We start from the raw sequence: 115343 nt of genomic DNA, 5'->3' as shown, positions 1-115343 counted from the left end.
CCACTGGTAAGGCCTGACTTTAAGACGCGCTTCAATATAATCCACCATTTCACGGCGCAAATCCTGTTCTGCAGCATGTTGTGGCATGGGTGAAAACTCAACGATATATTTATTCTCCTGTAAGCAAAACTCGCAGGCTACAAAACTTACCTTTAACGATAACTTTCTGATGATTTGGAGAATACCTGTGGTCATAAACCCCTTTTTATTTGCAAAATTCACCGCTTCAACGCCGCCATTATAAATACCAGCAGCGTGGCAATAGAGATCGTAAAAAATCGCCACCACACAATCAGGCGCTTTAAGATAACGGGTGAGTCTCAGCAGCGTACCTGGCTCATGAATATTAACGAAAATAAGGTTAACTCCCTTTATCTCTATTTTTTTGTAAAGTGCCTTATTCTTTTCCTCAATTTTCTCATAGATGGGAACAATAAAATTACAGCCTTTACCCTCATACTGCATCGCAGCAGTGAGGATAGCGACCCAGTAATCACCGGTGTGCGTGACCAGCAGCATATTTGAGTTATCAATTGCTTTTGAAGCAGTGCTGAGGCGGCTGTTACTCTGCAGAAAGCATGCGACTTCTGGCCAAAGTGAGCGTTCGAGGTAAGTACGAACAAAAAGGCTCGTTAATTTATTTTGCAAATAGAATTTTACGAAATCTTTTTGTCTGACATCCAAAACCTTGTTTGTCAAAAACTCAGCAGCGTCTGCATAATAACTTTCCCTTAAATGTGATCGAAAAACAAATGAAATAAGTTTCAAAAACTTGATTGCACAAGGTAAATTTGGGCACCCCCCGAAAGCCTGACCTGGATAATTATCAGCGATGAAATAATCTGATCAATGAAATTATTTAGCCTGACTTTTAACAAGGTTCGAAGTTTCATCCTATTTAACTCCCCCACTCATCTGAATTTCATTGCCTATTGCTTTAATCAGATGTTCGTCATGACTGACAATGATGCAGGAAACAGGGAGCTGCGCCACCAACTCCATAATGGCTTCCCGTGACAGCTTATCGAGGTGAGATGTAGGTTCATCCATCAAAATCAGGGTTGGCCTGCGATACAGTGCCCTGGCCAGCATCAGTCTTTGCTGCTGACCTGAGGAGAGCCTTGCACCATTAATGCCTAGTCGCGTATTTAAACCTGCAGACAAACTGCGGATGACATCGGCGAGATTGGCTTGTTCAATACACTGCCCGAGCAGAAGCATATCGTAAGAATCGGATTCATAGACGATGTTCTCAATGACGCTTCCATTAATGATTTTGTCATCAGGAGAGACAATGGAAATTTGCGACTGATACTGACGTAACCCGAATCGGTTCAGGGAGATGTCATTGATAATGATCTCACCTTCTGTTGGGCTCAGTAATCCTGACAGCAAATTCAGAATGGTGGTTTTACCGCAGCCTGATGGGCCAGTTATCACCAACTTATCGCCCTCATTCAGGGTGAAGTTGATATTTTTTATAAAAGATTCTTCTAAGTTCGAATAGCTGAAGGCCAGATTCTTTACGGATAGCGTTTTTATTTGTTCTTTTGTGGTGACCGCAGAGGAACTGAACTGGCTGACTTCCGTCACATTCGCCGGTGAGATATCCAGCAGTCTGCGAACCTCAACCGAGCAAAGCTTTAAATTGACATGATTTTCAACCAGCGTCTGAACATTACCCATCAAACAGTTTTTGTAAAAGATAAAGGAGATGAGCTGACCGGCGGTGCTTTCCCCTTTCAGTACGGCATAGGCACCCATTCCCATAATAATCAGCGTCTGAAGATGTGAAATCGTGGTCACTGAAAGCGAAATCATGGCGTTGATTTTTTCAATGGAAGAACGATTATCTTCAAGTTCAGCATGACTGTAAAACCAGTCGCTTATCTTGCGTGGCTCCGCATGGTTGATCTTTATCATCGTGATATTATCAATCGACTGAAGCAGGCTGTTATCACGCTTTACTTCAGCATCAATAGCAGAGTATTGACGGGACATCAGGGTTGAAAGCAACAACACACGCGTCAGAACCATCAGTCCGGTGACCGTGACCGTCATTAAGGCCAGTTCAAAACTGATCATAAAGAGCAACACAATAAAGATGACGGCAAAAAACCCATCAATGACGATATCCAGCCAGCCATGCGTAAAAATGACATGGAATACATCAACGGATTTCACTTTTCTCAACAGGTCAGAGGGCATTCTTTTGTTGAAAAATTTCAGGTCCATCTGGAACAGCTTGCGGACCGTTTTGACACCTTCAAACTGCGAAATAACTCGCCTTAAGCGTTGTGAAAGCAAAATTTTCAGATAGCTGCCTACCGCCTGAACCAGATAGACAAACCCAAATATGTAAAGCAATAGAAACAGAAAGTCCTCATCGTTTTTTGGCAAAACTTCGTCAAACACCAATGACATAAACTTCGGTATGGCAATGTTGGTTACCTGAATAACGATGCCCATTATTGCCAGAGGTAACATGTAGCCTTTATATTTCAGAACACCGTTTTTAAATGACCTGAGGCTGAAGAAACTTTTGTCCTCTTTAGATTCATCGCCCCAGATCTGATGAGGTCTGACCGTGAACTCATCACCAGGCTCAATCTCCAGAGCCATGCCGGAGAAAAATCGCAACACTTCCAGATGGGTAAATTTTCGACTACCTACGGCAGGATCCATTACCTCAATGCCTTTCCTGCTTACCTTCTTTAGAACAACAAAATGGCAGTTATTCCAGAGCAGGATAGCTGGCGTTTTAATTTCGGAAAGTGAATCAGCAGCAACCTGAACACCCGTTGCAACAAGTTGATACTCCGCAGAGATATTCATCAGGTTGTAAAAGGAGAGGCCATCCAGAGTGACATCAAACTGTCTGCGCAGCGTTGACAAAGCGACCTTTTTTCCTAGAGTTCCGCAAATATAGCTGATACAAGCCAGGCCACATTCAGAGACTTCATCCTGAATAACGTCTTTTGTTTTATATTTCTTCATTGAATGAAATCCGGATTACGTTTAAACGCTTTTTTCACAGGTAAGAACAGCCATTCCATCAGAGTTTGTTCAGGCTGACGCAAAGAGGTGGTCACGGACATCCCGTCATTGAGCCTGTCCAGCGGGATCTTGCTCAATGCATCATGCTCATCCAGCTGGAGCTTGACCCTGAACCAGGAATCCTTGTCATCCAGACTGACTTTGGTGGGCGTTTTGGAGACATTCACAACGTGGGCCGTCAACATGCCGTAACTCTCATAGGGAAAGGTGTCGACCCGCAGGAAAATTTTTTCATGACGATCGAGCAAGCCGATCTGACTGCTGGTCAGATGCAGGATGGCAAGAGGCTGAGCCTGAGTATCTGTTTTGACAATCATAGAAGGAGATTTGCCATCGACAAAATCGCCTTTAAGGATCCCGACATCATGGATAATGCCATCAACGGGAGAGGTCACGATATATTCCTGTTGCATCTCTATTTTATTCAGGTCGTTAATCAGCTCACGCTTTCTTCTTTCAACGTCATCTCTTATTTGCAGCAGTTCGCGTTCAGTTCTGGCATAGGAGATCTGCTTCTCTGCTTTGTTCTGCAGCAAATTTTGCTTTTCCATCACCGTCCTGGTTAAAGCAACATTGTTATCCAGGGAATACTGCCGCACATTTTCCACATCTGTTTTATTTATCGATTTTGAAAGCAGCAGTTTTTCATAATCCTTAAGCTGAGTAGCCAGGATTTTTTTCTTAAGCAGATAATCTTTTTCGATGCCATCTATTTTACTGATATTTTGATCGATGCTACTGAAGAAAGCGGTTTTTTGTTTGATTAAATCAGCCAGTTCTTTTTCGAGCGAGAGACCTTCACGCTGTAATTCAGACTGGGTTTGCCTGAGCCTTGAAATGGACTCTTTTGTCATACTGGTGCCGTTATGTTGATCCGTGGCATCCTGCCAGGGAAGCGCTATGCGGAAAAGAGGCGCTCCCTTTTTAACGGCCTGCCCCTCTTCAGCGTATATATCCAGCACGTTCCCCATTCTGTCAGCAGCAACCCGGAAAAATGATTCATTTCGGATAAGACCTTTAACCATCTCCTGCTTGCCGTATCTTCCCTGGGTAAGTATGAGGATAAAAATCACAGTAAAAAAAAGTAATACTGAGGCATAAACCTGCATACCCAGGGGGGATTTTATCAGGCATTTATTGAATTCTTTGCTCATAATATTTCACATTACATAGTGGAGTTGAGGCTGGCCTCAACTCCACTAAAGGGTTATTTCATATATATCAGGTAATGAAAACCCCATCCAATCTGGAAACAGTCAGAGCATACTATCAATAGTAATTAATACCCTTTTCTGTAGTCCTTATCAGAAAGAGTTATTATGAGGCTCCATTGCCTTTACCTGCACCTACACTGGCGCCTACTCCGGCACCCACAGCGCCACCTGCCATCGCCCCTGCAATGCAGCCCACGCCGGGGATCAGAGCACCAATAATGCCGCCAGCAACAGCGCCACCCGCTGCGCCCCAGGCGGTATCGCTCACGCCACCGCGAACTTCTTTACACTGCTCCAGAGTCATTACCGTTAAGTTAGTCATTTTATTACTCCATTAATAAATTTAAGACATTATCATTACATTAATAGCAACATTTGGCTTAATACTGAAATTAATGAATTCATTACTGAATCCTATAATTCAGTTGCAATGTCGGTGAGAAATTTAACCGCCATCAGGTAATATGACAAGTTAAATTATCTGCATCCTGGATTAGGAAAAGTTCTAATATATTTTCTGATTAATGACTGGAATTTAGGAGTAAAAGAAGGGGTTTTGCGATGCGAAAAGGGATTAAGTAAAATTAGGGTCAGAATATTCTGACCCTGAAAACATTACATTGCGTAAGAAAGCATAATAGTTGTTTTAGTATCAGTTTTATCTGGCGCAGATTCTGGCGGATTCTGGTTCCAGGTCACGTTATAGGCCAGCTTCAGAGAGAAGTGATCGTTAATGGCGACCTGTAAACCGGTTTCGGAGTTCACTGTCGTATCATCGCTACCCAGAACGGATACACCCTGTATGAATTTGGTGGTATCGGTCAGCTGCCACTGATAGCTCAGCGCGCCATAGGCCAGCGCAGTGGTATCATGGCCACCGTCGTGATAATCGTCATAACGCACACCAGGACCGGCTTCCACACGCAGTGAATGCACCGGACCGTTCAGCAGCTGACGACCATAACCTGCGGCCAGGAAGGAACGACCGTCATAACCGTTGAAACGGTCACTCAACCAGCTCGCCTGTCCAAACAGGTAATCAAAGTTGGTGAGGTTGTAACGCGTACGGCCACCGACCTGATAGGTTTCTGATGAGCGTTCGTCATTAGAAGAGGTGTTGCTGGCGTTGCCCCACAGGCTGTAGGCCGTTTTAGGCTGATACCAGGTCATGTTGGTATTAGCTGTCAGTGAGGAGCTGGTGGTGTTACCGGTCTGAGCCAGGTAACCCGCGGCGGCATTCCCTTCAAAATCTTTCTTCGCTGTGGAAGGGTCATCCATGACCGTAAAGACGTTGTTATCAGCCAGAGCTTGCTGACACAGCGCGCCACCGGAAAGCAAAAGAACTACAGAGAGCTTGTTAAGCACTTTCATTAAGTGTGACCCATACGACAGTTTAAAAAGGGTGAGTCTGAAGGGTTTTACCGGGCAATCAATGCCTATTAGGGTAAGAATCGTAACATTTTATGAAATTACCCCTTTTAGGCAAAATGCCCGCCAGGCCAGACCCCGAATGAGAGCATTCTCATTAACGTCGCGTATCATAAGGGTTATCTGAAGAGATTGCAGTAGAGTGTAAATAAGAATGTTCTCTGAAACAGGCCATAAACATTTCAGTTTATGTCTATAAACGTCCTGATGTTACCCCGCCTGTAGGCGTGTTTTTCATCCAGAGATAACTCAACAAAAAAAAGGTGACCCTGAAGGTCACCCTGATTTATAGCGGACTGCACCCGACCAGCAGAAAAATTTATTTCGCCGGAGCCTGAGCACCCAACACCCCTTCTCCCATAGGTACTTTGGTAAAACGAGTGACAATTTCTTTCCAGGTGTTCGCCGGGTCAAGTTCAGTAAACTGTTGTGGATAGATAAACTTCGCCAGATATTCCAGCCCGACAATGTTGTAAGGGTGGTTATAGAAGTTATGGTACAGACCATAGAAGCGATTGTTGCTGATGGCCGAAACCTGCGCAAAGCCGGGTCGCTGCTTCATTTTGTTGAAGGCCTGATCCACCTGGTTCTGGGTCACGTTGTAGCCAAAAGGCACGGCAGCATTGTTTTTGCTCGCCCACTGCGAGCCGGAGACGATATAGACATCAGGCTTCATGGCGATAACTTTTTCCAGCGAGATATCGCCGGTAGCACCGGGTAACAGGCCAGACCCAATGTTTCTGGCGCCCACTGCTTCAACCATAGCCCCCCAGCCAACATGCGCATGAGTAAAGCAGCAGGATTCAAGACCGCCCAGCCCGGCTTTGGCCTCGATAAATACCTGAGGCTGCGGTTTCACAGCGCGCGTTTTTTCCAGTATTGCCTGATAATGCTGCTGATAAAAGTCGGTATAGTCTTTGGCTTCTGCTTCGCGGTTAAGCGCCACGCCCAGTGACGTGATGCTTTTGGGGGTATCTTCGACCGGCTTTTCAAAAGTATCGATAAAGAGCACCGGGATCCCCAGCTGCTTCATTTTATCCAGCACCCCGCCCTGAGCAAGAGAGGGTTTTGAGCGCAACTGAGCGATCATCAAATCGGGATGCTCGGCCACCACACTCTCAAGGTTCACTTCACCTTTATCGCTGAAGCCCATATCAATGATTTTTTTAGCCTCAGGCCATTTATTGGCCATCAGTTCCCAGGTAGGCGCATCGCTTTTTTTCAGCAGGTTGTTCCAGGCCACCAGACGGTGGAAAGGATCGTCACGATCCAGCAACGCCAGCGTCAGAATATCGCGGCCATCCTGTAAAACAACCCGTTGAGGTTCCTGTTTAAGCGTCACTTGCTTGCCATCACTGTCGGTCAGCGTCACAGGATAAGTGGTGGCAAAAGCCGGGTAAGAAAGCGCCATTAAGGTGGCAAGGGCGGCAAGTTTAGGGATAAAAGGCACGTCATACTCCGGCAGGCTGTGATAAAAAGAGCATTGATAGTAATGATAATTAATTGCATTTGCAATAATGCATCCTGCCCATTGCCTCTCCCTTTTCCCCCTGTGAACTATGCTGTTAAGTCACTGTATAATCATGAGGTGAAAAATGAGTACTTCTGATATTACCCAATATGTTGTGACCTTCCGTTTTCAGGAGGAAGGGTTAACAGATATTCTGGAACTAAACAGTGCGCTGACCAATGGCGGTTTCAGCACCTCTCTTACCGATAAAGAGGGTCATCCCCACGAACTGGGCACTAACAGTTTTGGGATTACCAGCGCACTGGATAAAGAGAAAATCCGCGAACAGGCCCAGGGTCTGGGCGAGATGGCGCTGGGAGACAAGCCAGAGGTTGAGGTGCAGAGCTGGGAAGAGTTCCTTAACGACAGCAAAAGCTAATTTGGTGAAAAAAAGTGCGCCATGCCATGCGGAGGTGCTGGCATTGATTATTCTTTAAGCGTTATCATCAGTTTGTCCTGCAAGACACAGCGAAAAGAGGAAACCGCTATGTGGTCAGCCATTAGTCGTCTGTTGAGTGAGCAGTTAGGTGATGCTGAGATCGGCCAGCGTACCGAATTACCGGGTGGCGATGTGCACCCGGCATGGCATATCCGCTATGGTAAGCACGAGGTGTTCGTAAAATGTAACAGCCGCGACATGCTGAATCTTTTTGCCTGGGAGGCCGATCAGCTTCAGTTACTTGAACGCACAAAAACGATTCGCGTCCCCACTGTTTACGGCGTGGGAAGCGATCGGGAAGTCAGTTTCCTGTTACTTGAATATATCCCCCCACAACCGCTCGATCAGCAAAGCGCACGGCAGCTTGGTCAGCAGCTCGCCCATTTGCATCAGTGGAGCGAACAGGCGCAGTTTGGCCTCGATTACGATAATAATCTGACAACCTCTCCCCAGCCGAACAGCTGGCTTAAACGCTGGTCGATCTTTTTTGCTGAGCAGCGTATTGGCTGGCAACTGCAGCTGGCTGCTGAAAAAGGCATTCAGTACGGCGACATCGAATTAATTATTCATTGTGCTCAGACTGCGCTTGCAAGCCATCATCCTCAACCTTCCCTGCTGCATGGCGATCTCTGGCCCGCAAACTGTAGTGGCAGCAGTACCGGACCCTGGGTTTTCGATCCTGCCTGCTATTGGGGAGACCGGGAGTGCGATCTGGCCATGCTCTCCTGGTATGCGGATTTACCTGAGCAGATATTCGAAGGCTATGAGTCGGTCTGGCCGCTTCCGCAGGATTATCAACAGCGTCAGCCGGTATATCAGCTCTATTATTTGCTTAACCGGGCAAACGTGTTTGGTGGGCACTGGTTTGGCGAGGCCCAGCAGGCTGTGGGTGCGCTGCTGGATGCGGATGAACTGGGTAAAAAGCATGCCCGACCGGCCTGATGCGTTCACCAGGCCGGCCCGTCAAATGATAAAGCCGAGCAGTTTCAGAACAAAATAGCCCGCTACCGCAATGACAACCGGCAGGATATACAGCGGGAAAAATTGCAGAAAAATAGTGTGTCTCGGCACCACTATTTTCTCTTCGAGTTGCTGACGGGAGCGTCCTTCCGGGCCTTTGGCGTTCTCCAGGATCATCTGGTCCTCAATTCCCTCGCGCAGATGGCACGACTGTCGCCACATTCTCGCCCCGGAGGCCTGCAAGGCCAGCCCAACAAAAATCAGGAAATAGACGATCCAGAAAGTGATGTTACTTCCCTGGTTAAAGTCCGGCTGGGGGGAGTTATTCCAGAAGGCATTCAAAAAACCCGTATTGAAGCGGATCATGTCGATCATCACATGGGAGAAATCCTGCATCACTGCATTGATACCCTCACGTTTCTCACGGCTCTTCTCAAGAAAAGTCATCAATGAAATCAGCGTTGAAATCAGCGCCGGAATGAAAATAATCCAGCCGGCGACTCGCTTAAGGACAGCGACCCGGCCAGCTTGTTGATAAGTCATGCTTTCTCCTGACTAAGGTTTGAGGTGATAAGTTTACCTGCAGGTAACGAAAAGTGCCTGAAAAAAGTCATCCTGTCGCGCTTTAAGAGATGTTAAGCGCTCTGCCCGGCGGATGTTGTGGTGCAAAACTTCATGTTATGGTGTCTGAAATCGTTAAAATGGAGCCGTAATATGTCTTATTCCCGCCCAGTTCTTGCCGCTATTTTTGATATGGATGGTCTGCTGATCGACTCTGAACCTTTGTGGGATCAGGCAGAGATGGACGTGTTTTCCACGCTGAATACAGACCTGACAAGACGCAACGAATTACCGGATACCCTGGGTCTGCGCATCGATCAGGTGGTTCGTATGTGGCACGAGACGCTGCCCTGGAGCGGCCCTTCTCAGGAGGAGGTGACTCAACGCATCATCACCAGGGCATTAACGCTGGTGGAAGAGACGCGTCCACTGCTCCCGGGCGTTGAACAGGCATTAAAGCTCTGTAAGGCAGAGGGATTGAAAATTGGTCTGGCCTCGGCTTCACCGTTACATATGCTTGAACGCGTGCTGGCGCTGTTTAACCTGCGTGACTACTTCGACGTGCTCGCTTCTGCAGAATCACTGCCTTACAGCAAGCCCCATCCGCAGGTTTATCTTGATGCGGCAGCCAGGCTGGGCGTTGACCCGCTGAATTGCGTCACGCTGGAAGATTCTGTCAATGGGATGGTGGCCACCAAAGCCGCCCGTATGCGCTCAATCGTCATCCCGGCAAAAGAATATGCTGAAGATGCCCGCTGGTCTCTGGCCAATGTAAAACTCACTTCTCTTGTTGAGTTAACATCAGCTGATTTACACGGTAACTGACTTCAGGCTGAACCGATTTACACCTTCCCTGCCTGCACGCAACAAATCCAAATGAGAGACGGCGTGTGCAGGCAGGTCCAGGGATAATCAGTCTCCGTCATCTGACTGAAATATTCCCGAAAACTATTCATCTTTCGTTACAGCGTCACATATTTATTCTACTGTATATATCACCTATACTGGATGCATCGACAGTTCTGCAGCCAGGTGTTCCCATGACGGCCGAAGGCCATCTCATTTTTGCTATAGCCAGTGCCATATTTGCCAAACGGGCTGAACTGACGCCAGAACTGGCAAACGGCGACTGGTGGCATATTGTCCCCGCCACGCTGCTGACCTGTCTGTTGCCGGATATCGATCACCCCAAATCTACCCTTGGGCAGCGCTTCCGCTGGCTTTCTCAACCGATAGCCCGGATATTTGGCCATCGCGGATTTACCCACAGCCTGCTTGCCGTGATTGGCGGCGTGGCGTTGTTTCATCTTAAATTGCCCAAAGAGTGGGTAATCCCGGCAGATGTTTTTCAGGGTCTGGTGCTGGGTTATCTCAGTCATATCGCTGCCGACATGCTTACCCCAGCGGGCGTTCCGCTGCTCTGGCCCTGCCGCTGGCGCTTTCGCCTGCCCTTGATCAGAAGTCAGAAAGGCAATCAGCTGGAACGCGCTTTATGTCTTGCCCTGGTCGGATTTTCAATGTGGTTTCCGCCCGGCATGCCCCCCTTTGGTGCGACCGGATGGCCTGCCCAGATGGTCAGTTCGGTACAAAACAGCCTGGTCCGCTTTATTAATACGCAAACCGCGCAATAAAAAAGCAAAAACAACCAAAAAGTTATAACCCATGCCTTTTGGATATATGGATGCCCCACGATCAACTGTTACCATTCGCGCACTGGGCGCACTTACTGCGCAATAAAAAATATCTGTTGCTAATTGACGCAGGAATGACGTCGAATTGACTGGAGAACTGGGGATGAACCTTCCATTAATAGCTAACCTTGCGGCCTTTGTTGCCCTGTTAGCGATTCTGAGTAAAAGCGGCGCGGCCAACTGGAGCCTGTCGAAAAAAGTCCTGCTGGGGCTGGTCATCGGCGTGTTGTTTGGCCTGGCGCTACACACTATATATGGTGCTGACAGTCCGGTACTGAAAGAGTCCATCAGCTGGATTAACATTGTGGGCAACGGTTATGTGCAACTGCTGCAGATGATTGTGATGCCGCTGGTCTTCGCATCGATCCTCAGTGCCGTGGCACGCCTGCATAATGCCTCTTCTCTGGGCAAAATCAGCGTGCTGACTATTGGCGTCCTGCTGTTTACCACCGCTATCTCCGCGCTGGTAGGTATCTTCGTGACCTGGCTGTTCGACCTGAATGCCACAGGGCTGGTTCAGGGTGTCCAGGAGACAGCACGTCTGGCTGCGCTGCAAAATAACTATGCCGGCAAAGTGGCGGATCTTTCCACCCCTCAGCTGCTGCTCTCTTTTGTGCCCAAAAATCCGTTTGCCGACCTGACCGGTGCCAACCCAACCTCAATTATCAGCGTTGTTATCTTTGCTGCTTTCCTGGGTGTGGCTGCCCTTCATCTGCTGCGTGATGACAAGCCAAAAGGCGAGCGCGTGCTGGCAGCGATTGATGTATTGCAGGCGTGGGTGATGAAGCTGGTTCGCCTGATCATGAAGCTGACCCCTTATGGCGTCCTGGCCCTGATGACCAAGGTTGTTGCCGGCTCCAACGTTAATGACATTATCAAGCTGGGCAGTTTCGTTGTGGCCTCTTACCTCGGGCTGGCCATTATGTTTGCTGTTCACGCCCTGCTGCTCTCAGTGAATGGCGTTAACCCGAAACGCTTCTTCCGCAAAGTCTGGCCGGTGATCACCTTTGCCTTTACCAGCCGCTCCAGCGCCGCCACCATTCCGTTAAGCGTGGAAGCACAAACCCGTCGTCTGGGTGTGCCGGAGTCGATTGCCAGCTTCTCAGCTTCATTTGGTGCCACTATCGGCCAGAACGGTTGTGCCGGACTCTATCCAACCATGCTGGCAGTGATGGTTGCGCCAACGGTGGGTATCAATCCTTTTGACCCTATGTGGATAGCCACTCTGGTCGGTATCGTCACCCTCAGCTCTGCTGGCGTGGCTGGCGTAGGTGGCGGTGCAACTTTCGCTGCGCTGATTGTCCTGCCTACTATGGGCCTGCCGGTCACGCTGGTGGCGCTGCTGATCTCGATCGAACCGCTGATCGATATGGGTCGCACGGCGCTGAACGTTAACGGCTCAATGACGGCCGGCACCCTGACCAGCCAGTGGCTGAAGCAGACCGATAAGTCGTTGCTGAATTCAGATGCCGATAACGACGCCGAGCTGGCTCACCGTTAAATCTGATGGGGCTGGCAACTTTGCCAGCCCCTCTTTCTCTTCCCTTCCCGCCCTAATTTCCTTCAGGTCACCGTTCGCTCACTTTCCCCGCGATTATCCCCTTAGTTTCCAGGCGTACCCGCTTCACTGTTCTATAGTTACTGGAGTCTTAAAGATAACAACAGGAGCAAGTTAGCATGTCGAAAGAAACCGATAACAAGGACCTGAGCCACAGTGCCCCAACAACCGGCCCCGAATCAGCCAAACCAGGGCTGGATTCGCTGGCCCCGGAAGATGGCTCGCATAAACCTTCAGCGGAACCGACCCCACCAGGTAAACAGCCCACCGCACCAGGCAGCCTGAAAGCGCCCGACACGCATAACGCCAAACTTGATGCACTGGAACCCTACCGCAAAGGCGGGGAAAATTACCCTCTTACCACCAATCAGGGTACCCGCATTGCCGATGACCAGAACTCGTTGCGTGCTGGTACCCGCGGCCCTACGCTGCTTGAAGACTTTATCCTGCGGGAAAAAATCACCCACTTTGACCACGAGCGCATCCCGGAACGTATCGTTCATGCCCGTGGCTCAGCCGCTCATGGCTATTTCCAGGCTTATCGCGATATGAGTGACGTGACCAAAGCTGACTTCCTGCGGGATCCTGTCCAGCAGACGCCGGTTTTTGTTCGCTTCTCTACCGTTCAGGGTGGTGCCGGATCGGCAGACACCGTGCGCGACATACGCGGCTGGGCTACCAAGTTTTACACCGAGGAGGGGGTATTTGACCTGGTAGGCAACAACACCCCGGTATTCTTTATTCAGGATGCGCATAAATTCCCGGACTTTGTCCATGCCGTAAAACCTGAGCCCCATAATGAGATCCCTCAGGGCCAGAGCGCACACGACACCTTCTGGGACTATGTTTCGCTACAGCCAGAAACGCTGCATAACGTCATCTGGGCGATGTCGGATCGCGGCATTCCCCGCAGCTACCGCACGATGGAAGGCTTCGGCATCCATACCTTCCGGTTTATCAATGCCGCAGGCAAATCGACTTTCGTCCGCTTCCACTGGAAGCCGGTAGCTGGCAAAGCTTCACTGCTGTGGGATGAGTCGCAGAAACTCACCGGACGCGATCCGGACTTCCACCGTCGCGATCTGTGGGAAGCCATTGAAGCTGGCGACTATCCTGAATACGAGTTAGGTGTGCAGCTCATCCCGGAAGAAGATGAATTCAAATTTGACTTCGATATCCTGGATGCCACCAAGCTGATCCCGGAAGAACTGGTGCCGGTTGAGCTGATCGGGAAAATGGTGCTGAACCGCAACCCGGACAATTTCTTTGCTGAGACTGAACAGGTCGCCTTCCACCCGGGCCATATTGTTCCCGGAATGGATTTCTCCAACGACCCGCTGCTTCAGGGGCGTCTCTTCTCCTATACAGATACGCAAATCAGTCGTCTTGGCGGCCCTAACTTCCATGAGATCCCGATCAACCGCCCGGTTTGCCCGTACCATAATTTCCAGCGTCAGGGTATGCACCGCACGGAGATTGATACCAATCCGGCGAATTATGAGCCGAACTCCATCAATGACAACTGGCCGCGTGAAACCCCACCTTCCCCACACCGTGGCGGTTTTGAGAGCCATCAGGAACGCATTGAGGGCCACAAAGTTCGCGAGCGCAGCCCGTCATTCGGCGAATACTATTCGCAGCCGCGTCTGTTCTGGAACAGCCAGACGCCGGTGGAACAGCAGCACATTATTGATGCCTTCTCGTTTGAGCTGAGCAAAGTAGCGCGTGAATATATCCGTGAGCGCGTAGTGGATCATCTGGTTCATATTGATGTTTCACTGGCTCATGGCGTGGCAACCAACCTGGGGATCGGCCTTTCGGATGAGAAAATGCATACTGCCCCACCGAAAGATGTCAACGGCCTGAAAAAGGATGCCAGTCTGAGCCTGTATGCCGTGCCGAGTGGATCCATTAAAGGCCGTCAGGTTGCGTTACTGACCAGCGATGGGGTGAATGCGGCCGATACCCTGGCCATTCTTCAGGCGCTGAAAGCCCAAGGGGTTCATGCCAAACTGCTGGCACCGCACATGGGCCAGATCCGCGCTGATGATGGTTCTGACCTGCCGGTTGACGCCACCTTCAGCGGTCTGCCTTCACTGACCTTTGATGCCGTTATCGTGCCGGATGGCAATATCGACGCCCTGCTGCTGAGCGGCGATGCGCGTTACTTCCTGCTGGAAGCCTACAAGCATCTTAAAGTCATTGGACTCAGTGGCGATGCCCGTCGCTTTAAATCTCAGTTCGGTCTGGGCGACAGTGAGCAGGAAGAGGGTCTGATCGAAGACAACAAGGCAGAAGGCGTGTTTATGAGTGAGTTCCTCTCGGCTATGGCCGCGCACCGTATCTGGTCACGCAGTCAGAAAGCGCTGAGCGTTCCTGCTTAACCTGCCCCGTCAGGTGGCAGTTAAGAGGTTCTGAACGTTCCATCAGGGTGCAGCAGGCTGAACAGGGCCTGCTCCCCTTATTACCTACCCGCAGAAATCCCCCCGCCCTGAAGGTTTGCCCCCTCTGGTTAACACTGTGGCATTAATGTTGCTTTACATTCCTTACACTTGCAGTAAGGAACCAGAATATGAAAGTTGATGCCAGACACAATTACCGCTACCGCATTTTTGGCATGCTGTTTTTTATTGCCCTGATTAATTACATCGACCGTGGCGCGCTCTCTTTTGCTGCCAACGCTATCTCGGATGAGTTTCACTTCAGTAAAATTCAGCTGGGCGCAGTACTGAGCTACTTTGGGATTGGTTATCTGTTTGGCTCGCTGTGCGGTGGCTTCCTGGCTGACCGTCTGGGTACCAAAAAAGTCTGGCTGATGGCAGGGATCCTCTGGTCGCTGCTGGAATTTGCCACCGCCTGGGCCGGAGAAGTGGGCATGGCGCTGTTCAGCGGCTCGGCCATTATGGGTTTTGCCGTGATGCGGGTGCTGTTTGGTTTTGCCGAAGGCCCGGCCTACGCCCTGATGAACAAAGCTATTGCCAACTGGGCACCGGATAAGGAGCGCGGGATTGCTCTGGGCATTGGCCTGCTGAGCACGCAGGTAGGCGCGCTGCTTACCGCTCCCGTGGCTGTCGGGCTGCTGCTGCTGACCAATGACTGGCGGGTGATGTTCATTCTGCTGGGGATTTTTTCTCTGGTTGCCATGCTGCTGTTCGCCCGGGTGTTTGCCGATACCCCAGAGCAACAGCCCCGGGTCAGCGATATCGAGCGCGCCCTGATCGCTGAAGGTCAGTCGGAGAGTGCATCAGGGCCCCGGCTTCCCTGGTGGCGCTTCTTTACCAACCGCACGCTGGTCTGTAATGCACTGGGCTACTTCTCGTTTCTTTACATCACCTTTACCCTGGTGACCTGGGGGCCTAAATATTTGCAGGACAGCTTCCATTACGATCTGCACTCACTGTGGTATGTGGCGATGATCCCGTGGAGTGGAGCCTGTATTACGGTGCTGCTGGGAGGCAAAATCGCCGACACGCTGTTAAAGCGTTTTAATAATCTGCGCCTCGCGCGCAACGTTTTTGCTTCAGTCACGCTGTTGCTGACTGCGGCCTGCTTTATGGCCATTCCCTGGATGCCTTCTGCCGCCGGGATCATCCTGATGATGACGCTGGGCAATGCGCTGAACGCGCTGGTGAATAATGTTTACTGGTCGGTGGTGATTGACGTTACGCCGAAATCCACCGTGGGAACCTACAGCGGGATCACTCTGGCTGTCGCTAACCTGGCATCCATCATCTCCCCGATACTCAGCGGCTGGCTGGCACAGCACTACGGCTATAATGCGATGTTCAGCGCCACGGCGGCGATTGCACTCTGTAGCATGCTGGCGATGACGCTGCTTCAGCCTGAAAAGCGTCTTAAGTCTGAACCTGTAAGCCTGGCGACCGGACAAAAAGGGCTGATTTGAGAGGCTTTAAGGCGGTACTTATGTTGTTGTGCAACCGCCGGTGGAGCATATAAGCGACGATATGCGTGCGCTGGGTTTCGACGGTGAACGTTTCTACGTGAAGGATGGCCACGCTTATCGCCGTGATATTGATGGCCGCTAGCCTGAAGTCCCCCGTCCGCCAGGCTTTGAACACCCCATAAAAAAACGGCCACAAAAGTGGCCGTTTTTCTCAATCAGGCAGCGCGATTACTGTGCAGCTTGCGGATCGGTATCATACTCTTTGCAGCTCTGGAAACCGTAGTTCATTACACGGCCAGTGTCGTTATAGCTGACGAAATAAGTCTGTGGTTTACCATCGCGTTCACCCAGCACATAGCTCTGGCAGGTGCCACGAGCGTGAACCATGGTGATTTCAGTAGAAGGTGGGCCAGCAATGTCACGTACCTGCTGACGGGTCATCCCTTTCTTAACGTCCTGAACAACCGGTTTGGTGACGTAGCTTTCTGCACGGTCATAGGCAGTACAGCCCGATAAAACAGCCAGAGCCACTGCAGCACCAATAAATCCTGTTAACTTCTTCATGTTTTTATTCCTCATTTATTTTCCATGGACGCTTAAGCCTGGAACATAAACGCATATTTATCAACTTTATGGCTACGAAATTCATAAAACGCATAGGCTATAAGTGATCAAAGGCCTATAATGTCGGGCCTGAGAATGAACGTTCACTCTCAAAAAACGCTCTCTCTTCTCTTTGAGTCCGCTTTTATATACACCCTCCGGATGCCCGAGGTAACGATGAGTACACCCAATGAAGCCCGCGATGCCCGCCATCGCCAACGTCAGGATGAGATCGTCGCTGCCGGTCGCCGCTGTTTCCGCCAGTCCGGTTTTCATGGTGCCAGCATGGCGCAACTGGCAACGGAAGCCCGTCTCAGCGTCGGGCAGATTTATCGTTACTTCACCAGCAAAGACGCCATTATCGAAGAGATTGTTAAGCGGATCATCGACGCCCGCCTGATCCATATTGAAGAGACGGCCACCGCCATCAATCTGCCAAAACTGCTGGCCTGGCGTTATGCTCTTGATGAGGATGACGAAGCGCTGATGATGGAAGTGGCCGCAGAAGCCACGCGCAATCCAGTGGTGGCGCGCATGATGGTGGAGGCCGATGACCGCATGTTCGCCCACGCCTGTAGCAACGTGAAAAAAGACCATCCCCACTTCAGCGATGAACATATCCGCGCCTGTGTGGAGGTGTTTGCCGTGCTGGTGGAAGGGACCTCCTATCGCCGACTGACGCCACAGAAAGCGTCGGCAGAAAAGCTCTATACCATCTATCAACAATTCACCGATCACCTTTTTAAGACAGAGGAAAAATGACACCTGCACATCCCAACCGTCTTGGCTATGCCATCACGCTCGGTCTCCTGGCGGCATTAGGCCCGCTTTGTATCGATCTCTATTTACCGGCTTTGCCTTCGCTGGCAAGCGACCTACAGACACCTACCGCTACCGCGCAGCTCAGCCTGACAGCGGGTCTGTTGGGATTAGGCCTGGGGCAGTTAATCTTTGGCCCGATGAGCGATAAATATGGCCGTATTCGCCCTCTGCTAATCTCGCTGGTGCTGCTGCTGATCGCTTCGGTGGGCTGCGCGCTGGCGCAGAACATCAATCAACTGTTGCTGGCTCGTCTGTGTGAAGGGCTGTTCGGTGCCGGGGGGCGGTTCTTTCCCGTGCTATCGCCCGCGACATGTACAGCGGCCACGAACTGACCCGCTTCTTTGCCCTGCTGATGCTGGTGAATGGTCTGGCCCCTATAGCCGCACCGGTAATGGGCGGCGCGTTGATGGCGATCCTTGACTGGCGTGGGCTGTTTATGGTGATTGCCCTGATCGCTTTGCTGCTGTTTGTGCTGGCTAAAGTAAAATTGCAGGAGACCCTGATCCCGGAGCGTCGCAGCCAGGGCAGCATTTTTTCCGCCTGGGCCGCGCTTGGTCAGGTCATCACATACCGGCCCTTTATGGGCTTTTGCCTGACCCAGGGCTTTATGATGTCGGGCATGTTTGCCTATATCGGCGCCTCACCCTTTGTTCTGCAGCAAATCTATGGTCTGTCACCGCAGGCGTTCAGTTTTTGCTTTGCCGCCAACGGCGTGGGCCTGATCCTTGCGTCGCAGATCAGTGCCCGCCTCAGCCCATTATGGGGCGAGTATCGGGTGGTGAAAGGGGCATTGACTCTGGCCTTCGTCTCCTCCGGCAGCCTGCTGATCGCCGGATTAAGCGGCGCGCCTTTGCCAGTGGTCCTGGTGGCCCTGTTCTTCAGCGTGGCCAGTAATGGTGCTGTGGGCGTGGCAGCGGCCTCGCTGGCGATGCAAAGTCAGGGGCATCGCGCGGGCAGCGCTTCCGCCGTCATGGGGGTCACAATGTTTACTCTTGGGGGGATCGCGGTGCCGGTCACCGGTATCGGCGGAACCTCAGTGCTGACCATGACCGCCACCATCTTTGGCTGTTACATGCTGGCCATCACTATGTTTGTTTTGCTGGCGCAAAAACCCGGTAAAGCGTGATGACTAAGCATAAGCTATGGAAACAACAGCATTGATTCTTGTTGTTTTCCGCTGGCCGCGCTAGTTTTATCCCAGACATATTAGCAACTGCCCCGTAATGACGGGGCTGAATCTGAGGAGAGGTGAATGGCTCTGCAACAGGAAATTATCGAAGCGCTGGGTGTCAAGCCCACCATTGATGTTAAGCAGGAAATCCGTACCAGCGTCGATTTTCTTAAGTCGTACCTGAAAACCTACCCGTTTATCAAATCCCTGGTACTGGGTATCAGCGGCGGCCAGGACTCCACGCTGGCGGGTAAACTCAGTCAGATGGCTATAACTGAACTGCGTGAAGAGACGGGCGACAGCGCTTATCAGTTTATTGCCGTTCGCCTGCCGCATGGCGTTCAGGCTGATGAGCAGGATTGTCAGGACGCTGTTGAATTTATCAATGCCGACAAAGTGTTGACGGTAAACATTCGCGAAGCGGTGCAGGCCAGTGAAAAAGCGCTGCGTGACGCCGGTATCGCCCTGTCCGATTTTATTCGCGGCAACGAAAAAGCCCGCGAGCGAATGAAAGCCCAGTACAGTATTGCCGGCATGACCTCGGGTCTGGTGGTCGGCACGGACCATGCTGCAGAAGCCGTGACCGGGTTCTTTACCAAATACGGTGACGGCGGCACAGATATCAATCCGATTTTCCGTCTGAATAAAGGCCAGGGGAAAAAGCTGCTGAAAGAGTTGGGCTGTCCTGAGCATCTCTATCTCAAACACCCCACGGCGGATCTGGAAGACGATCGTCCTGGCCTGCAGGATGAAGTGGCGCTGGGCGTAACCTACGAGATTATTGACCAGTATCTTGAAGGGAAAACGGTTGACGAGTCTGCCGCCAAAATTATCGAAGGCTGGTATCTGAAAACTGAACACAAACGTCGTCCACCGGTTACCGTGTTCGATGACTTCTGGAAGAAGTAATTTTTAAACAGACTTTCCGGGCGGTTCCAGCCGCCCTTTTTTGATCTCAACGGAACCTCATGGCACTGACCCCGCAACGCGCAACGCTGACAGGCCTCTGCGCTATCGTTTTATGGAGCACCACCGTCGGGCTAATCCGCAGCATATCAGAATCGCTGGGCGCTACCGGAGGCGCCGCATTGATCTACAGTGCCAGCGCGCTGTTTCTCTGTCTGGCGCGGGGTTTTCCGGGCTGGCGTCATCTGCCCCAAAGGTATTTATGGCTGGGTGGCGCACTGTTCGTCAGCTATGAAATCTGCCTGGCTGTCTCGATAGGCCTTGCCCATAACCGTCCCCAAGCCCTGGAACTGGGGATGATCAACTATCTCTGGCCCAGCCTGACCCTGGTGTTTGCTATCCCCTTTAATCAGCAACGTTTCCGCTGGTGGCTCTGGCCCGGCCTTGCGCTGGCTGTCGGCGGCATTGTCTGGGTGCTCAAGGGCGACAGCGCCTGGACGCCTCTGCTGCTCTGGCACAACGTTATGGATAACCCTGTGGCTTATGGCCTGGCATTTTTTGCGGCTGTGGCCTGGGCGCTGTATAACAACGTCACCCGTCGTTATGCACGCGGCCAGAGTGGCGTTACGCTGTTCTTTCTGGTCACGGCCCTGGCGCTCTGGCTGAAGTTCTTTATTACCGGCCAGCCTCAGCCGATGCAGTTCAGCCCCACGGTGGTGATGGAAGTGCTGTTTATGGCGGCCTCTACCGCCCTGGCGTATTCAGCGTGGAACACAGGAATTCAGCACGGCAATATGACGCTGCTGGCTACTGCGTCCTATTTCACGCCGGTCTTTTCAGCCCTGCTGGCATCCGTCTGGTTGCAGCTTACCCCCTCTTTCAGTTTCTGGCAGGGGGTGATCATGGTAACGCTCGGCTCATTAGTGTGCTGGCGGGCCACCCGCTAACTGCCGCTTTTTTATCCGTCCGCAGCCTGCTACACTGTACAAGTAACCAGTAACTGGAGTGCAGTGTGGCAAGACGTTTATCAAGTCATCGCCTGGAGTTCGAACCCGCGGCGATTTATCAGTATCCCGACCATCTCCGTCCTTTTCTTGAAGGGCTGCCTTCTGTGCCAGGCGTCTATATTTTCCATGGCGACAGCGAGACGATGCCGCTCTACATCGGTAAAAGCATCAATATCCGCAGCCGGGTCATGTCGCATTTCCGCACTGCGGACGAAGCCAAAATGCTGCGACAGACCCGGGAAGTCACTTTTATTCCCACGGCGGGAGAATTGGGGGCTTTGCTGCTGGAAGCGCAGATGATCAAAATTCAGCAGCCGCTGTTTAACAAAAGGCTACGCAAAAATCGTCAGCTTTGTTCGCTGCATATAGCAGAGGGTAAGCCCAGCGTGGTCTACGCCAAAGAGCTGGATTTTTCCCATACCCCCAACCTTTTCGGTCTCTATTCCAGCCGTCACTCGGCGCTGGAAACCCTGCAAAAAATTGCCGATGAGCACAAACTCTGTCTGGGATTACTGGGGCTGGAGAAAGTAAGTAAAAACCGCGCCTGTTTCCGTGCGAGCCTGGGCCGGTGTGCCGGAGCCTGCTGCGGTAAAGAGCCGGTTGAAGCGCATAATCAGCGACTGATGGCTGCGCTGGAGCGGGTCCGCGTGCAGTGCTGGCCGTGGGATGGAGCAGTGGGGGTTGTTGAGCAGGGTGTCAGCAACCTGCAAATTCATGTCATCAACAACTGGTTCTATCTGGGTTCGGTCGGAGATATCGCGCTGGCGCATGAGTTGACCAAAACGCCACACGGTTTTGACAGCGACGGGTACAAGATCCTTTGCAAGCCAATGATCAGCGGCAAATACCCGATCGTCCCCCTTCCCTGACCGGCAGCAACGAAAACGCCGGCGCTGTCCACGGCCCTTAAGCCCGTGTGAACAACGTCGGCGTTCTCAAATTACTGAGAGAGATTAACGCTCATTACTGAGAGATTAATCCTCTGCTGGAGCCATCTTACCTTCATGGTGCGGTTTTTCAGTCAGACGTTTCTCAAAGTTCTGATTGAACTGTTTCTTCTGCTCCGGCGTCAGAATGTTATACAGCTTGTTCTGCGTTTCCATCATCTTCAGCGCGCGTTCTTTGCCATCTGCAGACATTTTAGTTGCCTGAGCATCCGCTTTGGACTGGTCGAAACTGTCAGAGGCAATAATGCTGTGCATGTTGCGGCGCTCTTCCAGAGAAGGACGTTTCATCTCTTTATGGGCATCTTTCATGATGGTACGCATTTGCTGTTTCTGCGCATCGGTCAGGTTCAGGCCTTTAAACATTTCATGTGGGCCGCCATGACGGGGTGGCTTATGCATCATGGTTTTATCTGCGCCGGCTGGAGGAGGCGTCATATTATCAGCCGCAGCGTGGACGATATTCGCAGCACCCAGGGCCAGGGTCATAGCAACAACTACAGAAGTTAATTTACGCATCGTTTATTCCTTACTTATCAGTTCTGAAGCGACGCTTTGTCGCGATGTCGGAACCCAGTTTATTGCGCTGAACGTCAAGTACTCAGAGCGTGGGTAAAGCCCTGAAAGCATAAAAGACAAAAAGGCTTCAATCATGGAGAGAATGCGAAGATTATCGTGAGGAATTGCTAACAGATATGAATTTATAACGATTAAAGCAGGAATTATGGAGAAGTGTAATATGGCTGGCAGGATCGGGAAAGGGAAAAGTAAGCATCAGATTAACAGGCTGCCGGAATAAGAAGCGCCTCACGGGCCGGGGTAATAGTAAAAGAATCAGGCTAAGGTAAAATATTGGGCGATCCTTCTGAGAATCGCCCTGTTTATTCCGTCTTTTAATGAAGCTGAATTACTGTCCGGAACTTAAAGCCTCATTATGGGCATTATCTTCCACCAGCATCAGCCCCGCTCGCTGACCAGGTGCAACGTTGGGATTAGGGAACATCACATATTCTCTGGCCTGCTGAACGTAAAACCGCTGTTCGCCATCTTCAGCCAGCAGGGTCCCCTGGGGGAAGGCAGTAAAATTCAGCGTTTCTCCGCTCATATGCAGCCTGAATGCTTCAGTGTGGCGGGTAATCTGTTGGGAGACCCGATACCGCCGTGGCATTTCCGTCACCTCTGGCAATGCTTCACCAGAGAGAACCGCGGCCAGTGCCGCGTGCGTCGCACTGAACTGCGTGAGATCGTTGCTGCCAAACGGCAGGGCTTTACCCAGTTCAAGCGTGCAGCTCGCCGCGTTAAAATGCTGGCAGCTGTAATGGGTGAAAGTCCCGCCCGCTGAGCGATGAAACACCAGGGCTTCCAGACCTGCGGCGGCAAGCCAGTGAAGGAAATCTTCCGGCCACGGCGTTTCGCGGCGGGGCATCACACCAAACCGCGTATGGTAGGACCCGCGTATTGCCGTATGCATATCCAGGTGCCAGCGGATCTCTTCACTGCTGCCAGCCTGCCAGAAGGTTTCCATCGCCTGCTCCAGCCGCCAGGCGCGCCGCGCTTCCGGGCAGTCTTCATACTGTTGCCAGCGGCCGCCGAACATCCGGTTGATGTCACAGCGCAGGTAACGTTTGTCGGCACGTAATGCGGCCGGGTTGCCGTAAATGACCAGCAGACGGGGCAACAGCGCGCGCTCTCCCGCCAGCAGCTGGCTGACCAGGCTGTTCAGTATCTCAACCGGCGCCGTTTCATTGCCGTGTATACCGGCTGAAATCACCAGGGCCTGCGAAGAGGCGTTGACTGGCGTCATTTCCAGGATCCCCTCATCAAGCCATTGCCAGCTTAGCTGGTCATTAAGGCCTGAGAGCTGTTCAGGTGGCTCTGCACTGAGGGTCTGGGTCAGGAAATCCTGCATGAGTTCTCCTTGTTATGGGTTTCTGCTCCTTCATTAGGGCGGGGCGCGATGTTGTGCGCCCCGCTTCATCCGTGATCACTGCTGAAAGCTATAGACATTCCCTAAGTTTAGCAGCTTCGTCAGTTCGTCCAGTGCTTCACGCCCTTCAATAATTAATTGTGGATCGGCCAGGTCATATTGCGACAATCTGTCGCGGTAGTGTCGATCGACCCAGTCATTCAGCGTTACGAAAAGCCTGTCGTTCATCATTACCGAAGGATTAACCGCAGCCAGCTGGCGCTCTTCCAGCACGACCCGCAGCCGCAGACAGGCCGGCCCCCCGCCGTTATTCATACTTTCACGCAGATCGAAAATCTTCAGTTCATCGATCGCGCCGCCGCTTTCCACCAGCTCACAGAGATAGCGCCAGACGCCGGGATGTTGACGGGCCTCTTCCGGCAATACCAGCAGCATTTTACCCCCGGGTTTGCTCAATAACTGGCTGTTAAACAGGTAGGTAGCTACTGCATCCGTTACGCTTACCCGGTTATCCGGCACAACGACAGGCGTGAATCCGGGCATTTTTTCTGCGAGCGAGGCCAGCAGTTGCGGCTGATGCAAAAAAGCCAGCTCATGGCAGAACAGCACCTGCTGATTGCTGACGGCGATCACATCGTTATGAAAAACACCCTGGTCGATCACCGCTGGATTCTGCTGAGCAAATACCGTGCGCCGGGCATCAAGCTGATGCAAACGCGCCACCGCCTCGCTGGCTTCACGGGTCTGACGGGCAGGATAGCGAGCAGGAACCAGTCCGCCCTGTGTTTCTTCCCGCCCGTAGACAAACATCTCTACGCCCGGCTCACCATAAGCCAGTGAGAAGCGGTTATGATTTGCGGCCCCTTCATCACCAAACATCCCGACCTGAGGCAGCGCATCATGCACGCTGAAGTGTCGGGGATCGCAGAAAATCGCCCTCAACAGCGCGCCTGTGCCAGGAGCCTCCATTGCCCGATGGAATTTATTGTTGAGGTTGGCGACAGTCAGATGCACCCGGCCATCGGCACAGTCCGCAGAAGGTGAAACGGTAGCCGCATTGGCTACCCACATTGCGGATGCCGAGCTGGCGGCAGACAGCAGTTGGGGAGCCTGCTTCGCCGCTTTCGCCACCACCTCAGCATCCGTACCGGTGAAGCCAATCTGCCGCAGCGCCGCGACGTTTGGACGTTCATGCGGCGGGATCACCCCCTGAATAAAGCCCATGTCCGCCAGCGCTTTCATCTTGAGCAGCCCCTGTTTCGCCGCAAGCTTGGGATTAGATCCCCGATGCTGGTGACGGGTGGAAGCTTCATTACCGAATGAGAGCCCGGCATAATGGTGAGTCAGCCCCGGCAGGCCATCAAAGTTAGCTTCACGGGCGCTCATCGGTCACCTCCGCCCTGGCTGAAATCGAGTCCCGGAGAGAGGGTGGCGGGCAGAACCACATCGGCGGATTCCAGCGAAGCCATTGGCCATGCGCAGTAGTCTGCAGCATAAAACGCGCTGGCACGGTGGTTGCCAGAGGCGCCAATTCCGCCAAAGGGTGCGCTACTCGCCGCACCGGTCAGGGGTTTATTCCAGTTAACGATACCGGCACGGCACTCAATTAACAGGCGATCAAACAGCCTGCGGTCCGGTGAAATCAAGCCACATGAGAGGCCATAACGGGTGTTATTCGCCAGGCTGACAGCCTGATCAAAATCCTCATAGCGGATCACGGCCAGCAAAGGTCCAAACACCTCTTCATCCGGCACATTTTCCAGCGAGGTGATATCAATGATGCCCGGCGTCAGGATGGCGCTCTCCCGTGAAGGCCATGTCATCGGCACTAACACCTTGCCACCGGCATTCACGCGGGCCTGCCACTCACTGTAGATCTGTTCCGCAGCCTGAAGCGAAATCACGCTCCCCATAAAAGGTTGAGGCTGGTCGTCCCAGCCACCCGGTTTGATTCTGGCGACCACCTCGCTGAGACGGGCAAGGAAAGCATCGCCTGCAGCCCCTCGCTTAACCAGCATCCGGCGGGCACAGGTACAGCGCTGACCGGCAGTGATAAAGGCTGACTGGATGGCCAGATTCACTGCCGCATCAATATCATCCGGATCCTCAACAATCAGCGCATTATTTCCGCCCATCTCCAGCGCCAGCATCTTGTCGGGACGCCCGGCAAACTGGCGGTGCAACTGATAGCCCGTAGCCGCGCTGCCGGTAAACAGCAGGCCATCGATATGCGGTTCCTGCGACAAAGCCTGACCGGTTTCCCGCCCGCCCTGTACCATATTCAGCACGCCTTCAGGCAGGCCGGCACTGAGCCAGAGTTTCACCGTTTTTTCGGCTATCACCGGCGTCAGTTCGCTGGGTTTGAACACCAGGGTATTACCAGCCAGTAAGGCGGGAACGATGTGTCCATTGGGAAGATGGCCAGGGAAGTTGTAGGGGCCAAAGACGGCCATCACCCCATGAGGCCGGTGGCGCAGGGAGCTTTCAGCCTCAAGCGTCACCCCGGTGCGGGCGTGATAAGCCTTCACGGAAATAGCGACTTTGTTGATCATTGCCTGAATTTCTGTCGCCGCTTCCCAACGCGGTTTGCCGGTCTCTCTGGCGATAGTGACCGTCAGGTCATCTTTGTTCGCTTCCAGCAATAAGGCGAATTTTTCGGCAATCGCCTGGCGCTCAGCGAAGGGACGCCACGCCCAGTCTGCAAAAGCCTGGCGGGCAGCATCCACAGCAGCAGACACCTGACCGGCGCTGGCCGCATTCCCCTGCCATAACAGCTCACCGCTGACCGGATCCAGCTTGCTGAAACCCTCACCTTCGCCGGTCAGCCATTGTCCCTTAATACAGTGCGTCATGCTTTTTTCTCCGGACTCTGTAATGTCACCACGCGCAGGGAGTCACCCGGCCCACAGCGTAAAATTTCTGCCTGTTTCGCACTGATGCTGATGCTCTCCCCCTCGGGATCAACATTGAGCAACACCGACCGGAAATCTTCATAATGGTCATTGGCCACCAGGCATAATGGGGATGATTCGTCCGCTGGCTCACCGATACGGACCACAAGCAGACGACTTTTGCGGATCGCCCTTACACGATCGATATCGCACTCAAGCGTGGGGCCACCGTCAAAAATATCGACATAGTTCTGATACTGGAATCCCTCTGCCTCCAGTACCGCACGTGCCGGAGCAGTTTGCGGATGCGTCTGACCTATCACCGCTTTTGCCTCTTCGGTAAGGTAATCGATGTAGAGCGGATGCTTGGGCATCAGTTCAGCAATAAAGGCTTTTTGCCCGGTGCCGCACAGGTAATCCGCCTCGCTGAAGGACATGGAGAAGAAGCGACTGCCCACGCTCTCCCAGAAAGGAGAATGACCAGCTTCATCGATGACCCCACGCATCTCCGCCACCACTTTCTGCATAAAGCGATCGCGGAAAGCGGCCATAAACAGAAAGCGCGATTTTGACAGCAGGTAACCGTTTTTCCCGTTGCGGTAGTCCGGATCCAGGAACAGGGTGCAAAGCTCGCTGCTGCCGGTGTGGTCGTTACTCAGCGTCAGAGTGGGCAGCATGTTGTAAACGTTGAGTTCCCGGGATGCGTGAACTTGTGTTCCCACGCGGAAGTTATACCAGGGATCCTGCAGGCCAACGGCCACTTCAATCGCGCAGATACCCACGGCTTTGCCGGTTTCACTCTCTTCAAGAACGAATACATAACCCTGCTCCGCACGCGGCAGCGCGTTTTGCCAGGTCAGAATGGAACGATCGATACGGGCTGACAGCGTGTTGCTGTCAGCAGGCAGCGAAGTCAACCCGCCACCGGTTTTACTGGCAAGCCCCATCAGCTGTGCGAGGTCATCGCGTTCAACCGGACGGATGACCATCATAATCTGGCCCCTTCCGTCACGGCGCGACAGGCCGTTTCGAACCGCGCCAGTCCCTCTTTCACTTCCTGCTCAGAAATAATCAGCGAAGGGGCAAAACGGATCACGCTGGCGCCCGCTATCAGCACCATTAAGCCTTCCTTAGCTGCAGCCTGGTTAAACAGTTTTGCCTGGCCGTTGTAATCCTGATTCAGCACACAGCCGATCAGCAGGCCAAGACCGCGAATTTCACTGAACAGATGCAGACGTGAATTGATGTCGTTCAGGCCATCAACGAACCACTGATGACGTTCAGCCACCCCCTCCAGAACTTCAGGGCGATTAATGAGCTCCATGACCTTGCCACCTACGGCTCCTGCCAGCGGGTTTCCGCCATAGGTGGTGCCGTGGGTGCCCACCCCCATCACCGCCGACAGCTTTTCCGTGGTCAGCATTGCGCCCATCGGGAAGCCGCCGCCCAGCGCCTTGGCGGTGGTCAGCACATCCGGCGTTACGCCGTAATGCATATAGGCATAGAGCGAACCAGTACGGCCCACCCCGCTCTGAACTTCGTCAAAAATCAGCAGTGCCTGGTGTTTGTCGCAAAGTTCGCGCAGGCCACGAAGGAAAGCTGGTTCAGCAGGAACCACTCCGCCCTCGCCCTGAATAGGTTCGACAATAACCGCACAGGTCTGGTCGTTGATGAGTTCGGCAGCGGATGCCAGATCGTTATAGACAGCATGTTGAATGCCAGCCGGCAGTGGTGCGAAATCTTTCGAATAGGCTGGTTGTCCCCCCGCTGAGACGGTAAACAGCGTGCGACCGTGGAAAGCATTTTTAAAGGCGACGATGCCGCTTTTGTTCTCTCCAGCCCCATCGTGTGCCGCTTTACGAGCCAGCTTAAGGGCAGCTTCGTTGGCTTCAGCCCCCGAGTTACAGAAGAAAACCCGATCGGCAAAGGTGGCGTCGATCAGCTGTTTTGCCAGGCGTAAAATCGGTTCGTTAGTGTAACCGTTGCCGGTATGCCACAGCAGAGCGGCCTGTTGCTGCAATGCCAGTTGTAAATCGGGATGAGCATGGCCCAGTGCATTCACCGCAATCCCACCTGCAAAATCGATATACGATTTTCCCTGCTGATCCCACAACGTTGACCCTTCTGCCCGAACCGGTACAAAGTTCGCAGGCGCGTAAGTTGGGACAATCCACTGATCGAAATTTTCGCGAGATACTGACGGTTTCATAACGGCCTCTGTTTTCTGCTCACGGGCAGGTAACTTAAAAGTTTGAATAATGTTAATGAAATGATTCATTGCAGCTGTACTGTAATTTGCATGCTTCGTGCCAGCCAGCGATAAAAGTGCATAAATCAAACGTGACCACCTGATATCAATAACTTACGCCCTGACGCTATGCACAAAATATGCATATAAAGTGAATAAGTTCGCGACAGGCAGAGGTTTGCCGAATAAAAAAGAGAGGAATTATGCAAAGGGAAAATAAAATATCGCTTTTGTGATCAATGCCGGAATTAGGTTTTAAAAAGAGGCATTTAGCGCACCCTTTTTGCGCATTGCGCACCAGAACAGGGCGTTATCTGAGGTGAATGTCAGGGATGAAAGGACTGACTTGAGCAGCAATGAGGGTGTTCGTTTCGGCTTACAGGTTTTACTAAAAGGTTATCTGACTGACGCAAAGAAAACTCCGGCTCAAGTTTTTTCATCCAGCCCTCCTCTTTTCCTGACCCTGGCATTTAAAAATTAACTGCGGCGAGAATTTCACCTGAAAATAATAATATCCAGAAAAATAATAACACCCTAAATCAGTTACATTATTTTAATGCTCACTTAATAAGCAGAAATATTCAGATACAACCAATAAATGAAAAATGGCAATAATTTATTCATCATGTCGATATTCATTTTTTGTTATTGAACAAAAAACTCCCTTCACCCGCGCATCGCTCCTGAGATCGTTAAATCCTCAAGATGTATACAAAACGCTGATATGGAATAAAAAACAGTAAAATCAATAAATTATGATTTTAATTGTCATTAATACCCGCAATTATAAAAATAAGAAAAATGCATAGGTAAGTTAAACAAATACTAAACATCATCGAAAATGATGATAGAAGAGTATATTTTACAAAATGTTACATATATTTAGTTTTTATGACATATTGAGTTGTGTCATTTTCTTATCCGGCGCATTTCGACGCCTTTAACTATAAATTTTTTACAGGGACATTTGATGATGAAGCGTAATTTTCTGGTATGGGCTATTCCTGCCCTCCTCGGGATTAGCAGCGTTAACGCCGCTGAGATTTATAACAAAGAGTCTAATAAACTGGATCTCACCGGTAAGGTTAACGCCGGTCACTTTTTCTCCTCAGATGACGCTAATAATGGCGACGTCAGCTATGCCCGTCTGGGCTTTAAAGGCCAGACACAAATTACCGACAGGTTGACTGGCTATGGCCGCTGGGAATATCAATTCCAGTTGAATAATTCCGAAGGCGATGATGCTCAGACCGGCAATAAAACCCGTCTGGGCTATGCAGGCCTGAAGTTTGGTGATGTGGGTTCATTTGACTATGGCCGTAACTATGGCCTGATTTACGATGCGCTGGCCTACACCGATATGCTGCCGAAATTTGGTGGCGACTCTGCTTATACAGATGCTTTCCTGGCGGGTCGCTCGACCGGCGTGGCGACCTGGCGTAACAGTAATTTCTTCGGTCTGGTTGATGGGCTGAGCGTGGCGGCCCAGTATCAGGGCAAGAATGAGCGTAGCGGGACCAATACCGTGCGCCGTGCAAATGGAGATGGTTATGCCACCTCTTTAGCTTATGATTTTGATTTCGGTCTGAGTCTGACGGGCGCATATGCCAACATTGATCGCACGACGGCCCAGAATCAGGCAGCGCGTGGAGAAGGCGATCGTGCGGAATTATGGGCCACGGCGATTAAGTATGATGCTAACCAGATTTATCTGGCGGCAATATATGGCCAGACGCATAATGCGACCCCAATCAGTGGGGGTTTTGCCAATAAAGCGCAGAATTTTGAAGTCGTGGCGCAGTATCAGTTTATTAACGGTTTCCGCCCTTCTCTGGCCTATGTTTCTTCCAGGGCTAAGGATATTGAAGATATTGGCAGTGCGGACATTTACAAGTATGTCAGCGTGGGTGCCAACTATTACTTCAACAAGAACATGGTGTTCTATACCGAATACCGCATCAATCTGCTGGACAGCGATAACGCGCTGGGTCTGGCGGATGATGACATCACTGCAGTGGGTCTGACTTACCAGTTCTGATCGGAGAGTGAACCCCTCAGCCTCTTCTGCCTGTGTCGATGGAAGGGGATTATCCAAAGGGCCCAGCCGGGCCCTTTTCCGATCCTGCGGGCGGGTCTTCTGAAGGTTAAGGTGGCAGGGTTGGGGAGAGTGTTTGGCTGGTAGCTCTAAAGCTGGTTGCCTGTTTGTTCAGGTGGCAGGGTTGGGGAGAGTGGTTGGCTGGTAGCTCTCAAGCTGGTTGCCTGTTTGTTCAGGTGGCAAGGTCGGGGAGAGTGTTTGGCTGGTAGCTCTAAGGCTGGTTGCCTGTTTGTTCAGGTGGCAAGGTCGGGGAGAGTGGTTGGCTGGTAGCTCTAAAGCTGGTTGCCTGTTTGTTCAGGTGGCAAGGTCGGGGAGAGTGGGCTGAACACAAAGACGCAAAAAGCGTCATCCATGACAGCTCGGCCCGGCACGTCCATGTGCCGGGACGCTTTGCTTATCAGCCCACTCTCCCCACCCCTAAGCTTCTGTTTTGTCTGGTGGAGACGGGGCATTTCAAAACCAACCGGCTTTCACCTGTGCGACCACTAGATTAACCAACAACACTGAAGATGAGGGGTGGCGCCAGGGGGCCTGTTAGCCGGGTCTCAGCCACATGGACGTGGCTGCGAAGTCTCCAGGGACGGATTCACGACGTCCCGGATAACAGGCCCCCTGGTGACGCCTTAGCACCGGGCTAGCTTTTGACCTTAAACCCTGGTGACGCCTTAGCACCGGGACAGCTTTTGACCTTAAACCTGGGCAACAGTCTCAGATGACGCCATACCACCGCGCCCAGCTTTGACCTTAAGTCAGCCTGTAATGCCTGTCCGGCACCGGGGTCTCTGGCAGCTCGCGCTGATTGTTCATCTCCAGCAAATTGATCTCGATATTTGCGCACATCGCATCCATAGGCAGATGATTATTGGCGAAGCCAAACGGCATCTCCAGCTCCTCTGCCAGCTCATCCAGCGACAAAAATGTGTAGGAAATAAACACAGAAACCAGCGGCGTCATGTAATGCAAGTCCGGCACCAGCGCAAAAGGCAAAAGAGAACAGAAAAGATAAACAGTGCGGTGTAGCAACAAACCATAAGCAAAAGGCAACGGCATACTTGCCAGCCGCTCGCAGCCGCCAAGAACATGCGACAACTGATTAATACTGTTATCCAGCTGGGTATACACGATATCTGAAACAGCTCCGCTGCGGCGCTGATCCCCCAGCCACTGGGAAATCTTCATCTCAATCACATTCGTTGGCGCACGGCGCCTGAGCACATCCTCAGTTTCATCACCGAGATAACGTTGCAGATCCTCACGCGGATCCGTACGCCGCAACTGATGCTTCAGGCTGTAACAGAAGGCCATTAACAGCGCGCTTATTCGCGGTGCATCGGCGGGGGAAATAGCCTGCACCTGACGCATAATGGTCCGGCAGGCGATCAGCAATCCTCCCCATAACAGCCTGGCTTCGGTAAACCGCGCATAACAGACGCTGTTACGAAACCCAAGGAAGACGGCAATAGAGACACCAAGCAGGCTGAATGGCGCCAGCGTCAGCTTCACCCCCAACGTTTCATACCAGTCGAGGCAGAAAATCGCCACAATCGATATCATCAAATTCAGGCCGAGGCGAAACAGAATGCCGGGCAGCACGGAACCGTGCCAGGCGAACAAACGAACAAACCAGTGGCGATGCGGACGGATTATCATGATGGCAGATGAGAAGGATTTTTCCGAATTCTGGCAAATTCCAGCAGCGCTGCCCAGCTATTTTTTGTGAGTAAAGTCACATTTATTTGTGGGTGCCTTATTGACTCTTTGCGCCAATAAGGCATTCGTCCTAGCCGCCAGATAAAGGAGCCATTAAATCAAATTGATTTACCGCTGCGCTTTGTAAAGTCACTGGCGGCACCAGCTTCAGCGTAATCCAGTTTGAAGTCACTCGCTGCTGCTTACTGTCCTCCAGGGTGACGGAAAGCCGGTACTCATTGCTTGCCCCTTCGGTACTGTCCCAGGCGGGGACAATCACGCTCCAGCCCTGCGTATCTGTATTGCTCGCCGGTGGCGTCAGGCTCATCGCCTGAGTATCACCCTGCCAGCTTATTGCCTTGATCGTATTGGCATTGCGGATCTGCAATTTCAGCGGCAGTGTCTCACCAGGCTGGACCTGCCACGGCGGCGTGGCAAGGAACACCGACAACGTTTTACGCTGGCGGAACTCCATCACCGGGGAATTATTCCGGTTCACCGCATCGTAACGGCTGCCGCTGAGCGAACGAGCCGCCGCCACGTTATCCGCAGAGAGCTGCTTGCTGAGCGCCACACCAATCTGATAGTTCATCTTCAGGCCAAACTGATCCTGAGTCTCACCGGTATCGGCTGTTTTGTGCGAAGCGGTGACGGTAAACAGCGGTACAGGCGTATAACTGACGCCAAGTTCAATCGCAGCAGGATTGGTGCCCAGCGTCCCGCTGTTAAACAGATCGACATTGTCGCCCAGATATTGCTCATAACTCAGCGACACGCCCAACTGACGATAAAATGGCAGGTAGCCCTGAGTCGTAATGTCATAGCCGCGCGCCATGCGCATATCATTCTGGTGAGTCTGCATCCGCCAGCCCGAAAGCGGCTGGTAATAGTTGGCGGAAAAACGCAGATAGTCGCTCCAGGCTTCGGCCCCCAGCGAGCCCCGCTGCTGGTTAGACTCAAAAAGCTGATCGATAAACGCGTTATAGCCCAACCGCCACTTTCCGGCGACCCAGCGCTGTCCCAGACCGGCATTGCCCACCAGCCCGTAATCCGTTTGCTGAACGCCCAACTGGCTAAAGGTGAGGTACTGATAGTTATCGGCCCAGGGCGTAATAAGCTCGGCGGAAGTGCCGTCGAAGCTGCCTTTCATATCCACCATCAACGACAGGTTAGCCTTGCCGTAGGGTGATAACAGATCCTGCCCTTCAGTTTCGGCTCGTCTGACCGCTTCATCACGAAAATGGTTAAATGCCCACTGCCCGGCTTCGTTGCCCAGTGACTGATCGTCGTCACTGCTCATACTGGCTTCACCAATGGTTTTCATCGCCTGAGCCACACGCTTAGCCAGCGCAGAGTCATCGTTACTCTGGCTGCCTAAATCCGGAAGTGACTGGCTGAAACGGGCAGGATCGTCAAAGGGCGCATCGGCGACACGGGTATCCATTGTCAACGCCTGCGCGACAGGGAGTTCAGCACCACCGGCCAGAAACAGCACCAGCGCACCGCTGTAGGAGCGAATTGGGAAAAATTTTTTCATAACCTCATTTATTGCCGTCTGGCAACACTGATTTATAAGCAAAAACGTATTACAGCTCACAAAATTAGTGAAAGGTTAGCTTAGCACAGGTTTGCCCCCTGACGGCACCATCAGCGGGGGGTAATTAACACAAAAGTAACGGTAAGGCACTGGCAGATCGGGCATTTATCCACCAGGATTCAGACATATTCTTAAAAAGGAGCTGCCTGATGAAAAAAACGTTGTTCTGCATCTCTCTGCTGGCCTGTTCTGTGGCTGCCAGTGCCGCGCCAGTTTTTACCCTGAATTCTCCGGACTTTAATGATAACGATCTGATGGCAAAAACCTTTGCAGGTAACGCCAAAGGCAACGCCAGCTGCACCGGCGAAGGCATCTCCCCCGCTTTAAGCTGGAATAACCCGCCTGAAGGCACCAAAAGTTTTGCCCTGACGATAGTGGATCCCGTTGGCGCAAAGGGGCTGGGGGTAAATCATATGGTGGCTTATAACATCCCTTTCCAGCGTACCAGCTTTGCCCGGGGTGAACTCAGCGACGGCAAAGGCTATACCGGTGGCAAAAACACGCCGGGAACGATCCGCTATTATGGCCCCTGCCCGCCGGCAGGAAGCGGTCAGCACCATTATAACTTCACGCTGATTGCCACAGATTTACCGGCCAACGGCCTGGGGCAGGGATTGACCCGGGAGGAACTGCTGAGCAAGCTGAAGGGCCACACGCTGGGTGCGGCCGGTTTGATTGGGCGGTTCGGCAACGAATAACGACCCCTGGGAAGCGACAAATTGCCGGACGGGACCAGATTACCTGGACGCTCCGGCAACAAATAACGTCCCCAGGAAAGCGACAAATTGCCGGACGGGACCAGATTGCCTGGACGCTCCGGCAACCCGTCACAACCTCACGACATAATCAGCCCGCCGTCGACGTTGATGGTTTGTCCTGTGATATACCGCGCATCATCGGAGGCTAAAAAGGCCACCAGCCCGGCGACATCCTGCGGCTGTCCGGCGCGCTTCAGCGGGATATTCTGCACCCATTCGGCCATCAGCTCGCCCTTGCCGTATTGCTTCTCTTCCGTGCTGAGGATCTCGCCCCAGACCCGGTCGTTGTAATCCCACATTTCACTTTCAATGATGCCGGGGCAAAAGGCGTTCACGGTGATGTTCCACGGCGCCAGCTCCTGTGAAAGGCTCTGAGTAATGCCGATCACGCCCATTTTACTGGCAGCATAGTGCGGAGTGTAGATAAAGCCCTGACGGCCCTGGCCGGAAGAGGTGTTGATCAGGCTGCCTGACTGCTGCTTTACCATATATTTAGCCGCTTCCCGGCAGCACAGCCAGACGCCGGTGGTGTTCACTGCCAGAATTTTTTCGAAGTCCGACTTCGGCATTTTGTCGAAGTAATCAATGGTGATCACCCCGGCATTCTGGATGGACACATCAATGGTGCCAAAGCGTGCTGCAGCTTCCTGATAAAGATGCTGCACCTGGGCTTCGTCGGTAACATCAACCTGTAGCGCGAGGATCTCACTGCCGTAAGCGGCCTTGAGTTTTTCTGCCGTTTCATACACCCGCTCCGCATTGGAAACCATCACCAGATTCGCCCCGTCCTGAGCAAAGCGCTCGGCGATACCGGCCCCAATTCCGCGGCAGGCTCCGGTAATTACTACCGTTTTACCCTGAAAATTACGTTTCATTCTCTTCTCCTTAATGAGTCTGGGCAGCAGGCTGCCAGAGGGTGCGCTGCACCGCTTCGCGCCAGCCTTGCCAGCTCTGCAACAATTGTTGGTGACGGGCTTCATCAGGCAGCCAGCGATCGTGTTCCGGCAGCAAAGCGGTGAGCTGGCTGTCACTGAGCTGTTCAAACGCCCGGCGAGCCAGCAGCCCTGCCCCCAGTGCAGAAAGCTCCGGAGTGACGCTCCGGGCTACCGGACAGCCGAGTAAATCCGCCTGAAACTGCATCAGCCACGGGTTCTGCGTGGGTCCACCGTCCACCATCAGCGTTTCCAGATGGAAATCGGGGTGCTGTCGCATCGCGGTAATCACATCAGCAATCTGGTAGGCGATAGCTTCCAGCGAGGCGCGGATCAGATGAGCAGGCGTAACGCCCCGGCTGAGGCCGCAAATGACGCCACGGGCCTGATCGTCCCACCAGGGCGCACCGGTTCCGGTCAGCGCTGGCACAAAATAGACGCCCAGCGTGGAGTCGATACTCGCAGGTAGCTCGTGCAGGGCCCGGCTCAGCACCTGGCCCTTGCCGTCTGTCAGGCCGGTAGCCTGCGCCATCCACGCCACGCCATCGCCGGTGTGAGGGATGTTGCCCTCCAGCCCGTAAACCAGGCGTTCGCCATCATGCCAGGCGACGGTGGTTGCCAGCTGGACAATGCTGGTATCCGGCATCAGTAATGGCGCCATCACCGAGGAACCAGTGCCATAAGTCGCTTTTACGCCACCCAACTTACCCAGCCCGTGGCCGTAAAGCGCGGCGTGGGAATCGCCGACCATTGCCATAACAGGCAGCCCGTCAGGAATGCCGGAAAGCCCGCTGGTGGTGCCGAACAGGCCGCTGGAGGCGCAGATTTCCGGCAGCGCTACCCGCGGCAGACCAAACAGCGCCAGCATACTTTCGTCCCACTCGCCGGTTTGCAGATTCAGTAACTGCGTGCGTGCCGCATTCGAGGTATCGCAGCGGAACTGCCTGCCGCCGGTAAAATGCCACAGTAGCCAGGCATCGATGGTCCCCAGGCAAATCTCGCCGTTGCGGGCCCGCGCCATGCCGTCAGCACTGTTATCCAGTAGCCAGCGCATTTTGGAGGCGGAAAACAGCGGCGCAACGGGCAATCCGGTCACCGAGCGAATCAGCTCTTCCTGCTGATCCCGCCTCAGTTGTTCACAGAAGGCGGAGGAACGGGAACACTGCCAGGTAATGGCCGGCGCAAGGGGCCTGCCACTTGCTCTCTCCCAGCCGATGGCCGTTTCGCGCTGATTGCTGATGGCCAGAGCAGCCACACGATCCTCACCCACCGACTGGATCACCTCCCTCAGCACGGTCAGCGAGGCGTTCAGCAGCATCATGCCATCCTGCTCCACCCAGCCAGAGTGAGGTGTTTCTATGGTCAGTGGCCGGGAAGCTTTGGTCACCACGTCTCCGCGAGCATCAATTGCTACCGCTTTCACATTGCTGGTGCCTTCATCCAGCGCAATTATCAACTCTCTAGCCATGGGTCACCTCAGAGAGCGGCGCGGCCACCTGCTTTTTTTCATGACGACGCATCAGCACGACTTTGCTCTGCAGGCGTTGCTGGAACTGGTCAATCACCACGGCGGTGACGATCACCAAACCTTTGATCACCATCTGCCAGAAATCGCTGACGCCCATCATCACCATGCCGTCCGCGAGGAAGACGATAACAAAAGCGCCGATAATCGACCCTGAAACCCGCCCGCGCCCGCCCGCCAGCGCAGTACCGCCCAGCACCGTGGCGCCGATGGCATCCATCTCAAACATGTTGCCGGTCATCGGGTGCGCCGTCTGCAACTGGGAAGCCACAATCAGCCCCACCAGCGCGGCACACAGGCCAGAAAACGCATAGACAAACACTTTCACTTTAATGATGGGCACCCCGGCCAGGCGCGCCGCCGATTCGTTGCCGCCGCTGGCGTAGATATAGCGGCCAAGCGGCGTTTTACGGGTGATATAGAGCCCCAACAGCAGGAAGCCCACCATCAGCCAGATCGGGATATAGACGCCCAGCAGGGTGCCAGAGCCGAGGATGGCAAACCCCGTGTTACCCAGCGGCGGCATGCCGACCAGGTTGGCATAGGTGCTGCCGTCGTTCCACAGCAGCGCCGCACCGCGTGCCACATACATCATGCCCAGCGTACAGATAAAGGGGGCCACGCCAAGACGGGTGATAACCGTTCCGTTGATCAGACCCACAATGACCCCAAACACCGCCACCACCAGGATCACTTCCGGCACGTTAAGGAACAGCACGTTGCCGCCCCAGAGTGGGATACCGTTGGTCAACAATGCCCCGGCAACCATGCCGCAAATCCCGGCCACGGCGCCCACCGAAAGGTCAATGCCGCCGGTGAGGATCACCAGCGTCATGCCGATGGCCAGCAGGCCGGTGATCGCCACGTGCTGAGTCATGATCAGCAGGTTGGAAGGGGTTAAAAAGTTCGGCACCATCACGCTGAAAAAGCCAATGACGATCAGCAGCGCGATAAACGTACGGGCCTTCAGCAGATACATATAAAGCAGGTATTTCTGATTCATGGTGTTGTCCTCAACGCCCGGAACACAGGCTAATCATGTGGAGTCGAAGCCGTGATAAGCCGCTCGCGGGTGGCTTCAGCCCGTGAGAGATCGGCGGTAATTTTTCCATCCGCCATCACCAGGATGCGGTCGGCCAGCGCCATCACCTCATCCAGTTCCGAGGAAGAAAACATCACGGCCAGCCCCTGTCGGGCCATGGATCCAATCAGGTGGTAGACGTCGGTTTTGGCGCCCACGTCAATGCCGCGCGTGGGCTCATCCAGCAGCACCACTTCGGGACGGGTCATTAGCGCCTTGCCCAGCACCACTTTTTGTTGATTGCCGCCGCTCAGCGAAGTAATCGGCAGTTCGGCATCGCTGACTTTGATCGCCAGGCGCTCAATCATCTCGTTGACGCGAACCGCCTCTTTTTGCGGATTAAGCAGGTTCAGCGCTTTGCGGAATCCGCGCAGGCTGAGGTCGCTCAGGGTCATATTGGTTTTGATCGACATCAGCTCGATCACCCCTTCGCCTTTGCGATCTTCCGGCACCAGCGCGATGCCTTTTTTCAGCCGGTACTGGAAATTGCGTTTATCCAGACATTCACCGTTCAGCGTGACGCTGCCGCTCTGACAGGACATCAGCCCGATCAGCCCCTTAAACAGCTCGGTTCTGCCCGCGCCCAGCAAGCCATAAATGCCCACCACTTCACCTTTGCGCAACGAGAAGCTGACATCGTTAAGCTTGTAGCCACCGTTTTGCGCCAGCGCCGTCAGGCCACTGACGTTCAGCACGGCATCGCCCTGCTCTGCAGCCTGATAATCAAAATGCTTTTTCTTGTCGCCGACCATCTGTTCAATAATCCACGGCACGCTGGCATCACGCACTTCCCGTTCGGAGATAAAGCGCCCGTCGCGGAAAATGGTGATGTGATCGCCAATCTCCATCAGCTCTTCCAGCCGGTGGGAGATGTAGATAATGGTCACACCACGGCGCTTAAGCGCGGCAATGACGTTGAAGAGCACCCGGACTTCTGACTGGCTCAGCGCTGAGGTCGGTTCATCCATGATCAGCACTTTGGTGTCTTTGGAGAGCGCCCTGGCGATCTCCACCAGCTGCTGATGGCCGATGCCCAGCTCACCCAGTTGTGACCAGGGATCCACATCCAGCTCCAGCCGCTCCAGCAGCGCTTTCGCCAGCTGGTACTGGTATTTTTCGTTGATCACGCCGCGCTGGAAAAACTCGTTGCCAATAAAAATGTTGTCCATCACGTTCATGTTCGGGAACAGGTTCAGCTCCTGGAAGATGATGCTGATCCCGTGTTTCTCTGCCTGCTGCGTGGAGTGCAGCGCAACCGGCTCGCCTTCCAGCAGGATCTGACCGGACGACGGCACTTCCACCCCCGCCAGCATTTTCATCATGGTAGATTTACCGGCCCCGTTTTCCCCGATCAGCACGTTGACCTTGTTGCGGTATACGCGATAGTCCACCTGATCCAGCGCGGTGACGCCGGGATAGAGGCGGGAAACGTTGCGGGTTTCGATAATCACTTCTGACTGTGCGCTAGCCGGGGTCAGGAGATCCGCTTCACTGTGCGCCATAATCTACTCCTGTTGCCGGACAACGCGGGCCGGGGTGATATCCGGAGGGGTCTGGGGCAGGTCCCAACTGCTGAACACGCCATCCACTTCCACGCGATCGCCCACTTTCGGCTGCAGTTTTTTCACCTCTGCTGAAGCCAGGGTATTGATCGCCTTGCCGTAATCACCAAACATCACCTGGTCGTTGAAGTCCTGATAGCTTGCGCCCTTATAGACATCCCGCAGGGCAGTGCCACGAATGATTGGGCCGATCTGCACCACAACTTGCTGGCCGCCGACATCTTTCACCGTCATTTTCCCGCTGCGGGAGGTGGTATTCACCGCGGAGATGCTGCCGCTGACTTTCACCGTAAAAATACAGGGATTCTCTTCCTGACTGCGGTAACCAAACTGCTTACAGGCACTGTCGATATCCTTAGCGGCAGCCAGATCCTTCATCACCTCTCCCAGGGGTCTGGCATCCTTCACCACCTGCGGCACGATCTGCTGCTGATAAGTGCTGGTGATGTTTGCCATTTTTGGGTTGGGGGGATTTTTCAGGTCGGCTAATTCCTGTTGTGACACGATGCGACAGCCGCCAAGCACCAACGCGGCCATTGCCAGCCAGACTCGCCTGGACATAGGGATTCTCCTTCGCGCCCCCGCAGGGGCGCAGCAGTCTCACGCTTTAGGATTTGAAGTTAAAGTCCTGCACTTTGGCGGCGTTTTCCGGGGTGATCAGAATGCCGCGGAACATCACGCGCTGCTTCTCAGGTTTGGTGCCCTTCTGAATAAAGTTGTCCAGATCGGTCACGCCCTGAGCGGCAATGGCCTGAGCCTGGAGCATCACGGTGGCTTTCAGCGTGCCGGCCTTCACCGCCTCACGTTCATCGTTGCTGCCATCAATGCCAACCACAATCACATCGTTGCGGCCTGCCGCTTTCAGCGCCGCAATCGCGCCCAGCGCCACCGGGCCATTACCGCAGATCACGCCCTTCACATCCGGATGCGCCTGCAGAATACTGTCCATAATGCGTTTGCCGTCGATCAGCGTGCCTTTGGCATCCTGACGCGCCACGCTTTTCATATCGGGGTACTGGTCAAGCACCTGGTGGAAGGATTTGGAACGGGTGACGCAGTTATTATCCGCCAGGTTACAGGTCAGTTCGGCATAGCTGCCCTTCTCGCCCATCTGTTCAACAAAGACGTTAGCCACGTCAGATCCGGCCTGGAAGTTGTTGTGGGTGATCTGCTCCAGCGCGACGTTATCAACCGGGATTTCACGGTTGATCAGCACCACCGGGATCCCGGCATCTTTGGCTTTCTGAATGGCGGCGACGCTGGCCGTGGAATCGGCGTTGTCCAGAATAATTCCCTGCACTTTTTTCCCGATCGCGGCATCAATCAGTTCGCTCTGTTTTTTGACATCTTCGCCGTGTGACAGCACGGAAGTTTTGTAGCCTAACTCCTGCGCTTTGGTATTGGCCCCTTTCGCTTCTGAGGCGTAATAGGGGTTATCCAGCGAGTTCACCATTATCATGATGGTGCCTTTATCGGCCGCCAGCGCCGCGTGCGAAAAAGTACAGGCTGTGGCAACGGCTAATACGGTTAAACGCATGTTCATAGGATGTTCTCTCATTATTGTAGGTACAGCGCGTAGGGTATTGCGTCAGGGTCAGCGAAGCCTTACCAGATGGTAAATCCGCCATCGATCATCAGATCGGCCCCGGTGATCATGTCGCTGCCGTTGCTGGCAAAGAACAGCACGGCGGCGGCAATTTCATCGGTATAAGCAAAGCGTCCCATCGGGATCAGCTGCTTCATCGCTTCCCCTTTTTCTCCCCGCCAGGCTTTTTCGCCCATCGGTGTCAGCACCACGGTCGGTGAAAGCGTATTAACGTTAATTTTGTGTGGCGCAAACTCTTTCGCCATCACCTTTGTCATGCCCAGCAGCCCGGCTTTGGCCGAGGTGTAAGCGACATGATTATCGATGGCGATGGAAGCAGCCTGTGAGGCGATATTGATGATTTTCCCGCCCTTACCGGCTTTTACCATCCGTTTAGCCACCGCCTGCGAGCAGAGGAAAGGCCCGGTGAGGTTCACGGCAACCTGCTTCTGCCACTCCGCAAAGTCGGTTTCCAGCACCGGCTGCAACATCACATACCCGGCGCAGTTAACCAGAATATCGATATGGCCATAATGCGCCTCGACCTGGCTGATGGCCTGTTCTACCGAGGCGGGATCGGTGACGTCGCACTCCACAAACTGCACGCGTTCGGCACTGAACTGCCCGGCCACATCGCTGACTTTAGCCTGCTCAAAAGCCGGATAGAGCAGCGCCAGGCAGGCGCCCTTTTCCAGCAGCATCCTGTTGCTGGCCATTGCAATGCCACCCAGCCCCCCGGTGACTACCGCTACTTTGCCACTCAGATCCATGCTGGTGTCCACGCCGTAGCGCAGATTGACATCGTATTCATTGCTCATCAGCGGCTCTCCTCAGGCGGCGGCGACGATATGTTGCAGGGTGGTGCGCAATCCTTCCGCATCAATACGGAACTGGCTGCGCAGCGCAGCACGGCTGCTGCTGTGGGTGAATTCATGCGCCGGAATGCCCAGCGGCGTGAAGCGCTGACGCAGGCCGTGCTTATGCAGGATTTCGCCAATTATGCTGCTCAGACCGCCGCTCAGTGAGTGCTCCTCCATGGTGATCACCAGCTGATGTGCGCCGATCAGTTTCACCACGGCGGCCTCATCAAGTGGCCAGAGAGAAGGCAGGGAAACAATGGTGATGCTGTCGTTTTTAGCGGCCAGCGCTTCATGAGCCAGCGTGCCCAGACAAAACACAATGGTCTCCTTGCCCTGTTGCAGCACTTCAGGTTTACCCGGTACAAACTGATACTCTTCCCCATGCAACACCGGCACTTTGTCACTGTCCATGCGGATGTAGACCGGCCCGTTATGTTGAATGGCGTAACGGGCGACGGCGCTGGCCTGCACCGCATCTGCAGGGGCGAAAATTTGCAGGTTGCCAAAGGTGCGGGCGATGGCAATGTCATTGGTGCAGTGGTGAGTAGCGCCCAGCGGCCCGTAGGCAAAGCCAGCGTTCAGCCCCAGCATTTTTACGTTGGTTTCGGTATAGCAGATGTCGTTTTTCACCTGCTCGTTAGAGCGGGCAAACAGGAAAGGTGCCGCATTAGCGGTAAACACGGTGCGGCCACTGAGTGCCATACCCGCAGCCATCCCGATCATATTCTGTTCGGCAATGCCGACGTTGATTACCCGGTCCGGAAAGGCTTTTTCAAACGGGGCAATTTTGGATGTGGAGGTGGAATCAGCGACCATCACGCTGAGGTTTGCCCCCCTGGTCTGCTCTTCCACCAGCGTGGCGATTACGGCGTCGCGTAAGTCTTGCATTATTTTTCCTCCAGCTCAGCCAGCCCAAGGGCCAGTTGCTCATCATTGGGAACGGAATGGTGCCAGGCCGGAACATTCGCCATAAAGGAGATGCCGTGGCCTTTTTCGGTGGTGGCAAGGATCACCCTGGGTTTACCGGTTGAAGGCTGGTTGACCGCCTCAGCGATAGCCTGCGGATCGTGCCCGTCGCACTCCAGCACTTCAAAACCAAACGCCAGCCATTTGTCGGCGAGCGGTTCCAGCGGCATGATGTCTTCGGTTTTGCCCGCCAGTTGCAGGCGATTGCGATCGACGATGGCAATCAGGTTATCGAGCTTGTATTTGCTGGCCGACATTGCGGCTTCCCAGTTCGAGCCCTCTGCCAGTTCGCCATCGCCCAGCAGCACAAAGGCACGACGATGCCCCAGCCCGGAAAGTTTGTTGCCCAGCGCCAGACCCACGCCAATCGGCAGGCCATGTCCGAGGCCTCCGGAGTTGATCTCCACCAGATCCGGCAGCTTCTGCCTTACCGGATGCCCGGCCAGCAGGGTGTCATCGCCCATAAACTGATCAAGCACCGCCGGATCAAGCAGCCCCATTGCCGCTGCGCTACAGTAAAGTCCCCCTGCCCCGTGGCCTTTTGAGAGAATAAAGCGATCCTGATCCGGACGTTCAGCACCGCGATCCATCACCCCCATAAACAGCGTACAGATGATGTCCACTTCCGAGAGGTCAGCACCGGTGTGCCCCTTCCCCGCCCGATGATTCATTTGCAGGACATAGCGCCGGGCCTGACGCGCAGTCTGTTTGATTGCCTGAAAGTCCATCATTACCTCCGTCTTTAATGCCGGGGACCGGATTAGCCGATCAGTTCTGCGGCCCATTCGTTTTCGAATAAAAATATACGCTATCGTTTTAAGCCATATTGTGGGGTGGATCAAACTTCGAACAAAAGCCATGCGAAAGTGTAACCCGTTGATTTATCAGCAGCAGACGCCTGAATGACGGGGCCGACAGGGACGAAAATGCTGAAAACCTGTGTAAAATCAACGGCGTCAACCCGAATACACTTTCATTCGAAAACGAAAGGGTCGCCAGGCGGACTCGCATTCAGGCGATAGCGGGGTTAGTATTTGGCATCGGGCCTGGCGCGGGTTCCAGTCAGCTCAGCACGGGAAGGGAGATTTTCGGTTGAAAAGCAAAAGTGAACAATTAGCGGATATGCAGCAGCGGCGGGAAAAAATCCTGGAGATGATCCGCGAGGATGGCACCGTGACTGTGAAAATGCTGACAGAAGTGTTTGATCTTACAGAGGCCACCATCCGTACCGATCTTCGGGTATTGCAGAAAGAGGGTTATGTTCAGCGTTATCATGGCGGTGCCACGTTGATGACCGGCAAACAGAATACCGGTGCCCTGATGCTGGAACGGCAGACTCACCTGGATGAAAAGGACGCCATTGGCCGGCTGGCCGCCCAGCATATTGAAAATGGTGATACGGTGATTTTCGATTCCGGCACCACCACCACCTCTATTGCCCAGTACCTTGGCCACATTAACAGACTCTCCGTGGTCACCACCGCCGTGAACATCGCGCTGATGCTCGGGGGGAGCCTGGGGTCAACATCCTGCTGACCGGCGGGACCTTTAAATTCCCGACCCTTTCCACTTCCGGTGAGAAAGCGGCGAGCTTCTTTGAAAACGTGCTGGCCGAAAAACTGTTTCTCGCCACCGCCTGTATCTCGCCAAAACTGGGCTTAAGTTTTCCCAGCGAAACCGATATCAAGGTTAAAAGCGCGATGATCAACTCGGCCAGCACCGTCTATGTGGTGGCTGACTCCAGCAAAATTGACAAGGTGTCGATGTTTGCTCTGCCCTGCGACTGGAGCAATATTCAGTATCTGATCACCGACAGCGGAATTTCAGCCGACTCGGTCAGGGCGTTTGAAGCGCTGGGGGTCAAAGTGCTGGTGGCCGCCGTCACTGAACGAAACGATAGCCAACGCCATTTTCGGTGATGAAGTGTCGGGGCCGGGCCGTTGACTCCTCCAGCTTCTGACGCAGATGCCCCATATAGATACGTAAATACTGGCTGTTGCTGGCGGAAGGTCCCCACACCTGTTTTAGGATCTGGGATTGTGTCAGTACCTTTCCCGGATTGCCGATCAGCAGCGCCAGAAGCCGGAATTCCGTTCGCGTCAGATGAATATGTTCGCCCTTGCGCAGCACGGTGCGGGCGTTAAGATTGACAATAATGTCTGAAAAAGCGACTACCTGCTCTTTATCGATCTCCGTCCGGCGCAACGCGACACGAACCCGCGCCTGAAGCTCGCCGATACCGAAAGGCTTACAGAGAAAATCATCGGCACCGGCATCCAGGGCTTCAATTTTATCTTCTTCCCCCGAACGGGCGGACAAAACAATGATAGGTTTATTACTCCACTGGCGGAATTCACGGATAAAATCCACCCCATCCCCATCCGGCAAACCCAAATCCAGGATCACCAGATCGGGCTGCCGTGACGCGGCGGTACTCAGCCCGCGCGCCAGGTTTTCGGCTTCATAAACTTTGAATTCATCACGCTCCAGCGACGTCGTTAACAGCCGACAGATCTGCTTTTCATCATCAATAACCAGAATACTTTTCACGGCGTCTCTTCCAGTATGGCCTCAGGAGCAGGCCCGGGTGGTAAGGGCAAAACAAAAGTAAAGCAGGCTCCCCCTTCCGGGCGATTACAGGCCTGGATTGTGCCCTGATGCATCTCAACAATTGTCCGGCAAATTGCCAGCCCCATGCCGACACCGGGAATGGCGGACTCACTCTCTCCGCGGGTAAATTTTTCAAAGAGGGTCTTCTCTTTTCCCGCGGGTAAACCCGGACCACTATCCCAGATCCCGATCTCTATTTCTCCGCAAAGCTCACGGGCGCGGATGCCAATAATGTCATTTTCAGCGCTGGCATATTTAATGGCATTTTCCATCAGGTTGACAAAAACCCGCTCCAGTAACGGGCCATCCGCCTGTAAAAGGATCATTTTATCGGGGAGATCCAGCCTGATTTTTTCAGCAGGCAGCAACATCTCCAGGGATTTTATCGCGCTGCCGACAACCTCTTCCAGCGAGATCCAGTCAGTGCGCAGGCGAAAGCCCGCATCTTCAATACGCGCCATATCCAGCATATTATTCACCAGCCGGATGGTGCTCAGCGTCTGCATGCGGATATCACCAGCCTGCCGGGCGTATGCAGAGCCGCTGGCGGAGAGATCCAGCGCCAGGATCTCAGCCTGGCCGGACAGCACGGTGAGCGGCGTGCGCAAATCATGCGACAGGGCCGCCAGCAGGGAGTTTCTTAATTCCTCACGCTCTGCTGCCAGCCGTGAAACCTGCTCTTTTCGCGTCAGTTCCAGCCGTTCAAGGGCACCGGAAATCAGCATACAGAAAGTATCAAGCAACCTTTGCTGCTCCGGGATGATCAGATTGCGGGCATTTTTCGGTTCGATAATCAGTAAACCCAGATTTCCGGATGAGCGCAATGGCAGGATTTTATAGGGCACGCCAGGCAGGGTATCCGTTCCGGCACCGGCAGCCTGCCCTTTATCAAAACTCCATTTAATAATTGCGCTGTCGGGCACCACATCAAGCATCGGCTCTGCCGGCGGGACAAGCTCCCCCCGGTGATCCGGCAGCCACACTTCACAGCGGGCATACAGCGCCGCGCTCACCACCCGCTGGCATATACGGGTCAGCTCGCCCGGATCCCGCGCCTGATTTAACCCCCCGGCAAGCTCATACAGGTAGCGCGCCCTCTGTTCACGATGCCTTGCCACACGAGCCTGGTAACGCACCCCGGCGGTTAAATTACCGGTGATAACGCCCACGGCCAGCATCACCGCAAAAGTCACCAGATACTGGGCGTCCGACACGGCAAACTGCCATTCAGGCGCCACAAAGAAGAGATCGAAGGCGACAATATTCAGCAGCGAGGCAAAAACTGAAGGAAGTCGCCCAAAGCCGATAGCGATCAGCACCACGCCCAGCAGGTAGATCATGACCTGGTTGGTCGGCGAGAAATCGGGCAGCAGCCATTTAGTGAAAAAGGTTATGCCGGCACACAACATCGCCGCCGCCAGACAGCCCCTGATTTTTTGCCGCCATTTACCGGAAGTCCCACGTACCTCTGGTGATTTTGCCACTGCCGGGTCAGGGTGATCGTCCAGAGCGACCACGATCAGATCCAGATCGGGGCCAAGGTGACTGAGACGGCTGGCAAAGCGACTGGCCAGAAAGCCGGGAAATCGCCACTGGCGATGGGGGCGGCCCACCACAATTTTCCCCAGATTATGTTCACGCGCGTAGCGAAGTGTCGCTTTTGCTTCATCGGGATCGGAAAGCGTTGCCGTGACTGCCCCCATATTCTGGGCAAGTTGTAAGGTGCGCAAAATAGCACGACGGCGCGCCTCCCCCTGACGATAAAGCGTGGGGGTTTCCACGGTAATGGCGTGCCATTCGCAATCTAATTTTGCCGCCAGCCGGGCGGCAACGCGGACCAGTTTTTCGTTACCTGCACCCGCCCCTATGCAGAGTAAAATGGCATCGCGCGTGTGCCAGACTTTCTCTTCATGCCCACGGGTATCCCGCCAGATTTTAATCTGGTCATCCACGCGGTCGGCTGTGCGACGCAGGGCCAGTTCGCGCAATGCATAGAGATTCCCCTTACGGAAAAAATTTTCGATCGCCCGTTCCGCGCCCTCACCTACATAGACTTTCCCCTCTTTCAGCCGCTGGCGAAGATCGTCCGCAGGCAAATCAACCAGCACCACCTCTGAGGCAGCATCAAAAAAAGGATCGGGGACGGTTTCGCGCACCCGGATGCCGGTTATTCCGCTGACCACATCATTCAGGCTTTCCAGATGCTGCACGTTAACGGTGGTCAGTACATCAATACCGGCATCCAGCAGTTCGTCGATATCCTGCCAGCGCTTGGGATGACGTGAACCGCGGATGTTCGAATGCGCCAGTTCATCCATCAGGATCACCGCCGGGCGACGCGCCAGCGCCGCATCAATATCGAACTCCTGATGGTGATGATGTTTACCCGTTCGCCTGGGGAGAACAGCCAGCCCTTCCAGCAAAGCCGCAGTTTCCTGGCGTCCATGCGTCTCCACCACGCCGATCAGGACATCCAGCCCCTGCGCCCGCAATCTGCGCGCCTCCTGCAGCATCGCCCAGGTTTTTCCCACCCCCGCACAGGCACCGAAGTAAATCTTCAGTTTTCCCCGCTCCTCGTGGCCGGTTTGCGCCAGCAGGGCATCAGGATTGGGACGCAAAGGTTCTTCTGTCATATCGCTTCCTGTCAGTTCTGTAACTCGTCCAGCGCAATATTGAGCTGCAGGACATTCACCACAGGCTCACCGATAAACCCGAGCTTCGGCTGGCTGGTATTCACTGCTATCAATCGCTGAACTTCGCTTACAGGCAGATTACGGGCTTTCGCCACGCGTGGCATCTGCCATTGTGCGGCAGCCGGAGAAATATGGGGATCGAGTCCGCTTGCTGAAGCGGTAACCAAATCAACCGGCACGGTTTTACTTGCATCAGGATTAGCCTGACGCAAACCGGCGATACGCTGTTTAACCGCATCATCCAGCGCCGGGTTACTTCCCGCCAGATTGCTGCCTGAAGACGCCAGCGCGTTATAGGGCATTTCCGCCGTGGCCGAAGGTCTGCTGTGGAAATAGTCCGGACGGGTGAAGTTCTGGCCAATCAAAGCGGAACCCCGCACCTGTCCGTGGTATTCAATCAGCGAGCCTTTAGCAGCCTGCGGAAACAGCAGTTGCGCAAGCCCGGTAGTCAACAGGGGATAACCTGCCCCGACAACCAGCGTTAACAGAATAAACAGGGAAAATGCCGGACGTAACAGATTCATCTCTTCTCTCCTTAACCCAGACCCAGCAGGGTCAGAATGATGTCGATCAGCTTGATGCCGATAAACGGCACCACTAAACCACCGGCACCATAAACCAGCAGATTACGACGCAGTAATGCGGTGGCGGGCATCGGGCGATAGCTGATGCCTTTAAGCGCCAGGGGGATCAGCAACACAATTATCAGCGCGTTGAAGATGACGGCGGATAAAATGGCCGATGCCGGAGAGTGCAGCCCCATCACGTTCAGCGTATTCAGTTGGGGATACGTTACCGCAAAGGCCGCCGGGATAATGGTGAAATATTTCGCGACGTCATTGGCAATGCTGAAGGTGGTCAGCGATCCCCGCGTCATCAGCATCTGCTTACCGATATGCACCACTTCCAGCAGCTTGGTGGGGTTAGAATCGAGATCCACCATGTTTCCCGCTTCTTTTGCCGCCTGAGTTCCGGAGTTCATGGCAACCGCAACGTCAGCCTGCGCCAGCGCCGGGGCATCGTTGGTGCCATCGCCGGTCATCGCCACCATTCGCCCTTCGGCCTGATACTGGCGGATCAGCGCCAGTTTGGCTTCCGGCGTCGCCTCGGAGAGGAAATCATCCACACCGGCTTCGGCGGCGATAGCCGCTGCGGTAAGCGGATTATCCCCGGTGACCATCACCGTTTTGATCCCCATTTTGCGCAGCTCGGCAAAACGCTCTTTGATGCCGCCTTTCACAATATCCTTCAGCGCCACCACGCCCATCACCCTACTGCCTTCGGCGACCACTAACGGCGTTCCCCCTCTCTTCGCCACCGAGGCGACCAGCTCTTCAACCTCCGCCGGGAAATGGCCGCCATTGCTTTCAACATGACGACGGATTGCGTCGGCAGCCCCTTTACGCAGCATTTTCTGACCGATATTGACCCCGCTCATTCGGGTCTGTGCAGAAAACGGAATAAAGGTCGCTTCAAGGCTTTGCAGATCCCGTTCCCGCAGGTTGAATTTCTGCTTGGCAAGCACCACGATGCTGCGGCCCTCCGGGGTTTCATCCGCCAGTGAGGCAAGTTGCGCAGCACTGGCTAACGCCTCCTCCCCGACAGCGTGCGCCGGTAAAAACTGCGTGGCCTGGCGGTTCCCCAGAGTGATGGTGCCGGTTTTATCCAACAGCAGAACGTCAACGTCTCCCGCCGCTTCTACAGCGCGTCCGCTGGTGGCAATAACGTTGGCTTCCAGCATACGGCTCATTCCGGCAATCCCGATGGCTGACAGCAAGGCTCCGATGGTGGTCGGGATCAGGCAGACCAGCAACGCCACCAGCACCGTGACGCTGACGGGCGTACCTGCCCAGGCGGAGAACGGCCAGAGTGTGGCGGTCGCCAGCACGAAAACGATCGTTAACGAAATAAGCAGGATCGTCAGCGCAATTTCATTCGGCGTTTTGCGCCGCTTCGCTCCTTCGACCATCGCGATCATCCGGTCAATAAACGTCTCGCCAGGATTGAGGCTGCACTGGATGACCAGCCAGTCAGAGAGAATGCGCGTCCCACCGGTGACGGAAGCAAAATCGCCTCCGGCCTCGCGGATAACCGGCGCAGATTCGCCGGTGATTGCGCTCTCATCCACGGAAGCGCCCCCCTCCAGCACTTCACCATCGCAGGGGATAATATCGCCCGCCACAACCAGCACGATATCGCCCTTGCGCAGGGAGTCGGCAGGCACTTTCTGCTGCGGCGCCTCTTTAGAGGTGCCCGACAGTTTTCTTGCCCAGCTGGTGCGTTGAATGCCTTTCAGGCTCGCGGCCTGCGCTTTACTGCGCCCTTCGGCAAGCGCTTCGGCAAAGTTCGCAAACAGAACGGTAAACCATAGCCACAGGCTGATTATCGTCGTAAAACCCGAATCCTCCTGTGATGCAATCACACCCGTGGCAATCAGCGTGGTCAGGATGCTGCCCAGCCAGACAACGAACATCACAGGGTTGCGAAACTGCACCCTGGGGTCCAACTTTTTAACGGATTCAAGCAGCGCATTAAGCATCACCGTCGTGCGCTGCTGAGAGGGAAGTTTATGTGCCATACAAAATTTCTCCGGCTAATTAATGCCCAAACATCTGTAAATGTTCAATAACAGGCCCCAGCGCCAGTGCCGGAATGAACGTCAGGGCACCCACCAGCAGCACCACACCGATAATCAGCGAAACAAACAGTGGGCCGTGAGCAGGAAGCGTTCCCGGCGTTGCAGGCTGTGTTTTTCTTGAGGCAAGCGATCCCGCCATCATCATCAAGGGAAGGAAGGGTAAAAAGCGCCCTAAAAGCATGGCTGCGCCCAGTAGCAGATTCCAGAAAGGCGTGTTTGCAGAGAGACCTCCGAAGGCGCTGCCGTTGTTATTGGCAGCCGATGAGAGGGCATACAGTGCTTCACTGAACCCATGCGGTCCGGGGTTGAAGATTCCCGCTCGTCCGGCCTCCGTCATCAAAGCGAGTGCCGTCCCGATCAGAACCAGCGAAGGCGTGATAAGGATGTAAAGGGCGGCCATTTTCATCTCCCGCACCCCAATTTTTTTACCGAGGTATTCCGGTGTCCGTCCAATCATCAACCCGGCAATGAATACGGCCAGCAACACATTCATCAGCATGCCATAAAGGCCAGCGCCGACGCCGCCAAAGACCACCTCACCCAGTTGCATCAGCCACAGGGGGATCATGCCGCCCAGCGCGGTAAAGGAGTCGTGCATGGCATTCACTGCGCCGCAGGAAGCCGCGGTGGTGATAACCGCAAAAAGGCTGGAATTGAGGATGCCGAAACGGCTCTCTTTGCCTTCCATATTGATCGCGGAGTCCGCGCCCAGCAGCGTGAAATGCGGATTCCCCTTGAGTTCAGCCCACATCACAATAGCGGCCGCCAGCAGAAACATCATGGACATTGCCCACAGCAGGGTATGGCCCTGCCGCCTGTCCCGCACCACGTTGCCGAAGGTAAAGCACAGTGCGGCCGGAATAAGGAAAATGGCGAGCATCTGAATAAAGTTGGTCCAGGCCGTGGGGTTTTCGAACGGATGCGCAGAGTTGGCATTAAACAGGCCGCCGCCGTTGGTCCCCAGCATTTTTATCGCTTCCTGCGAGGCCACTGGCCCCATCGGTAACGTCTGCTGCACGCCTTCAAGCGTGGTCAGGGTGACATAAGGGCTGAAGTTTTGAATAACGCCCTGGCTGACCAGGTAAACGGCCATGATCAACGACAGCGGCAACAGAACAAACAAGGTGATCCGTAGCAGGTCGCGCCAGGCATTCCCCAGTTTGTCAGTGGTATGACGCGAGAAGCCGCGGATCAGAGCGAAGAGAATTGCCATCCCGCTGGCTGCGGACAGGAAGTTCTGTACGGCCAGACCGAGGGTTTCACTGAAATAGCTGATGGTGGTTTCACCGGCATAGGACTGCCAGTTGGTATTGGCGACAAAACTGATCGCCGTGTTAAGCGCCAGATGCCAGGAAAGCCCCGGTAACCCCTGCGGATTAAGCGGCAGTAAATCCTGGAAACGGAGTATCAGGAACAGGAAGATCAGGCCGGTGCCGTTGAAGCTGAGAATAGCGAAAAGATAGTGCCGCCAGTTCATCTCTTCAGCGGAGACTCCGCAAAGGCGGCCCAGGATTTTCTCAATGCCTCTTGTCCCCGGCAGAGCCTGGTCAAGCACCATCCCGGTCATGTAGTTGCCCAGAGGTTTTGCCAGTGCCAGCAAAACAATCATAAAGCAGGCCAACAGTAAAAACGCTTCAGCCGCCATCAGAATGCCTCCGCCCGCAACAGGGCATAAAACAGATACCCCAGAAGCAAAAATACCAGCCCGGTGCCGGTAATAATTTCTGTGCTCACGGTCGCTCTCCCGTTATTTATGTGTGCAACTTAGTCTAAAAAAAGGCCCATATAAAAACTGTCAATGTTGCGGAGAGCGATATAAAAAAAGTATATAAATCCGTGGGAATAGAAGGTTTTTTGTACCTTTGAGGAAGCGGGGATAAGGGTTACGAAAAACTGTAAGACGGCAGATGGGGCTGTACCAGAAAGAAGGGAATGTCTTCGTGTGAATACGAGAAACCCCGGCAAGATGCCGGGGTCCAGTTTAAAAGTGACAATGATTCCACAGAGGGGGAACGGTCGTTTACACCTTCATATCGCTTTAAGCGAGCAAACTTAATGGTGCAGCATCTCCTCTACGACCTGCTCATTGTTCATCTGCCACGGATAATAAGTCGGCCAGTTATCCATCTCTTTGAACAGCGCCTCTTGTGAGGTGTTGCCCATGAAAATATGGAAGTGGGCAGATTGACGTGGGCCAATGGTGTGATCGCTGAACTGCACGAATTTTGGCGCTTTGCTGCTGGCGTCCTTACATTCGAACAGATAACGCACCCCTTTTTTCCCCGAGGCGTAAGTGAAAATTTTATAGCCCGCATAATCATACTTACAGGCATTCACCTGCTCGCCTGTATGAAATTCCATGCTGCCGTTTTCAATGCCAATTTCCGTGACGTCAGTGGCATAGCCTTTACGGTAGTACTCTTTGATCTGCTCAAAGGATTTCCCCTGCTCCTTTTCAGCTTTTTTCCTGAACACAGGGTCCATCTCCCCTTTCAGCATGATCGGATAGACGGACTGCCAGGTTCCTTCCCAGTCTGTGAGGCTGCGATCCTTAACATCCGTGTCGTTGAATACGCCCACGGCGGCTTTTTGTTCCACCTCCGTCAGCGGTTTTCCATGCGAATGTCCGTGGGCAAAAACCTGCCCGCTAACCAGAAGTGTGCCCAGAGAAAGGAGTAATTTTAAATGACCAGCCAAAATTCAGACCTCATGTGCCTTATAAGTTTGATGTTATAACATAACATTTTTATCCATCATGACAATCCTTACCGCTGATTTTTTTGTCTGAGGGTCCGCTGGGATTCAAAGCAGTGACAGCTTCGTTCACCGTCCGGCAGAACAGTTTATACAGTCTGTAGCCTGAGACTCGCGCACTCAGTTAATTCCTTCTTCCGGTATAACCGCACCACCTCGCCCACGATCAATAAAGCGGGCGACTGCGGTTTCTCACGCAATACCGTTTCAGCCAGCTGGTGCAAAGTGGTGAGGGTGACACGCTGATCGGCCCGGGTGCCACGCTCCACAATGGCTACCGGCGTTTCGGCATCGCGGCCGAAGGCGATCAGCTGTTCGCTCAGCGCTCCGCACCAGGTCAGGCCCATATAAAACACCAGCGTCTGCCGCGCATCTTTCAGGCTTTCCCAGTCCAGCTGCGGTTTGCCGTCTTTGCCATGTCCGGTAATAAAGCGTACCGACTGAGCCAGATCCCGGTGCGTCAGGGGGATCCCCGTTGCCGCTGCGCAGCCGGTGGCGGCGGTGATGCCGGGCACGATGTGGCAGACCAGCCCCGCTTCCTGTACCGCCGTCATCTCTTCGCCACCGCGCCCAAAGATAAAGGGATCGCCGCCTTTCAGACGGATCACCTGCTGCCCTGCGGCGGCCAGCTCCACCAGCAGCTGGTTGATTTGTGACTGCTTCATACCGTGAAAACCGGGCGTTTTACCCACGTCGATGCTCAGCGCCGAAGCGGGGATCAGGGCCAGAATTTCCGGGCTGACCAGGCGGTCATACACCACCACTTCTGCCTGTTCAATCAGCCGCAGCGCCTTGACCGTCAGCAGATCCACATCGCCCGGCCCGGCCCCCACCAGCCAGACCGCACCGGCCTGTTTTCCGTGACCGTTACTGGCTAACAATTTTTCCAGCCCTGCATGTAATGTTGTCATGGTGTACCTCATTCAGGCGGCTGACTGCGCGCGGGCAATCAGCTGTTTCAGTTCGGGAAGACAGGAGCCGCAGTTGGTGCCGCATTTCAGGCTGGCACCCAGCGCTTCAGTGCTGCAACAGCCTGCGGCAATCGCTGCGTTAATGGTGTTTTCGCCCACGCCAAAGCAGCTACATACCGTTCTGCCCCGGCTGATGCCGCTGGTGGCGCGGCCAGCCAGCAGCGCAAATCGTCCTGCGGCATCGCCAGGCGGTTGAGCAAAGGCAGAAACCACCGCCTCATTATTAATGTCAACCGGCCCACGCCCGCTGTAGAAAGCCAGGGCCAGCTCGCCCTTTCTCCAGCCCAGCAGATGGAAATATTCCCCCTCTGCTTCTGCGGTCTGGAGATCTAAACCGGTCAGCACGCCCTGCTCTGTCAGCCAGCGCTGTGCGTTACCCGGTCCCGCAAGCTGGTAGCGGGTGGCACCCTGCTCAGGCACTTTTGCCCACCACAGTTCCTCCCCCAGCGGGGCTGCTTCACGCAGGTATAAAGCCCCCTGCCAGTCACTTTTCCAGCGACGCAACCGCACCGCCGTCTGTTTACTTTCCGGCTGCCCGGACGCCGGGCAGACTTCGGGAGCGACCAGCGCATCCACGCTGCCCTGATGGCAAAACTGGCGGTTCCAGTGCATCGGCAGGAAGACGTTGCCAGGCAACTGACCTTCACTGATTTTTGCCCGGCAGATCATCCAGCCGCTGGCGGACTGTACGCGAACCAGGTCAGCTTCACGCAGGCGATATTGCAGGGCATCCTGCGGATGGATTTCGCAGAAGGGTTCGCTGTAATGCTGCATCAGCCGCGGCACGCTGCCGGTACGCGTCATGGTGTGCCACTGGTCGCGGATGCGTCCGGTATTGGCTATCAGCGGATAGGCCGCGTCTGCCTGCGCCACCGGCAGACGCGGCACAATCGGTATCAGCCGGGCTTTGCCATCGGGATGAAAGAAATGACGATCGCCAAACAACCTTGCACAGCCAGCGGGATGCTGCTGATTCACCGGCCACTGAACCGGGGCCAGCCGATCCCACTGATGATTGTCAATCTCCGCCAGCGCGCTGATATCAAAAGCCCGCTGACCGTGATTTTCGAAGCCCGACAGCGCGGCATGCTCACGGAAAATCTCCGCCGGATGCTGCCAGCTAAAGGCGTCAGCGAAGCCAAGCCGTTGAGCCACCTGGCTGAGGATCCACCAGTCCGGCTTCGCTTCACCCGCTGGTTTAACAAAACTGCGCTGACGGGAGAGTCGGCGTTCAGAGTTGGTCACGGTGCCGTTTTTCTCCCCCCAGCCCTGTGCAGGCAGCAGGATATCAGCCAGTGCGGTGGTATCCGTCTGCGCGCAGACGTCGGAGACAATCACCAGCGGACAATGCTGTAGCGCGGCCCTGACCGCACTGCCATCCGGCAGGGAAACAGCCGGGTTGGTGCCCATAATCCACAGCGCTTTGATCTCTCCACGTCCCGCCGCCTGGAACATCTCCACCGCCTTGAGGCCTGGCCGGTCAGCTACGCCAGGGCTTTGCCAGAAACGCTGCACCAGATCGACCTCCTGAGCTGAAAAGCCCATGTGCGCAGCCAGCTGGTTCGCCAGGCCGCCCACTTCACGGCCTCCCATCGCATTTGGCTGTCCGGTCAGCGAAAACGGACCGCTGCCCGGCAGGCCGATTTTGCCGCAGGCGAGATGGGCATTGATAATGGCATTACACTTGTCGCTACCGCTGGTGGACTGATTGATGCCCATGCAGTAAAGCGTCAGCACGGCTGGCGAAGTGAGAAACAGACGGTAAAACGCCACCACATCGGTTTCAGCCAGTTCACAAAAATCGGCCACGGCGGCTATGCCCCAATTGCTGGCGGCGTCCAGCGTTTCCGGCAGGCCGCTCAGCCAGGAGGCGGCATCAGCCCCCAGCCCCTGGTGCCGCTCCAGCCAGTGCAGCAGCCCGTTAAACAGCGCGGCATCACTGCCCGGCTTCAGTGCCAGGTGCAGATCGGCCTGCTCGCAGGTTGCCGTTCTGCGGGGATCGATCACCACGATCTTCATCCCCGGACGATCTTTTTTCGCCTGTACCAGCCGTTGCCAGGCGACCGGATGCGCCCAGGCCGTGTTGGAGCCGGTCACCACCACCAGATCGGCCAGCGCCAGATCCTCATAACAGCAGGGAACCGCATCCGCGCCAAAAGCTCTTTTGTAGCCCACTACCGCAGACGCCATACAGAGCCGGGAGTTGGTATCAATATTTGCTACGCCCAGAAAGCCTTTCATCAGCTTGTTAGCGACGTAATAGTCTTCGGTCAGCAGCTGGCCAGAGGCATAAAAAGCCACCGCCTGCGGGCCATATTGATCGATGACCTGCCGCAACCGGCTGGCCACTTCATCCAGCGCATGAGGCCACCCGGTGCGCACGCCATCCACCTGCGGATGTAACAACCGCCCTTCACTGCCCAGCGTCTCGCCCAGGGCTGCTCCTTTCACACACAACCGCCCTGAGTTGGCCGGGTGATCTTTGTCGCCCCGGACCTGACAGCTGCCCGGCTGCTGAGAGACAATCTCCACCCCACAGCCGACCCCGCAGTAAGGACAGGTGGTTTTCATGACGCCACCGCCTGCGGCACCACCATTTCCGGGCTGGCAACCCAGACGCGCCCGTCCTGAATCTTCACCGGCCAGCTCCGCACGCCCTGCTGGCTGTTATCCAGCGCCTGGCCGTCACGCAGGCGGAAGCGCTGTTTGTAGATCGGAGAAATCACCACAGGCTCGCCTGCGCTGTCACCGAGGATCCCGCGTGACAGGACGCTGGCCTGGGTGCCAGGTTCGTTATCATCCAGCGCGAACACGTCATCATCCAGACGGAAAAGCGCGATGCGCTGGCTGCCAAAACGGGCACCGATTCCGGCCTGGGCGGGGATCGCTTCCAGCTCGCACACTTCGGTCCAGGGTAACAGCTCCGGCATCTCTTTGCGTTGCAGGGGTTCAGTGGAGGGACGGATCTGGCCGCGCTCCAGCGACCAGCGCACGGTTTCATCCGGCAACGGGCTGTTGACCGTGGTCTGGAACAGCGCCCGACGGTCGGGGCTTTCCAGCGTGGTCTGCCATTCGCACTGGTAAGTTTCAACAACCCGTGCCATCTCCTGCTCCAGCTCGGCCGCAATACCCAGTGAATCTTCTATCACCACCTTGCGAAGATACGCCAGGCCCCCCTCAAGATTGTCCATCCAGACGCTGGTACGTTGCAGACGTTCACCGGTACGGATATAGAACATCAGCAGGCGGTCGACATAGCGAAGCAGCGTGGCGTCGTCCAGGTCGCTGGCAAAGAGATCGGCGTGACGGGGCTTCATGCCGCCGTTGCCGCAGACATAGAGGTTCCAGCCTTTGTCAGTGGCAATCACCCCGATATCCTTGCTTTGCGCTTCGGCACACTCACGCGTACAGCCCGACACGGCCATTTTGATTTTGTGCGGCGCACGCAGACCCTTGTAGCGATTTTCCAGCGCGATGGCGAAGCCGGTGGAATCCTGCACGCCATAGCGACACCAGGTTGATCCCACGCAGGATTTTACCGTGCGCAGCGATTTGCCATAGGCGTGGCCGGTTTCAAAGCCTGCCGCCAGCAGCTCTTCCCAGATGGCCGGAAGCTGATCCAGCCGGGCACCAAACAGATCGATACGCTGACCGCCGGTGATTTTGCTGTAGAGGTTGTAGCGTTCGGCCACCTGACCAATGGCGATCAGCCCTTTCGGGGTGATCTCTCCAGCCGGGATCCTCGGCACCACCGAATAGGTGCCGTCCTTCTGGATATTGGCAAAATAGCGATCGTTGGTGTCCTGCAACGGCAGATGCTGCGGTTTCAGCAGGTATTCGTTCCAGGTGGAGGCGAGCAACGATCCCACCAGCGGTTTGCAGATCTCGCAGCCCAGCCCGTGACCATGTTTCTCCAGCAGCGCATCAAAGGTTTTGATTTCGCCGACGCGGATCAGGTGATGAAGCTCCTGACGGGAGTGAGCGAAATGCTCGCAGATATCTTTTTTAACTTCGACGCCCAAGCTGGCTAACTGAAATTCCATTACCTGCTTCACCAGCGCGGAACAGCCGCCGCAGCCGGTGGCCGCTTTGGTGCAGCTTTTCAGCGAAGCCATATCGCCACAGCCTGCCGACACGGCTGAACAGACATCGCCTTTGGAGACGTTGTGACAGGAACAAATTTGCGCGCTGTCCGGCAAGGCCGCCACGCCTAGCGCCCTGACCGGTGCGCCTTCGCTCTGCGGCAGGATCAGCATTTCCGGCTGGGCTGGCAGCGCCATGCTGTTGAGCATCATCTGCAACAGCGTGCTGTAATCGCTGCTGTCGCCAACCAGCACGCCGCCCAAAAGTGTTTTGCCATCTGCAGAAATCACAATTTTTTTGTAGATCTCCTGTGGCTCGTTGCTCCAGCTGTAACTCTTGCTCAGCGGCGTGCGCCCGTGGGCATCGCCAAAGGAGGCCACTTCCACGCCCAGCAGTTTCAGTTTGGTGCTCATATCCGCGCCGCTGAACTGCGCCGTTTCTCCGGCCAGTGAGGCTGCCGCAACTCTTGCCATCTGATAGCCGGGTGCCACCAGGCCGAAGATCTGCCCGCTCCACAATGCGCACTCGCCGATGGCGTAAATATCAGGATCGGAGGTGGTGCAGGCATCATCCACCGTGATGCCGCCACGAGCGCCCAGGGTTAATCCCGCTTCTGCCGCCAGTTGATCGCGCGGGCGGATACCGGCGGAGAACAGCACCAGATCGCTCTCCAGCACGCTGCCATCAGCAAAGTTCAGACGCATTTGCCCATCGGGCAGCGATTCAATCGACTGCGTGGCTTTGCTGGTGTGAACCTGCACGCCCAGCGCGGCAATCTTGCGGCGCAACATGCCGGCGCCACCCTCATCCAGCTGTACCGCCATCAGCCGTGGCGCAAACTCCACCACCTCGGTTTCCAGACCCAGTTGTTTCAGCGCGTTGGCCGCTTCCAGCCCCAGCAGCCCGCCGCCAATCACCACGCCACGGCGCGAATGCTGCGCTCTGGCCGCGATAGCATCCAGATCGTCCAGGGTGCGATAGACAAAACAGCCGGGGCTGTCGTTGCCCGGAATCGGCGGGACAAAGGCATAAGATCCGGTAGCCAGCACCAGTTTATCCCAGCTCATCTCATGGCCGCTGGCTTCACGGACGCAGCGCCGCTGGCGGTCGACAGCCACCACCGGGCAGTGGGTACGCAGTTCAATATGGTGTTCAGTGAAGAAGTTGTCGGCCACCAGCGATAACTCCGCATGGCCTTTGCCGGCAAAATATTCCGAAAGATGGACGCGGTCATAGGCGACGTGGCGCTCTTCGCCATAGACCACGATGTGATACTCAAGGTGCAGCTGTTTTGCCACCAGCTGTTCGAGAAAATGGTGGCCAACCATGCCGTGGCCAATAACAACTAAAGTAGGTTTGCTCATCGGGAGAGTTCCTGCAGCTTCAGGCTGCGCTGAGTGAGTCGGGTTAATCAGGACGCGGGCATCGCAGGGCGTACCCAGCCGCGTTAATAACGTGACAGCGTCACTTGTATCGCCATACAGCAGGATGCCGGTCAGCCGGCCATCGCGGAAAAAGAGCCGTCGATAGTGGTGGGTCAGAGGATCAAAAGAGCAGGCACTGGCTGTGCCAGCGGGTTGAGAGAGATTGCCGGCACTGAATACTTCAATACCGGTCACCTTCAGTCGGGTGCCGTTGTCTTCGCTGTAAAAATCCGCCGCAGGTAAGCCTGCCAGCCGGTGAGCCAGCACGTCAGCCTGCGCCAGACAGGGTGCTACCAGCCCGAAGGTTTCCCCCTCAATCTCACAGCATTCGCCCACAGCACTGACTGAGGGGGCAGAAGTGCGGAGCTGCCGGTCAACCTGCACGCCACGCTGGCAGGCGATACCTGCCTGACGGGCCAGTTGACTGGTGGGCGTAACGCCAGCCGCCACCACCACCCTGGTCGCTGGCAGTTGGGTGCCCTCCGGCAATGTGACACTGTCACTGTTTATCCGGGTGATACCGCTGTTTATCCGGCAGGTTATGCCCCGCTCAGCTAACGTGCCCATCAGCAGGTCAGCGGCTCTGGCATCAAGCTGGCGATCCATCAGCCAGCCATTGCGGTGCAGCAGCGTGACGTCCCGGCCCCTGAGCCGCAGTGCCGCTGCGGCTTCAATGCCCAGCAGGCCGCCTCCCAGCACCACCACCGGTCCGTTGTCCGTCAGCATCTGCCCGACGTCTGCCAGCCGGCGAAAGCCACTGACATGCGGCAGCTCAATGCCGGGGATCGGCGGCATCATCGGGTCAGAGCCGGTTGCCAGCACCAGTTGATCCCAGTGCAGCGTGCGGCGGTCGGTGATGGCCGTTTTGCGGGCGGGATCCAGTGACTGAACTTCCTCGCCCATCAGCAGGGTAATACCGCGCTGCTGATACCACTCCGGTGAATGCAGGACGGTATCAGCAAAGGGTTTCTCGCCGCCAAGCACTGGCGAAAGCATGATGCGGTTGTAATTACCCTGAGGTTCACGGCCAATCACCGTAATGCGGTAACGTTCCGGCGCAAGCTGCAACAGCTTTTCCACCATGCGCATTGCCGCCATCCCATTGCCGATCACCACCAGATGCTCCGCCATCATTCGCTCCTTACGCTGCCTGTTTTTCGTAGAGGAAATGCAGCACCTGCTGGCGCAGATGGTGATAATGCGGGTCATCGGCCAGCGCCACTCTTGAACGGGGACGCGGCAGATCGACCGTCATGATTTCACCTACGGTAGCTGCTGGCCCGTTGGTCATCATCATCACCCGATCCGACAGCAGCACGGCCTCATCCACATCGTGGGTGATCAGCACTATGGTGGTGTTGAGTTTCTGCTGGATCTCCATCACTGCATCCTGCAATCTGGCCCGCGTCAGGGCATCCAGCGCGCCAAATGGCTCATCCATCAGCAGCACTTTGGGCTTCATCGCCAGCGCACGGGCGATCCCCACGCGCTGCTTCATGCCGCCAGAAAGCTCGCCCGGCCTTTTATTCAGTGCATGGCTCATCTGCACCAGCTCCAGATTGTGAACAATCCAGTCGTGTTTCTCGGCCTTGCTTTTCTCTTTGAATACCTGATTAACGGCCAGCGCAACGTTGTCGTAAGTGGTCAGCCAGGGCAGCAACGAGTGGTTCTGGAACACCACCGCGCGTTCCGGACCTGGCCCGGCGATTTCGCGGTTGTCACAAAGCAGGACGCCTTCACTCGGCTGGGTCAGCCCGGCGATCAGATTAAGTAAGGTGGATTTTCCGCAGCCGGAATGCCCAATCAGACTCAGGGTTTCCCCTGGCTGGATATCGAAGCTGACGTTGTCCAGCGCGAGGAACTCCCCTTTCGAGGTGGTAAAGCGCTGGCTGACCTGCTGAACCTGAATAATGGGTTGCATCACTGACCTCCTTCCTGCCATGAGAAACGACGGGCGAGCAGCATTAAGCCCTGCTCCAACAGCAGCCCGACCACACCAATAATTCCTATCGCCACCAGAATGTTTTGCACATTGAGGTTGTTCCATTCGTTCCATATCCAGAAGCCGATCCCCAGGCCACCGGTCAGCATCTCTGCGGCGACGATCACCAGCCAGGCAATGCCGATAGAGAGCCGCACGCCGGTCAGCACGGAAGGCAGCACGGCGGGAAAGAGGATTTTGCGCATGATGGTGAATTCAGAGAGCTGCAACACGCGGGCCACGTTGAGGTAGTCCTGCGGGATGCGCTTCACGCCCTCGGCGGTGTTGATGATCATCGGCCAGATAGAACAGATAAAAATGGTCCAGCTTGAGGCCGGTTCCGCACGCTGGAACAGCAGCAGGCCGATGGGCAACCAGGCCAGCGGGCTGACCGGACGCAGCAGCGAGATGACCGGACTGAACATCCGGCCCAGGAAGGTGAAGCGCCCCAGCAGGAACCCGCCAGGAATGCCCACCAGGGCGGCCAGGCCGAAACCGATCGCCACGCGCTCCAGCGAGGCCAGCACGTTCCAGCCGACGCCCTGATCGTTTGGCCCGGCGTTATAGAAAGGATCGGCAAACAGCGTCACTGCGGCCTGCCAGGTGCTGAGCGGATCCGGGAAGCCCTTGCTGTAGATTGCCGCAATCTGCCAGACCGCCAGCAGCAGCAACATGCCGCACACGCCTGGCAGCACTCGCTGGATCGCGGGGCGGATCAGTTTGCGTCTTACCGCTGGCGCGGCTTCTGCCGGGCTTTTCAGCGGGATAACATCGGCTTTTACCGGTGCGGCTTCCGCCAGCAGCGGCACTACGCGAGCCTGGTTTTTCATTTCTGACCTCCGGAGTGAATGGCAAAGCTGGCGGCATACTGAGCCGGATTGCTGCCGTCCCAGACTTTGCCGTCAATAAGCGTGCTGCTGCGCATGTCGCTGGCAGGCAGCGAGATGTTGCCGACGGCAGTGGCCGCCTCTTTGTAGATGTCGATACGGTTGACCTGCTTCGCCACCGCCAGGTAGTCAGGTTCCTCTTTCAGCAGACCCCAGCGTTTTTGCTGGGTGAGGAACCACATGCCGTCGGAGAGCCACGGGAAGCTGACCGCCCCCTCGTTAAAGAAACGCATGGCATGGTCGTCGTGCCAGGTTTTGCCCAGGCCGTTTTCATACTTGCCGAGCATCCGGCCTTCAATGGTTTCGGGTTTGGTATTGATGTATGCACGGGCGGCGATCGTCTTTGCCGTCTCAAGGCGGTTGGCGTCTGAAGCGTCTATCCAGCGTGAGGCTTCCAGCACTGCCGCTGTCAGGGCGCGTGCGGTATTGGGGTTCTCTTTTACCCACGCCGCACGGGTGCCGAGGATTTTCTCAGGATGGTCAGGCCAGATATTCTGTGAGGTTTCAGCGGTAAAGCCGATATTTTCGCTGATGGCACGCTGGTTCCACGGCTCGCCAACGCAGTAGCCGCTCATGTTGCCGATCTTCATGTTCATCACCATCTGCGGCGGCGGAACCACCAGGGTGCGGACATCTTTGAACGGGTCAATGCCGCCGTTCGCCAGCCAGTAGTAAAGCCACATGGCGTGGGTGCTGGTCGGGAAGGTATGCGCAAAGGAGTAGGTCCCTGCCGGTTTGCCGTCGATCGCTTTTTTCAGTGCGGCAATGTCAGTCACCCCCGCCTCTTTCAACTGCGTTGACAGGGTAATCGCCTGGCCGTTCTGGTTCAGGGTCATCAGGTTGGCCATATCATGCTGCGGACCGGCCACCCCCAGTTGCAGACCGTAGATCATGCCGTAAAGCACATGCGCCGCATCCAGCTCGCCTGACGTCAGCTTATCCCGCACCGCCGCCCAGCTCGCCTCTTTGCTCGGGGTGATAGTGATGCCATATTTTTTATCGAACCCTTTCACCGACGCCATCACCACCGGGGCACAGTCGGTTAATGGGATAAAGCCAACGCGGATGGTGGTTTTCTCCGGCGCGTCAGATCCGGCCGCCCAGACGCTGTTCATCAGGCCCGGAACAAGGTAGCTGCCGCCTAACAGGGCGCTACCGGCAAGGAATCGACGTCTGGACAGCGGAAAACTCGGTTTGCTCATCTTTGGCTTCCTGAAAAAAAATCATAAAAAAAGGCGTCCGACCGGCGTGCTGAAAGCACGCGGTTGGACGCCTTTATCCAAAGCACTCGTTCCACCGCCATTGGCGGAACAAATGCAAGACTGTATGCAGGGGTGTTGCAAGGGCTATGCCAGAATCATTAATCCGGCGCAATGCCTGATGACGCTGCCTTTCTCAGCCTGAATCTCTCACCCTGAGCCCGGAATTTGCCCCAGCATGAAGCACAATTCGCACACCCTTTGTGCAACTACTCATTTAGGAGTAGAGGGAAAAACTGCGGCTACAGAGAGCAAAGCGCTGGCGATATCGACCATCCGCCGGTTTTGATCCATCGCCATTTTTCGCAGCGTCTGCCAGGCCTGTTCCTCGCTGAAATTGTGGTGGCGGATCAGCAATGCTTTGGCCTGATCGATCTGCCTGCGTTCATCCAGGCTGGCTCGCATTGCCGCCAGTTCATCGTCCTGCGCTTGCAAACGTTGCGACTGTTCCTGTACCAGCCCAAGCACGGAGCGGCTGAGGTCAGGCATCAGGCCGCCGGTATCCAGCGATTCGGCCTCTTCCCTGAGCCAGTCCTGTCCGGCCACATAGAGGCTGTAAGTCGGTTCGTTGTCCCACTGCGCCATCGCCTGCTGAATATCCAGTTCTCCGGCCTCTGTTGATGCCAGCCGCAGGCTCTCACGGCAGCGCTGCATCAGATGTTGCGCCAGGCTGTCCTCAATGGTTTTCAGCCCGTCGATGCGCCGGGTCATCAGTTGAAACCAGCGCAGCGCCATTTCAGTGCCCTGCGACTCGGGTTTACTGCGGGTACAGGCGATGCGCCTCAGTCGCTCCACCTCATTTTCACGGGTGCAGAGGGTGCGCCATTTCTGCAGACTGCGGGCATCGGCAAACCGGGCGAAATTGCTGAAGCAGCGCTCCTGTGCGTCGATCAGCATTACCATACGTTCCGCCTGCTCCACGCTGAACTGCCCGGCGGCATAGCCTGCTGAGCCGGTCGCTCTTTCCTGTCCCGCCAGCTCCTTGCCCTGCATAAAACTGAACATGGCGATCAAAGCGCGTGAAACCTGTGGGTCGGGAGCCGTGTCGATCATTTCGAACACCAGGCTCATTAGCTGGCGGATGATGTGATTGAAGTGAGCCATAGCCTCCGCATGGCTGAGCTGAAAGCCCCGGACGTTTTCGCGCAGGGCAGGCAGGTCGCCAAGCGCGTGAAGCGCCGCCGCGATCCGGCCGAAGAGGCGCCGGTTTCCGGCAAAGGTATGACCGGCAGCAGGCAGCGGCGGTAAATGCGCCAGCACGCTTTTCAGGGCCTGGCTGACCTGTCGTTCTCTGGCCGGTAATTCGTCGCCAAATAACTGGCCTTGCGAGCAGATCCAGATGTTGCTTGCCCCGCGTTCCCGCTGGAGTTGGTGAATCAACTGGCCGATCTCTTCAGTCAGCTGACCGGTTTGCAGTAAATTCTGTAACCCGGCCCGCTCACACTGGTGCGATGCCAGTAGCCAGGACAGGGCTGCAGGAATGGTTTCACTCATCATTCCGTCTCCATAAATCAGGGGCTGTACCCCCGATCAAGCAATTCTTATGCCGTTCGTAAGGAAGGGGCGGTTTTAACTGAAAAAAACCGGCCCTGGTTAAAATATTTCTCCCCCGTAATTTATTAATGGCTCTTATAGGTTGCCATGCGCGCAGATTTCCAGTTATTGTCAGTCAGCCCTCCCTCTCCTCCAGGAGCCTCAGGACTGATTATTGATATTAATCAAATTGACTCAGCGTCACCTTTCACGTAAAGATTGTCGCCTCTCTGGCGGCACTATCATGTAAAGTGGCTCGCTGCAATGGTTCCCATTCCCAAAAGCGTCAGGTAAACTGGCGGTGAATTTATCTTTCTGTAAACCTGAGTGATTTTTCTGCCTTTCGGCGTTTTTTTAAGCGGAAAGTGACCAGGCTCTCTCGGGTATCGCCTGTGGACTATTAGACTCACTGATGAAATTCATGAGGACCAAAGTGAAAATAAGCATCGCGTTTACTCTTTTGGCAGTGCTGTCTCTGTCAGGATGCAAGGCTCCTCCTCCTCCCGTGACGGATGACACCCTGGTGACCAGTGAAGTGAATGGTGTGGCGTTGACTCATCGCCATGTGGTGCAGGCTCCCCACTCTTTTACACCCGTTAATGAAACGTATCGGGCGCTCTACGGTGCCTCCGTTATGACCAGCCCCGACTTCAGCGGCAAAATTGTCCGCTACCTCGACAATGGCAAAGACTTTATCGTCCTTGGTGAGGTCGAGAATCACTGGCTGGCGATTGCCGATGCTGATGCCGATGGCGACCAGCAACAGTTGGTGGGTTATGTGCCGTTCAAGGCTGGGGTTAAAACCGGCTTGTACGATGCCACAGTGAAAAGCGATCGTCCCCGTCCGCGCAAAAATGCCAAAAAGGTCTGTGTGGATGTGGGCGGACAGAGTAAAGCCTGCCGTAATAACAACACGGCGACCTGGATTCTTGAGTAGCAAGTTTGCCCTCTGCCAGGAAGGCAATGCCCGATCACACGAATAAAAGCGCCTGCAATCAGGCGCCCTATAACCGAGACAGTAATAGCCTGATGAGCCCGGATACCCCCGCTGACACAGTTTCTTCCGTCAGCAAGGACAACCCGTTACTGACCGCCGCGGCGCCGTTGTTGAATGCAATTGTGCAAATCCGCCTGGCAGTAACGCATGACGATCCCGCCGGCCTGCGTCAGCAACTGGTCGATGAGATCCGCCTGTTTGAAACCCGCAGCAAGCAGGCTGGCCTGCCCTTTGATATGATCATTGGTGCCCGTTACTGCCTCTGTAGCGTGCTGGATGAAGCCGCGGCACAAACGCCCTGGGGCACGCGGGGTGTCTGGTCGGGCAATGGCCTGCTGGTCACCTTTCATAATGAGAGCTGGGGCGGAGAGAAAGTTTTCCAACTTCTTTCCCGCGTGTCACAAAATCCGGCGCAGCATCTGCCTCTGCTTGAAGTGATCCACTACTGCCTGCTGCTGGGCTACGAAGGTCGCTACCGGGGCATTGAACAGGGACGGATCCAGCGTGATGCACTCCGCACGCGCCTGGCGCAGTTGATTAACGATACCCGCACCCTGACACCCCGGCCTGCCGGGCCTGTGCCGCTGGCTCCGGTGACTCAGAACGCCCTCTGGCGTCCCCCGATCCCCCTGTGGGTCTGTTTTACCGTCACCGCTTTTATTGCCTGTGTGATCTATTCCAGCCTGAACTGGCGGCTCAGTAACACCGCCGAACCTTTGCTGCGCGCTATCTGGCAGATCCCCCTGCCTAAAACTGAGCCCATCCGGCGCACGACAGCCACCCAGGCCATGCTGGATTTGCACAAGCGACTGGAAGATTTAATCGCCGCCAGAACCCTGGATGTCGCGGACAGCCAGGGCGGCAGCAAAGTGATCATTGCCGCAGACAAGTTATTTAACCGGGGCAGCAGTGATGTGACGCCGGAAGGCCGCGCCATCCTGACGCGGGTTGCAGCAGCAATCGATACCCTGAAAGGGACGATTCAGGTCACCGTCTTTACCGATAATCAGCCGGTGCGTTCATCCCGCTTCCCTACCAATTACGAATATTCGCTGGCGCAGGCGCACAGCCTGACGTTATTACTGCAACAGTGGTTGATCCAGCCCGGTCATCTGATCAGGGCAGAAGGCCGTGGTGACAGTAATCCCCTGCTGCCCAATGACAGCAAAGAGAACCGGGCGCAAAACCGCCGGGTTGAAATTTTGCTGTTCCCGGCGCCGGAAGTGAAAGCCAGCACCAAACCAGTAAGGGCTCCCTGATGCCATCTCGCCTGTTCAGCGTTGTCTTTAACCGCCTGCTATGGGGTTTTCTGGGGATCAGCGCCCTTTCCGCCTTAATCTGGATGCTCGGCCCGCGGCTGACGCTTAACGGTATCCACCTGCTGGAGCCTGACCTGAATCGTCAGGTGGCGATTGGCCTCTGCTTTTTCCTGTGGATTGTTTTCCAGCTTATTCCTCAGCTTTATCGCGCATGGTTCAATACCCGGCTGCTCACCAATCTGCAAACCGCCAGTGTCGACCATGCTGACCAGGCGATGACCGGAGAGCTGCTCGATAATCGCTTCAGCGAGGCGGCGATGATGCTGAAAAAAATCCAGTTTACCGGGCGGGAGCAGAAAAAGAGGCGGGCCAAAAGCTGGCTGCAGCGGTTTAACTCGCACTATCTCTACCAGCTGCCGTGGTACATGATTGTTGGCGCGCCGGGGGCCGGTAAAACCACCGCCCTGGTGAATTCCGGTCTTGAGTTTCCGCTTGGCGACAGCCACGGTAAAACCGCGCTGCGTGGCGTGGGTGGCACCCGTCACTGTGACTGGTGGTTTACCAATGAAGCGGTGCTGCTGGATACGGCAGGCCGCTACAGCCTGCAGGAAAGCCAGCGCGCACGCGATGCCAGCGAATGGCAGACGTTTATCACCCTGCTAAAACGTTACCGCACCCGTCAGCCGATCAACGGGGTGATCATGACCATCAGCGTAGCCGATCTGCTGAGTGACTCTGCCGAAGCCCGTATCAGGCAGGCCACCTCGCTGCGCCAGCGTATGGCTGAACTGCATCAGCAGACGGGCATCCACTTCCCGGTGTACGTGATGGTGACCAAAACCGATCTGCTGAAAGGGTTTATGAGTTATTTCGGCGCGCTGGATAAAAGTCAGCGTGACCGGATGTGGGGATTCAGCTTCCCCTGGGAAAACCACCGGCACAGTGAACTGACGGTGAATGCCCTGTTTGAACGCCAGTTCCACGAGCTGAGCCAGCGTTTGCAGGAAGATCTGGCCGGGAATATGGCCAAAGAGAACGATTTGACCCGCCGGGCCGACTGCTTCCTGTTCCCTCAGGAATTTGCCTCACTGCGTCCGCTGCTGGCGGAGTATCTGGAGATTGTCTTCTCGCCGGAAAAGGGCGAAATGCCGTGGCCAGTGCGGGGCCTGTTCTTCACCAGCGGTGCGCAGGAAGGGCTGCCGTTTGACCGCATCATGGGAGAACTGACGCGCAAGCTTCAGCTCCCTCAGGTTTCAGGCCACTCGATAGCCAGCTGGGACTCGGTCAACCGTCAGGCGCCGATCCCGGCCAATAAAGGCCAGAGCTATTTTATCCGCTCGCTGATGAGTGAGATGATTTTTGCCGAAAGCGGGCTGGCGGGCAGCGACCGCTCCTGGGAGCACCGCAACCGGCTGCTGCACTGGGCTGGCTATGCGTCTCTGGGGCTGGCCCTGCTGATCGCCACCCTGCTCTGGACCACCAGCTATTATAAAAATCAGCACTATCTGCAGCAGGTAGAGAGCCGGATGGAGGGCGTCAACCAGCAGGCCAGCCTTCTGGCCCGGAGTCCCTCCACTGATATTCTGGATCTGCTACCCTTCTTAAACAGCCTGGTGGCCTTGCCGCAGAGCGATAAGTTCTCTCTGGATGCGCCGCCACTGAGTATGCGGGGCGGATTATACCGGGGCGGTCAGGTCAGTGATGCCGCCTGGGGCTTCTATCAGAATGCGCTTAAATCCCTGCTGCTGCCGCGCGTGGCGCAAAACATTACCCTGATCCTGCGCGAGGATAAAGGGGAAGACAGCGAGTTCAGCCGTAATGCCCTGCGCGCCTATCAGATGCTTTATCAGCCGCGCAGTTATGACGGTGAGTTTTTGCGGGGATGGATAATGCAGAATCTGCAACGCACCCTGCCTGCCAACGTGACCACCCGCCAGCTTCAGCAGCTTGACTGGCACCTCAGTCAGTTGCTGGACCGGCAGATCCAGAGCTCGCCTTTTGTCCGGGACAATGCGCTGATGATGCGCAAGCTGGCATCACACCTGGAGAAAGCCGGGCAGGACTCTGAGAACAGCGCGGTGATTATTCCTGCTCCGCTCCGTGTTGCAGCTAACGTTCACTGACCAGAAGGTATCACAATGCCAGAAAACAGTGCGCTGGGGTGGTATGGCAAGCTGCCAACTACCGGTGATTTTCTTCAACGCCGTCTGCCAGAGGCGATTGTCAGCAGCTGGTCTAACTGGTTTCAGCTGGGGCTGACGCACTGGCATCACCACCGGACGGAAAACAGAGAGCTGTTCAGCCGCGCACCGGTGTGGAATTTTGCCTTGCCTGCCACACTGGGCGTGCAGCGGGTGCAGATTGGTTGCCTGGTGCCGTCACGGGATCGGGTGGGCAGAGCTTTTCCACTGATGGCGCTGCAGAGCGTGACGGTCAGCCACTGGCACCCGGCTCAGCTTGCCGTTTCCGGTGACTGGTTTGCCTCACTGGGCAATGCGCTGCACCAGGCCGTCAGCGGAAACTTCAGCCCCGATGAACTGGCCAGCACGCTTCAGTCGCTGCCGCCCTTGTCCCTTCCGGATACCGGCAGATCGGACATTATGGATGTAATCGGCTATCAGGATCTGCCCTGCACGCTGGCCTGGCGGGAGGCTGCGGCCCGGTTTAATCCCGGTCAGTACACCAGCTACTGGTGGACTAATCAGAGTGATGGCTATCCGCTGGTCAGCCATAAACACAGCGGGAACCTTACCGCACAGCTATTTTCACAATTATTCGATCCGGACGCTGTGGCACAACCGGGTCGACATGGACTCTATCCACCGATGTTTGAATAGAGTCAGTTGGCCTCTGGCCCTGGCTTCAGGAAAAGCGCATGCGATTTACCCTTGTTGAGAGCAGAACCGAGGCACCGGTCACCAGCTGTGATTTTGTGGCCCCCGGCGGCACCATTGGCCGCAGCCTGGATAACGATCTGGTGCTTCCCGATGCTGAACGCGCCATTTCCCGCCTGCAGGCGGTGGTGCATGTTGCCTCCAACGGCGACTGCCGTCTCACCAGCCACGGCAGCGTGATAGCGGTAACCCATAATCAGGTTCCCCTGGCGCGTGGCAGCCAGATCGCGTTGCAGCATGGCGATCGGTTGGGCATTGGGGAGTACACCATTCAGGTCAGCGATCCTCTTCGTGAAGAACCTGAAGCGGATTTCAGCGATGTGGACCCGCTGGCGCTGTTCAGCGAGGAGGGATCGCAACCTGCCGATCCGCTGGGGATGCTGTACGAGGAAGAGCCGGTGCTGGTGCATCCGACAGAGACGCAAACCCCCGAACAGATGGCGGCCCGCACAGCCCGGCAGACCGGTGCCAGGCTCGGAATAGAGCCGATCAACCACGAGATCCCTCACCGCGAGACAGATTCTGACTGCAATTCCGACCGGCTTCTGGCTGCCCTGATGGAAGGGATGGGGCTGGAACAGGGGCCGGGTAAGCCGCCTCTGACCGAAGATCAGCTGCGCGTTACCGGCAGAATGCTCAGTCTGTTCTCGCAGGGTACGGTGGCCCTGCTCTCCTCCCGTTCGATTCTGAAACGGGGTGTGAAAGCCGAAATGACCATGATCCTCAACGAGGCGAATAATCCGTTTAAAATTTTGCCCTCTGGCAAAACCGTACTGATGCAGATTTATCAGAGCCAGATGCCTGGATTTATGCCGCCAGAGCAGGCGGTACGGGATGCACTGGTCGATCTTCAGGCTCATCAGCTGGGGATGATCGCCGGTATTCGCGCCATTATCGCCGCCATGCTGCAGTCATTTAATCCTCAACGGCTGGAGGAGCACGCCAGGCGCGATGGCGTGCTGCCTAAATTTGGTCTGCCCGGAAGTAAAAAGGCGGCCATGTGGGAAGCCTTCCAGCGCCATTACCAGCACACCTCTGGCGAAATTGAGGACGATTTCCATACCCTGTTTGGCGATGCTTTCCTCCAGGCCTATGACATGGAAGTGAATCAGTATAAAGACTCACAAATCCGACCGGACAAAGAATGAATATTAACTATGCTTCGACGTCACAAATTGGTGCAAGAGAGAGCAATCAGGATGAAACGGGTGCCCATAAGGGTGAGCAATGTGCCTGTTTTTTAGTCTGCGATGGCGTGGCGGGCACGCCGGGTGGCGAGACGGCGGCCAGGCTGGCGCGCGACACGCTGCTGGCTGAATTAACGGCAGACAGTGCAATAAGTCCGGCGGATACCGTGGAATGGGTCAATAATGCCGACAGGGCCATCCGCAGCGCGCAGAGGAAAAATCTGAATTTTCACCGGATGAGTACCACGCTGGCCGCGCTGTTTATAGACCGGATAAACCAGCGCTCCTGGTGGGCGCACGCGGGTGACAGCCGCGTTTATCACTTCCGTCGGGGGTTTATTCATACCGTCACCCGCGACCACAGCCTGGCCCAGCAAATGAAAGAAGCCGGCGTCGATAATTCCGGTATTAACAGCAATTTACTCTATAATGCGCTCGGCGCTGATGGCGCGCTTCCCATCAGCCACAGCGAGGTGATGCCGCTGGAAGATGGCGATGCTTTTCTGGTCTGTACCGATGGCTTCTGGTGCAGCCTGAGCCCGCAGGAAATGGAACAGGCATTGAGAATGGTCAACTGCCCGGAAGAGTGGCTGGCTCTGATGCAAAAAGCTATCAACCGCAGTGAGAAAAAAGACAACCTGAGTGCCGTGGCCGTTTGGGTAGGCTCGCCACAGGAAACCACCCTATTACAATCCGCGGCGGATTCCGCTCGTTTTTTACCGCCGCGAGATTAATACCAAGGATCGCTATGAAATTCTGGTTGCCAGCTACTGCCTCATTGTTGATAGCGACTGCCGCACAGGCTGAAGATTACCGCGTGGTTTACTCCCCCAGCCTGGCGCTGGAGGTGTTCATCGACGACGTCGCGAGTAACGCACCGCAGGACTGGTGCCAGGAGAATCTTCATCTGCGTATCGTGTCGGGCAAGAGCAAAGAGTCCAGCGTGCTGACCACTTTTTTACCGCGCGTGGGTAATCTGCTGCAGAACCAGTGCGGCAAGCTGGTGGAACTGCCGTGGCAGATGACCAATGAATCAGGCTCGGTGCTGGCAACCGGCACGGCGGCAAAAGAGCAGAGCTGGCGACCTATCGTGATTGCCGATGGCACCGATGCAGCCACCTCCAGCAATGCCGTGCCTTTCGATCTCTCCCAGCCGGCAAATAACGCGCCCCTGCAGCATTTTGATCTGCCAGCCGGCTGCCACTTCCGCACCTGGTGGGATGAAAAAGGCCAGTCGCTGTTTATTCCCGACGGCAAACAGCTGCGCTGTTCAACCGAAGGCTGGCTGGAAGGCAGCAGCGTGCTGACCCTCTCCAGCAATGGCAAAACTGAACCGGTTGCCGTGCAGTTTTACCAGGGCTACCCCCTGAAGAATGTCCATCCTGCGGCGGGCAAACTGGATATTGTGGCGGCCAACAATCAGCGTCTGGTCGCCGCCAAAGCGGATGCCCCGGCGAGCTGGCTGCTGCTGCCCTTCAACCCGACGCTGCATGTCTGGTCATTTGACGGCGTGCTGCTGGTGAAAATGGATAAGGCTCAGGCCGCTAATCCGGATGCGCTGAAAAGCCGGGTCGAAGCCTTACGTAAGAGCTGGTCCGAAGTGGTGAACCCGCAAACCCGAATTACCGTGCTGCTGGTGGATGACCTGCATGCAGACCTGGCCGATCCGGCTATTGGCGCCTGGCGCACCGTTAACTAACCCCGGATGGATACTATGTCGGCGAACGAAAAAACGAAACCTGTCCCTAATGCCCTTCCGGCCGGACACCGTTTCAATGAGTTTGAAATCAAGGAAGTGATTGGCGGCGGAGGCTTTGGCATCGTTTACCGGGCCTGGGACCATCTGCTCGAGCGGACCATAGCGATCAAGGAGTATCTCCCCATCTCTCTGGCTTCACGAGGGGATGACCTGACCATTGTGCTGCGCGGAGAGCGTTATCAGAAACTGTTTAACGCCGGTCTTTCCAGCTTTATTCAGGAAGCTCGTCTGCTGGCCCGTTTTAACCATCCCGGCCTGCTGCATGTGCTGCGGTTCTGGGAAGAGAACGGCACTGCCTATATGGGCACCCTCTATTACAGCGGCATGACGCTGAAAGAGTGGCAGCTGGGCAAACCGGAAAGCGTCACCGATGAGTGGATCCGCCAGTTGCTGCCGCCGCTGTTTGGTGCAATTGATACCATTCACCGGGGCGGCTATCTGCACCGTGATATCTCGCTGGATAATATTCAGATTCAGGAAAATCAGCTGCCGGTGCTGCTGGATTTTGGCTCCGCACGGAAAGAGATCGGCAATCTGTCGGATCAAACCGAAATCATGCTCAAGCCCGGCTATGCGCCGATTGAGCAGTACAGCGAAGAGACGGACAGCGATCAGGGCCCCTGGACCGATATTTACGCGCTGGGAGCCGTGCTGCATACGCTGGTTACCGGCAATCCGCCGCCGGTCAGCGTGGTTCGCTGTATCGAGGATCGCTACCAGCCGCTGACCCAGCTACGCCCGGAAGGTTTTTCCCTGTCGTTGCTCAATGCCATTGACCGTTCGCTGGCGATGAAACCTCAGGATCGCCCTCAGTCTATTGAAGAGCTGGCCGCGCTGATTGAACTCCCTGTGAGTACGGTAGAACAGCTGGTGACCACCGTCACCCGCATTTCTGAGCCAGAACAACAGCCGGTTGTCGAGCCTGTGATGGCTCAGGAACAGGTGGTGGTGGCGGTGAACCCGGCTGCGGGTGCCGCTGAAATGGTCCGCCCACGCACTGCACGCAAGCTCTCCAGGCCCCTGATGGCGCTCGCTGGTCTCACGGTGCTGGCAGTTATCGCGCTGGTTGTGGTGCTTAACCGGGGTGACAAAGCGGCGGTTGAGCATCCCGCCGTTGCCGGAGGCACGGGATCCAGTGCGCCCGTCACCAGCGCTAAGCCGCAAACTTTGCCTGCGAATGCACCGATGCTGGCTACCGTTTATCTCAAACTTGCCAGCGGCGAAAGCGTGCTGTTGAACGGGATGCCAATGGACGTTAAGCCTAACAACAGCGGCTATGCTTCACTGAATCTGGCCGCCGGGAGTTATAAGGTTGAAGTGCACTCCGCGACCGCAGTACGCAGCCAGCAGCTTGAGATCAATAAAGCGGGCACCTGGCTGATCAATCCGGGGCTTTGAGCAGAAGGCTGACGGAGGCTAAAGCGGGGGACCGGTCAGCTCAGACAACCGGCGATGGAATCTGACCAATCGGTCCGGCAGAGGTGGGCTTACCCCACCAGATGATTGTGGCATTGCTCCAGTTCCCGCACGCGCTGGACAAGATCGGTCAGACAGTCGTCATATAACCCGCGCTTCTTTAACTCCTGGTCGAGCGAGTAAAGATACTGAGCATTGGTGCCCAGCGGGCCGCTGGCCTGCGCAATTAGCGGGGCTATGGTTTTCGGACAGGCATCTGATTCATACAGTGCATGGCGCGGATCCATCACAAAGGCCAGAGCAGTAACGGTGCGGCCATCTGCCAGCGTCAGCCCACACCAGGTTGGCAGATAGCAGCCGGTCACCATCTCCCGCTTCCAGAGCAGTTCCAACTCTTCATGCAGCTTCTCTTCCGGCAGACGGAAAGCCAGCCCGGTAGTCTCACCCCCCTCTCTCAGCGCCAGCATACGCCCCGGCTGGGTAGCAGTGCCCCGCCCGGCGGTCAGACGCAGGCAGAATGCCCGGTGCCAGCCATTGAGCGTGCCCTCAGCCACTTCATCGGCTTCGAAAATGGGGTTCCACATCAGTGACCCGTAACCAAAAATCCACACCGGGCTGTGATCGGGCCGGAAAGAGAGGGTGGCCGCTAATGAGGCTGCGCGCTGTTCACAGGTCCATAACAGCGATTCCTCAATAGCACCAAAAGCGGTTTTGCAATCCGCTCTTAATAAGAAATCTCTTGTTAACACAGCACCTCCCCGCCACTGCTCCCTGCGGTGATACATCCCTGAAGTTGAATTATTATGAAACTTATCGTTTCAACGCTATCAATGACCCTAAATCATTCGTCTCAGGCTATCAAGTTTGAAACCGGTCACAAAAGAAAAAATTTCGCTTAATACTCTCATCGGCATAATAAGAGAAAATTAAGGGGCTGATGCTGAGAATAGCGGGCAGACAAGGGTTGTCTGTAACGGATGAGAACTTAGCTGCAGGGGTTAACTGGGCAGGACGCGAAAAGAGTGACTTATCAGGGAGCGATAAAGAGGGACCGATCAAGGAGCGATAAAGAGTGACTTGTCAGGGAGCGATCGGGGGGCGACGGCAGCCGCCCCGCCAGGGTCAGTGTTTTTTATGCCATTTGTCATCATCACCTTTCTCGTAGGTGTGCTTAACAGCTGACCAGGCCACTTTGTGGGCCACTTCTTCGCGCGTTTCATCCCCGCGGCGATCTTTCTTCTCTTTGTATTCATCCCAGGCGCTGTTAAAAGCCTCTTTATAAATATCCTGAGCATGGGCCGGAAGCACACTTTTCACGTTGTCTGGCAGGGAAGAACGGGATGAGTAAGGCATAAAATTTTCTCCGGGCAATAAACATCCGGTAAGTCTGGACCCTGATCCCGTCTTTTTCCAGCCAGACATTTAACCGCACTTAAACGAAAAAACAGTTAAAGGCTGTATTTCACCTGTCCAATTCGAATTTTAACCATGCTTATTGGGTTTATTTATTGGTTTATTTTAAAAATAAATTTAGGTAATACATATGGATAGAAAGCTTAATACCTTAAAATTCACCGCTAACCTGATTTATGGTTAAAAGCTGTAAATTTTCGTAAAGTTTACAGGCACGCAGCCGATAATCCGTTAGGCTGGTTGCTGCAAATATGACCTCTCACTTCGGTGCTATTATTTATGCCTGCAGGCATACCCTGATTTCAGGCAAAACAGGTGATAAAAAAAGGAAAAACTGCCTATGAGTGCGCAAGAAGCCGTCAAAACGCGGCATAAAGAATATTCCCTGATCCTTCCCCTCGCCGCGCTGGCCATATTATGGTTCTGGGGCACCTCAAACTCTTTCCCCGTTGTGATAACCATTAACCTGCTGGCGCTGGTGGCTATCCTCAGTAGCGCATTCAGCGTGGTTCGCCATGCCGATGTGCTGGCTCACCGCCTTGGTGAACCCTACGGATCGCTGATCCTGAGCCTGTCGGTGGTTATCCTTGAAGTCAGCCTGATTTCGGCGCTGATGGCCACTGGCGATGCCGCACCGGCCCTGATGCGGGATACCCTCTATTCGATCATTATGATTGTGACCTGCGGCCTGGTCGGCGCGGCGCTGTTACTGGGTGGACGCAAGTTCGCTACCCAGTACGTCAATCTGGCCGGGGTTAAGCAGTATCTGATTGCTATTTTCCCACTGGGTATTCTGGTGCTGGTGTTTCCCAATGCCCTGCCCGGCGGCAATTTCTCCATCACCCAGGCGCTGTTAATCTCTGCCATCTCCGCGGCGATGTATGGCGTGTTCCTGCTGATCCAGACCAAAACGCACCAGAGCCTGTTCGTCTACGAGCATGAAGATGAGGGGGACGATCCGCAGCATGGCCGGCCCTCTGCCCACTCCAGCCTGTGGCACTCCATCTGGCTGATTGTGCACCTTATCGCGGTAATAGCCGTGACCAAGATGAACGCTAATACGCTGGAATCCCTGCTCTCTGAACTGAATGCCCCCGAGCAGTTCACCGGTTTCCTGGTGGCGCTGCTGATCCTCTCTCCGGAGGGCCTGGGCGCGATTAAAGCGGTGCTGGCTAATCAGGTACAGCGGGCGATGAATCTGTTCTTTGGTTCGGTTCTGGCGACCATTTCACTGACCGTTCCGGCAGTGACCATTATCGCCACCCTGACCGGCCAGCAGCTGATCTTTGGGCTGGAGCCACCGCAGATGGTGGTGATGATTGCCGCCCTTCTGCTGTGCCAGATCTCCTTCTCGACCGGCAGAACTAACGTCCTGAACGGTGCAGCTCATCTGGCATTATTTGTCGGTTATCTGATGACTATAATGCTTTAACTGACGCAGGCTGAACAGCGTCCCCCTGACAGAGGGACGGTTGCCAAAGGCGTATAAATAAAAAGCGGGGCGAATAATTCGCCCCGCTTTTTTTATCAACCGCAAAAGCCCCTTCTGAGCCAGTCAGAGGAGGCCTCTAATCAGTTACTGGTGTCGAGTTCCGGGAAGTTCTTCACCAGATCGTCAATGGCTTTAATCTGCGCCAGGAACGGCTCCAGCTTATCCAGCGGCAGAGCGGAAGGCCCGTCGCATTTTGCATTGGCTGGATCCGGGTGAGCTTCGATAAACAGACCCGCCAGGCCTACTGCCATACCGGCACGCGCCAGTTCGGTCACCTGACCACGACGTCCGCTGGAAGCGGAGCCAAAGGGGTCACGACACTGCAGCGCATGGGTCACGTCGAAGATCACCGGGCTGCCGTTAGTCACCTGTTTCATCACGTTAAAGCCCAGCATATCAACCACCAGGTTATCGTAACCAAAGTTGGCACCGCGATCGCACAGGATCACTTTCTCGTTGCCACCTTCCGCAAATTTCTCAACGATATTGCCCATCTGGCCAGGACTGACGAACTGCGGCTTCTTGACGTTGATTACCGCGCCGGTTTTCGCCATCGCTTCTACCAGGTCAGTCTGACGTGCCAGGAACGCAGGAAGCTGGATCACATCCACCACGTCAGCCACGGTCTGGGCCTGGCTGGCTTCATGCACATCGGTGATCACTTTCACGCCGAAGGCCTGCTTGATATCCTGGAAAATACGCATCCCCTCTTCCAGGCCCGGGCCACGGTAAGAGCGAATGGAGGAGCGGTTAGCCTTGTCGAACGAGGCTTTGAACACGTAAGGGATACCCAGCTTCTGGGTCACAGTGACGTAATGCTCACAGATGCGCATCGCCAGATCGCGGGATTCCAGAACGTTCATGCCGCCAAACAGCACAAACGGCAGATCGTTCGCTACGTCGATATCACCAATGCTAACTACTTTCTGATTCATCTCTTCGCCTTTTTCAATTAGTGCAACGTAATGTGTTTTTGACCTATCGAGTGGATCTGCAGTTTGATCATTTCGCTGACCGGATCTTCAGGACACTGCTCGACAAAATAGGTCAGATCGCTCAGGGCCACATGCTCGCAGTCCAGCTGGGCAAAGATCAGCCCACGGTCGCGGATTTCGTAAGGGTCTTCCGGATCCATCTGCACCAGCACCTGGCTGACCTGCAATGCCAGCTCCATCTGCTTCTCTTCCATCAGGGAAGATTTCAGCGTATCGAGCATTTTATTCAGTACCAGCTGCGGCTCAGCTTCCTGCAGATCGTCGTCATAAAGCTCTGCCACCGGGCCGATATTCCCCTTGAGCCACACTTCCAGCGTGTGTTCATCCAGGGTATCGCCGTTGAACGGGTTGATTAACCACATCTCTTCATCAATCCAGTCTGCCCTGAGGATCAGCTGGGTAGGGAAAATCACCGGCATCAGCGGCAGCGAAAGCTGTTCGGCTATATGCAGGAAAATCACCCCCAGCGATACCGCTGTGCCCTGGCGGGTTCTTAACACATTGTCCAGCCACAGGGTGTCGGAAAGGCGGTATACGCCGCTGGCGCCGCCAAATCCCCACTGTTTCCAGAACAGTTCAATCAATTTTTCGAGCTGGATATCTTTTTCTGACTGCTGTGGAATTGCTGAGCGGGCTTCTTCTACCAGCGCCGCTAACTGCTTTTTCACGTCTTCAGCAGGAAAATCGGGGCGGATAGCCTGAGTGGCAGCTATCACAGCCTCGCACAGCGATAAGGCTGTGAGATCAACATTTGCTATCGACGTCATACATTCCCCAACAATGGCATTTTCAATATGGCCAGGTCGCAGATCAGTACCAGGGCAACCCCCGCCACTGTAAATGCTATCCAGCGCACTTTCTGCGCGCGCGGCCTGCGCCCAAGCGCAACAGCGCCAAGCACGATATAGATAATAACGCCAAACAGCTTCTCAGTCAGCCACGCACCCTGCGGGCTGAAAGGATAAAAGTGTGTGATCGTGACCAGCAGGATACCGGAAACCAGCAGCAGCGTATCGTTGAGATGGGGGACAATGCGAACCCAGCGCTGCTGCAGCATGGCCGAACCGGTCTGCAGCCAGTAAAAACGGATCACGAACAGCGTGATTGTGAGGGCAATAGTGATTAAATGCAGTGTTTTAACAGAACTGTACCATTCAGCCATTTATTTTTTCCCTGTTCAGATTTTTTGCGCAAAAGTGACGCGATCGTTACCGCCATAATCCTGACAGGTTGCGACATGGGTGAATTTGTTCTCGCGCAATATTTCCCGCACCGCTTCTGCCTGCTGCCAGCCATGCTCCAGCAACAGCCAGCCACCGCTCAGCAGATGCTCTGCCGCCCCGGCGGCGATAAGCTTGATATCCGCCAGCCCGTTATCACCCGCTACCAGCGCACTGTCGGGTTCAAACCGTACATCGCCCTGTTGCAGATGGTCATCGGCTTCATCTATGTAGGGAGGATTACTGACAATCACCGCAAACTGCTCGCCTGCGACAGCGCTGAACCAGTTGCTGAGCCGGAACCGGGCATTAGCTATGCTGAGACGCTGCGCATTACTTTCCGCCAGTGCAACGGCTGCGGCTATTCGATCCACCCCTGTCACCTCACAGTCGGGCCGCTCGCTGGCGATCGCCAGGGCAATGGCTCCGGTTCCCGTGCCCAGATCCAGCACGCGCACCGGCTCTGCCGGAAGATGAGCCAGCGCCTGCTCTACCAGCAATTCGGTATCGGGACGGGGAATTAAGGTATCAGGAGAGACGGTGAGAGAGAGTGACCAGAACTCTCGCTGGCCGGTGAGATAAGCCACCGGCTCGCCGTTGATTCGGCGTTGCAGCAGCGCTGACAGCAGGCTTAGCTGGTCCTCACTGAGCAGGCTGTCATCAAAAGCGATAATCCAGCTGCGGGACTTGCCAGTGACAAACCCCAGCAGGATTTCGGCATCCCGCTTTGGGCTGTCGCTTCCTGCCAGTTGGGCAATGGCCGCCCTCAACCACTGGCGGACGATCATTAGTCCTGCCCGGACAGCGCAGCCAGCTGATCCGCCTGATATTCCTGTACCACAGGCTCAATAAGCATATCCAGCTTGCCCTGCATCGCTTCATCCAGACGGTAAAGCGTCAGGTTGATACGGTGATCGGTGATCCGCCCCTGCGGGTAGTTGTAGGTGCGGTTACGGTCTGAACGGTCGCCGGTACCCAGCAGGTTGCGGCGCGTTGAGGCCTCTTCCTGCTGTTGACGTGCGGTCTCGGCAGCACGGATACGGGCGCCCAGCACTGACAGGGCTTTGGCCTTGTTTTTGTGCTGCGAGCGTTCATCCTGACACTCCACCACGATACCGGTCGGCAAGTGGGTAATACGGATTGCGGAGTCGGTGGTGTTAACGTGCTGACCACCGGCACCGGAAGAACGGAAGGTGTCGATTTTCAGATCGCCCGCGTTGATCTCCGGCATTTCCGCTTCCGGCAGTTCCGGCATCACGGCAACGGTACAGGCTGAAGTATGAATACGGCCCTGAGATTCGGTTTCCGGCACGCGCTGAACACGGTGCCCCCCCGATTCGAACTTCAGACGCCCGTAAGCCCCCTCACCGATCACTTTAGCGATGACCTCTTTATAGCCCCCATGTTCGCCTTCGTTGGCGCTGAGGATTTCCACTTTCCAGCGGCGCATCTCTGCATAGCGGCTGTACATGCGGAATAAATCTCCGGCAAAAATAGCCGCTTCATCCCCACCGGTTCCGGCGCGGACTTCCAGATAGCAGTTACGCTCATCATCCGGATCTTTCGGCAGCAGCAGAACCTGTAACTCCTGCTCCAGAGCTTCTCTGGCAGCACGGGCTTCTTTTAACTCTTCCTGCGCCATGTCGCGCATTTCCGGATCGTCCAGCATCTCTTCTGCTGCTTCGATATCCTGCTTATTTTGCTGCCACTTACCAAAACACTGGCTGACATCGGTGAGCTGCGCATATTCCCGTGACAGCGCACGAAAACGATCCTGATCGGCAATCACGCCCGCATCGCCAAGCATCGCCTCAACTTCTTCATGGCGTTCCTGCAAGGCTTCCAGTTTGGCAACAATAGAAGGCTTCATTGATGGTGTTTTACCTTGTAATCAAAAGAGGCGAAACGCTACAGCCCGAGGCCGTCGCGTAAAATCTGCAGGCGTTCGTCATCCCCGTCGCGGGCAGCCTGCTGAAGAGATTTGGTTGGAGCGTGGATCAATCGGTTGGTCAGTTTATGGGCCAGATCGCGCATCACTTCCTGCGCATCCGCACCCTGTTGTAACGCCAGCAGCGCGCGGGCTTCCAGCTCTTCACGAACCTGTTCGGCTTGTGAGCGGTAGTCACGGATAGTCTCTACGGCATTCTGCGAGCGCAGCCAGGACATAAATTCGCTGCTTTCCTGCACCACGATAGTCTCGGCCTGTACGGCGGCGGCTTTGCGCTGCGCCATATTGCTTTCGATAATTGCCTGCAGATCGTCCACGCTGTAAAGATAGGCGTTGGGCAGCTTGCCCACTTCCGGCTCCACATCGCGCGGTACGGCGATATCCACCAGCAGCATCGGCTGGTTGCGGCGTTTTTTCAGCGCACGCTCCATCATGCCTTTGCCAATAATCGGCAGCGGGCTGGCAGTGGAGCTGATAATAATGTCAGCTTCCGCCAGACGCTGGTCAATTTCCGCCAGGCCGATCACTTCAGCCCCGACTTCATCGGCCAGTGCCTGCGCACGTTCGCGGGTACGGTTAGCAATAATGAGTTTTTTAACGCTGTGCTCGCGCAGGTGACGCGCGGCCAGCTCGATAGTCTCTCCGGCGCCGACCATCATCACGGTCACCTCAGCCAGAGATTCAAAGATTTGTCGCGCCAGGGTACAGGCAGCAAAGGCTACAGAGACCGCGCTGGCCCCAATCTCCGTTTCAGTACGAACGCGTTTGGCCACCGAGAAAGACTTCTGGAACATCCGCTCCAGCTCGCTGGCAATGGGCTGCCCGCGATGGGAGTCTGCAAAGGCTTTCTTCACCTGCCCCAGGATCTGCGGCTCCCCTAACACCAGCGAATCCAGCCCGCTTGCGACGCGCATCAGATGGCTGACGGCCTCGTTATCATGGTGCCAGTAGAGGCTTTTACGCACCTCATCAGCACTCAGTTGATGATAATCACACAACCATGCCACCAGCTGTTCCTGCAGGTTTTCCTGCTGCTCAACGCTGAGGTAAAGCTCCGTCCGGTTGCACGTAGACAGCACAACGCCGCCCTGAACCAGCGGCTGGGCCAGCAGGCTATTCAGGGCCTGATCCAGCGTATCTGGCGAGAACGTGACGCGTTCACGCAGAGCTACCGGTGCCGTTTTGTGATTTATTCCAAGAGCGAGCAGGGTCATGGTGATTAGGTCGGGGTTATCCCACAGTTGATAGGGTTTTGTGAGGCGCATTCTACAAGATGCGCGAGATCAAGAAAAGCCATCGTTTACCGTTCGCTGTAACAAGTTATAGCTATCAGGCAGCAAATAAGACAAATTGTGCATTGACGCCGCCTGTCGGGGTGGTTAGCTTGGACGGTTACTTTGGGCAAGAATGCCCTCCCGGAGTCTGAGGAGTTGACCCCTACATGTTTAAGCAGAATCGCCGCCTGATGCGGATTCTCCCGCTTGCAGCCGTGTTACTGGCCGCCTGTACATCGAATAAACCCCAGGGGCCAGGACAGAGCGTAACCTCTCCCCAATGGCAGCAGCACCAGCAGGCCGTTGAAAAAATCACTCAGTACCAAACCCGCGGCTCTTTTGCCTATCTCACTGACCAGCAGAAAGTCTATGCCCGCTTTAACTGGCAGCAGACCGCGCCGGATCGCTATCGTCTGATCCTGACCAATCCGCTGGGCAGCACCGAACTGCAGCTCGACGCACAGGGCAGCGTGGCGCAGTTGGTGGACAACAAAGGCAAGCGGTATACCAGCAACGATGCCGGGAAAATGATTTCTCAGCTGACCGGTATGGATATCCCGCTGAACAGCCTGCGTCAGTGGATGATGGGCTTACCGGGTGACTCTTCCGATTTCCAGCTGGACGATCAGTATCGTCTGCGCACGGTGAATTACAGCCAGGATGGCGAGAACTGGCAGGTGACCTACCAGGGTTACGACAGCAAACAGACGCCTGCCCTGCCCTCAAACCTTGAACTCAGGCAGGGTAACCAGCGTATCAAACTGAAAATGGACAGCTGGACCGTTAAATGAGCACAGGCAAGCCCCCCTCCCGGCGGTCAGCTGCATAAAGTGGCCAGCTCCCGCTAAACTTAATTTATTCCTCTACATCACTGGCCGTCGTTCTGACGGCTACCATAATTTGCAGACGCTGTTTCAGTTTCTCGATTATGGCGACACCCTGACCATTGCAACCAACGCCAGCGGGAAAATCAGCCTGCTGACGCCAGTGGCCGGCGTGCCGGAAGAGGAAAATTTGATGATCCGGGCTGCCAGGCTGCTGCAAAAGCAAGCCCTGCTGCGGGGTACGTTGCCTGCCAGCGCCGGTGCAACCCTGGCGATCGATAAGCGTCTCCCTATGGGCGGCGGCCTTGGCGGCGGCTCTTCTGATGCCGCCACCGTGCTGGTGGCGCTGAATCATCAATGGCAAACCGGCTTTACGCTGCAGGAGCTGGCCGGTTGGGGCCTGACGCTCGGCGCGGACGTGCCGGTGTTTATTGAAGGCGTTGCAGCGTTTGCCGAAGGCGTAGGCGAAAAATTGACCCCGGTGTTACCGGAAGAAAAATGGTATCTTGTTGTGCACCCTGGCGTGAACATTTCCACACCGGCTGTTTTCAAGGATCCAGATTTAACCAGAGACACGCCAGCCCGTGAAATCAGGGAGTTATTAGGTGCTGTTTACCGTAATGATTGTGAGCCAGTAGTAAGAAAACGTTTTCGCGAGGTTGAACAGCTTGTTTCCTGGCTGCTAGAATACGCGCCGTCGCGTCTGACCGGAACCGGTGCTTGTGTGTTTGCTGAATTTGACACTGAGTCCGCTGCCCGTCAGGTGTTTGAGCTGGCTCCGAAAGAGTGGCAGAGCTTTGTTGCGCGAGGCGTTAACGTTTCGCCGCTGCACCGCCATCTTTCAGAGTTATTAAAGTGACCGTGACAGCATCGCCACGTTCCTGATGCTGCACGTAGATGACTATACCCGTATGAAACCGTCGTTGGAGCAGCGCCGCTAACGATGATGTTCATTCTCTGGACGCAAAGCCTGAGGTTCTTCTCGTGCCTGATATGAAGCTTTTTGCTGGTAACGCCACACCCGAACTAGCACAACGTATTGCCAACCGCCTTTACACTAGCCTGGGCGACGCCGCCGTCGGTCGTTTCAGTGATGGTGAAGTGAGCGTACAAATTAATGAAAATGTACGCGGTGGTGATATTTTCATCATCCAGTCCACCTGTGCCCCTACCAATGACAACCTGATGGAACTGGTTGTGATGGTAGATGCCCTGCGCCGGGCATCCGCTGGCCGTATTACTGCCGTAATACCTTATTTTGGTTATGCCCGTCAGGATCGTCGTGTACGTTCCGCTCGCGTACCCATCACGGCCAAAGTGGTTGCTGATTTCCTCTCCAGCGTAGGTGTCGATCGCGTACTGACTGTGGATCTGCATGCTGAACAGATTCAGGGCTTCTTTGACGTCCCGGTTGATAACGTATTTGGTAGCCCGATTCTGCTGGAAGATATGCTGCAGATTGGTCTTGAGAATCCGATTGTGGTTTCTCCGGATATCGGCGGCGTGGTTCGCGCCCGTGCTATCGCTAAACTGCTGAACGATACCGACATGGCGATCATCGATAAACGCCGCCCACGCGCCAACGTCTCCCAGGTGATGCATATCATCGGTGACGTAGCTGGCCGTGACTGCGTGCTGGTTGATGACATGATCGACACCGGTGGAACGCTGTGCAAAGCTGCAGAGGCGCTCAAGGAGCGTGGTGCCAAGCGTGTATTCGCTTACGCCACTCACCCTATTTTCTCCGGCAATGCCGTTGAAAACCTGCGTAATTCCGTGATTGACGAAGTGGTGGTTTGCGACACCATTCCGCTGCCGGAAGAGATCAAAGCTCTGCCTAACGTTCGTACGCTGACGCTGTCTGGCATGCTGGCTGAAGCGATTCGTCGCATCAGCAATGAAGAGTCTATCTCTGCGATGTTTGAGCATTGATAGCTGGGGGACGGGTTCGCCCGTCCCGCTTTCATTCGGCGCTTCCCGGATAACTGTCCGGTCCTTAACGTTACTCTCCTGATACTTTACTCTGCCTATCCCCTGTATTGCGTGCTCCGTTATCCCTCTTTGTCGCCGTTAATTGTTCCCTCCTGAAAATATTTTCTTCCAAATTCTCCGCAGGCTCTTTTGACCTGTAAACATTAATGATATTTTGCCTGAATCTTATCCCCAGGATTATTCTTAATATGGCACTGGACGTCTACACCCTTTTCATCTGTGAACTCTATGTGCTGTTTTTTCTCAGCATTATCATGGTGTTCGCATGGAAAGGAGCCCAATACAATCTCGTGCTGGGATATCAGTGTCTGGCGCTGGTGCTGACAATTGTTGCCGTGTTCCTCAGCAGCCTGCGCAGCGATGGTCAGCTTTTCCTGCCGGTGGCGGTAGGCAATACGCTGATTTTGCTGGCCTACAGCGTCATGGTGATGGCTTTTCGCGCTTTTCGCGGCGCCTCCTGCGGTTATCTCTGGGCGGCTGGCCCTTTAATCTGGGCGCTGCTTTGCCTGTCACCCGATTTTTATCACTCCATGCCGCAGCGAATTCTCGCGGTCTGTATTTTCTGTGTGATTTATACCGGCTGGATGATTGTGGAACTGCACCGCTCGCGCGAGACACTGCCAGTGACCTACTGGCCGGCGCAATTGCTGTTGTGGATCCATCTGCTGTTTCATGTATTCAGGGGCATCGTGGACGGCGGCATCCCCAGCCCGCTGCACGGGGCGATTGGCGGCTCAGTCTTCTCGGTCTATGTGATCCTGGAATCGATTCTGATGGTGATAGGCCTGAGTTTCACCATGCTGGCGATGGTCAATGAGCGCACGCAGATCCAGTACAAAAATGCTTCGTTGCTGGATCCCCTGACGGGGATCTGGAACCGTCGTGCCCTGTTTGAACAGGGGGATAGCCTGGGCCGTTTTTGCAATAAAACCGGTCAGCCTCTCACCGTAATGCTGTTCGATCTCGATCACTTCAAATCCATTAATGACCGTTTCGGGCATTATCAGGGAGATCAGGTATTGATTGATTTCTGCCGACTGGTCGTGCTTCTGATGCCCTCTAAAGGCCATTTTGCGCGACTGGGAGGAGAAGAGTTCGCTGCGATCATGATTGCCAGCGAAACTGAAGCGGTGGTCTGTGCCGAAAAGATCCGTACTGCCGTGGAGCTTTCACTGCCTGAGGGGATCAACTACACGGTCAGCATCGGGATAGCGAGCAGCAACGGCGCCGATTACCAGATCGCTTCCCTGATGGTGGCAGCGGATGAAGCCCTGTATCAGGCTAAAGCGCTGGGCCGTAACAGAGTTACCCGCTTTATCGCCACAGAGGCTGAAACAGCCGACACGATTTGTATCTGAACGGCCACAATTGCTGAAAAACCGACAAACTAAAGGCTGACGCTCGTTGCGTCAGCCTTTTTATATGCCCATCCGGACTCTGAACCCTGGGCCGCCGGTGAGGCGTTTAGTGGTGATGGTGACCGTTGTCCCTGCGGCAGCGCTTGTCGCCAAAGTGACGTACCCAGTAATAGCGATCGCAGACTTTCTCCCGCCCGCTGATTCGGGCCCCTACCAGCCATAACAGGGCGCCAATAAAAATACTGAAGATGGCCCCGTGAACCATAAACTGCGGCAGTTGAAGCTGAGGTAGCTGGTTCAGCACCGAATACCCGACACCCACTACCATGACCACCAGCCCGAATATCATTAACGCATTACCGGTAAAGTCGGCTTGTTTACGTTTCATCATTCCCCTCCAGTTTGCAGATAAAGAGCCCGTTCCTGTGCTCAGATGTCATAAGTTTATGCAATAGAAAGGCTGGCCGGTGCGGGGCCGATCACAATTGTTACTTAAAGTTTGACAAAACTTTACGTCCAAGCCGCTGAATTTCTATAGATTTTGCATTATCACCCTGGGGTATTAGTGCAAATCTGTTACCGGCCCGAGCGCAATTTTGAGTTCTTCTGTCGGTCAAAGTACACTAGTCCCCTTCTCCACTGCACTCCTCAGGAAAAACAGAAACGTGAGCAGCATTAAACTGATTGTGGGCCTTGCCAATCCCGGCGCAGAGTATGCCGCCACCCGCCATAATGCGGGAGCCTGGTACGTTGATTTACTGGCGCAGCGTCACAATCAGCGGTTAAAAGAAGAGAGTAAATTTTACGGCTACACCGCCCGACTGAACGTCGGCGGAGAAGATGTACGGCTGCTGGTTCCCACGACGTTCATGAACCTCAGCGGCAAGGCTGTTGCGGCAATGGCGACGTTCTATCGCATTACGCCAGAGGAGATTCTGGTGGCGCACGATGAGCTGGATTTACCGCCGGGCGTGGCTAAATTCAAACAGGGCGGCGGACACGGCGGGCACAATGGCCTGAAGGATATCATCAGCAAACTGGGCAACACCGCCGACTTTCATCGTTTGCGTATTGGTATCGGCCATCCGGGCGATCGTAATAAAGTGGTGGGTTTTGTACTGGGTAAGCCGCAGTCAGCCGAACAGGCGTTGATTGATAATGCCGTGGATGAAGCTGCACGCTGCACAGAGGTCTGGCTGAAGGAAGATCGTTTAAAAGCGATGAACCGCCTGCACAGTTACAAAGCAGAATAGCGAAATAAGAGAAGGGCAAGGTCAGTCTGTCGCCATCATGACCTTGCTGCCCTCTTACAAGCTACGACTGGTGAGCGCCGTCATTTCCATTTCCGGTAAATAATAGCCCTGCACGCCCCAGATTTTATTGTCGATAAGTTTATCGAACTGCACGTTGCCTTCCACCCCTGCCACTATCACCCGGTTGGTGTACCGGCGGATATTAGCAATCAGAACACTGAACCAGGGTTTGGACACATTCTCCTGAAAGAACTGCCGATCCAGCTTTACCGCTTCAAACATCCTCGACTGAAGAGCATGAAGATTGGCATCGCCAGCCCCCAAATCATCCAGCCACAAAATGTTCAGCTGCTCAAGCAGCGTCCGCAATAAAGGATTGTTGGGGCCATCATGCAGATTAGGAAAATCTTCTGACAGCTTTAAGCGCACAAAAGGTAACTGACCCAGTATTTGCTGAATAAATACCGATTCAGAGACCACCCTTGCCAGCTGGAAATTGATCGTCAATGAGCACAACAGACCGTGCTGCTGAAAATAGTCTGCGTGCTGTTCAATTGTCAGCAGTCGATCCAGTAAACAGTTTTCCGGGTCCTGCTGCTGTTGTATTTCGCCCTGCTTAAGATCCAGTGCGATAAGTTCACCGCTCAGGGTGTGAACAGGAATCCAGGTGTAGTTTGTTATCATGCCTTTATGCCAGAGTTTAGGCTTCCTGCCAGTGCTAAAAATCGTCGTACAGATAAAACATAGACGTTCATTCTGCAAAACAGCGAATCAATACGACGATTTTACCAGGTTATCGGCAGGTCAGGCGTCAGCTTTAAAGCTGATTACCGATCGGAAGCAACTTTATAGTCAGGATCGTCGAGCTCGTGACTACAAAAAGGGCCTGCCTGCTTCAGTAATCCGATGCAATCTTCACTGAGGTGCCGTAACCGCACGCTTTTACCCGCTTCCAGATAACGGGCCGTTAATTTATCTATAGCTTCAACGCCGCTGGAATCCATCACCCGCGTTCGGGCAAAATCTATCACCACGTTCTGCGGATCTTTCTCCGGATGAAACAGCTCATGAAAGCTGGCCACCGAGCCGAAAAACAGCGGACCTTCAAGCCTGACAGTCTTCTGTTCGTCGCCTTGTTCCTGAGAAAGAATGGTGATGCGCGCATGTTGCCAGGCAAAAACCAGCGCCGAAATTATTACGCCGAAAATCACCGCCATCGCCAAATCGGTATAGATAGTGACAATCGTCACGGCAATCATAATGACCGCATCCGGTTTTGGCATACGCTTCAGGCGTCTCAGCGAACTCCATTCGAAGGTATTAATGCAAACCACGAACATAATGCCTGCTAATGCCGCGACTGGAAGCAAGGCGATATATTTCGACAGGCTGACCACAAACAGGATCAGCAGGATGGCCCCCACCAGATTAGAGATACGTCCTCTGCCACCTGAAGTGAAGTTGATAATCGACTGTCCGATCATCGCACAACCCGCGAAGCTGCCGAAGAAGCCGCATATTGTGTTACCTATGCCCTGCGCCACGCACTCTTTATTACCATCGCCTTTCTTGCTGCCCATCTCGTCAAGAACGGCCAGCGTTAACAGCGATTCTATCAGACCCACTAAAGCGATAATCACCGAATAAGGCAGCACAATCTTCAGTGTTTCCCAGCTTAGAGGGGCTTCTGGCAGATGGAACATCGGCAGCGTTCCGGAAATATCGGCCAGATCGCCAACCCTTTTAGTATCAAGACCAAAGCCAATAGCTATAGCACTGATGGCAATTAACGCGGCCAGCGAGCCGGGAATGACCTTGGTAAATTTAGGGAAAAGCCAGACAATCAGCATCGCCAGAGCAACCAGTGCGTACATTAATGGCCCCTGATTTTTAATCATCGGAATTTGTGCCAGCGCGATAACGATAGCCAGACCGTTGACGAAACCGTAAATAGCCGGTTGCGGCACGAGGCGGATGAATTTGCCCAGCCGGAACAGGCCAATGGCCAGCTGGATCACGCCAGCAAAGATGGTTGCCAGCAGCACATATTCATAGCCGTGTGTCTGGATCAGACTGACCAACACCACCACAATCGACCCGGCCGCACCGGAGATCATGCCCGGCTTACCCCCGAATAAGGCGGTAACCAGGCCCAGCATAAATGCGGTATGCAGACCGATAGTCGGTGACAGCCCGGCCAGCAGTGAAAAGGCCGTGGCTTCCGGGATCAGCGCCACGGAGACGACAGCGCCAGCCAGCACGTCGTTTTTGACGTCGGCAGCTCTGAAATTCAAATTAAACATCATATTTTCCAGTTATCATTATTCAGGTGACATCCTGCACCGCTAGCGGGCGCAAAAAAACTCATCAGGAAGATGAGAGGCGCAACAGTGGTTGCTGGCAGGATAAAAACTCAGGGCGGCGTAAGCTGCGTGCAGTGCATGAGAGGCGATCTCGACCGTAAAGATAAGTCAGTATCGGGAAATGTGAGGCAGATCTCAACCCTTATCCCCCGCTGCGGCTGATAAAACCAGGCGACTAAATGGCCATTCTGGCCCAGGCATCAGCAGAGAAAATGAGGATTCCCCTCTCCCTGCCGGGAGCAGAGTATCCTGGCCTGGCTGCCGGGGATAAATCAGGGTCATTCAGCCGATAATTCCGTGTATAATACGCGATAACTTTTAGTGTTAAATAACTCAGACCAACCTGTGAGGCGTGTTTTCACGGGTTATCAAGCAATTAAGGTGATGTAAACATGGGATTCAAATGCGGTATTGTGGGCCTGCCAAACGTCGGGAAATCCACCCTGTTCAATGCGTTAACCAAAGCGGGCATCGAAGCGGCTAACTTCCCGTTCTGTACCATTGAACCGAATACCGGCGTGGTACCTATGCCTGATTCCCGTCTGGATCAGCTGGCGGAAATAGTTAAGCCTCAGCGCATTTTGCCTACCACCATGGAATTTGTGGATATCGCAGGCCTGGTAAAAGGCGCGTCCAAAGGTGAAGGCCTGGGCAACCAGTTCCTGACCAACATCCGCGAAACTGAAGCTATCGGCCACGTGGTGCGTTGTTTTGAAAATGACAACATCATTCACGTGAACAACAAAGTCGATCCGGCTGACGATATCGACGTGATCAACACCGAGCTGGCTCTCTCTGACCTTGATACCTGCGAACGTGCGCTGCAGCGTGTTCAGAAGCGTGCCAAAGGTGGCGACAAAGACGCTAAAGTTGAACAGGCTGCGCTGGAAAAATGCCTGCCCCACCTCTCTGAAGCGGGCATGCTGCGTTCACTGGATCTCAGTGATGATGAGAAAGCGGCTATCCGCTATCTGAGCTTCCTGACCCTGAAGCCAACCATGTACATCGCCAACGTGAACGAAGACGGTTTTGAAAATAACCCGTATCTGGATCAGGTGCGTGCGATTGCCGAGAAAGAAGGTTCAGTAGTAGTACCAGTGTGCGCAGCCGTTGAATCTGACATCGCCGAACTGGACGATGCTGATCGTGAAGAGTTTATGGCCGAGCTGGGTATTGAAGAGCCAGGCCTGAACCGCGTAATCCGTGCCGGTTACTCGCTGCTGAATCTGCAGACTTACTTCACCGCTGGCGTAAAAGAAGTGCGTGCCTGGACCATTCCCGTTGGCGCTACCGCTCCTCAGGCAGCCGGTAAAATCCATACCGACTTCGAGAAAGGCTTTATCCGCGCTCAAACCATCGGCTTTGATGACTACATTACCTATAAGGGCGAGCAGGGCGCGAAAGAAGCCGGCAAAATGCGCTCTGAAGGCAAAGAGTACATCGTGAAAGATGGCGACGTGATGAACTTCCTGTTTAACGTCTAAATTAGTTTTGTTGTCTCATGAGGTTTCACTGAATCTCATCAGGATCGCAAAAAACTATAAAATCCACGCAATTGCGTGGATTTTTCATTTCATAGCGTCTCAACTCATCTCATAACAACGCTGTCAAAAATGAGTACATGGATGAGTACAACATTCTTCCATCTTCATTTTAAGTGAGTACAATAACGGTATAATAAATAAGGCCCTGTTATGCTCACCGATACGCAATGCCGCACTGCTAAGCCGAAAGAAAAACTTTCTCGACTCAATGACTTCAATGGTCTTTAACTCGAAGTGAAACCCAACGGCAAAAAGGCAATGGCGCTATCGGTTTAAACTCAACGGCAAATCCAGCATGTTCGCGTTGGGTGAGTATCCGACGGTCAAACTTGCCGAAGCTCGCGAGAAATGTGAGCAAGCGCGTAAACAAGTCGCGAATGGAGATAGCCCGACACAGGCTCGCCAGTTAAATAAGATTCGCAAGGTCAACGACGCATCCAACACCTTTGAGCTGATCGCCAAAGAGTGGTTGCAGATGAAAGACTGGGCCGAAATCACCAAAACTCGCCGCCTTGATATGCTTGAGCGTGTAGTTTTCCCCGCCATCGGGAAACTTCCTATCAGGGAAATCACCCCGCACCACATTCTTAAAATTCTTCAGGAAACGGCTAAGCGCGGCGCTCCGACCGTTGCCGCTGAAGCCCGCCGCACCATTTCATCCGTTTTTTGAGCTGGCGGTGGCGACGCTCAGAGCAGATAGCGATCCTGTCTGGCCGGTGCGTAAGGCGATTCCGGCAAACAAAACGCAGCACAAACAGGCATTGAATCCGCAGCAAATCGGGAAACTATTAAGCTGTTTTGACAACAGTCGCGGCTCATACCAGGTTAACTATTGCATGTGGCTTATGTGGTGGACGCTGGCGCGACCAGCCGAAGTAACTGAGGCAGAATGGACAGAATTCGATCTCGATAACGCACTGTGGACTATTCCGTCAACGCGAATGAAAGCCCGCAGAGAACACGTTATTCCCCTTCCCTCCCAGGCTGTCAACATGCTCAGAACACTACAGGGATTAACCGGGCATCGACAGCACCTTTTTCCGGGCAGGGATAATCCGAAAGGTCCAATGACATCGCACTCCCTGCGCCAGCTACTAAAAAGCCTCGGCTGGAGTGGCATTTATAGCCCCATGCAACCAGAACTACAGGAAGTACGCGTTTAAACGAAATGGGCTATCGACCTGACGCTATTGAGGCCCAACTTGCGCACGCTGATACCAACAATGTTCGTCGCACGTACAACCATGCAACTTATCTTGATGAGCGTAAAGTGATGATGCAGGAATGGGCTGATAAACTAGACGCATGGATGACAGCATTCAAATAAAAACCAATTGCATCTACTGGACCACAACGATATAACTCATAGCCGAGCATCCTTCCGAGTCCACTTTAGAACCCGAAGCAGACATTCCTAACTCTTGGCTAAGTCATCAATGCTATAATTATGTCCTGTTCGTATCTAGATGCTTCTATTGCTTGTTAGATAGTTTAACCTATATTAGCTACTTAAGAAAATTTAAGCTGTATCTATAATTCATTGTAAGTTTTGATATAGCAATGTAATGTTCTGCTTATTAAACTTACAAGAACGGAAAAGTCAGTGCTTAAGTGCAGATCTTTCTGCAGAATAAAATTTAGGTTCACAAATAAGAGATCGAATATGGAAAAAACTTGGGCATCCGGATCACTAGAGTTGTTAAGACATGCTGATTCGCACCTCAAACTAGAGACAGCTTTTGATAGCAGAATTGCCTTCATTAGTGTTGATAATTCAGTTGAGACATCCATCAGAACTTTTCTATCTCTTCCAGAAAAAATATCAGGAGTAAAATTCCAGCGAAAAGAAGTTGAAGATGCAGGTAATAGTTTTCCAAGGATGGTTGATCTTTTGTTCAACAAAGCTCAGTCAAAATTAGCTGGTTTGGATGATGGTGACATAGAGCATTATCATCGCATTAGAAATCGGCTATATCATGATGGAACTGGTTTAGCCGTTGATAGACGATACCTAAATGCTTATCGGCAAATAGCAGCCGTTTTATTGAATAATTTATTTGGTGTAATGATTGTTCAAAAAGGCACCGAGGCCACGCTAGAAAACCTTATATTACTATTTAACGAAGTAGAGACATTAGTTCGTAAAATACTCGAGGCTTCTGGTGTAGATACCGGCCATACGTTTAAATGGGAAATGGCAAAACGTGAGGGTGTGTTGGAAATCACTGATATCAACCAGCTTACCGAGTTACGCTTAATTCGAAATTCCCAAGTACATTCTACGTCAGAAAATATCGACATGAAGCGTATCGAATTAGGTATCGAAATAGCCGAGAAATTAATCAAAAAACTAAAACACTAATAAAGTGCTAGACCGACTGAACCCGCGAACACGGCTTTAGTTAACTGGGAGGGGGTGAAATTGAAGTGAATGCAACCTCCCTAACAGCCTTGCTAAACCAATCAGACAAATTTATAATTCTGTTGTCACGAGAAAATTAAATAAGTATTAATTTAATAGAATGAAACATCCTTATGTATGTCTTTACTTTCCTGCTCTAACCTTACACGACCAATTGTTTTTCTATCAGTGAAATAAGAACCTGATAGCTCGAGAATATAAGACGAATCTACTTTTTTAGATCTAACATCAAATACAGTGGAGCCTGTGTAAGGTTGCCTTGCAGGATCCTTTGGTATAGATCTATAAACATAATAAAGTTTACACTGACCACTATCAACAGAAGGAGTTGTTTCAAGCGTTACTGATTTTGAGGTTTCTGTGTGCATTATTATTTCTGTTTTGAGCAAAGTTTGCTTTATTGTTGCTTGCGCTCTAATAATCATGTTTCCCTCAGTAGTTATCTCTCCTACCCAACTACCGTTTAAATCTGGATATAATTCCTTATTAAATTTTCTCAGTACGCGCCAAAAGAATCTCGAGGTCGTAGCAGTTGTAAGTAGTATTACAATTAGAAAACTAACCCAAGGAGTAATGCTAATTACTTTTATTAATGGAAGGTCGTTATCCCAAAACCGATGTAGAAACTGATAACTCAAAATGCTAACAACAGTTGTTACAAACGCTGATACCCTTAACAATTTAATGAAATTTATAATCCTAAACATTTTTAATTCCAGTCAATGAGCTATAATGTTGATTCTTCCCATTACTCTTTGCGGTAATTAAAGCTATATAAGAATCTTTCAAACTTCTACCTGAGCCCATTGAGAACGTAATGTTTCCACATGAAATCATTTGAATTTTATCGAATATTTCGCTTAGTTCAACCGAATCACTTTCTATTCTTGCAGCCACTCCATCTGCAGCACGGAAAATCACGTCAAAACCATTCTCCGCTAAAATATCAGATATCTTTAAAGTTGCACAATTAACTAAATTATTTATTTCAATTAACTCTTCAACATTATTAAAAAGATATGATGCGGATATTTTTTGCCCCACATCATCTCCGTCTATTGTTACATAAATCATCACATCTCCTTATAATCCTACACTTTATAAAACAGCAAACTCTTCTTCTAAGGATTCAACACGTATCTCGATATTCACGTCCATAAAAGTTTTGTAGGAATTAAGTACCTCATCATAACAAAAGTTATTGCTACAATCTAGTCAATAGCTACTGCTGCAACTCATTGAATGCTTATCTTTAATTGAACATTTAATCTACTCAGTAAGGCTACAACACCCTTTATTGCAGTCGTAAACTTCAACTTCTCGACCAAAGCGATCAGTCGATATCTTGTAAATAATTTCTGCGTAACTGATCATCTATTAAACGTTATCGTTCAGGTGGTAACCGAATTCGATAAGATATCACTCATCATCAGCCGCCAGTATACTTAACGGCAAATCGAGCATGTATATGCTGGATGAGTGTCCAGTAATAAAGTTATCTGCGGCGCGTGAAAAATGCTAGCAAACGTGCACTGACCTGCCCTCAAGGTCCACTTTGTGCCAGAAGCGGACATTGGCACTTCATTCAATGTACTGGCTGAAGCGTAAGAGGTAGCCATCTGGATCCTGTACGAGGAACTTTCTTTGGCAGGCCGTCGTTTCTCCGATGTTATAGTGATTGTCGCGTAGCTCCCTGTACAACTTGAAGCCATTATCGCGGACACAAGCAAGCACCGACTCGATATCATCTACTTCTATCTGAAAATTAATGCCGCGACCCAGCGGTCTGACGAGTTCAGCCGTATTCCATCCTTCCGGATTATATTTCTCCAGCATCAGTTGTGCCTCTCCGAGACTGACGTAGGCAAAATCGGGCTCATGACGCCTTATCATGATGTTGAAACCAAGCACGTCAACATAGAAGTGCAGGGAGACACAAAAATCCATTACTGTCAGTTCAGGCACCATGCGATTCCAGTAGGGTGCTTTCAGCTCAGTCATTGCTCAACTCCATTTTTAACTGACATAGCATATATCAGATGGCTTTAAGAAAGTTCAAGTCCATGAACTCAGCGACTCAATTGTCAGATGCATTGTGTTGATCTCAGCTTATCCATCTCCATAGCGCCATACTTCCTACGCCAAGTGTAAAACGTGGTATGCGAAATGGCGTCCCTGCTGCGGAATTCACAGGCAGATACCGCGGCTTCCATTCCGCGAAGAGTAATGATGCAGAAAAATGCTTCTTCATGAGGATGTCCTCATATGGCTTAAGAAGATATTACTGGCATCGTGGTGTACTAATCGCCGGTGAGCAGTCACGGGCATTTTTTTATCTGCGTAAAACCTTGTGCCTCAAGGCTTCCAGGAAAACGAGCTAAATAAATATGCTTTTCCTATATCTTGTGTGGTTGCCTTTACTGAACACTATATCTAGTATACTTGCTTAGAAAGGTAAGGCACGCGTAGCAGGAATATCAGATACAAAACAAGATGGTTCGGCCGTCAAAGGCGCCGACAATCAACGTTCAAAATATGAACACCTCCCGCAGCATGGAACTATAGATTCAGGTCTAAAAATTTGCTCGCAACCAGAAGTCCGGGCTAGTCATTCACCGTTCAGATGGTCATATTTGCGACAAGGACAGTTACGGTAACGATTACTTAACCCCGAGGCTAAAGTGCTATGACAGAAATCCCCACTTATCATGTGCTAGCCCTTTCGGGTGGTGGCTATCGAGGTCTTTATACGGCTACGGTTCTTACGGAACTCGAAATCGTGCTAGGCCGCCCCATAGCTTCGCACTTCGATCTTATCTGCGGTACATCTGCAGGAGGTATGCTCGCTTTGGGCCTGGCTGCAGAAATACCAGCTCAAGAACTCAAAGCAATGTTTGAAGACGAAGGCAATCGTATCTTTGGTTGCCGCAGTCTTTCAAGACGCATTCTGGGGTTCTGGCTGAACGCGAAACATGACTCGAAGGGATTGCAAGGAGTGCTTACCGAACGTTTCCAAGACATGACAATCGGAAACCTGAAACATCGAGTTCTGGTACCAGCAGTCAACTATTCAACGGGGCGGGGGCAATTTTTCAAGACCCCTCACCACCCTTCCTTCGAGTTAGATCATCACATGAGGATTGTTGATGTGGCATTGGCAACTGCAGCTGCGCCCGTCTATTTTCCGTTAGCCCGCAATAACCGTGGTGTCTTCGCAGATGGGGGGCTCGTAGGCAATGCTCCAGGTCTGTTTGGGCTACATGAAGTCAATACGTTTCTAGCACCAGACCAAAGTGCTCTGATTCGAGTTCTCTCGATTGGCACGATGACAATTGGTGCAACTATTCGTGGCAATTCCAACCTTGATCGCGGATTCGGTAAGTGGCGTGGGGGGCTATTTGACTTGGTCATTTCTGCTCAGGAGTCATCCGTGGACTATATGCTGCGACAGTCGTTGGGAGACAAATATTTTCAGATCGACGATAAAGCAACACCCGATCAGAGCAAAGATGTTAAAGCGCTGGATAAGGTTTCAATCGGTGCCACCAATACGCTTAAGGATCGAGGTAACCACGCGGCACAGCGTGCTCTCGGCGATCCACTATTTAAACCATTTCGAACGCATCAGGCTGGCATACCCATCTTTTATCACGGCCCTAACAAGAACGCATCGGAGGCTACATGCTGAACCTTAGCCCACTTTTTTTTACCACGGTTAAAGATGAATCCTGTATGCATGACGAACTGGATTTGTTGCCAGAGCACCGAGATTCGATTGCCAGTGCTCGCAAGGATGTCAGGAACTGTCTGCGGACTGGCATTCCGCGTGTGCTAAACGAGCTAGGATATACAAAAGAAGACATACCTCAACCACGATTCTTCACTCAAGGCTCGTGGGCGTACAAGACGTTGAACTCTCCGGCACAGCGGCCCCAACAGGCAGATGTCGATGATGGTTGCTATTTACCATTGAGTTTTGTTACGCAGACAAAACGGCCCAGTACCGCAGCGTCAGTGTTCTTTAATGCCGCAGAAGAAGCCTTGAAACCTCTGATTGATAAAAATCGATGGACGCTCATCACAGACAAACCGACTTGCATCCGTATTGTCATTGGAACCTATGCCCACATTGACATCCCGTTGTATGCTATCCCTGATGAGGAATTTGCTACTCTCAGAGCTGCAATGGAAAGCTATGGCTATGATTCACTGTCGAAAGCGATGAACATTGCTGAACGGGACGTTTGGACTGCATTACCCGCGGATAAAGTGCTACTGGCTCACCGTGAGTGTAACTGGATGGCCTCAGACCCCAGGCCTGTTAAAGAGTGGTTCTTGGGCGAAGTAGAGGCAAAGGGTGAACAGTTACGCCGGGTAGTTCGTTACTTGAAGGCGTTCCGCGATTGGCGGTGGCCTAGCGGTGGTCCTACATCAATCTTGTTAATGGCTGCTGCTGCCCCACTATTTGAGAAACGTGATCGACGAGATGATCTCGCCTTGTTAGATGTTGTTGCGACACTGCCGGGTCGCTTACGTGCAGGAGTTAACAATCCAGTGGAAGGGAGTGAATCGCTCACTGCACGTATGGGCAAGGCCGGTGTTGAAGAAGCTGCTGAGGCGTTCGAAGAATTTGAAAAGGTTCTTCGCGGAGCGACTGACGCTGGTAATCCTTCACAGGCATGCATTTGGATGCAGGCCTCATTCGGCCCACGATTTCCGAATGAGCCGAACCGGGTAAAATTCGTATCCGTCGCAGCTACCATTGCTGCGGCACCCGCAACAACTGGTCCGAGTGAACTTATCGGGCGGACAAAAGCTGGATGAAAAGCACGGATGTTATTGCGAGTGTAATCGATGCCTTTGAAGAGCGAGATTTTGCGTTTGTCGGGAAGACGGACGACGGCTGGTTCAGGCTACGCGGACAGTTGACACCGTCAGCATACAAGGGTTATCTGTGCGAACTTCAGCTCGATCCATCTTTCCTCGACTTTCCTCGCATCCGGCTGTTAGAAATCCCGCCAGAACTTCCCGCCACGGTTCCTCACCTTGGTGCTGATGGCGGGCTTTGCTATATAGCCAAAGGCACTGTCGTGTTAGACATTTTCGACCCTATAGGACAGTCGCTGGCATGCCTGGAGCGTGCTGCGATTGTGCTAGGGCAGATATTGAATGGCCAGTTGGTTGAAGATCTTGCGGAAGAATTCTTCGCCTACTGGCAGGGTTTATTTTGTTTTGTTGACATGCAGAGTAAAGATTTTGGGCAACATAGCTGCCTAGTCGCACAAGCAAATGAGAGTTCGTTTTACTTCGTTACCGATAACAAGGTTAGAACAACCGGGAAACTAAAGTCACTGGGTTACCAGGTCACCAATAAAACGGTGTTAACCTATCGTGTAAAGACAAAAGCTCAACCACGTCCACTGACAAGCCGTTGGCCACCTGAAACAGTAGGAGATATACTGGAATGGCAGAGCATTCTTGACACTCAGTGTCGGCGAAAAATTCACGAGCGTATTAAGGACGGAGAAAGGACAAAAGCAAATGGCTGCTTGATCTTCATTGAATCTCCACTGATGACGTATGGTTTTGCTGTTCTCTATGACCGTCAACATTTGGTCAGAAAGAAGAAGCACGTAGATCGTAGAGATTTGAGTTATCGGTTGAAAGTTATGCCCATATCCGTAGCCAGAATCGATGACGACTACCTTGCCAAGAGGAACATTCCAAACTCCAAGACTCTGGCAGGTAAGAATATAGCTGTCGTTGGATGCGGGACGATCGGTGGCTATCTGGCCGACATGCTTGTCAAGGCAGGTGCGGGAACATTAGGAGGGAAGCTCACCCTGGTAGATTACGAATGCCTTCTCCCACAAAACATTGGCCGTCATCGACTGGGATTTCCTGACCTTCTGTCTAATAAAGCTGAGGCGATGTCGAAGGAACTTAGACGCCTGGCGCCAAGCACAAAGATTCGTGCGCTGCCCGTAGATGTCAGGCGAGCCCAACTGGGAAAGCCAGACCTTCTCATAGATGCAACTGGAGAAGAATCCTTAGGACATTGGCTTTGTGGCCACTATCCGCTTCCAACACCCATGCTTTCAGTCTGGGTTGAAGGTCCGGGAACTGCTGTACGATCTCTCCTGAGAACAACTACATCAGGTGCCTGCTACCGGTGTCTTTGGCATAGCAGTAAGAGAGGCGAGCTGCGCTCCACGATTGAGCCTCTTCCTTTCATATTGTCTGGTCATGGATGTGAGGGTCTATATGTACCGTTCCCTGCTTCGGTCTCCGTGCATGCAGCAAGTTTGGGAGCCGAAATGGTGCTTGATTGGATTAATGGCATTTGTTCTCCTGCATTACGCACCAGATTAATCGATCAGACAGTGCAGCAGGCCACGTCCGATTGCGACCCATTTAATGATCCGGAATGCCCTCTATGCAATTTTTAGACTCATGGGCGACCTATGATAAAAGAACGTTACTGTGTTTTTCGACAGCTACGCTAGAAGCATTCTACAAGCATGTTCAGTACAGAGACACGGATTGCGAAGCTGGCGGACTTCTATTAGGTTCCATTCATGGAAACCATATGCTCATAGAGCAAGCTACTTTCCCCACTAAATGGGACAAACGTTTCCGTAACCTTTTCGAGCGAATGCCATTTGGTCACGATGTCATTGCTCTATCTCGATGGACGGCGAGTAAAGGAACAATCCGTTATCTGGGTGAATGGCATACCCATCCGGAAGATCATCCTCATCCTTCAAGCCTCGATAGGTCAGAGTGGAACAACTTATCTGAGAATCGCATGGATAAGCGACCTATGCTTGCTGTTATCGTCGGGCGAGAATCTCTTTATGTCGAACTGGTACCAAATTCAGGCAGAGGAGTTGTGTTATCCCCAATGGCCTAGGAGGGGTCAGTTTGGATATCGAAAATTATTGTACGTTAAGATTTTTTTTGACCTTTCTACTTTAGCTGGCCTAAGCCGACGAAACTTACCGGAAGCCGGTATCCAGTCACTCTTCCAGATATAATCGCCTGTCAGATTGATGTGTTCCCAGCCTAACGGAGTCAAATGCGACAGCAGTTGCTTGTTGATCTTCATCACTTTACGCTTCAGGGCATCGACTGCTCTTTCCATATAACGGCATTCCACACCGAAATAGCTGCCGTCAACAGCGTCAGTCCACTGGCGCGATAGCTCTGATTTTCCGGTTTTCTTTCCCTGATTTCACCCAGCCGGTGCAGGAATACCTCAGGTGCCAGCGCGTTACGGGCTTCTCCTTTATTCAGACCGGCCTGTACCCGCCGGCGAAGTGCTGGATCGCGGAACCTGTCGAGCATTAACAGAGTTCGTCCAATACAGCCAATTTCCCTCAATGCTTTGGCAAGTCCGTTTGGCTTGGGGTAGCTGGCAAGCTTTTTCAGCATCAGGGATGCCGCCACGGTTCCCTGCTTTATCGAGGTGGCCAGACGCAGCAATTCACGCCAGTGAGTTTCGATCTCTTTCAGATTCAGGCTGGTTGTTGATATCAGTGACTGAAGCGCCTGGTGTGAGTTCAACGGGTCGAAGCAATTTCGTAAAACACCATGTCCAAAAGTGTAAGTGGTCAGCGATATTTAGATGATTTTTCGAGTAAACTGTTGCTCAGTAATGGTATTGCCCCACTGATTGCCTTCCCATTTTTTCGACAATTCAAATCCGAATAATTCATATAATCGTCTCGCCGCGATAAGTTTATTAAACGTCCATAATTGTACCGAAGCGAACTTCTGCTCATCACAAAAACTCATTGCTTCTGCAATGAGTTTTCTGCCCAGTCCGCTGCCACGACAATTATCGTCAAGGATGAACCAGCGCAGATGCGCCTCATTATTCCCCAGATCCTCATCGTCAACAACTAAGCCGACTATGCGCTCGTTCACCATTGCCAGCCAGATTGACCTGTTCCCCGTTGATTAGTACACCATGATCTAATTAACGTCCGCTGTTTGCTCACAGCGGTCGTAAATTCTATCTCACTTCCTTAAATCTTTCCGTTGTTGCGTATCCATATTTGACACAAGCGTGAAATCTCGTCACTCTTCAGGCCGCTTCGTACAGGAAGGGTTACCCCCTTTTTGAGATAACGTGCCAGCTTCATTTCCCATTAACTTTAAAGTTGGGTGCCAGTTCAGATTGTAGCTTAAGTACAATGTTCAACTCTAAAGGTTCACCGGACCTAAAACTTTACCGTCAGAAGGAAACTGCCGACGTCAGGGGCCCGGAAATCATGCATTTCACACAGGCATCCGCCATAAAGCCGGTTCACCGAACTGGAAAGAAATTATATAGACAACTTTTTTCTGGCAGAGTGTTTAGCTTATGAGAAAAGGACTTAATTGGTATTACCTCTAGCACTGCCACCGGCTATACCGACATCATATGGTCAATTCACCGTGTGGCATACACCACACCGGGAGCCTTCATGGCGATAAATAAACATATTCGGTAGTTAAACGCTCAGAATAGACACTGCCAGTTGTGGGGCTAAAATCATGTATAAAGATTTTACTCAAGCTATCATGTGAGCGATAATTTCTGGCACATTAGCTGAGGTTTAAGGTTTAATATAGCTCAAACAGGGAGGAGAGATACATGCGATACCATAAACCACGAGTATACCACCTGAAAGGGACGGTTGGTGCCTGTGGCACCAATAATCCTGAAGATGTAAAAGAATTACAGCAAATGATAATGGGTGCCGGTTATAAGTTAGTTACAGGAAGAACCATCAGAGAAAATGGCATATGCGGGCCAGAAACCGAACAAGCGATAATTTGGTATCAACGACTTTTGACACTTTCTCCCACCGGGCTGGTTCATCCAACGGACAGTTTCTTTATCCAGGCCATTGAAAATGCATACTCCCCAGGATGGAGGCCAAAACATACTTCAGGCTCACTGCAGGTAAGCGAAGGACAGGTAACATTTGATTCAGAAGGTATTGATTATGTCACCGCAGTGGAGCCTTTCAGACAACAACATTATCCTGGCTTTTCCAGAATTTTGCACTGGCCACCAAAATTCTCATCAGGTGTGACACTCGGAAGGGGATACGATATGGGAAGTCGTAGCAGTGGTGAGATAATGGCAACACTCAGACAGGCAGGTATCAAAGAATATCAAGCTGTTATATGCTCTAAAGCAGCACATCTTAAAGGTCGGCAGGCTGGAGAATTTGTGAAGGTCTATGGTCCTCTTGTAGGCGAGATTACTCACGCCCAGCAAATCAGACTATTTGAAATTGTATACCGGGAAAAACTCAATTACGCGAAGGGTGTGTACTCAAGGAATTCGCGCCATGTGGCTAACGCTCTCATATGGGATAAAGTTGATAAAGAGATACGTGATGTTTTTGTAGATACAATATATCAAGGTAACAGAACAGCACCAGAAATGGTAAAAATTATGGCGCGAGGAGAGAGTCGAAATGAAGTTATTAAATACCTCAGGGACGACCCAATTTTAAGTGGGGACAGAAGAAGAAATGAAATCAGAATAAGGGGGCTAAGTAAATGAATAAATTCAACCCATTGAGTGTATTTTTTGCTCTGACTTTATCCTTCTCATTAAATTCATATGCAGAATCTAATGCGCAGGGCATTGTGGAAAATAAATATGTTACCGTCTGCACAGAAAAATATGGCGATAATAATAGTGAGTGTTTGACTTCCGTGAGTGAATCTGCAGAAAGACAACTAAATGCAGCCTACCAGGATAAGTTAAATGAAATTTCCAATTACGATTTCAGCCAGTGGTGGATGGGTGATAAAAAGCAAAGGGAAGACATGAAAAATGCTTTTATCCGAAGCCAGGAGCTATGGTTGAAATATCGTCAGGATTACTGCAAAGCGGCCAGCGCTGGTGCTGAAGGGATTGATGGTTACAGTTCAGTAATGCTAAGTTGTCAGATGAATCTGGGGTTAAGACGAATTGAAGAAATTAAGATGGTACATCCAAATCTTTCAGACGGTTAAAATTAGTCAAAAAAGTCTCTTATGAATGTTTACTATTAATGATTTTCAAAGTTAATGGTCATAAGGTTCAGTAAGTGCTCAATGTCCGCTTCTCGCTCAAAGCGGACCTTATGAACTGGCTTTCTTTCCGATCCGTGCCAAGAACAGGTATTGCTAACAGCGTCAGATTTCAATCTACGGGGGAGTTGATCCCCCCCTTATTGCGTAGCTAGTTTACTGAAGGTACTGATTCAACCAAATACGCGTCCCTTCAATGTCATACGCTTTTTCCCCAAACCCTTTCGCAAGTAGGAACTCTGGTAAATACTCGTCATATTTATCCAAGTACTTTTCTGGAACATCTGTGGCAAGATCAAATGCAGATGGCAAGCCTGACAACAGCATTCCTTTGAGTGCGTGCTGAACGGAAGCTACACTTGAGTTATCGATTTCTATAACACCAGCAAATGAATTTGCTTTAAAACCACAACCTATGAGAACGTCCCATACGCTGACGAAGACTGGAAACAGAATGCGTAGGCGTAACTTGTATAATCGACTTAACCTTACCGATATCAATTCCCAACTCGAGCGTCATTGTACAAACAGCTGTTATTGAATAAAGGCTAAAAATCGCCATGAATAATCCTGACGCTTCCGGGTCATTTTAAATGAATCAGAGGTGTCTGTTAAACCCGTGGCGATTCAGGTTTAGTGCCTTTTTTTGCCCTTTTTTTAAGGGAGCCCCACCCAGTGAGTGAGGCCGATGCCAGCCGATAAGATAAGATCAACTGCGTTGACCGCAGTAGTCATATGCTCTGATTTGGTCGCACCGATAATTGGAGCTTTAATCGCGGATTTGGAAAGCAACCAGGCGAGCGCAATATGGGCATGTGGAACACCTCTTTTACTGGCACTACGCGCAACCGTAAGCCAGTTCCGATAAATCCCCAACGCGCCCATGCATTGATGAGCTCACCTCATAACGCTATCCATTTTATAGCTATTCACTTCATAAGCCCTCTGGTCCAGAATTTACTTATGACCTGCCGTTTGCTTAACGACCCGGTACATCAGCAGTAAGTCCAACGGACTTCTGTGACCAAAACCCTCAAAACAGACAGGAATTTATCATGACCGATATTTATAAATGTGGTTCCCAGGCTTCTTTCGCGGGCCCGGAAGACTGGTTTACAGGTACTGTACGCGTTGATCCCCTTTTCCCGGCCAACGAACCCGCCCGCGCAAGCGGCGGTAGCGTGACATTCGAACCAGGCGCACGTACTGCGTGGCATACCCACCCACTTGGTCAGACGCTGATTGTGACCGCAGGTTTTGGTTATGTGCAGACCTGGGGTGAACCGGCCCGTGAAATCCGTCCTGGCGATGTAGTCTGGATCCCACCGTTTGAAAAACACTGGCACGGTGCCAGTGCCAAAACCCCCTGACGCATATTGCCATTCAGGAAGCGGAAAACGGCAAAGTGGTTGAGTGGCTGGAAAAAGTTACCGATGAGCAGTACGGAGACAAATAATGAGTGCGAATATTGCAGGAAAAGTCGTTGTCATCACCAGCAGCCAGCCTGATGAAGTGGACATTAACGAAATCCTTTATCGTCCAACCAGTCAGCAGGTCTGATCACGGTTGGCAGCGATCAAACCGTAAAAAAGGTGCCTCCCGTTTATTGGGATGCGCCTTTTCTCTGCCTGCCCGTTATGCGGAAGGCTCACAGGTAAGCTATGAGAGGTTCACTCTGATGTCCCGGGAAAGTCTTAACGATCTCGTTGCCTTTGTTACCGTGGCCCGTGAAAGAAGTTTTACCCGCGCAGCTGCGCAGCTGGGGGTCTCTCAGTCGGCGCTGAGCCACAGCCTGCGCGGGCTTGAAGCCAGGCTGGGCGTACGACTCCTGACGCGAACCACCAGAAGTGTTTCTCCCACAGAGGTTGGACAACGCTTACTTGACTCGCTGGGGCCACGTTTTGATGAGATCTGGAGTGAACTGGCCGTCGTGGGTGACATGCGCGATAAGCCTGCCGGAACTGTCCGGATCACAGCCACAGATTTCGCCATAAAGTTTCTTCTTTGGCCACGGCTTAAGGGGCTCCTTGAAGAGTATCCCGACATCAATCTTGAGCTGGCAAACGAATATGCTTTGACAGATATCGCTGCGAACCGCTACGACGCGGGTGTTCGTCTGGGTGAGCAGATAACCAACGGCATGATTTCCGTCCGCATTGGGCCGGACGTGCGATTTGCTGTGGTCGGCTCCCCTGCCTATTTCAGTAAAAATCCCATCCCCCTGACGCCTCAGGATCTTGTTCAGCACCGCTGCGTTAATTTAAGACTTTCGACACACGGGGGACTGTATGCCTGGGAATTTGAAAAAGAAGGGCATGAAGTGAAAGTTCGTGTTGAAGGACAGGTTGTATTTAACGATGTATTTCAGGTCATTGATGCGTCAGTTGCTGGATTTGGTCTGGCACACGTTCCGGAAGAAGCTGTCGCCAGCTACATTCAGCAAGGCAAGCTTGTCAGTGTTTTACAAGATTATTGCCCTGCCTGGGACGGACTACATCTATATTATCCCAGCAGGAGACAGTCATCGCGTGCGCTCACGCTTATTGTAGACGCATTGCGCTATAACAAGAGATGATGCCGACGCTCCTGCGAACGCCGGCATCAGGTCAGGACTTTTCGCGTGAATTGAAAACATCCCTGAAGACCGGTAAAGCAGAGAATACATTTGGCCAGCCTGCCACAAAGGCCAGTTGCGTCAGGACTTCCGAAGCCTCTTCTTTTGACAACCCATTGTCCATCGCGCGGTTCAGATGATACGGCACCTGGTTTACCTGCCCCGCAGTGACTAAAGCGCTAACGGTTATCAGACTTCTGTCACGAGGCGCAAGTCCCGGCCGTAACCAAAGATTGCGGAAAACGGCCTCTGTGGTGTATTTCACCACCCCTGGCGAGACATCACCGAAGCTGTTGCCCACCAGCGTGGCGCGTTTGAGTTCGTTCTCCTCATCAATGGCCAGCAACTGGACGTTTTCTCCGGGCAGTGTTGAGAGATCAATATGCCTTTGAGTAAACACGACCTGAGTAGTCACTGCTGCAGAGGTTGCGTTTGGCCAGCCAGCATAAAAAGCCAGGTGGGTAATCGTTTCAGAGATCTCAGTGGGTTTAACGCCACTGTCGAGAGCCAGATTGAGATAATGCGGCAGGTCAGTAGTGTCATTTCTGCTGATAAGCGCCGCTAAAGTGACCAGGCTACGGTCTCGTCGGGATAACCCGGTACGGTTCCAGAGATCGCGGTCAATATACTTATCGCCATAAGCCGCCATGCCAGGCGCGGCTCCGGCCACAGCTTGATGTACTTGTTGGGTATTTCCTGAAGCGCTGCCAGATTTCTCGTTTCCCATTTTTGTTGCGCAGCCTGCGATTAGCAATGCAGAGCAAAAAAGCATGCAGGTAACCAGTCTCATAAGTTCTCCCTACTGGACATATTGCTGATCGCTGACTTTCTCAAGCCAGTCGACATTTTTTCCTTCCGCCGTGACTTCCTGAATAGCCAGATGAACCATGCCCGTCTTATCCGTCGCGCCGTGCCAGTGCTTTACACCGGGTGGGCAGTTAATCACGTCACCAGCATGAATCGTTTTCTTCTCCCTGCCCCACTCCTGCACCCAGCCGGTCCCGGAGGTGACAACTAACGTTTGCCCAATCGGATGAGTATGCCAGGCACTCCGGGCCCCCGGTTCAAAGGTGACATAGGAGCCAGTCGCTCTCTGCGGTGCCTGGGGCTTCAGAAACAAGGGATCTACCCAGACACGACCAGTGAAATTATCGGCCGGCGCGCTGATAAACGTCCGGCTCCCACTTTCAGAAAGGGACATGGGAGCGGTGCCTGCACTTTCTGCCTGGGCAGAAAATCCAGCGACAACCAAAAGGGAAACAGCAGCAGAGGTATAACGGATCATCTGAAATTCTCCGGTTAATTATAAAGAAGGAAACTCATTGTTTTTTGGCAACAGAGACAGCTAAGAAGGTGACCTGAACTACCTGTCAGCAGCAATTTCGAATCTAGCCTGCCAGGGTGCTGTCTGTACCGGAAGAGCATCCGCGTCATCCAACTGGCCCAGTTTAATCAGGCCGGAGGCGAATCCGTGGTCATGATAAAAAATCGCCAGATTGCCCCAGGGGGCATAGAAGGTAATGTCTCCTTTGCGGGCGCTGGAACCTTCAGGGGAACCGACAACAGAGAGTTTTGCCGGTAAATCACTGACTTTTCTTTACTGGCGTAGTCTTTAAGTTCGAGCGTTAAAGGCAGCAGGCCGACAAAATCTTTACTTGCCTGACTGTTGTTAAGCGAAGCGGGGATTTTTCGATCGCCAATGACAATGTTTATCCTCATCTTTTTCAGTCCTTTTAGTTCATTCCCGGCATACGCGGGGGTGACAGCAGGCAACCCACCTTCAGGCTGAAATACCAGTGCTAAAACGAATATCCAGGACGCAGCCTCATGTAACAACTCGTAAGCAGAGCGGTCAATATATTTCCTGCCAGTTTTAACACAGGAGCTGAGGAGGGTTAATAGCTGAATTCAGGATAGACAAATGAGTGTTACTCACTAATGGAGGAAACTGATTTTTAAATTTTGAGATACTGACTGAAATCGTCATTCATGAAAATCCTGAACGCTTTGTCAGCACGTCTGTACCGTCCACATTTACCAATGTGATTTATAAGTGAATACAGGCATACGGTACATCCATCTGATTAGCAGCGGCAACCAGCCTCAGATAACGATATCAACAAAAGTGAATACATTGAGGATGTATTAAAATAGAATTTAAAAATAAAAACATTAAATAACAAATAAATATTTGAGAATTTACTGTTCAACGTCTGATTGTCAGTCCCTTCACAAGTCTTTATAAAATTCGTGAAGATAACTGGTTCAAGAGAAAACCACGCAATCGCGTGGATTTTTCTTTTACGGCCCCTTTTCAGCACATTGGCTGCCAGTCTTAAAACGACGATAGTGTTCACTCTAAATCCCCCTTGTCCCATTTTTTAGATTCCTTCTTTTAAACCGATCCCATTTTCGAGACGGGTTTGTCTGTAAGAAATGCTTTTCCAGCATATAAATCATCAAAAACAATAAGTTATAAAGTTGGCATGCACTCTGCATATTCACATGCAACAGGGTGGAAATGAGCAGATCAGTATGGACTTCAAAAGAACAAATCAGAGACGACGGATTAAGCCTGTTCTGGCAGGCGGAACAGCATTGCTTATTCTGGTGGCGGGCTATTTTCTTATCAGTTTCGGGCCGGGGGGATATGAGGTTCAGGCATCCAGCCTGCTGATCGGTCAGGTGAAACAGGGCGATATGACAGTAGAGGTTCAGGGCAACGGCATTCTGGCTCCTCGCAACGCCACCTGGATTTCATCAAATATTGATGGCATCGTCGAATCCGTTGAAGTCAAACCAGGCGCAGCGGTTGAGCCAGGAGATTTGATTGCGGAACTGGTTAACCCGGATCTGATTCAGACGACCGAAGAGCTTCGCTGGGAGCTGGGTGCGAAAGAAGCTGAAAACAAAGCGCTGAAAAGTCAGCAGGAGAATGATTATCTGGCCGCTAAAATCGCAATTGTTAAAGCGATGCAGGAATATCGTCACGCCAAGGTTGAATATGATGCGGCTGAAATGTTGAATAAGCGCAACGATGGCTCGGTTCCTCTGTTGGTTCTGTACCGTTCGCGGCTGGCTACCGAACAGACACGTCAGAGCCTGCAATATACCCAGGAGCAGCTGGAAAAATTAACCCAGTTACAGAAAGAGAATCGGGAAGCCAGTGAGGCCCGGCTCAGCAAAATAAAAAATATGCTGGCCCGCTCTGAATATCAGGTGCGTTCGTTAAGAGTGAAAGCCAACGAAGCCGGTATTATCCAGGTAACTAATATTGAAGTTGGGCAGCATATCGCTAATGGGTTCAGCATCGCTCGTGTTGCGCGCAAAGATCAGCTTATTGCTGAACTGAAAGTGCCTGAGCGCCAGATCAGAAGTGTGGCGCTTAATCAGCCGGTGCTGATCAGTACGCATATCAATCAAATTCATGGCAAAGTTTCACGTATCGACCCGGCAGTGATCAATGGAACAGTTCAGGTGGATGTTGAATTTACCGATCCTCTTCCAGATGAAGCCCGACCGGACCTCAGTATTGAAGGCCGGGTACAGGTTGCGAACCTGAAAAATGTGATTTTTGCGCCGCGCCCGGTTTATGCCCAGAGCGATACGCCGGGCATTGTTTATAAAGTTACGGCGGATGGCCAAAGCGCGATCAAAATCCCAGTTGCTTTCGGGATGGGGTCCGCCAGTGAAATTGTCATTACGTCAGGCCTTGCAGCAACGGATAAAATTGTCTTATCCAGCTATCAGTCCTGGGAACATGTCGACCAGATAAGCCTTACTCGCTAAAAGGATTCTTGTATGTCAGCAATTGTAGAACTCAAAAATATCAAAAAGGTGTTTTTTACTGAGGAAATGGAAACCCACGCCTTAAGCGATGTGAGTTTCTCCATAAGCAAAGGCGACTATGTTTCTATTTCCGGTCCTTCCGGCTGTGGCAAATCGACTCTACTGTCGATCCTCGGCCTGCTGGACAAAGCCACTGAGGGTGAGTACGTGATTAACGGACATAATGTTAATTCGCTCAGCGCCAGAGAACAGGCGGCTATCCGCAACCTGGAACTCGGTTTTGTTTTTCAGTCGTTTAACCTGATAAGCGATTTGACCGTCAGTGAAAATGTCATGCTCCCACTGACCTATCGTAAGGGACTCGCCAAAAAAGAGATGAAATCCATGGCGGATGCAGCTCTTGAAAAAGTCGATATGAAACATCGCGGCAAGCATTACCCTTCCCAGCTTTCCGGCGGCCAGCAACAGCGCGTTGCCGTGGCAAGAGCCATCGTCGGCAATCCTTCTCTGCTGCTGGCGGATGAACCCACAGGGAATCTGGATTCACGTAATGCCGATGCGGTGATGGCGCTGTTTGATCAGCTTCATCAGGCCGGCTCGACTATCTGTATCGTGACTCACGATCCTCGTTCTGCAGCGCGGGCGCTTCGTCAGATAGAAATTTTTGACGGCATGGTGATCGATGACCATCAGCTCAGGCACCTGGCGCAGGTGGTATAAGGGGAAAGCAATGTCAATGTTCTTCGATCTACGTTATGCGTGCAGATTGCTGCTTAAACGTCCCGGTTTTGCCGTGTTTACCACGCTTATTATGGCCGTTGGGCTGGGTATGTGTGTTTACATGTATTCGGTCATTAATGGCCTGGTGCTGAAACCTCTGCCTTTTGAGGATGGCGAGCGCATGGTGATGATCAGCCCCAGTATCAATAATGTGCGGTTGGGTGATTCGCCTCTCAGCTATATGGATTTTGCCGATATAAAGAGCAAAAGCCAGCGTCTGGAGCAGGTGGGATATTATTACGGCGACGTCGCTAATATCAGCCTTGATGGCCAGGCGTCACGCTATATCGCGATACGCTCTGAACCCGATCTCTTTAATTTTACCGGCGTCCAGCCTGAGCTGGGACGTCTGTATAACCAGCAGGACACTGGCGAAGGCGCCAATGCCGTTGCCGTGATCAGCCATGAAATGTGGCAAAATTTTTTCGGTGGGCGACAGGATATCCTGAGCCAGACCCTGCTGGTTAACGGCATCAAAACCCAGGTTATCGGCGTTATGCCCGCGGGATTCGCCTTCCCGATGAATAACCAAATCTGGCTGCCTTCGGCTTTAAATTCCCTGCATATCACCGAAGAGAACGCGCCGTCAGTTCAGGTTTTCGGCAAGGTTAAACCCGGCATTTCAGTTGAAGAAGCAGATGCCGAACTGAAAAATATTATGGCCGCCAGAGCGCAGACATTTCCAGAGCTGAACGGCGGCCGTTCAGCCTTTGCCATCACCTTTATGGACAGTTTTATCGGCGAGGATTCCAAACCTATTTTCCTTATTATGCTACTGGCTGTTGGGCTGGTGCTGGTGCTGGCCTGTTGCAATGTCGGCAACATGCTGCTGGTGCGCGCCATTGAGCGTAGTAAAGAAATTGCAGTACGGGTGGCGCATGGCGCGCCCCCTTTCCGTGTTGTGCTGCAGATGATGTGGGAGAGCGTGATCATTTGCTGCGTGGGTGGGGTTATCGGCTTGCTGCTGGCGGGCTGGGGACTTTCCCTGACCAATAAATTGATCGTGAATATCGTGCCTGACCAGCCGCCATTCTGGTGGGAACTCGCTATAGATGCGGGAGTGGTCGTTAAAACAGTAATATTAGTCGCAGTGGCCAGCCTGATTACCGGGGCGCTACCGGCCTGGAAGATGGTCAACAGCAATGTCAACGATGCGTTACGAGATGGCACACGCGGCGCACAAAGCCGCAGCAGCAGTCGTATCAGCCGCGCGCTGGTGATATTCGAAGTCGCGCTCTCATGTGCAGTGCTGTGCATCGGTGCCCTGCTCTCGCTGGTCGTTGCCCAAGCTTCTAAAATTGATTATGGCGTACACACGCAAAATATCTGGTCGGCCAAAGTCAGCCTGCCGGAGCGGAGCTATCCCGGTGCCGTGGATAAATTTAACTTCGCCGACAAGCTGGTTGCAGAACTTAAATCACTGCCCAACGTTGATCAGGCCGGTCTGGTCACCAGGCTGCCTGGTGAGTTCACGCCAGCTAACAACATTGAAGTTGAAGGCGCCAGCTATCTGCGTTCTGACCGTAATCAATATCCCCGTGTGAATGATGTGATTGCCTACCCCGGCACACTTGAAGCGTTGAATGTCAAAGCCCAGAGCGGACGCTTACTGGCTTTGAGCGACGATAGCCGCTCGCAAAAGGTAGTGGTGGTAACCCGCTCATTTACAGATCGCTACATGCCGAACGAAACCCTGCCGATAGGCAAAAAGATTCGCTGGATTGATGGAAACGATCGCGACTGGTACACCATTGTCGGCGTGATCCCCCATATTATTCAGGGTCGCCCTTTCGGCCACAGTAAAGAGATGCCAACCCTCTACCGCTCAATGCTCCAGGTACCGCAGGATCAGGTATCCATTATTGCTAAAGGGCTTAACCATGAAAACCTCAGCCACATTATTCAGGCCAGCGTGAGCCGTATTGATAATCAGCTGCCGGTATATCAGGAGAAAACTTTGCAGGAGGTGATTGCCAGAAATACCGTCGGACTGAGTTATATATCAATATTATTTAATGTTTTTGGTATCATGGCGGTTCTGCTCGCCGGCAGTGGTATCTACGGCGTTATGGCGAAAACGATTCATCAACGCTATGCCGAATTCGGCACCCGACGCGCCTTAGGTGCGACGCCAGGCGACATTCTT

General features: G+C 53.4%; 96 protein-coding genes and 9 pseudogenes (2 of these 105 only partly in view). 44 read left to right on the top strand and 61 right to left on the bottom strand.

Annotation, left to right across the window (positions count from 1 at the left end):
• The 6 genes from VRC33_RS09680 to VRC33_RS09655 all read right to left on the bottom strand — a co-directional run.
• Window positions 1–768, bottom strand: partial view of a hypothetical protein gene (locus VRC33_RS09680; protein ID WP_338563224.1) — the 5' portion only. The gene continues 129 nt to the left of window position 1, outside the view; 768 of the gene's 897 nt are visible here — the first part of the coding sequence; the start codon lies at window positions 766–768; its stop codon lies off the left edge, out of view.
• A 126-nt stretch (window positions 769–894) separates the two neighbouring features.
• Entirely contained in the window at window positions 895–2997 is a 2103-nt protein-coding gene (locus VRC33_RS09675) for a peptidase domain-containing ABC transporter (protein ID WP_338563221.1), read from the bottom strand.
• Entirely contained in the window at window positions 2994–4019 is a 1026-nt protein-coding gene (locus VRC33_RS09670; RefSeq protein ID WP_338567618.1) for an HlyD family efflux transporter periplasmic adaptor subunit, read from the bottom strand. Before VRC33_RS09670 ends, VRC33_RS09675 begins: the two co-directional genes overlap by 4 nt.
• A 355-nt stretch (window positions 4020–4374) precedes the next feature.
• A complete protein-coding gene (locus VRC33_RS09665; RefSeq protein ID WP_338563213.1) occupies window positions 4375–4593 on the bottom strand; it encodes a Blp family class II bacteriocin in 219 nt (72 codons plus the stop codon).
• A 293-nt stretch (window positions 4594–4886) separates the two neighbouring features.
• On the bottom strand, window positions 4887–5642 hold the full coding sequence (locus tag VRC33_RS09660) for a DUF481 domain-containing protein (protein WP_338563211.1): 756 nt from the start codon (window positions 5640–5642) through the stop codon (window positions 4887–4889).
• A 376-nt stretch (window positions 5643–6018) separates the two neighbouring features.
• Window positions 6019–7110 carry an ABC transporter substrate-binding protein gene (locus tag VRC33_RS09655; protein ID WP_338564224.1) on the bottom strand — a complete coding sequence of 364 codons (1092 nt, stop codon included), beginning with the start codon at window positions 7108–7110 and terminating at the stop codon, window positions 6019–6021.
• Window positions 7111–7294: 184 nt separating this feature from the next.
• On the opposite strand from VRC33_RS09655, the gene ghoS reads away from it, so the two are divergent.
• Both ghoS and VRC33_RS09645 read left to right on the top strand, forming a co-directional pair.
• Window positions 7295–7588 carry a type V toxin-antitoxin system endoribonuclease antitoxin GhoS gene (gene ghoS / locus VRC33_RS09650; RefSeq protein ID WP_338563208.1) on the top strand — a complete coding sequence of 98 codons (294 nt, stop codon included), beginning with the start codon at window positions 7295–7297 and terminating at the stop codon, window positions 7586–7588.
• A 108-nt stretch (window positions 7589–7696) separates the two neighbouring features.
• A complete protein-coding gene (locus tag VRC33_RS09645; protein ID WP_338563206.1) occupies window positions 7697–8590 on the top strand; it encodes a fructosamine kinase family protein in 894 nt (297 codons plus the stop codon).
• Window positions 8591–8611: 21 nt separating this feature from the next.
• Here the strand turns inward: VRC33_RS09645 and VRC33_RS09640 are convergent, their stop codons facing one another.
• Window positions 8612–9151, bottom strand: coding sequence for a YniB family protein (locus tag VRC33_RS09640; protein WP_338564783.1), 540 nt, complete (start codon window positions 9149–9151; stop codon window positions 8612–8614).
• 171 nt (window positions 9152–9322) lie between these two features.
• Between VRC33_RS09640 and hxpB the strand changes: the two genes are divergently transcribed.
• The 5 genes from hxpB (at window position 9323) to VRC33_RS09615 (ending at window position 16322) form a co-directional block, all read left to right on the top strand.
• Window positions 9323–9994: a hexitol phosphatase HxpB gene (gene hxpB, locus VRC33_RS09635; RefSeq protein WP_338563203.1), complete on the top strand. Its 672-nt coding sequence runs from the start codon at window positions 9323–9325 to the stop codon at window positions 9992–9994.
• Window positions 9995–10209: 215 nt separating this feature from the next.
• Entirely contained in the window at window positions 10210–10800 is a 591-nt protein-coding gene (locus VRC33_RS09630) for a metal-dependent hydrolase (protein ID WP_338563200.1), read from the top strand.
• Window positions 10801–10963: 163 nt separating this feature from the next.
• Window positions 10964–12361, top strand: coding sequence for an L-cystine transporter (locus VRC33_RS09625; protein WP_338563198.1), 1398 nt, complete (start codon window positions 10964–10966; stop codon window positions 12359–12361).
• 176 nt (window positions 12362–12537) lie between these two features.
• Window positions 12538–14802 (top strand): catalase HPII, encoded by a 2265-nt coding sequence (gene katE / locus VRC33_RS09620; protein WP_338563195.1) that lies wholly within the window; start codon window positions 12538–12540, stop codon window positions 14800–14802.
• 188 nt (window positions 14803–14990) lie between these two features.
• A complete protein-coding gene (locus VRC33_RS09615; protein ID WP_338563193.1) occupies window positions 14991–16322 on the top strand; it encodes an MFS transporter in 1332 nt (443 codons plus the stop codon).
• Between the two features lie 228 nt (window positions 16323–16550).
• On the opposite strand, the gene osmE is transcribed toward VRC33_RS09615, so the two are convergent.
• Window positions 16551–16886, bottom strand: a complete 336-nt coding sequence (osmE, locus tag VRC33_RS09610; protein ID WP_338563191.1) for an osmotically-inducible lipoprotein OsmE — start codon at window positions 16884–16886, stop codon at window positions 16551–16553.
• 216 nt (window positions 16887–17102) lie between these two features.
• On the opposite strand from osmE, the gene VRC33_RS09605 reads away from it, so the two are divergent.
• The 5 genes and pseudogenes from VRC33_RS09605 (at window position 17103) to cho (ending at window position 21700) form a co-directional block, all read left to right on the top strand.
• Window positions 17103–17687 (top strand): helix-turn-helix domain-containing protein, encoded by a 585-nt coding sequence (locus VRC33_RS09605; RefSeq protein WP_338563188.1) that lies wholly within the window; start codon window positions 17103–17105, stop codon window positions 17685–17687.
• Window positions 17684–18873: pseudogene (locus VRC33_RS09600) on the top strand (multidrug effflux MFS transporter). Before VRC33_RS09605 ends, VRC33_RS09600 begins: the two are co-directional and overlap by 4 nt.
• 126 nt (window positions 18874–18999) lie before the next feature.
• Entirely contained in the window at window positions 19000–19827 is an 828-nt protein-coding gene (nadE, locus tag VRC33_RS09595; RefSeq protein ID WP_338563186.1) for an ammonia-dependent NAD(+) synthetase, read from the top strand.
• A gap of 59 nt (window positions 19828–19886) precedes the next feature.
• A complete protein-coding gene (gene yddG, locus VRC33_RS09590) occupies window positions 19887–20771 on the top strand; it encodes an aromatic amino acid DMT transporter YddG (RefSeq protein WP_338563183.1) in 885 nt (294 codons plus the stop codon).
• Between the two features lie 65 nt (window positions 20772–20836).
• Window positions 20837–21700, top strand: a complete 864-nt coding sequence (gene cho, locus VRC33_RS09585; protein ID WP_338563181.1) for an excinuclease Cho — start codon at window positions 20837–20839, stop codon at window positions 21698–21700.
• 105 nt (window positions 21701–21805) lie between these two features.
• Here the strand turns inward: cho and spy are convergent, their stop codons facing one another.
• The 6 genes from spy to VRC33_RS09555 all read right to left on the bottom strand — a co-directional run bounded on the left by spy (window position 21806) and on the right by VRC33_RS09555 (window position 28802).
• Window positions 21806–22294: an ATP-independent periplasmic protein-refolding chaperone Spy gene (spy, locus tag VRC33_RS09580; RefSeq protein WP_338563179.1), complete on the bottom strand. Its 489-nt coding sequence runs from the start codon at window positions 22292–22294 to the stop codon at window positions 21806–21808.
• Between the two features lie 388 nt (window positions 22295–22682).
• Window positions 22683–23684, bottom strand: a complete 1002-nt coding sequence (astE, locus tag VRC33_RS09575; RefSeq protein ID WP_338563177.1) for a succinylglutamate desuccinylase — start codon at window positions 23682–23684, stop codon at window positions 22683–22685.
• Window positions 23685–23759: 75 nt separating this feature from the next.
• Window positions 23760–25088: an N-succinylarginine dihydrolase gene (gene astB, locus VRC33_RS09570; RefSeq protein WP_338563174.1), complete on the bottom strand. Its 1329-nt coding sequence runs from the start codon at window positions 25086–25088 to the stop codon at window positions 23760–23762.
• Complete coding sequence (gene astD, locus VRC33_RS09565) at window positions 25085–26554, bottom strand: succinylglutamate-semialdehyde dehydrogenase (protein ID WP_338563171.1); 1470 nt, start codon at window positions 26552–26554, stop codon at window positions 25085–25087. The genes astB and astD overlap by 4 nt, the downstream gene beginning before the upstream one ends.
• A complete protein-coding gene (gene astA / locus VRC33_RS09560) occupies window positions 26551–27585 on the bottom strand; it encodes an arginine N-succinyltransferase (protein WP_338563168.1) in 1035 nt (344 codons plus the stop codon). Before astA ends, astD begins: the two co-directional genes overlap by 4 nt.
• A complete protein-coding gene (locus VRC33_RS09555; protein WP_338563166.1) occupies window positions 27582–28802 on the bottom strand; it encodes a bifunctional succinylornithine transaminase/acetylornithine transaminase in 1221 nt (406 codons plus the stop codon). The genes astA and VRC33_RS09555 overlap by 4 nt, the downstream gene beginning before the upstream one ends.
• 1009 nt (window positions 28803–29811) lie before the next feature.
• Here VRC33_RS09555 and VRC33_RS09550 point away from each other — a divergent pair.
• Entirely contained in the window at window positions 29812–30879 is a 1068-nt protein-coding gene (locus VRC33_RS09550; protein ID WP_338563164.1) for a porin, read from the top strand.
• 801 nt (window positions 30880–31680) lie between these two features.
• On the opposite strand, the gene VRC33_RS09545 is transcribed toward VRC33_RS09550, so the two are convergent.
• Both VRC33_RS09545 and VRC33_RS09540 read right to left on the bottom strand, forming a co-directional pair.
• Entirely contained in the window at window positions 31681–32586 is a 906-nt protein-coding gene (locus tag VRC33_RS09545; protein WP_338563161.1) for a bestrophin family ion channel, read from the bottom strand.
• Between the two features lie 130 nt (window positions 32587–32716).
• Window positions 32717–34162 (bottom strand): YchO/YchP family invasin, encoded by a 1446-nt coding sequence (locus VRC33_RS09540; RefSeq protein ID WP_338563159.1) that lies wholly within the window; start codon window positions 34160–34162, stop codon window positions 32717–32719.
• A 209-nt stretch (window positions 34163–34371) separates the two neighbouring features.
• Here VRC33_RS09540 and VRC33_RS09535 point away from each other — a divergent pair, with 209 nt between their 5' ends.
• Window positions 34372–34920 carry a YbhB/YbcL family Raf kinase inhibitor-like protein gene (locus VRC33_RS09535; protein WP_338563157.1) on the top strand — a complete coding sequence of 183 codons (549 nt, stop codon included), beginning with the start codon at window positions 34372–34374 and terminating at the stop codon, window positions 34918–34920.
• 137 nt (window positions 34921–35057) lie between these two features.
• Here VRC33_RS09535 and VRC33_RS09530 read toward each other — a convergent pair whose 3' ends face one another.
• From VRC33_RS09530 to VRC33_RS09490, 9 genes are all read right to left on the bottom strand, one after another.
• Window positions 35058–35855: a glucose 1-dehydrogenase gene (locus VRC33_RS09530; RefSeq protein WP_338563154.1), complete on the bottom strand. Its 798-nt coding sequence runs from the start codon at window positions 35853–35855 to the stop codon at window positions 35058–35060.
• Between the two features lie 10 nt (window positions 35856–35865).
• On the bottom strand, window positions 35866–37380 hold the full coding sequence (locus VRC33_RS09525) for an FGGY-family carbohydrate kinase (protein ID WP_338563152.1): 1515 nt from the start codon (window positions 37378–37380) through the stop codon (window positions 35866–35868).
• Window positions 37373–38440 carry an ABC transporter permease gene (locus tag VRC33_RS09520; protein WP_338563150.1) on the bottom strand — a complete coding sequence of 356 codons (1068 nt, stop codon included), beginning with the start codon at window positions 38438–38440 and terminating at the stop codon, window positions 37373–37375. Before VRC33_RS09520 ends, VRC33_RS09525 begins: the two co-directional genes overlap by 8 nt.
• 29 nt (window positions 38441–38469) lie before the next feature.
• Window positions 38470–40020, bottom strand: coding sequence for a sugar ABC transporter ATP-binding protein (locus VRC33_RS09515; RefSeq protein WP_338563149.1), 1551 nt, complete (start codon window positions 40018–40020; stop codon window positions 38470–38472).
• 3 nt (window positions 40021–40023) lie between these two features.
• Entirely contained in the window at window positions 40024–40641 is a 618-nt protein-coding gene (locus tag VRC33_RS09510; protein WP_338563148.1) for a DUF2291 domain-containing protein, read from the bottom strand.
• 46 nt (window positions 40642–40687) lie between these two features.
• On the bottom strand, window positions 40688–41623 hold the full coding sequence (locus tag VRC33_RS09505; RefSeq protein ID WP_338563147.1) for a D-ribose ABC transporter substrate-binding protein: 936 nt from the start codon (window positions 41621–41623) through the stop codon (window positions 40688–40690).
• 62 nt (window positions 41624–41685) lie between these two features.
• Window positions 41686–42483 (bottom strand): GolD/DthD family dehydrogenase, encoded by a 798-nt coding sequence (locus VRC33_RS09500; protein WP_338563144.1) that lies wholly within the window; start codon window positions 42481–42483, stop codon window positions 41686–41688.
• A gap of 12 nt (window positions 42484–42495) precedes the next feature.
• Window positions 42496–43413, bottom strand: a complete 918-nt coding sequence (locus tag VRC33_RS09495) for a transketolase C-terminal domain-containing protein (RefSeq protein WP_338576986.1) — start codon at window positions 43411–43413, stop codon at window positions 42496–42498.
• Entirely contained in the window at window positions 43413–44219 is an 807-nt protein-coding gene (locus VRC33_RS09490) for a transketolase (RefSeq protein ID WP_338564222.1), read from the bottom strand. The genes VRC33_RS09495 and VRC33_RS09490 overlap by 1 nt, the downstream gene beginning before the upstream one ends.
• A gap of 364 nt (window positions 44220–44583) precedes the next feature.
• Between VRC33_RS09490 and VRC33_RS09485 the strand changes: the two are divergent.
• Window positions 44584–45410 (top strand): annotated as a pseudogene (locus VRC33_RS09485) (DeoR/GlpR family DNA-binding transcription regulator).
• Here the strand turns inward: VRC33_RS09485 and kdpE are convergent.
• The 14 genes from kdpE to VRC33_RS09415 all read right to left on the bottom strand — a co-directional run bounded on the left by kdpE (window position 45373) and on the right by VRC33_RS09415 (window position 66288).
• Window positions 45373–46041 (bottom strand): two-component system response regulator KdpE, encoded by a 669-nt coding sequence (gene kdpE, locus VRC33_RS09480; RefSeq protein ID WP_338563142.1) that lies wholly within the window; start codon window positions 46039–46041, stop codon window positions 45373–45375. The pseudogene VRC33_RS09485 and the gene kdpE sit on opposite strands and share 38 nt — an antisense overlap.
• On the bottom strand, window positions 46038–48734 hold the full coding sequence (kdpD, locus tag VRC33_RS09475; protein ID WP_338563140.1) for a two-component system sensor histidine kinase KdpD: 2697 nt from the start codon (window positions 48732–48734) through the stop codon (window positions 46038–46040). The genes kdpE and kdpD overlap by 4 nt, the downstream gene beginning before the upstream one ends.
• A gap of 11 nt (window positions 48735–48745) precedes the next feature.
• A complete protein-coding gene (gene kdpC / locus VRC33_RS09470; protein ID WP_338563139.1) occupies window positions 48746–49318 on the bottom strand; it encodes a potassium-transporting ATPase subunit KdpC in 573 nt (190 codons plus the stop codon).
• 11 nt (window positions 49319–49329) lie between these two features.
• Entirely contained in the window at window positions 49330–51372 is a 2043-nt protein-coding gene (gene kdpB, locus VRC33_RS09465) for a potassium-transporting ATPase subunit KdpB (RefSeq protein ID WP_338576984.1), read from the bottom strand.
• 19 nt (window positions 51373–51391) lie between these two features.
• Complete coding sequence (kdpA, locus tag VRC33_RS09460) at window positions 51392–53077, bottom strand: potassium-transporting ATPase subunit KdpA (protein WP_338563137.1); 1686 nt, start codon at window positions 53075–53077, stop codon at window positions 51392–51394.
• Window positions 53077–53166: a K(+)-transporting ATPase subunit F gene (gene kdpF, locus VRC33_RS09455; RefSeq protein ID WP_338563134.1), complete on the bottom strand. Its 90-nt coding sequence runs from the start codon at window positions 53164–53166 to the stop codon at window positions 53077–53079. Before kdpF ends, kdpA begins: the two co-directional genes overlap by 1 nt.
• Before the next feature lie 318 nt (window positions 53167–53484).
• Window positions 53485–54129 (bottom strand): metal-binding protein ZinT, encoded by a 645-nt coding sequence (gene zinT / locus VRC33_RS09450; protein WP_338567615.1) that lies wholly within the window; start codon window positions 54127–54129, stop codon window positions 53485–53487.
• 146 nt (window positions 54130–54275) lie between these two features.
• Entirely contained in the window at window positions 54276–55097 is an 822-nt protein-coding gene (gene cobA / locus VRC33_RS09445) for a uroporphyrinogen-III C-methyltransferase (RefSeq protein WP_338563132.1), read from the bottom strand.
• Between the two features lie 12 nt (window positions 55098–55109).
• Window positions 55110–57728 (bottom strand): nitrate reductase, encoded by a 2619-nt coding sequence (locus VRC33_RS09440; protein ID WP_338563128.1) that lies wholly within the window; start codon window positions 57726–57728, stop codon window positions 55110–55112.
• Complete coding sequence (gene nirB / locus VRC33_RS09435; RefSeq protein ID WP_338564219.1) at window positions 57725–61795, bottom strand: nitrite reductase large subunit NirB; 4071 nt, start codon at window positions 61793–61795, stop codon at window positions 57725–57727. The genes VRC33_RS09440 and nirB overlap by 4 nt, the downstream gene beginning before the upstream one ends.
• Before the next feature lie 10 nt (window positions 61796–61805).
• Window positions 61806–62585, bottom strand: coding sequence for an ABC transporter ATP-binding protein (locus VRC33_RS09430; protein WP_338563126.1), 780 nt, complete (start codon window positions 62583–62585; stop codon window positions 61806–61808).
• Window positions 62585–63475 (bottom strand): nitrate ABC transporter permease, encoded by an 891-nt coding sequence (ntrB, locus tag VRC33_RS09425; protein ID WP_338563124.1) that lies wholly within the window; start codon window positions 63473–63475, stop codon window positions 62585–62587. The genes VRC33_RS09430 and ntrB overlap by 1 nt, the downstream gene beginning before the upstream one ends.
• A complete protein-coding gene (locus tag VRC33_RS09420) occupies window positions 63472–64734 on the bottom strand; it encodes a CmpA/NrtA family ABC transporter substrate-binding protein (protein ID WP_338563122.1) in 1263 nt (420 codons plus the stop codon). Before VRC33_RS09420 ends, ntrB begins: the two co-directional genes overlap by 4 nt.
• A gap of 270 nt (window positions 64735–65004) precedes the next feature.
• Window positions 65005–66288 (bottom strand): nitrate- and nitrite sensing domain-containing protein, encoded by a 1284-nt coding sequence (locus VRC33_RS09415; RefSeq protein WP_338564781.1) that lies wholly within the window; start codon window positions 66286–66288, stop codon window positions 65005–65007.
• A 448-nt stretch (window positions 66289–66736) separates the two neighbouring features.
• Here VRC33_RS09415 and VRC33_RS09410 point away from each other — a divergent pair, with 448 nt between their 5' ends.
• The 8 genes from VRC33_RS09410 (at window position 66737) to VRC33_RS09375 (ending at window position 75818) form a co-directional block, all read left to right on the top strand.
• Window positions 66737–67261, top strand: coding sequence for an SH3 domain-containing protein (locus tag VRC33_RS09410; RefSeq protein ID WP_338563117.1), 525 nt, complete (start codon window positions 66737–66739; stop codon window positions 67259–67261).
• A 92-nt stretch (window positions 67262–67353) separates the two neighbouring features.
• Window positions 67354–68580 (top strand): type IVB secretion system protein IcmH/DotU, encoded by a 1227-nt coding sequence (gene icmH / locus VRC33_RS09405; RefSeq protein WP_338563115.1) that lies wholly within the window; start codon window positions 67354–67356, stop codon window positions 68578–68580.
• Window positions 68580–70703 (top strand): type VI secretion system membrane subunit TssM, encoded by a 2124-nt coding sequence (gene tssM, locus VRC33_RS09400; protein WP_338576982.1) that lies wholly within the window; start codon window positions 68580–68582, stop codon window positions 70701–70703. Before icmH ends, tssM begins: the two co-directional genes overlap by 1 nt.
• Window positions 70704–70718: 15 nt before the next feature.
• Window positions 70719–71417 carry a type VI secretion system-associated protein TagF gene (gene tagF, locus VRC33_RS09395; RefSeq protein ID WP_338563114.1) on the top strand — a complete coding sequence of 233 codons (699 nt, stop codon included), beginning with the start codon at window positions 70719–70721 and terminating at the stop codon, window positions 71415–71417.
• Window positions 71418–71455: 38 nt separating this feature from the next.
• Window positions 71456–72622: a type VI secretion system-associated FHA domain protein TagH gene (tagH, locus tag VRC33_RS09390; RefSeq protein ID WP_338563113.1), complete on the top strand. Its 1167-nt coding sequence runs from the start codon at window positions 71456–71458 to the stop codon at window positions 72620–72622.
• Window positions 72619–73395 carry a PP2C family serine/threonine-protein phosphatase gene (locus VRC33_RS09385; RefSeq protein ID WP_338563110.1) on the top strand — a complete coding sequence of 259 codons (777 nt, stop codon included), beginning with the start codon at window positions 72619–72621 and terminating at the stop codon, window positions 73393–73395. Before tagH ends, VRC33_RS09385 begins: the two co-directional genes overlap by 4 nt.
• A gap of 14 nt (window positions 73396–73409) precedes the next feature.
• Entirely contained in the window at window positions 73410–74360 is a 951-nt protein-coding gene (locus VRC33_RS09380; RefSeq protein WP_338563107.1) for a hypothetical protein, read from the top strand.
• A 15-nt stretch (window positions 74361–74375) separates the two neighbouring features.
• Entirely contained in the window at window positions 74376–75818 is a 1443-nt protein-coding gene (locus tag VRC33_RS09375; RefSeq protein ID WP_338563104.1) for a serine/threonine-protein kinase, read from the top strand.
• A gap of 89 nt (window positions 75819–75907) precedes the next feature.
• On the opposite strand, the gene VRC33_RS09370 is transcribed toward VRC33_RS09375, so the two are convergent.
• Window positions 75908–76585 (bottom strand): gamma-glutamylcyclotransferase, encoded by a 678-nt coding sequence (locus VRC33_RS09370; protein ID WP_338576979.1) that lies wholly within the window; start codon window positions 76583–76585, stop codon window positions 75908–75910.
• Between the two features lie 373 nt (window positions 76586–76958).
• Window positions 76959–77189 carry a putative cation transport regulator ChaB gene (gene chaB / locus VRC33_RS09365; RefSeq protein ID WP_338563101.1) on the bottom strand — a complete coding sequence of 77 codons (231 nt, stop codon included), beginning with the start codon at window positions 77187–77189 and terminating at the stop codon, window positions 76959–76961.
• Between the two features lie 400 nt (window positions 77190–77589).
• Between chaB and chaA the strand changes: the two genes are divergently transcribed.
• Complete coding sequence (gene chaA / locus VRC33_RS09360) at window positions 77590–78681, top strand: sodium-potassium/proton antiporter ChaA (protein WP_338563099.1); 1092 nt, start codon at window positions 77590–77592, stop codon at window positions 78679–78681.
• 140 nt (window positions 78682–78821) lie between these two features.
• On the opposite strand, the gene kdsA is transcribed toward chaA, so the two are convergent.
• From kdsA to hemA, 6 genes are read right to left on the bottom strand one after another with little or no spacing between them, the layout of a single operon-like run.
• Window positions 78822–79676 carry a 3-deoxy-8-phosphooctulonate synthase gene (kdsA, locus tag VRC33_RS09355; RefSeq protein WP_338563097.1) on the bottom strand — a complete coding sequence of 285 codons (855 nt, stop codon included), beginning with the start codon at window positions 79674–79676 and terminating at the stop codon, window positions 78822–78824.
• A gap of 17 nt (window positions 79677–79693) precedes the next feature.
• A complete protein-coding gene (gene sirB1 / locus VRC33_RS09350; RefSeq protein ID WP_338563094.1) occupies window positions 79694–80503 on the bottom strand; it encodes an invasion regulator SirB1 in 810 nt (269 codons plus the stop codon).
• A complete protein-coding gene (locus tag VRC33_RS09345; protein WP_338563091.1) occupies window positions 80500–80898 on the bottom strand; it encodes a SirB2 family protein in 399 nt (132 codons plus the stop codon). The genes sirB1 and VRC33_RS09345 overlap by 4 nt, the downstream gene beginning before the upstream one ends.
• Before the next feature lie 15 nt (window positions 80899–80913).
• On the bottom strand, window positions 80914–81744 hold the full coding sequence (gene prmC / locus VRC33_RS09340) for a peptide chain release factor N(5)-glutamine methyltransferase (protein ID WP_338563089.1): 831 nt from the start codon (window positions 81742–81744) through the stop codon (window positions 80914–80916).
• Window positions 81744–82826, bottom strand: a complete 1083-nt coding sequence (prfA, locus tag VRC33_RS09335; protein WP_338564779.1) for a peptide chain release factor 1 — start codon at window positions 82824–82826, stop codon at window positions 81744–81746. Before prfA ends, prmC begins: the two co-directional genes overlap by 1 nt.
• A gap of 38 nt (window positions 82827–82864) precedes the next feature.
• A complete protein-coding gene (gene hemA / locus VRC33_RS09330) occupies window positions 82865–84118 on the bottom strand; it encodes a glutamyl-tRNA reductase (RefSeq protein ID WP_338564217.1) in 1254 nt (417 codons plus the stop codon).
• Between the two features lie 227 nt (window positions 84119–84345).
• Between hemA and lolB the strand changes: the two genes are divergently transcribed.
• From lolB to VRC33_RS09310, 4 genes are all read left to right on the top strand, one after another.
• Window positions 84346–84969 (top strand): lipoprotein insertase outer membrane protein LolB, encoded by a 624-nt coding sequence (gene lolB / locus VRC33_RS09325; RefSeq protein WP_338563086.1) that lies wholly within the window; start codon window positions 84346–84348, stop codon window positions 84967–84969.
• A 34-nt stretch (window positions 84970–85003) separates the two neighbouring features.
• Window positions 85004–85861 (top strand): 4-(cytidine 5'-diphospho)-2-C-methyl-D-erythritol kinase, encoded by an 858-nt coding sequence (gene ispE, locus VRC33_RS09320; RefSeq protein ID WP_338564214.1) that lies wholly within the window; start codon window positions 85004–85006, stop codon window positions 85859–85861.
• Between the two features lie 125 nt (window positions 85862–85986).
• On the top strand, window positions 85987–86934 hold the full coding sequence (gene prs / locus VRC33_RS09315; RefSeq protein WP_013201847.1) for a ribose-phosphate diphosphokinase: 948 nt from the start codon (window positions 85987–85989) through the stop codon (window positions 86932–86934).
• A gap of 248 nt (window positions 86935–87182) precedes the next feature.
• Window positions 87183–88352 carry a GGDEF domain-containing protein gene (locus VRC33_RS09310; RefSeq protein ID WP_338563084.1) on the top strand — a complete coding sequence of 390 codons (1170 nt, stop codon included), beginning with the start codon at window positions 87183–87185 and terminating at the stop codon, window positions 88350–88352.
• Between the two features lie 106 nt (window positions 88353–88458).
• Here the strand turns inward: VRC33_RS09310 and ychH are convergent, their stop codons facing one another.
• Window positions 88459–88740 (bottom strand): stress-induced protein YchH, encoded by a 282-nt coding sequence (gene ychH, locus VRC33_RS09305; protein WP_338564211.1) that lies wholly within the window; start codon window positions 88738–88740, stop codon window positions 88459–88461.
• Window positions 88741–89017: 277 nt separating this feature from the next.
• On the opposite strand from ychH, the gene pth reads away from it, so the two are divergent.
• Window positions 89018–89605: an aminoacyl-tRNA hydrolase gene (pth, locus tag VRC33_RS09300; RefSeq protein ID WP_338563080.1), complete on the top strand. Its 588-nt coding sequence runs from the start codon at window positions 89018–89020 to the stop codon at window positions 89603–89605.
• 54 nt (window positions 89606–89659) lie between these two features.
• On the opposite strand, the gene VRC33_RS09295 is transcribed toward pth, so the two are convergent.
• Window positions 89660–90289, bottom strand: a complete 630-nt coding sequence (locus VRC33_RS09295) for an EAL domain-containing protein (RefSeq protein ID WP_338563076.1) — start codon at window positions 90287–90289, stop codon at window positions 89660–89662.
• A 143-nt stretch (window positions 90290–90432) separates the two neighbouring features.
• Entirely contained in the window at window positions 90433–91908 is a 1476-nt protein-coding gene (locus VRC33_RS09290; RefSeq protein WP_338564208.1) for a SulP family inorganic anion transporter, read from the bottom strand.
• 452 nt (window positions 91909–92360) lie between these two features.
• On the opposite strand from VRC33_RS09290, the gene ychF reads away from it, so the two are divergent.
• From ychF to VRC33_RS09275, 3 genes and pseudogenes are all read left to right on the top strand, one after another.
• A complete protein-coding gene (gene ychF, locus VRC33_RS09285) occupies window positions 92361–93452 on the top strand; it encodes a redox-regulated ATPase YchF (RefSeq protein WP_338563073.1) in 1092 nt (363 codons plus the stop codon).
• A 210-nt stretch (window positions 93453–93662) separates the two neighbouring features.
• Window positions 93663–94839: pseudogene (locus tag VRC33_RS09280) on the top strand (integrase arm-type DNA-binding domain-containing protein).
• 336 nt (window positions 94840–95175) lie between these two features.
• Window positions 95176–95874, top strand: coding sequence for a hypothetical protein (locus tag VRC33_RS09275; protein WP_338563071.1), 699 nt, complete (start codon window positions 95176–95178; stop codon window positions 95872–95874).
• 152 nt (window positions 95875–96026) lie between these two features.
• On the opposite strand, the gene VRC33_RS09270 is transcribed toward VRC33_RS09275, so the two are convergent.
• The 3 genes from VRC33_RS09270 to VRC33_RS09260 all read right to left on the bottom strand — a co-directional run bounded on the left by VRC33_RS09270 (window position 96027) and on the right by VRC33_RS09260 (window position 97935).
• Window positions 96027–96641 carry a hypothetical protein gene (locus VRC33_RS09270; protein WP_338563069.1) on the bottom strand — a complete coding sequence of 205 codons (615 nt, stop codon included), beginning with the start codon at window positions 96639–96641 and terminating at the stop codon, window positions 96027–96029.
• Window positions 96634–97008, bottom strand: a complete 375-nt coding sequence (locus VRC33_RS09265; RefSeq protein ID WP_338563068.1) for a mCpol domain-containing protein — start codon at window positions 97006–97008, stop codon at window positions 96634–96636. Before VRC33_RS09265 ends, VRC33_RS09270 begins: the two co-directional genes overlap by 8 nt.
• 507 nt (window positions 97009–97515) lie before the next feature.
• Window positions 97516–97935, bottom strand: coding sequence for a VOC family protein (locus VRC33_RS09260; RefSeq protein ID WP_338563066.1), 420 nt, complete (start codon window positions 97933–97935; stop codon window positions 97516–97518).
• Between the two features lie 685 nt (window positions 97936–98620).
• Here VRC33_RS09260 and VRC33_RS09255 point away from each other — a divergent pair.
• From VRC33_RS09255 to VRC33_RS09240, 4 genes are read left to right on the top strand one after another with little or no spacing between them, the layout of a single operon-like run.
• Entirely contained in the window at window positions 98621–99622 is a 1002-nt protein-coding gene (locus tag VRC33_RS09255) for a CBASS cGAMP-activated phospholipase (protein WP_338563062.1), read from the top strand.
• Between the two features lie 44 nt (window positions 99623–99666).
• Window positions 99667–100758, top strand: coding sequence for a CBASS cGAMP synthase (locus VRC33_RS09250; protein ID WP_338563060.1), 1092 nt, complete (start codon window positions 99667–99669; stop codon window positions 100756–100758).
• The gene (locus VRC33_RS09245) at window positions 100755–102383 is read left to right on the top strand and encodes a ThiF family adenylyltransferase (RefSeq protein ID WP_338563058.1); all 1629 of its coding nucleotides are present in this window, start codon (window positions 100755–100757) and stop codon (window positions 102381–102383) included. Before VRC33_RS09250 ends, VRC33_RS09245 begins: the two co-directional genes overlap by 4 nt.
• The gene (locus VRC33_RS09240) at window positions 102371–102847 is read left to right on the top strand and encodes a Mov34/MPN/PAD-1 family protein (RefSeq protein WP_338563055.1); all 477 of its coding nucleotides are present in this window, start codon (window positions 102371–102373) and stop codon (window positions 102845–102847) included. Before VRC33_RS09245 ends, VRC33_RS09240 begins: the two co-directional genes overlap by 13 nt.
• Before the next feature lie 6 nt (window positions 102848–102853).
• Here VRC33_RS09240 and VRC33_RS09235 read toward each other — a convergent pair.
• Together VRC33_RS09235 and VRC33_RS09230 are read right to left on the bottom strand one after the other, a co-directional pair.
• Window positions 102854–103494 (bottom strand): annotated as a pseudogene (locus VRC33_RS09235) (Tn3 family transposase); the annotation flags it as partial.
• 63 nt (window positions 103495–103557) lie between these two features.
• A pseudogene (locus VRC33_RS09230) lies at window positions 103558–103878 on the bottom strand (GNAT family N-acetyltransferase); the annotation flags it as partial.
• 697 nt (window positions 103879–104575) lie between these two features.
• On the opposite strand from VRC33_RS09230, the gene VRC33_RS09225 reads away from it, so the two are divergent.
• Together VRC33_RS09225 and VRC33_RS09220 are read left to right on the top strand one after the other, a co-directional pair.
• Window positions 104576–105499: a peptidoglycan-binding protein gene (locus VRC33_RS09225; RefSeq protein WP_338563052.1), complete on the top strand. Its 924-nt coding sequence runs from the start codon at window positions 104576–104578 to the stop codon at window positions 105497–105499.
• Window positions 105496–105957 (top strand): lysozyme inhibitor LprI family protein, encoded by a 462-nt coding sequence (locus tag VRC33_RS09220; protein WP_338563050.1) that lies wholly within the window; start codon window positions 105496–105498, stop codon window positions 105955–105957. Before VRC33_RS09225 ends, VRC33_RS09220 begins: the two co-directional genes overlap by 4 nt.
• Window positions 105958–106170: 213 nt before the next feature.
• Here VRC33_RS09220 and VRC33_RS09215 read toward each other — a convergent pair.
• The 3 genes and pseudogenes from VRC33_RS09215 to VRC33_RS09205 all read right to left on the bottom strand — a co-directional run.
• Window positions 106171–106437: pseudogene (locus VRC33_RS09215) on the bottom strand (DEAD/DEAH box helicase); the annotation flags it as partial.
• Window positions 106415–106534, bottom strand: a complete 120-nt coding sequence (locus VRC33_RS09210; RefSeq protein ID WP_338564204.1) for a helicase-related protein — start codon at window positions 106532–106534, stop codon at window positions 106415–106417. The gene VRC33_RS09210 and the pseudogene VRC33_RS09215, both read right to left, overlap by 23 nt.
• A gap of 137 nt (window positions 106535–106671) precedes the next feature.
• Window positions 106672–106836: pseudogene (locus VRC33_RS09205) on the bottom strand (hypothetical protein); the annotation flags it as partial.
• Between the two features lie 233 nt (window positions 106837–107069).
• On the opposite strand from VRC33_RS09205, the pseudogene VRC33_RS09200 reads away from it, so the two are divergent.
• From VRC33_RS09200 to VRC33_RS09190, 3 genes and pseudogenes are all read left to right on the top strand, one after another.
• A pseudogene (locus VRC33_RS09200) lies at window positions 107070–107470 on the top strand (cupin domain-containing protein).
• Complete coding sequence (locus VRC33_RS09195; protein WP_338563046.1) at window positions 107470–107574, top strand: alcohol dehydrogenase; 105 nt, start codon at window positions 107470–107472, stop codon at window positions 107572–107574. Before VRC33_RS09200 ends, VRC33_RS09195 begins: the two are co-directional and overlap by 1 nt.
• Before the next feature lie 118 nt (window positions 107575–107692).
• Entirely contained in the window at window positions 107693–108589 is an 897-nt protein-coding gene (locus VRC33_RS09190; protein WP_338564201.1) for a LysR family transcriptional regulator, read from the top strand.
• Between the two features lie 31 nt (window positions 108590–108620).
• Here VRC33_RS09190 and VRC33_RS09185 read toward each other — a convergent pair whose 3' ends face one another.
• The 3 genes and pseudogenes from VRC33_RS09185 to VRC33_RS09175 form a co-directional block, all read right to left on the bottom strand.
• Window positions 108621–109355 carry a carboxymuconolactone decarboxylase family protein gene (locus VRC33_RS09185; RefSeq protein ID WP_338563043.1) on the bottom strand — a complete coding sequence of 245 codons (735 nt, stop codon included), beginning with the start codon at window positions 109353–109355 and terminating at the stop codon, window positions 108621–108623.
• Between the two features lie 72 nt (window positions 109356–109427).
• Window positions 109428–109913: a cupin domain-containing protein gene (locus tag VRC33_RS09180; protein WP_338563041.1), complete on the bottom strand. Its 486-nt coding sequence runs from the start codon at window positions 109911–109913 to the stop codon at window positions 109428–109430.
• A gap of 78 nt (window positions 109914–109991) precedes the next feature.
• Window positions 109992–110347, bottom strand: a pseudogene (locus VRC33_RS09175) (cyclophilin-like fold protein).
• An 816-nt stretch (window positions 110348–111163) separates the two neighbouring features.
• On the opposite strand from VRC33_RS09175, the gene VRC33_RS09170 reads away from it, so the two are divergent.
• The 3 genes in view from VRC33_RS09170 to VRC33_RS09160 are tightly spaced (at most 12 nt apart) and all read left to right on the top strand, a layout consistent with a single transcriptional unit that may run on beyond the window.
• Entirely contained in the window at window positions 111164–112417 is a 1254-nt protein-coding gene (locus VRC33_RS09170; RefSeq protein ID WP_338563038.1) for an HlyD family efflux transporter periplasmic adaptor subunit, read from the top strand.
• A gap of 12 nt (window positions 112418–112429) precedes the next feature.
• Window positions 112430–113137, top strand: coding sequence for an ABC transporter ATP-binding protein (locus VRC33_RS09165; protein WP_338563037.1), 708 nt, complete (start codon window positions 112430–112432; stop codon window positions 113135–113137).
• 10 nt (window positions 113138–113147) lie between these two features.
• A protein-coding gene (locus tag VRC33_RS09160; RefSeq protein ID WP_338563036.1) for an ADOP family duplicated permease crosses the window boundary here: on the top strand, window positions 113148–115343 show its 5' portion. Its footprint extends 237 nt past the window's final position; 2196 of the gene's 2433 nt are visible here — the first part of the coding sequence; it begins with the start codon at window positions 113148–113150; its stop codon lies beyond the right edge, outside the window.

Origin of the sequence: Erwinia sp. E_sp_B01_1 (assembly GCF_036865545.1) — a bacterium.
In the GTDB taxonomy this organism is placed as follows: domain Bacteria; phylum Pseudomonadota; class Gammaproteobacteria; order Enterobacterales; family Enterobacteriaceae; genus Erwinia.
This window is presented reverse-complemented; position numbering and strand designations above follow the sequence as displayed.

Coding starts and splice junctions, on each gene's coding strand:
- VRC33_RS09615 (WP_338563193.1), top strand. CDS start 14,991: ATGAAAGTTGATGCCAGACACAATTACCGCTACCGCATTTTTGGCATG.
- nadE (WP_338563186.1), top strand. CDS start 19,000: ATGGCTCTGCAACAGGAAATTATCGAAGCGCTGGGTGTCAAGCCCACC.
- VRC33_RS09265 (WP_338563068.1), bottom strand. CDS start 97,008: ATGATTTATGTAACAATAGACGGAGATGATGTGGGGCAAAAAATATCC.
- katE (WP_338563195.1), top strand. CDS start 12,538: ATGTCGAAAGAAACCGATAACAAGGACCTGAGCCACAGTGCCCCAACA.
- lolB (WP_338563086.1), top strand. CDS start 84,346: ATGTTTAAGCAGAATCGCCGCCTGATGCGGATTCTCCCGCTTGCAGCC.
- VRC33_RS09270 (WP_338563069.1), bottom strand. CDS start 96,641: ATGTTTAGGATTATAAATTTCATTAAATTGTTAAGGGTATCAGCGTTT.
- VRC33_RS09520 (WP_338563150.1), bottom strand. CDS start 38,440: ATGAATCAGAAATACCTGCTTTATATGTATCTGCTGAAGGCCCGTACG.
- VRC33_RS09380 (WP_338563107.1), top strand. CDS start 73,410: ATGAAATTCTGGTTGCCAGCTACTGCCTCATTGTTGATAGCGACTGCC.
- kdpC (WP_338563139.1), bottom strand. CDS start 49,318: ATGAATCTGTTACGTCCGGCATTTTCCCTGTTTATTCTGTTAACGCTG.
- ychH (WP_338564211.1), bottom strand. CDS start 88,740: ATGAAACGTAAACAAGCCGACTTTACCGGTAATGCGTTAATGATATTC.
- kdpD (WP_338563140.1), bottom strand. CDS start 48,734: ATGACAGAAGAACCTTTGCGTCCCAATCCTGATGCCCTGCTGGCGCAA.
- VRC33_RS09625 (WP_338563198.1), top strand. CDS start 10,964: ATGAACCTTCCATTAATAGCTAACCTTGCGGCCTTTGTTGCCCTGTTA.
- VRC33_RS09195 (WP_338563046.1), top strand. CDS start 107,470: ATGAGTGCGAATATTGCAGGAAAAGTCGTTGTCATCACCAGCAGCCAG.
- ghoS (WP_338563208.1), top strand. CDS start 7,295: ATGAGTACTTCTGATATTACCCAATATGTTGTGACCTTCCGTTTTCAG.
- VRC33_RS09185 (WP_338563043.1), bottom strand. CDS start 109,355: ATGGGAAACGAGAAATCTGGCAGCGCTTCAGGAAATACCCAACAAGTA.
- VRC33_RS09420 (WP_338563122.1), bottom strand. CDS start 64,734: ATGAGCAAACCGAGTTTTCCGCTGTCCAGACGTCGATTCCTTGCCGGT.
- ntrB (WP_338563124.1), bottom strand. CDS start 63,475: ATGAAAAACCAGGCTCGCGTAGTGCCGCTGCTGGCGGAAGCCGCACCG.
- hemA (WP_338564217.1), bottom strand. CDS start 84,118: ATGACCCTGCTCGCTCTTGGAATAAATCACAAAACGGCACCGGTAGCT.
- ychF (WP_338563073.1), top strand. CDS start 92,361: ATGGGATTCAAATGCGGTATTGTGGGCCTGCCAAACGTCGGGAAATCC.
- VRC33_RS09540 (WP_338563159.1), bottom strand. CDS start 34,162: ATGAAAAAATTTTTCCCAATTCGCTCCTACAGCGGTGCGCTGGTGCTG.
- VRC33_RS09605 (WP_338563188.1), top strand. CDS start 17,103: ATGAGTACACCCAATGAAGCCCGCGATGCCCGCCATCGCCAACGTCAG.
- icmH (WP_338563115.1), top strand. CDS start 67,354: ATGAGCCCGGATACCCCCGCTGACACAGTTTCTTCCGTCAGCAAGGAC.
- VRC33_RS09495 (WP_338576986.1), bottom strand. CDS start 43,413: ATGCAAGACTTACGCGACGCCGTAATCGCCACGCTGGTGGAAGAGCAG.
- yddG (WP_338563183.1), top strand. CDS start 19,887: ATGGCACTGACCCCGCAACGCGCAACGCTGACAGGCCTCTGCGCTATC.
- VRC33_RS09210 (WP_338564204.1), bottom strand. CDS start 106,534: ATGACGCTCGAGTTGGGAATTGATATCGGTAAGGTTAAGTCGATTATA.
- VRC33_RS09220 (WP_338563050.1), top strand. CDS start 105,496: ATGAATAAATTCAACCCATTGAGTGTATTTTTTGCTCTGACTTTATCC.
- VRC33_RS09250 (WP_338563060.1), top strand. CDS start 99,667: ATGCATGACGAACTGGATTTGTTGCCAGAGCACCGAGATTCGATTGCC.
- tssM (WP_338576982.1), top strand. CDS start 68,580: ATGCCATCTCGCCTGTTCAGCGTTGTCTTTAACCGCCTGCTATGGGGT.
- VRC33_RS09535 (WP_338563157.1), top strand. CDS start 34,372: ATGAAAAAAACGTTGTTCTGCATCTCTCTGCTGGCCTGTTCTGTGGCT.
- VRC33_RS09675 (WP_338563221.1), bottom strand. CDS start 2,997: ATGAAGAAATATAAAACAAAAGACGTTATTCAGGATGAAGTCTCTGAA.
- VRC33_RS09245 (WP_338563058.1), top strand. CDS start 100,755: ATGAAAAGCACGGATGTTATTGCGAGTGTAATCGATGCCTTTGAAGAG.
- VRC33_RS09630 (WP_338563200.1), top strand. CDS start 10,210: ATGACGGCCGAAGGCCATCTCATTTTTGCTATAGCCAGTGCCATATTT.
- kdsA (WP_338563097.1), bottom strand. CDS start 79,676: ATGAATCAGAAAGTAGTTAGCATTGGTGATATCGACGTAGCGAACGAT.
- VRC33_RS09255 (WP_338563062.1), top strand. CDS start 98,621: ATGACAGAAATCCCCACTTATCATGTGCTAGCCCTTTCGGGTGGTGGC.
- VRC33_RS09505 (WP_338563147.1), bottom strand. CDS start 41,623: ATGAACATGCGTTTAACCGTATTAGCCGTTGCCACAGCCTGTACTTTT.
- prfA (WP_338564779.1), bottom strand. CDS start 82,826: ATGAAGCCTTCTATTGTTGCCAAACTGGAAGCCTTGCAGGAACGCCAT.
- osmE (WP_338563191.1), bottom strand. CDS start 16,886: ATGAAGAAGTTAACAGGATTTATTGGTGCTGCAGTGGCTCTGGCTGTT.
- VRC33_RS09290 (WP_338564208.1), bottom strand. CDS start 91,908: ATGTTTAATTTGAATTTCAGAGCTGCCGACGTCAAAAACGACGTGCTG.
- VRC33_RS09345 (WP_338563091.1), bottom strand. CDS start 80,898: ATGGCTGAATGGTACAGTTCTGTTAAAACACTGCATTTAATCACTATT.
- chaA (WP_338563099.1), top strand. CDS start 77,590: ATGAGTGCGCAAGAAGCCGTCAAAACGCGGCATAAAGAATATTCCCTG.
- cobA (WP_338563132.1), bottom strand. CDS start 55,097: ATGACAACATTACATGCAGGGCTGGAAAAATTGTTAGCCAGTAACGGT.
- kdpB (WP_338576984.1), bottom strand. CDS start 51,372: ATGGCACATAAACTTCCCTCTCAGCAGCGCACGACGGTGATGCTTAAT.
- sirB1 (WP_338563094.1), bottom strand. CDS start 80,503: ATGACGTCGATAGCAAATGTTGATCTCACAGCCTTATCGCTGTGCGAG.
- VRC33_RS09440 (WP_338563128.1), bottom strand. CDS start 57,728: ATGAAAACCACCTGTCCTTACTGCGGGGTCGGCTGTGGGGTGGAGATT.
- VRC33_RS09165 (WP_338563037.1), top strand. CDS start 112,430: ATGTCAGCAATTGTAGAACTCAAAAATATCAAAAAGGTGTTTTTTACT.
- VRC33_RS09665 (WP_338563213.1), bottom strand. CDS start 4,593: ATGACTAACTTAACGGTAATGACTCTGGAGCAGTGTAAAGAAGTTCGC.
- astD (WP_338563171.1), bottom strand. CDS start 26,554: ATGACGCACTGTATTAAGGGACAATGGCTGACCGGCGAAGGTGAGGGT.
- VRC33_RS09180 (WP_338563041.1), bottom strand. CDS start 109,913: ATGATCCGTTATACCTCTGCTGCTGTTTCCCTTTTGGTTGTCGCTGGA.
- VRC33_RS09500 (WP_338563144.1), bottom strand. CDS start 42,483: ATGAGCAATGAATACGATGTCAATCTGCGCTACGGCGTGGACACCAGC.
- VRC33_RS09415 (WP_338564781.1), bottom strand. CDS start 66,288: ATGATGAGTGAAACCATTCCTGCAGCCCTGTCCTGGCTACTGGCATCG.
- VRC33_RS09275 (WP_338563071.1), top strand. CDS start 95,176: ATGGAAAAAACTTGGGCATCCGGATCACTAGAGTTGTTAAGACATGCT.
- VRC33_RS09640 (WP_338564783.1), bottom strand. CDS start 9,151: ATGACTTATCAACAAGCTGGCCGGGTCGCTGTCCTTAAGCGAGTCGCC.
- VRC33_RS09525 (WP_338563152.1), bottom strand. CDS start 37,380: ATGGCTAGAGAGTTGATAATTGCGCTGGATGAAGGCACCAGCAATGTG.
- VRC33_RS09430 (WP_338563126.1), bottom strand. CDS start 62,585: ATGCAACCCATTATTCAGGTTCAGCAGGTCAGCCAGCGCTTTACCACC.
- VRC33_RS09655 (WP_338564224.1), bottom strand. CDS start 7,110: ATGGCGCTTTCTTACCCGGCTTTTGCCACCACTTATCCTGTGACGCTG.
- spy (WP_338563179.1), bottom strand. CDS start 22,294: ATGCGTAAATTAACTTCTGTAGTTGTTGCTATGACCCTGGCCCTGGGT.
- VRC33_RS09190 (WP_338564201.1), top strand. CDS start 107,693: ATGTCCCGGGAAAGTCTTAACGATCTCGTTGCCTTTGTTACCGTGGCC.
- VRC33_RS09550 (WP_338563164.1), top strand. CDS start 29,812: ATGATGAAGCGTAATTTTCTGGTATGGGCTATTCCTGCCCTCCTCGGG.
- VRC33_RS09240 (WP_338563055.1), top strand. CDS start 102,371: ATGCAATTTTTAGACTCATGGGCGACCTATGATAAAAGAACGTTACTG.
- astA (WP_338563168.1), bottom strand. CDS start 27,585: ATGATGGTCATCCGTCCGGTTGAACGCGATGACCTCGCACAGCTGATG.
- VRC33_RS09170 (WP_338563038.1), top strand. CDS start 111,164: ATGGACTTCAAAAGAACAAATCAGAGACGACGGATTAAGCCTGTTCTG.
- nirB (WP_338564219.1), bottom strand. CDS start 61,795: ATGGCGGAGCATCTGGTGGTGATCGGCAATGGGATGGCGGCAATGCGC.
- VRC33_RS09295 (WP_338563076.1), bottom strand. CDS start 90,289: ATGATAACAAACTACACCTGGATTCCTGTTCACACCCTGAGCGGTGAA.
- VRC33_RS09530 (WP_338563154.1), bottom strand. CDS start 35,855: ATGAAACGTAATTTTCAGGGTAAAACGGTAGTAATTACCGGAGCCTGC.
- tagH (WP_338563113.1), top strand. CDS start 71,456: ATGCGATTTACCCTTGTTGAGAGCAGAACCGAGGCACCGGTCACCAGC.
- VRC33_RS09375 (WP_338563104.1), top strand. CDS start 74,376: ATGTCGGCGAACGAAAAAACGAAACCTGTCCCTAATGCCCTTCCGGCC.
- VRC33_RS09410 (WP_338563117.1), top strand. CDS start 66,737: ATGAAATTCATGAGGACCAAAGTGAAAATAAGCATCGCGTTTACTCTT.
- hxpB (WP_338563203.1), top strand. CDS start 9,323: ATGTCTTATTCCCGCCCAGTTCTTGCCGCTATTTTTGATATGGATGGT.
- VRC33_RS09645 (WP_338563206.1), top strand. CDS start 7,697: ATGTGGTCAGCCATTAGTCGTCTGTTGAGTGAGCAGTTAGGTGATGCT.
- VRC33_RS09555 (WP_338563166.1), bottom strand. CDS start 28,802: ATGAAACCGTCAGTATCTCGCGAAAATTTCGATCAGTGGATTGTCCCA.
- tagF (WP_338563114.1), top strand. CDS start 70,719: ATGCCAGAAAACAGTGCGCTGGGGTGGTATGGCAAGCTGCCAACTACC.
- VRC33_RS09660 (WP_338563211.1), bottom strand. CDS start 5,642: ATGAAAGTGCTTAACAAGCTCTCTGTAGTTCTTTTGCTTTCCGGTGGC.
- VRC33_RS09385 (WP_338563110.1), top strand. CDS start 72,619: ATGAATATTAACTATGCTTCGACGTCACAAATTGGTGCAAGAGAGAGC.
- VRC33_RS09310 (WP_338563084.1), top strand. CDS start 87,183: ATGGCACTGGACGTCTACACCCTTTTCATCTGTGAACTCTATGTGCTG.
- VRC33_RS09510 (WP_338563148.1), bottom strand. CDS start 40,641: ATGTCCAGGCGAGTCTGGCTGGCAATGGCCGCGTTGGTGCTTGGCGGC.
- astB (WP_338563174.1), bottom strand. CDS start 25,088: ATGAGCGCCCGTGAAGCTAACTTTGATGGCCTGCCGGGGCTGACTCAC.
- astE (WP_338563177.1), bottom strand. CDS start 23,684: ATGCAGGATTTCCTGACCCAGACCCTCAGTGCAGAGCCACCTGAACAG.
- VRC33_RS09515 (WP_338563149.1), bottom strand. CDS start 40,020: ATGGCGCACAGTGAAGCGGATCTCCTGACCCCGGCTAGCGCACAGTCA.
- VRC33_RS09225 (WP_338563052.1), top strand. CDS start 104,576: ATGCGATACCATAAACCACGAGTATACCACCTGAAAGGGACGGTTGGT.
- VRC33_RS09490 (WP_338564222.1), bottom strand. CDS start 44,219: ATGGACTTTCAGGCAATCAAACAGACTGCGCGTCAGGCCCGGCGCTAT.
- kdpA (WP_338563137.1), bottom strand. CDS start 53,077: ATGGCGGCTGAAGCGTTTTTACTGTTGGCCTGCTTTATGATTGTTTTG.
- VRC33_RS09545 (WP_338563161.1), bottom strand. CDS start 32,586: ATGATAATCCGTCCGCATCGCCACTGGTTTGTTCGTTTGTTCGCCTGG.
- prmC (WP_338563089.1), bottom strand. CDS start 81,744: ATGATCGTCCGCCAGTGGTTGAGGGCGGCCATTGCCCAACTGGCAGGA.
- chaB (WP_338563101.1), bottom strand. CDS start 77,189: ATGCCTTACTCATCCCGTTCTTCCCTGCCAGACAACGTGAAAAGTGTG.
- VRC33_RS09260 (WP_338563066.1), bottom strand. CDS start 97,935: ATGACTGAGCTGAAAGCACCCTACTGGAATCGCATGGTGCCTGAACTG.